Annotated in this window: 104 protein-coding genes, 1 tRNA gene and 2 pseudogenes (2 of these 107 cut by a window edge); 58 read left to right on the top strand and 49 right to left on the bottom strand. The window is 39.7% G+C overall.

What is annotated here, in order from left to right:
• Together asnB and ACH784_RS07670 are read left to right on the top strand one after the other, a co-directional pair.
• Nucleotides 1–717, top strand: partial view of an asparagine synthase B gene (gene asnB / locus ACH784_RS07675; protein ID WP_404394776.1) — the 3' end only. The gene continues 945 nt to the left of window position 1, outside the view; 717 of the gene's 1,662 nt are visible here — the last part of the coding sequence; its start codon lies beyond the left edge, outside the window; its stop codon occupies nt 715–717.
• A gap of 265 nt (nt 718–982) precedes the next feature.
• Nucleotides 983–1,153 carry a hypothetical protein gene (locus ACH784_RS07670; protein ID WP_404394774.1) on the top strand — a complete coding sequence of 57 codons (171 nt, stop codon included), beginning with the start codon at nt 983–985 and terminating at the stop codon, nt 1,151–1,153.
• A 53-nt stretch (nt 1,154–1,206) separates the two neighbouring features.
• Here the strand turns inward: ACH784_RS07670 and ACH784_RS07665 are convergent, their stop codons facing one another.
• Complete coding sequence (locus tag ACH784_RS07665; protein ID WP_404394772.1) at nt 1,207–2,394, bottom strand: alkaline phosphatase family protein; 1,188 nt, start codon at nt 2,392–2,394, stop codon at nt 1,207–1,209.
• A 153-nt stretch (nt 2,395–2,547) separates the two neighbouring features.
• Between ACH784_RS07665 and ACH784_RS07660 the strand changes: the two genes are divergently transcribed.
• The 4 genes from ACH784_RS07660 to rlmA all read left to right on the top strand — a co-directional run bounded on the left by ACH784_RS07660 (nt 2,548) and on the right by rlmA (nt 6,004).
• On the top strand, nt 2,548–3,375 hold the full coding sequence (locus tag ACH784_RS07660; protein ID WP_404394770.1) for a DUF417 family protein: 828 nt from the start codon (nt 2,548–2,550) through the stop codon (nt 3,373–3,375).
• 378 nt (nt 3,376–3,753) lie between these two features.
• Nucleotides 3,754–4,563, top strand: a complete 810-nt coding sequence (xthA, locus tag ACH784_RS07655; protein WP_404394768.1) for an exodeoxyribonuclease III — start codon at nt 3,754–3,756, stop codon at nt 4,561–4,563.
• A gap of 14 nt (nt 4,564–4,577) precedes the next feature.
• Nucleotides 4,578–5,207 (top strand): energy-coupling factor ABC transporter permease, encoded by a 630-nt coding sequence (locus ACH784_RS07650; protein ID WP_404394766.1) that lies wholly within the window; start codon nt 4,578–4,580, stop codon nt 5,205–5,207.
• Nucleotides 5,204–6,004 (top strand): 23S rRNA (guanine(745)-N(1))-methyltransferase, encoded by an 801-nt coding sequence (gene rlmA / locus ACH784_RS07645; RefSeq protein ID WP_404394764.1) that lies wholly within the window; start codon nt 5,204–5,206, stop codon nt 6,002–6,004. The genes ACH784_RS07650 and rlmA overlap by 4 nt, the downstream gene beginning before the upstream one ends.
• A gap of 77 nt (nt 6,005–6,081) precedes the next feature.
• On the opposite strand, the gene yfbV is transcribed toward rlmA, so the two are convergent.
• Nucleotides 6,082–6,534, bottom strand: a complete 453-nt coding sequence (yfbV, locus tag ACH784_RS07640) for a terminus macrodomain insulation protein YfbV (RefSeq protein ID WP_138483018.1) — start codon at nt 6,532–6,534, stop codon at nt 6,082–6,084.
• 157 nt (nt 6,535–6,691) lie between these two features.
• Here yfbV and ACH784_RS07635 point away from each other — a divergent pair, with 157 nt between their 5' ends.
• From ACH784_RS07635 to ACH784_RS07605, 7 genes are all read left to right on the top strand, one after another.
• Nucleotides 6,692–7,891: an acetate kinase gene (locus ACH784_RS07635; RefSeq protein WP_404394762.1), complete on the top strand. Its 1,200-nt coding sequence runs from the start codon at nt 6,692–6,694 to the stop codon at nt 7,889–7,891.
• The gene (gene pta, locus ACH784_RS07630) at nt 7,891–10,047 is read left to right on the top strand and encodes a phosphate acetyltransferase (protein ID WP_404394760.1); all 2,157 of its coding nucleotides are present in this window, start codon (nt 7,891–7,893) and stop codon (nt 10,045–10,047) included. The genes ACH784_RS07635 and pta overlap by 1 nt, the downstream gene beginning before the upstream one ends.
• Before the next feature lie 100 nt (nt 10,048–10,147).
• Nucleotides 10,148–10,528 (top strand): ACT domain-containing protein, encoded by a 381-nt coding sequence (locus tag ACH784_RS07625; RefSeq protein WP_390445990.1) that lies wholly within the window; start codon nt 10,148–10,150, stop codon nt 10,526–10,528.
• Nucleotides 10,528–11,037 carry a PTS glucose transporter subunit IIA gene (locus tag ACH784_RS07620; protein WP_404394757.1) on the top strand — a complete coding sequence of 170 codons (510 nt, stop codon included), beginning with the start codon at nt 10,528–10,530 and terminating at the stop codon, nt 11,035–11,037. The genes ACH784_RS07625 and ACH784_RS07620 overlap by 1 nt, the downstream gene beginning before the upstream one ends.
• Before the next feature lie 9 nt (nt 11,038–11,046).
• The gene (locus tag ACH784_RS07615; RefSeq protein ID WP_404394756.1) at nt 11,047–11,391 is read left to right on the top strand and encodes an ArsC family reductase; all 345 of its coding nucleotides are present in this window, start codon (nt 11,047–11,049) and stop codon (nt 11,389–11,391) included.
• Complete coding sequence (gene dapE, locus ACH784_RS07610) at nt 11,391–12,548, top strand: succinyl-diaminopimelate desuccinylase (RefSeq protein WP_404394754.1); 1,158 nt, start codon at nt 11,391–11,393, stop codon at nt 12,546–12,548. Before ACH784_RS07615 ends, dapE begins: the two co-directional genes overlap by 1 nt.
• Complete coding sequence (locus ACH784_RS07605) at nt 12,545–13,225, top strand: M15 family metallopeptidase (protein WP_404394752.1); 681 nt, start codon at nt 12,545–12,547, stop codon at nt 13,223–13,225. Before dapE ends, ACH784_RS07605 begins: the two co-directional genes overlap by 4 nt.
• Before the next feature lie 26 nt (nt 13,226–13,251).
• Here the strand turns inward: ACH784_RS07605 and ACH784_RS07600 are convergent, their stop codons facing one another.
• The 6 genes from ACH784_RS07600 to ACH784_RS07575 all read right to left on the bottom strand — a co-directional run bounded on the left by ACH784_RS07600 (nt 13,252) and on the right by ACH784_RS07575 (nt 20,904).
• Nucleotides 13,252–13,560, bottom strand: a complete 309-nt coding sequence (locus ACH784_RS07600; protein ID WP_404394750.1) for a hypothetical protein — start codon at nt 13,558–13,560, stop codon at nt 13,252–13,254.
• A 68-nt stretch (nt 13,561–13,628) separates the two neighbouring features.
• Nucleotides 13,629–14,105: a transcription elongation factor GreAB gene (locus tag ACH784_RS07595; RefSeq protein WP_404394748.1), complete on the bottom strand. Its 477-nt coding sequence runs from the start codon at nt 14,103–14,105 to the stop codon at nt 13,629–13,631.
• 41 nt (nt 14,106–14,146) lie between these two features.
• On the bottom strand, nt 14,147–16,009 hold the full coding sequence (locus tag ACH784_RS07590) for a hypothetical protein (RefSeq protein WP_404394747.1): 1,863 nt from the start codon (nt 16,007–16,009) through the stop codon (nt 14,147–14,149).
• A gap of 9 nt (nt 16,010–16,018) precedes the next feature.
• Complete coding sequence (locus ACH784_RS07585) at nt 16,019–17,107, bottom strand: hypothetical protein (protein ID WP_404394745.1); 1,089 nt, start codon at nt 17,105–17,107, stop codon at nt 16,019–16,021.
• 63 nt (nt 17,108–17,170) lie between these two features.
• Entirely contained in the window at nt 17,171–20,251 is a 3,081-nt protein-coding gene (locus tag ACH784_RS07580) for a hypothetical protein (protein WP_404394743.1), read from the bottom strand.
• 197 nt (nt 20,252–20,448) lie between these two features.
• Nucleotides 20,449–20,904 carry a hypothetical protein gene (locus ACH784_RS07575; protein ID WP_404394742.1) on the bottom strand — a complete coding sequence of 152 codons (456 nt, stop codon included), beginning with the start codon at nt 20,902–20,904 and terminating at the stop codon, nt 20,449–20,451.
• Nucleotides 20,905–21,208: 304 nt separating this feature from the next.
• On the opposite strand from ACH784_RS07575, the gene ccoN reads away from it, so the two are divergent.
• The 11 genes from ccoN to ttcA all read left to right on the top strand — a co-directional run bounded on the left by ccoN (nt 21,209) and on the right by ttcA (nt 31,048).
• Nucleotides 21,209–22,642, top strand: coding sequence for a cytochrome-c oxidase, cbb3-type subunit I (gene ccoN / locus ACH784_RS07570; RefSeq protein WP_404394740.1), 1,434 nt, complete (start codon nt 21,209–21,211; stop codon nt 22,640–22,642).
• Between the two features lie 14 nt (nt 22,643–22,656).
• Entirely contained in the window at nt 22,657–23,277 is a 621-nt protein-coding gene (gene ccoO / locus ACH784_RS07565) for a cytochrome-c oxidase, cbb3-type subunit II (protein WP_404394739.1), read from the top strand.
• A 6-nt stretch (nt 23,278–23,283) separates the two neighbouring features.
• The gene (locus ACH784_RS07560; protein ID WP_404394738.1) at nt 23,284–23,469 is read left to right on the top strand and encodes a cbb3-type cytochrome oxidase subunit 3; all 186 of its coding nucleotides are present in this window, start codon (nt 23,284–23,286) and stop codon (nt 23,467–23,469) included.
• Nucleotides 23,466–24,431: a cytochrome-c oxidase, cbb3-type subunit III gene (ccoP, locus tag ACH784_RS07555; protein WP_404394736.1), complete on the top strand. Its 966-nt coding sequence runs from the start codon at nt 23,466–23,468 to the stop codon at nt 24,429–24,431. Before ACH784_RS07560 ends, ccoP begins: the two co-directional genes overlap by 4 nt.
• Nucleotides 24,432–24,546: 115 nt before the next feature.
• Nucleotides 24,547–25,050: a FixH family protein gene (locus tag ACH784_RS07550; protein ID WP_404394734.1), complete on the top strand. Its 504-nt coding sequence runs from the start codon at nt 24,547–24,549 to the stop codon at nt 25,048–25,050.
• Nucleotides 25,051–25,054: 4 nt separating this feature from the next.
• On the top strand, nt 25,055–27,430 hold the full coding sequence (locus ACH784_RS07545; RefSeq protein ID WP_404394733.1) for a heavy metal translocating P-type ATPase: 2,376 nt from the start codon (nt 25,055–25,057) through the stop codon (nt 27,428–27,430).
• Nucleotides 27,427–27,603, top strand: a complete 177-nt coding sequence (gene ccoS, locus ACH784_RS07540; protein ID WP_404394732.1) for a cbb3-type cytochrome oxidase assembly protein CcoS — start codon at nt 27,427–27,429, stop codon at nt 27,601–27,603. The genes ACH784_RS07545 and ccoS overlap by 4 nt, the downstream gene beginning before the upstream one ends.
• Nucleotides 27,590–28,261 carry a sulfite exporter TauE/SafE family protein gene (locus ACH784_RS07535; RefSeq protein WP_404394731.1) on the top strand — a complete coding sequence of 224 codons (672 nt, stop codon included), beginning with the start codon at nt 27,590–27,592 and terminating at the stop codon, nt 28,259–28,261. Before ccoS ends, ACH784_RS07535 begins: the two co-directional genes overlap by 14 nt.
• A gap of 34 nt (nt 28,262–28,295) precedes the next feature.
• Nucleotides 28,296–29,030, top strand: a complete 735-nt coding sequence (locus ACH784_RS07530) for an FNR family transcription factor (RefSeq protein ID WP_404394730.1) — start codon at nt 28,296–28,298, stop codon at nt 29,028–29,030.
• Between the two features lie 90 nt (nt 29,031–29,120).
• Nucleotides 29,121–30,044, top strand: coding sequence for a universal stress protein UspE (gene uspE, locus ACH784_RS07525; protein WP_404394728.1), 924 nt, complete (start codon nt 29,121–29,123; stop codon nt 30,042–30,044).
• A 92-nt stretch (nt 30,045–30,136) separates the two neighbouring features.
• Complete coding sequence (gene ttcA / locus ACH784_RS07520) at nt 30,137–31,048, top strand: tRNA 2-thiocytidine(32) synthetase TtcA (RefSeq protein ID WP_404394727.1); 912 nt, start codon at nt 30,137–30,139, stop codon at nt 31,046–31,048.
• 212 nt (nt 31,049–31,260) lie between these two features.
• Here the strand turns inward: ttcA and aspS are convergent, their stop codons facing one another.
• Nucleotides 31,261–33,042 (bottom strand): aspartate--tRNA ligase, encoded by a 1,782-nt coding sequence (aspS, locus tag ACH784_RS07515; protein WP_404394726.1) that lies wholly within the window; start codon nt 33,040–33,042, stop codon nt 31,261–31,263.
• Nucleotides 33,043–33,230: 188 nt separating this feature from the next.
• Between aspS and ACH784_RS07510 the strand changes: the two genes are divergently transcribed.
• Entirely contained in the window at nt 33,231–34,079 is an 849-nt protein-coding gene (locus ACH784_RS07510; RefSeq protein ID WP_404394725.1) for a DUF72 domain-containing protein, read from the top strand.
• 31 nt (nt 34,080–34,110) lie between these two features.
• Nucleotides 34,111–34,620: a M48 family metallopeptidase gene (locus ACH784_RS07505; protein WP_404394724.1), complete on the top strand. Its 510-nt coding sequence runs from the start codon at nt 34,111–34,113 to the stop codon at nt 34,618–34,620.
• A gap of 48 nt (nt 34,621–34,668) precedes the next feature.
• Here the strand turns inward: ACH784_RS07505 and ACH784_RS07500 are convergent, their stop codons facing one another.
• Nucleotides 34,669–35,373 (bottom strand): DUF3334 family protein, encoded by a 705-nt coding sequence (locus ACH784_RS07500; protein WP_404394722.1) that lies wholly within the window; start codon nt 35,371–35,373, stop codon nt 34,669–34,671.
• A 649-nt stretch (nt 35,374–36,022) separates the two neighbouring features.
• Between ACH784_RS07500 and cmoA the strand changes: the two genes are divergently transcribed.
• From cmoA to ACH784_RS07475, 5 genes are all read left to right on the top strand, one after another.
• Nucleotides 36,023–36,748 (top strand): carboxy-S-adenosyl-L-methionine synthase CmoA, encoded by a 726-nt coding sequence (cmoA, locus tag ACH784_RS07495; RefSeq protein ID WP_404394720.1) that lies wholly within the window; start codon nt 36,023–36,025, stop codon nt 36,746–36,748.
• A 10-nt stretch (nt 36,749–36,758) separates the two neighbouring features.
• Entirely contained in the window at nt 36,759–37,727 is a 969-nt protein-coding gene (cmoB, locus tag ACH784_RS07490) for a tRNA 5-methoxyuridine(34)/uridine 5-oxyacetic acid(34) synthase CmoB (protein WP_404394718.1), read from the top strand.
• Nucleotides 37,728–37,900: 173 nt separating this feature from the next.
• Nucleotides 37,901–38,953, top strand: a complete 1,053-nt coding sequence (gene purM, locus ACH784_RS07485; RefSeq protein WP_058029576.1) for a phosphoribosylformylglycinamidine cyclo-ligase — start codon at nt 37,901–37,903, stop codon at nt 38,951–38,953.
• Nucleotides 38,953–39,600: a phosphoribosylglycinamide formyltransferase gene (gene purN / locus ACH784_RS07480; protein ID WP_404394717.1), complete on the top strand. Its 648-nt coding sequence runs from the start codon at nt 38,953–38,955 to the stop codon at nt 39,598–39,600. The genes purM and purN overlap by 1 nt, the downstream gene beginning before the upstream one ends.
• Nucleotides 39,545–40,297, top strand: a complete 753-nt coding sequence (locus ACH784_RS07475) for a DUF3108 domain-containing protein (RefSeq protein ID WP_404394716.1) — start codon at nt 39,545–39,547, stop codon at nt 40,295–40,297. The genes purN and ACH784_RS07475 overlap by 56 nt, the downstream gene beginning before the upstream one ends.
• A 70-nt stretch (nt 40,298–40,367) precedes the next feature.
• On the opposite strand, the gene ACH784_RS07470 is transcribed toward ACH784_RS07475, so the two are convergent.
• The 4 genes from ACH784_RS07470 to ACH784_RS07455 form a co-directional block, all read right to left on the bottom strand.
• Nucleotides 40,368–41,132, bottom strand: a complete 765-nt coding sequence (locus tag ACH784_RS07470) for a class II glutamine amidotransferase (protein WP_349286090.1) — start codon at nt 41,130–41,132, stop codon at nt 40,368–40,370.
• Nucleotides 41,133–41,390: 258 nt separating this feature from the next.
• Complete coding sequence (locus ACH784_RS07465; protein ID WP_404394715.1) at nt 41,391–42,527, bottom strand: ABC transporter permease; 1,137 nt, start codon at nt 42,525–42,527, stop codon at nt 41,391–41,393.
• Nucleotides 42,524–43,258, bottom strand: a complete 735-nt coding sequence (locus tag ACH784_RS07460; protein ID WP_404394714.1) for an ATP-binding cassette domain-containing protein — start codon at nt 43,256–43,258, stop codon at nt 42,524–42,526. Before ACH784_RS07460 ends, ACH784_RS07465 begins: the two co-directional genes overlap by 4 nt.
• 3 nt (nt 43,259–43,261) lie before the next feature.
• Nucleotides 43,262–44,782 (bottom strand): alpha/beta fold hydrolase, encoded by a 1,521-nt coding sequence (locus ACH784_RS07455; protein ID WP_404394712.1) that lies wholly within the window; start codon nt 44,780–44,782, stop codon nt 43,262–43,264.
• A 92-nt stretch (nt 44,783–44,874) separates the two neighbouring features.
• Here ACH784_RS07455 and ACH784_RS07450 point away from each other — a divergent pair, with 92 nt between their 5' ends.
• From ACH784_RS07450 to ACH784_RS07440, 3 genes are read left to right on the top strand one after another with little or no spacing between them, the layout of a single operon-like run.
• Nucleotides 44,875–45,249 carry a GntR family transcriptional regulator gene (locus ACH784_RS07450; RefSeq protein WP_404394711.1) on the top strand — a complete coding sequence of 125 codons (375 nt, stop codon included), beginning with the start codon at nt 44,875–44,877 and terminating at the stop codon, nt 45,247–45,249.
• Between the two features lie 2 nt (nt 45,250–45,251).
• A complete protein-coding gene (locus ACH784_RS07445) occupies nt 45,252–46,091 on the top strand; it encodes an ABC transporter ATP-binding protein (protein WP_404394709.1) in 840 nt (279 codons plus the stop codon).
• Nucleotides 46,088–47,353, top strand: a complete 1,266-nt coding sequence (locus ACH784_RS07440; RefSeq protein WP_404394708.1) for a hypothetical protein — start codon at nt 46,088–46,090, stop codon at nt 47,351–47,353. The genes ACH784_RS07445 and ACH784_RS07440 overlap by 4 nt, the downstream gene beginning before the upstream one ends.
• 115 nt (nt 47,354–47,468) lie before the next feature.
• On the opposite strand, the gene topA is transcribed toward ACH784_RS07440, so the two are convergent.
• Nucleotides 47,469–50,114 carry a type I DNA topoisomerase gene (gene topA / locus ACH784_RS07435; protein WP_404394706.1) on the bottom strand — a complete coding sequence of 882 codons (2,646 nt, stop codon included), beginning with the start codon at nt 50,112–50,114 and terminating at the stop codon, nt 47,469–47,471.
• Nucleotides 50,115–50,359: 245 nt separating this feature from the next.
• Nucleotides 50,360–55,126, bottom strand: a complete 4,767-nt coding sequence (locus ACH784_RS07430; protein ID WP_404394705.1) for a hypothetical protein — start codon at nt 55,124–55,126, stop codon at nt 50,360–50,362.
• Between the two features lie 161 nt (nt 55,127–55,287).
• Here ACH784_RS07430 and ACH784_RS07425 point away from each other — a divergent pair, with 161 nt between their 5' ends.
• From ACH784_RS07425 to ACH784_RS07405, 5 genes and pseudogenes are all read left to right on the top strand, one after another.
• Nucleotides 55,288–56,607, top strand: coding sequence for a dicarboxylate/amino acid:cation symporter (locus ACH784_RS07425; protein ID WP_404394704.1), 1,320 nt, complete (start codon nt 55,288–55,290; stop codon nt 56,605–56,607).
• Nucleotides 56,608–56,847: 240 nt separating this feature from the next.
• Nucleotides 56,848–57,120 carry a hypothetical protein gene (locus tag ACH784_RS07420; RefSeq protein WP_404394702.1) on the top strand — a complete coding sequence of 91 codons (273 nt, stop codon included), beginning with the start codon at nt 56,848–56,850 and terminating at the stop codon, nt 57,118–57,120.
• Between the two features lie 43 nt (nt 57,121–57,163).
• Entirely contained in the window at nt 57,164–57,763 is a 600-nt protein-coding gene (locus ACH784_RS07415; RefSeq protein WP_404394701.1) for a hypothetical protein, read from the top strand.
• Between the two features lie 63 nt (nt 57,764–57,826).
• Nucleotides 57,827–58,404 (top strand): annotated as a pseudogene (locus ACH784_RS07410) (phage portal protein); the annotation flags it as partial.
• A gap of 310 nt (nt 58,405–58,714) precedes the next feature.
• Nucleotides 58,715–59,113 (top strand): 3TM-type holin, encoded by a 399-nt coding sequence (locus ACH784_RS07405; RefSeq protein WP_404394700.1) that lies wholly within the window; start codon nt 58,715–58,717, stop codon nt 59,111–59,113.
• A gap of 107 nt (nt 59,114–59,220) precedes the next feature.
• Here the strand turns inward: ACH784_RS07405 and ACH784_RS07400 are convergent, their stop codons facing one another.
• Nucleotides 59,221–59,463, bottom strand: coding sequence for a hypothetical protein (locus tag ACH784_RS07400; protein WP_404394698.1), 243 nt, complete (start codon nt 59,461–59,463; stop codon nt 59,221–59,223).
• Nucleotides 59,464–59,703: 240 nt separating this feature from the next.
• Here ACH784_RS07400 and ACH784_RS07395 point away from each other — a divergent pair.
• Nucleotides 59,704–60,018: pseudogene (locus tag ACH784_RS07395) on the top strand (hypothetical protein); the annotation flags it as partial.
• Nucleotides 60,019–60,042: 24 nt separating this feature from the next.
• Here ACH784_RS07395 and ACH784_RS07390 read toward each other — a convergent pair.
• On the bottom strand, nt 60,043–60,651 hold the full coding sequence (locus ACH784_RS07390; RefSeq protein ID WP_404394697.1) for a hypothetical protein: 609 nt from the start codon (nt 60,649–60,651) through the stop codon (nt 60,043–60,045).
• Between the two features lie 61 nt (nt 60,652–60,712).
• On the bottom strand, nt 60,713–60,973 hold the full coding sequence (locus tag ACH784_RS07385) for a PapB/FocB family fimbrial expression transcriptional regulator (RefSeq protein WP_404394695.1): 261 nt from the start codon (nt 60,971–60,973) through the stop codon (nt 60,713–60,715).
• A gap of 345 nt (nt 60,974–61,318) precedes the next feature.
• Here ACH784_RS07385 and ACH784_RS07380 point away from each other — a divergent pair, with 345 nt between their 5' ends.
• Nucleotides 61,319–61,561, top strand: coding sequence for an ogr/Delta-like zinc finger family protein (locus tag ACH784_RS07380; protein ID WP_404394693.1), 243 nt, complete (start codon nt 61,319–61,321; stop codon nt 61,559–61,561).
• Nucleotide 61,562: 1 nt separating this feature from the next.
• Here ACH784_RS07380 and ACH784_RS07375 read toward each other — a convergent pair whose 3' ends face one another.
• The 3 genes from ACH784_RS07375 to ACH784_RS07365 all read right to left on the bottom strand — a co-directional run bounded on the left by ACH784_RS07375 (nt 61,563) and on the right by ACH784_RS07365 (nt 64,647).
• Nucleotides 61,563–62,471 carry a hypothetical protein gene (locus ACH784_RS07375; RefSeq protein WP_404394692.1) on the bottom strand — a complete coding sequence of 303 codons (909 nt, stop codon included), beginning with the start codon at nt 62,469–62,471 and terminating at the stop codon, nt 61,563–61,565.
• A gap of 86 nt (nt 62,472–62,557) precedes the next feature.
• Nucleotides 62,558–63,403 carry a hypothetical protein gene (locus ACH784_RS07370; RefSeq protein WP_404394690.1) on the bottom strand — a complete coding sequence of 282 codons (846 nt, stop codon included), beginning with the start codon at nt 63,401–63,403 and terminating at the stop codon, nt 62,558–62,560.
• 20 nt (nt 63,404–63,423) lie between these two features.
• On the bottom strand, nt 63,424–64,647 hold the full coding sequence (locus ACH784_RS07365) for a hypothetical protein (protein ID WP_404394688.1): 1,224 nt from the start codon (nt 64,645–64,647) through the stop codon (nt 63,424–63,426).
• Between the two features lie 442 nt (nt 64,648–65,089).
• Here ACH784_RS07365 and sbcB point away from each other — a divergent pair, with 442 nt between their 5' ends.
• Nucleotides 65,090–66,559 carry an exodeoxyribonuclease I gene (sbcB, locus tag ACH784_RS07360; RefSeq protein ID WP_404394686.1) on the top strand — a complete coding sequence of 490 codons (1,470 nt, stop codon included), beginning with the start codon at nt 65,090–65,092 and terminating at the stop codon, nt 66,557–66,559.
• A gap of 115 nt (nt 66,560–66,674) precedes the next feature.
• Here the strand turns inward: sbcB and queE are convergent, their stop codons facing one another.
• Nucleotides 66,675–67,340: a 7-carboxy-7-deazaguanine synthase QueE gene (queE, locus tag ACH784_RS07355; RefSeq protein WP_349286021.1), complete on the bottom strand. Its 666-nt coding sequence runs from the start codon at nt 67,338–67,340 to the stop codon at nt 66,675–66,677.
• Nucleotides 67,341–67,462: 122 nt separating this feature from the next.
• Here queE and queC point away from each other — a divergent pair, with 122 nt between their 5' ends.
• Together queC and ACH784_RS07345 are read left to right on the top strand one after the other, a co-directional pair.
• Nucleotides 67,463–68,122, top strand: coding sequence for a 7-cyano-7-deazaguanine synthase QueC (gene queC / locus ACH784_RS07350; protein WP_404394683.1), 660 nt, complete (start codon nt 67,463–67,465; stop codon nt 68,120–68,122).
• Nucleotides 68,123–68,273: 151 nt separating this feature from the next.
• Nucleotides 68,274–68,504 carry a hypothetical protein gene (locus ACH784_RS07345; protein WP_404394682.1) on the top strand — a complete coding sequence of 77 codons (231 nt, stop codon included), beginning with the start codon at nt 68,274–68,276 and terminating at the stop codon, nt 68,502–68,504.
• Nucleotides 68,505–68,513: 9 nt separating this feature from the next.
• On the opposite strand, the gene ACH784_RS07340 is transcribed toward ACH784_RS07345, so the two are convergent.
• The 8 genes from ACH784_RS07340 to rlmE form a co-directional block, all read right to left on the bottom strand.
• Nucleotides 68,514–70,484, bottom strand: a complete 1,971-nt coding sequence (locus ACH784_RS07340) for a UvrD-helicase domain-containing protein (protein WP_404394680.1) — start codon at nt 70,482–70,484, stop codon at nt 68,514–68,516.
• 131 nt (nt 70,485–70,615) lie between these two features.
• A tRNA-Leu gene (locus tag ACH784_RS07335) sits at nt 70,616–70,700 on the bottom strand.
• Between the two features lie 7 nt (nt 70,701–70,707).
• The gene (gene secG / locus ACH784_RS07330) at nt 70,708–71,052 is read right to left on the bottom strand and encodes a preprotein translocase subunit SecG (protein WP_404394679.1); all 345 of its coding nucleotides are present in this window, start codon (nt 71,050–71,052) and stop codon (nt 70,708–70,710) included.
• Between the two features lies 1 nt (nt 71,053).
• Nucleotides 71,054–71,803 carry a triose-phosphate isomerase gene (gene tpiA / locus ACH784_RS07325; RefSeq protein ID WP_404394677.1) on the bottom strand — a complete coding sequence of 250 codons (750 nt, stop codon included), beginning with the start codon at nt 71,801–71,803 and terminating at the stop codon, nt 71,054–71,056.
• 78 nt (nt 71,804–71,881) lie between these two features.
• Nucleotides 71,882–73,222 carry a phosphoglucosamine mutase gene (glmM, locus tag ACH784_RS07320; protein WP_404394676.1) on the bottom strand — a complete coding sequence of 447 codons (1,341 nt, stop codon included), beginning with the start codon at nt 73,220–73,222 and terminating at the stop codon, nt 71,882–71,884.
• Nucleotides 73,219–74,067 carry a dihydropteroate synthase gene (gene folP / locus ACH784_RS07315; RefSeq protein WP_404394674.1) on the bottom strand — a complete coding sequence of 283 codons (849 nt, stop codon included), beginning with the start codon at nt 74,065–74,067 and terminating at the stop codon, nt 73,219–73,221. Before folP ends, glmM begins: the two co-directional genes overlap by 4 nt.
• 154 nt (nt 74,068–74,221) lie before the next feature.
• Nucleotides 74,222–76,159, bottom strand: a complete 1,938-nt coding sequence (gene ftsH, locus ACH784_RS07310) for an ATP-dependent zinc metalloprotease FtsH (protein WP_404394673.1) — start codon at nt 76,157–76,159, stop codon at nt 74,222–74,224.
• A 69-nt stretch (nt 76,160–76,228) separates the two neighbouring features.
• The gene (gene rlmE, locus ACH784_RS07305; protein WP_404394671.1) at nt 76,229–76,858 is read right to left on the bottom strand and encodes a 23S rRNA (uridine(2552)-2'-O)-methyltransferase RlmE; all 630 of its coding nucleotides are present in this window, start codon (nt 76,856–76,858) and stop codon (nt 76,229–76,231) included.
• Nucleotides 76,859–76,942: 84 nt separating this feature from the next.
• Between rlmE and yhbY the strand changes: the two genes are divergently transcribed.
• Nucleotides 76,943–77,236: a ribosome assembly RNA-binding protein YhbY gene (yhbY, locus tag ACH784_RS07300; protein ID WP_404394669.1), complete on the top strand. Its 294-nt coding sequence runs from the start codon at nt 76,943–76,945 to the stop codon at nt 77,234–77,236.
• A gap of 2 nt (nt 77,237–77,238) precedes the next feature.
• Here yhbY and ACH784_RS07295 read toward each other — a convergent pair whose 3' ends face one another.
• The gene (locus ACH784_RS07295) at nt 77,239–78,402 is read right to left on the bottom strand and encodes a serine hydrolase domain-containing protein (protein WP_404394667.1); all 1,164 of its coding nucleotides are present in this window, start codon (nt 78,400–78,402) and stop codon (nt 77,239–77,241) included.
• A 91-nt stretch (nt 78,403–78,493) separates the two neighbouring features.
• Here ACH784_RS07295 and ACH784_RS07290 point away from each other — a divergent pair, with 91 nt between their 5' ends.
• The 4 genes from ACH784_RS07290 (at nt 78,494) to ACH784_RS07275 (ending at nt 82,941) form a co-directional block, all read left to right on the top strand.
• On the top strand, nt 78,494–79,300 hold the full coding sequence (locus tag ACH784_RS07290; protein ID WP_404394665.1) for a hypothetical protein: 807 nt from the start codon (nt 78,494–78,496) through the stop codon (nt 79,298–79,300).
• A gap of 130 nt (nt 79,301–79,430) precedes the next feature.
• Nucleotides 79,431–80,138: a response regulator gene (locus ACH784_RS07285; protein ID WP_404394663.1), complete on the top strand. Its 708-nt coding sequence runs from the start codon at nt 79,431–79,433 to the stop codon at nt 80,136–80,138.
• 65 nt (nt 80,139–80,203) lie between these two features.
• Nucleotides 80,204–81,493 (top strand): ATP-binding protein, encoded by a 1,290-nt coding sequence (locus ACH784_RS07280; RefSeq protein WP_404394661.1) that lies wholly within the window; start codon nt 80,204–80,206, stop codon nt 81,491–81,493.
• Nucleotides 81,494–81,594: 101 nt separating this feature from the next.
• The gene (locus ACH784_RS07275; RefSeq protein ID WP_404394659.1) at nt 81,595–82,941 is read left to right on the top strand and encodes a sodium-dependent transporter; all 1,347 of its coding nucleotides are present in this window, start codon (nt 81,595–81,597) and stop codon (nt 82,939–82,941) included.
• 46 nt (nt 82,942–82,987) lie between these two features.
• Here the strand turns inward: ACH784_RS07275 and ACH784_RS07270 are convergent, their stop codons facing one another.
• Nucleotides 82,988–83,434, bottom strand: coding sequence for a GNAT family N-acetyltransferase (locus tag ACH784_RS07270; RefSeq protein ID WP_404394657.1), 447 nt, complete (start codon nt 83,432–83,434; stop codon nt 82,988–82,990).
• A gap of 61 nt (nt 83,435–83,495) precedes the next feature.
• Nucleotides 83,496–84,239: a sporulation protein gene (locus ACH784_RS07265; protein ID WP_404394655.1), complete on the bottom strand. Its 744-nt coding sequence runs from the start codon at nt 84,237–84,239 to the stop codon at nt 83,496–83,498.
• A gap of 206 nt (nt 84,240–84,445) precedes the next feature.
• Between ACH784_RS07265 and ACH784_RS07260 the strand changes: the two genes are divergently transcribed.
• Both ACH784_RS07260 and ACH784_RS07255 read left to right on the top strand, forming a co-directional pair.
• Nucleotides 84,446–86,017 carry a cation:proton antiporter gene (locus ACH784_RS07260; protein ID WP_404394654.1) on the top strand — a complete coding sequence of 524 codons (1,572 nt, stop codon included), beginning with the start codon at nt 84,446–84,448 and terminating at the stop codon, nt 86,015–86,017.
• A 272-nt stretch (nt 86,018–86,289) separates the two neighbouring features.
• Complete coding sequence (locus ACH784_RS07255) at nt 86,290–86,571, top strand: hypothetical protein (RefSeq protein WP_404394652.1); 282 nt, start codon at nt 86,290–86,292, stop codon at nt 86,569–86,571.
• 68 nt (nt 86,572–86,639) lie between these two features.
• On the opposite strand, the gene ACH784_RS07250 is transcribed toward ACH784_RS07255, so the two are convergent.
• The 5 genes from ACH784_RS07250 to ilvY all read right to left on the bottom strand — a co-directional run bounded on the left by ACH784_RS07250 (nt 86,640) and on the right by ilvY (nt 94,869).
• Nucleotides 86,640–87,626 carry a sterol desaturase family protein gene (locus ACH784_RS07250; protein ID WP_404394650.1) on the bottom strand — a complete coding sequence of 329 codons (987 nt, stop codon included), beginning with the start codon at nt 87,624–87,626 and terminating at the stop codon, nt 86,640–86,642.
• Between the two features lie 343 nt (nt 87,627–87,969).
• Nucleotides 87,970–90,192: a TonB-dependent receptor family protein gene (locus ACH784_RS07245; RefSeq protein ID WP_404394649.1), complete on the bottom strand. Its 2,223-nt coding sequence runs from the start codon at nt 90,190–90,192 to the stop codon at nt 87,970–87,972.
• Nucleotides 90,185–91,516, bottom strand: a complete 1,332-nt coding sequence (locus tag ACH784_RS07240) for an imelysin family protein (protein ID WP_404394647.1) — start codon at nt 91,514–91,516, stop codon at nt 90,185–90,187. Before ACH784_RS07240 ends, ACH784_RS07245 begins: the two co-directional genes overlap by 8 nt.
• Before the next feature lie 85 nt (nt 91,517–91,601).
• Nucleotides 91,602–93,692, bottom strand: coding sequence for a DUF4856 domain-containing protein (locus ACH784_RS07235; protein WP_404394646.1), 2,091 nt, complete (start codon nt 93,690–93,692; stop codon nt 91,602–91,604).
• 262 nt (nt 93,693–93,954) lie between these two features.
• Nucleotides 93,955–94,869: an HTH-type transcriptional activator IlvY gene (ilvY, locus tag ACH784_RS07230; RefSeq protein WP_404394644.1), complete on the bottom strand. Its 915-nt coding sequence runs from the start codon at nt 94,867–94,869 to the stop codon at nt 93,955–93,957.
• A 116-nt stretch (nt 94,870–94,985) separates the two neighbouring features.
• Here ilvY and ilvC point away from each other — a divergent pair, with 116 nt between their 5' ends.
• From ilvC to ACH784_RS07210, 4 genes are all read left to right on the top strand, one after another.
• Entirely contained in the window at nt 94,986–96,455 is a 1,470-nt protein-coding gene (ilvC, locus tag ACH784_RS07225) for a ketol-acid reductoisomerase (RefSeq protein ID WP_404394642.1), read from the top strand.
• Between the two features lie 147 nt (nt 96,456–96,602).
• The gene (locus ACH784_RS07220; RefSeq protein ID WP_404394640.1) at nt 96,603–98,516 is read left to right on the top strand and encodes a methyl-accepting chemotaxis protein; all 1,914 of its coding nucleotides are present in this window, start codon (nt 96,603–96,605) and stop codon (nt 98,514–98,516) included.
• Nucleotides 98,517–98,669: 153 nt separating this feature from the next.
• Nucleotides 98,670–99,854 carry a hypothetical protein gene (locus tag ACH784_RS07215; RefSeq protein ID WP_404394638.1) on the top strand — a complete coding sequence of 395 codons (1,185 nt, stop codon included), beginning with the start codon at nt 98,670–98,672 and terminating at the stop codon, nt 99,852–99,854.
• Nucleotides 99,787–100,701 (top strand): M28 family peptidase, encoded by a 915-nt coding sequence (locus ACH784_RS07210; RefSeq protein WP_404394636.1) that lies wholly within the window; start codon nt 99,787–99,789, stop codon nt 100,699–100,701. The genes ACH784_RS07215 and ACH784_RS07210 overlap by 68 nt, the downstream gene beginning before the upstream one ends.
• Here ACH784_RS07210 and ACH784_RS07205 read toward each other — a convergent pair.
• Nucleotides 100,629–100,892, bottom strand: a complete 264-nt coding sequence (locus ACH784_RS07205) for a GIY-YIG nuclease family protein (protein ID WP_404395219.1) — start codon at nt 100,890–100,892, stop codon at nt 100,629–100,631. The genes ACH784_RS07210 and ACH784_RS07205 overlap by 73 nt on opposite strands.
• 167 nt (nt 100,893–101,059) lie before the next feature.
• Here ACH784_RS07205 and ACH784_RS07200 point away from each other — a divergent pair, with 167 nt between their 5' ends.
• Complete coding sequence (locus ACH784_RS07200; protein WP_404394634.1) at nt 101,060–101,419, top strand: outer membrane protein assembly factor BamE; 360 nt, start codon at nt 101,060–101,062, stop codon at nt 101,417–101,419.
• Between the two features lie 66 nt (nt 101,420–101,485).
• On the opposite strand, the gene ACH784_RS07195 is transcribed toward ACH784_RS07200, so the two are convergent.
• Together ACH784_RS07195 and ACH784_RS07190 are read right to left on the bottom strand one after the other, a co-directional pair.
• Entirely contained in the window at nt 101,486–101,800 is a 315-nt protein-coding gene (locus ACH784_RS07195) for an RnfH family protein (RefSeq protein WP_404395217.1), read from the bottom strand.
• Nucleotides 101,800–102,234 (bottom strand): type II toxin-antitoxin system RatA family toxin, encoded by a 435-nt coding sequence (locus ACH784_RS07190; RefSeq protein WP_058029533.1) that lies wholly within the window; start codon nt 102,232–102,234, stop codon nt 101,800–101,802. Before ACH784_RS07190 ends, ACH784_RS07195 begins: the two co-directional genes overlap by 1 nt.
• Before the next feature lie 140 nt (nt 102,235–102,374).
• Here ACH784_RS07190 and smpB point away from each other — a divergent pair, with 140 nt between their 5' ends.
• Both smpB and ACH784_RS07180 read left to right on the top strand, forming a co-directional pair.
• Nucleotides 102,375–102,857 carry an SsrA-binding protein SmpB gene (smpB, locus tag ACH784_RS07185; RefSeq protein WP_404394632.1) on the top strand — a complete coding sequence of 161 codons (483 nt, stop codon included), beginning with the start codon at nt 102,375–102,377 and terminating at the stop codon, nt 102,855–102,857.
• Between the two features lie 66 nt (nt 102,858–102,923).
• Nucleotides 102,924–107,111: a DEAD/DEAH box helicase gene (locus tag ACH784_RS07180; protein WP_404394630.1), complete on the top strand. Its 4,188-nt coding sequence runs from the start codon at nt 102,924–102,926 to the stop codon at nt 107,109–107,111.
• Nucleotides 107,112–107,174: 63 nt separating this feature from the next.
• Here ACH784_RS07180 and ACH784_RS07175 read toward each other — a convergent pair whose 3' ends face one another.
• From ACH784_RS07175 to ACH784_RS07145, 7 genes are all read right to left on the bottom strand, one after another.
• Complete coding sequence (locus tag ACH784_RS07175) at nt 107,175–107,465, bottom strand: PilZ domain-containing protein (protein ID WP_390445813.1); 291 nt, start codon at nt 107,463–107,465, stop codon at nt 107,175–107,177.
• Nucleotides 107,466–107,474: 9 nt separating this feature from the next.
• Complete coding sequence (locus tag ACH784_RS07170) at nt 107,475–107,858, bottom strand: PleD family two-component system response regulator (RefSeq protein ID WP_138483044.1); 384 nt, start codon at nt 107,856–107,858, stop codon at nt 107,475–107,477.
• An 87-nt stretch (nt 107,859–107,945) separates the two neighbouring features.
• Nucleotides 107,946–111,830, bottom strand: a complete 3,885-nt coding sequence (gene hrpA, locus ACH784_RS07165; protein ID WP_404395215.1) for an ATP-dependent RNA helicase HrpA — start codon at nt 111,828–111,830, stop codon at nt 107,946–107,948.
• 121 nt (nt 111,831–111,951) lie between these two features.
• Nucleotides 111,952–112,380 (bottom strand): CBS domain-containing protein, encoded by a 429-nt coding sequence (locus ACH784_RS07160; RefSeq protein ID WP_138482875.1) that lies wholly within the window; start codon nt 112,378–112,380, stop codon nt 111,952–111,954.
• A gap of 91 nt (nt 112,381–112,471) precedes the next feature.
• Nucleotides 112,472–113,500, bottom strand: a complete 1,029-nt coding sequence (locus tag ACH784_RS07155) for an isoaspartyl peptidase/L-asparaginase family protein (RefSeq protein WP_404394628.1) — start codon at nt 113,498–113,500, stop codon at nt 112,472–112,474.
• Nucleotides 113,501–113,689: 189 nt separating this feature from the next.
• Complete coding sequence (locus ACH784_RS07150) at nt 113,690–114,400, bottom strand: SapC family protein (RefSeq protein WP_404394627.1); 711 nt, start codon at nt 114,398–114,400, stop codon at nt 113,690–113,692.
• A gap of 92 nt (nt 114,401–114,492) precedes the next feature.
• A protein-coding gene (locus ACH784_RS07145) for a tryptophan halogenase family protein (RefSeq protein WP_404394625.1) crosses the window boundary here: on the bottom strand, nt 114,493–115,343 show its 3' portion. It continues 655 nt past the right edge of the window; only the last 851 of its 1,506 coding nucleotides appear in the window; its start codon lies beyond the right edge, outside the window — the gene reads right to left on this strand; the stop codon is at nt 114,493–114,495.

The raw sequence follows: 115,343 nt of genomic DNA, 5'->3' as shown, positions 1-115,343 counted from the left end.
CTTGAAACCTATGATGTAACAACGGTTCGTGCATCAACGCCAATGTATTTAATGTCGCGTCAAATCAAAGCTATGGGCATTAAAATGGTGCTTTCAGGTGAAGGGGCTGATGAGCTGTTTGGCGGTTATTTATACTTCCATAAAGCGCCAAATGCGCAAGAGTTCCATGAAGAGTTAAACCGTAAAGTTTCAAAACTGCATATGTTTGACTGTTTGCGCGCGAACAAATCAATGGCCGCTTGGGGTGTTGAAGCGCGCGTACCATTCTTAGACAAAGAGTTTGTTGATATTGCCATGCGCACCAACCCTGATTACAAGATGTGTAAAGATGGCCGCATTGAGAAGCATATCGTTCGTGAAGCATTCGACGGCTATTTACCTGATGAGGTGCTATGGCGTCAAAAAGAGCAGTTCTCTGATGGCGTAGGCTATTCTTGGATTGATTCTTTGAAAGAGTTTGTTGAAGAGCAAGTATCTGATTCTGAGCTTGAAAATGCGCAATATCGCTTCCCTATCAATACCCCTGATAGCAAAGAAGCCTATTTCTATCGCACTATTTTTGAAGAGCATTTCCCGGGTGAAGCTGCTGCCAAATGTGTACCACACGGAAAATCAGTTGCATGTTCGACACCGCAGGCTCTAGCGTGGGATAAAGCATTCCAAGAAAATGCTGATCCATCTGGTCGCGCAGCAAAAGTACATAACGACGCTTATTAATTTAAAGTTTACTCTAACCAAAGCGCAGCCCAAGGGCTGCGTTTTTAATCAAGTGAATATTTCAAAACAGCACTCTTCTATTCGTGCAGAAATAAGGGTGATTTGAATTGATTAAATCACTTTATGTTAATAACCAAAATAGCTCATTTATAAATAAGCTAGTATTACATTCTCTTACAATTCGCCACACTAATACACACACCTTTAATTAGATCATTGCTAAAATTAAAACATATCAAAAGTAGCTTTGGCTCAGGGAATTGTTATGTTTGCATCAGCGTATAAAAAGATTTTTAGTTTGGTTTTATGTTTTGGTTCAACCTCGACATTGGCAGAGCCTGTCTCTCATTTAAATAAACTAGATAAAAGTCACTCTCAATCAGCAAGCTTCAAACAAAACAATGATGATAAAAAGTTTCCAACCAAAAAAGAGTAACCATGTGGTTACTCTTTTTATTTAAAACTTTTAGTTTCCGAATTTTATTTTAATTATTCGTTTAGCGCTTTTTGTAGTGTTTCACCATCTGAGTCTACATCCCGTATCAGCTCTAAGCCCAGTATTTTAGCTATTGTTGGGTATATTTCTAAATTACTCATTTCTTTAATTTGATAGCCATTTTTAAAAGCAGGGCCAGTTGCAACAAACATAGCTGCCATTTCATCTGTATTTGCAAATCCGTGAGTACCTTTATAGTCAAGTTTGCCATCAAAGCTGAACACACTCGGAGCTTTAGTTTCTAAGATAATATCTGGGATCCTCGGAGTGCCATAGTAATTACGTTGCTTTAAAATCGTATCATCTAGCACTGCATAGCGGTTGTTTGAGATAAGGCGGAGTTTTTGTTTTGCAACATTTACATCTTCAATTGAAGCGTCATTCGCATAAATAAGTACTCTTGGTCCTGTGTTTTTAACCGTCCAAGATTTTGGAATATTCAGGCTATTAATCGAGATTGTTTTATCTTCATTTAATGAAGACATACCATGATCTGCCACCAGCACTAAATTCACATCATGAGGCAGCTTTTTTAGGCGCTCATTAAACTGCCCGATTAGCTTATCCATTTTTTGCACGGCATCATAGACTTCTTTGCTATCAGGTCCAAAGTCATGGCCCATACTATCGACTAATGAAAAATACCCTGCAACAAAACTTGGTCTTTGTTCTTTTGGTAACTTTAACCACTCAACCATTTGATCAATACGCGTTTGGTAATCACTATGTTTTGAGTAATGATAGTAATAGTCAGGAGTCATGCCATTAAAACGCGCATCAGATTCAGGCCAGAAATAGGCAGCTGATTTGAGCCCTTGCATTTTTGCTAGATTCCATAAAGGTATACCATTGAGCCAAGTACTATCACCTTGTCCTTTACCCATTTTATAACAATCACCTCTTTGTTTATCACAGAACTTATTGTCAATAATGCCGTGATTGATAGGTAATAAGCCGGTAATTATTGAAATATGATTAGGGAACGTTTTGCTTGGATAAACAGGCCACATTTTCTTAGCTCTTACGCCCTGCTCTGCAATACGCTTTATATTTTGAGCATTGTGCTTTTCAATATAGTCCCACCTGAATCCATCTAATGAGATCAGGATAACCGTTTGTTGCTTAGCCAAACTAGGTAACGCTAACACCACTAACAAACAATAAAAAATCTTTTTAATCATGTACTTTTCCCGTGTTTAAATTCAAGCTTATTGTCAAAGTTTGTTATGACAAAATAAACAATTCTCGATAAGTAGAAGAAAAATTGAGTTAAGACTGAAATTTAAATTTGCTTTAACGGTCTTATTGCAAGATTCATATACAAAGGTCATTACATGAAAAAGTTTTACAGCAATCCATCAATCGCCTATTTACTCATTGCTCTGTCGAGCTTTTTTATGAGTGCGAGTATGTTGTTAATAGGTAATCATAGACAGATTGAAAAAACGGTGAATTTCTATGGATTAAATTCACTGCTGCCATACGAAATTGCCAACTCGATTGCAGCTTTCGCATTTTTGTTACTTGCAGCCCTGTCACTAGCTTCAATCTATACAAGTAAAACTAAAACAAGCTTGATTACACTTCTTGCTCTTATCGCTGCAGTGCCATTAATAAGCCTTTTCTCATCGGGCATGTGGATTGAAAGTATGGGCGGGTTCCCTGTTATCGGTGCCGGCCAAGGCGTAATTAAGTATTTTGCCTTGTTGTCATTGGCTATCTGCATTCTTCAACCAAATTTCTCTAAAGCAACTATGCAGTGGATAGCGATTTTTCCAGTTCTGCTGGTGCTCGCTTGGATCGGTGGTATGAAATTTACCTTAATAGAAGCGCAAGGGATCGAGGGGTTACTGCAAACTTCACCATTTATGTCTTGGATGTATAGTGTTTGGGATTTACAAACTACCTCAAATTTAATTGGCGTTTACGATTTATTGGCTGTCGCTCTTTTGATTGCGGCAATTTATAACATTAAACTACTTTGGGTCGGCGTACTAATGTCACTTGCAGTCTTTGTTATGACTCAAACATTTTTAGCTACAACACCGGGCGCAGTGTATACATCGACAATTTTGTCTACGACAGGTCACTTCTTGATTAAAGATCTCTGGTTTATTGCCAATCTAATTTTCTTTATGAAATTCAGTCTTTCTAAGAAATAATCACCTATATTTTAAATAACCTGAGCTTTGCTTAAGAGATTTACTTACGTATTGAAATTGAGGTGATAAGTGCTTTTTCAAGTCTGCAGTCGGAGACATTTAGCGATAACCAGGCGAATTTACACGTCAATAACAGGCCTATTGCGAGTGAATTCAACACAGTTAACGTTGAAAGTAGCCGCTGGAGAAAGATTTATTATCCAGAGCTCAGGTTAAATAGCTTTATGCTTAGTTCTATACCAATCCTCTTAATTTTATGTACTATTTTGAGGCTTGGTATAATTTAAAAACCCTGATAAATATTTAAATCTGATCCTTTCTATCGTATTTATCAATGCTAAAATAGCCAGCAAATTAAAATACTACAATAAGCGCACTATGAAAGTAATCTCATTTAACATTAATGGCCTTCGTGCTCGTCTTCATCAATTGCAAGCATTAATCGACAAACATCAACCTGATGTAATTGGTTTACAGGAAATCAAAGTTCACGATGAAGCGTTTCCGGTTGAAGATGTAGAAGCTATGGGCTACCACGTTTATTTCCATGGTCAGAAAGCGCATTATGGTGTCGCACTGATGTCGAAGAAACCAGCTAAATCAATCAAAAAAGGGTTTTCGACTGATACAGAAGAATCTCAAAGACGTATGATTTCAGGTGTATTTGAGAATGATAAAGGTGAAGATGTGATCATTCATAATGGCTACTTCCCTCAAGGTGATAACATAAACCATGAAACCAAATTCCCATACAAGCGTCAGTTTTATAAAGACTTAATGACACACTTAAATGAAAATCACACGCCTGAAGAAAATGTCATTGTAATGGGTGATATCAATATCTCATCGGTTGATTTAGATATCGGTATTGGTGAGCCAAATAAGAAACGTTGGCTTAAAACAGGCAAGTGTTCATTCCAACCAGAAGAACGTGAATGGCTCGCGACGTTAATGGATTGGGGATTTAAAGATACTTTCCGTGAATTAACACCAGAAAAGACAGAGCGTTACTCGTGGTTTGACTATCGCTCGAAAGGTTTTGATGATAACCGTGGCCTTCGAATTGACGTTGTATTGGCTACTGAATCACTAATGGCCAAATGTGTTGAAAGTGAAATCGATTACGAGCTAAGAGGCATCGAGAAACCTTCTGATCACGCGCCAATTTGGGCTGAGTTTAAATTTTAATTAGAACTCACTCTATGTTGTTGACCCCGCTTGTTACCTTAATCATATTCGCGTTTACTATCGATAAACGCGAATATTTAACGCTTTGGCATAGGCCTATCCGACAAACTGGTGTACTTGCTTGTTCAGTTGTACTGGCGCTGCTTTGGCAAATTAAAGCGGGGATATTGCCCTATTTAAATATCCATATATTGGGGATCACCGCCATCACCTTAGTGCTTGGTTGGCGGTTAGCAAGTTTAAGTGCCCTACTTACCAGTCTCTTGCTACTTGTGTTTGGCACTATTCAGTCTTCTGAATTTGCCGAGTTTTATCTTTTTACTGCACTTCTGCCTATACTGGTTAGTTACGGCCTATTTGTATTTTGCTACAGCAAGCTACCAAGACATTTCTTTGTTTATATTTTTGTCTGTGCATTTTTATGCGCTGGCTGCATTGGCGCTTTCAAAATATTGTCGTCAGGTGCTTATTACTGGCTAATTGATGCATACACATTCCAACAGTTATTAGATAACTATTTGTTTTATGCAACGCTGATTTGGTTTCCCGAAGCCATGTTGAATGGTATGGCAATCACTTTACTTATTACTTATAAACCCCACTGGGTTAAAACCTTTTATGATAAGGAATACTTAGATAAATGACGCTAATTTATCACTGTCCACTTTGTCAGGCTCCGTTAAATAAAACGGGAAATAGCATGTCGTGCGAGAAAAAACACCAATTCGATTTCGCTAAAGAAGGCTATGTTAATTTACTCCCTGTTCAGAACAAAAAATCAAAGCAACCCGGTGATAACTTAGATATGGTTCAAGCACGTCGTGCGTTTTTTGCAACCGACCACTACCATTTTTTAAGGCAAGAAATCGCCAATTTAATTGCCAGATCTTCTCCTCAAACATTACTCGACTTAGGGTGTGGCGAAGGGTTTTATACGCATTTATTTGCCAATGAATTACCTGAATGTGCTGTATACGGGCTAGATATTTCAAAATCAGCCGTTAAGTATGCGGCTAAGCGATATAAAGAGGCTAATTTTAGTGTTGCTTCTGCTAAACAAGCGCCATTTGAAAATGAAAGTATGGACTGTGTTGTTACCGTATTCGCCCCTGTTTTTGAACAAGAATTACAAAGGCTGGTGAAAAGAGCAGGTAAAGTAATTTTAGTAAACCCGGGCCCTAGGCATTTATTTGAGCTTAAATCGTTAATTTACCCTGAAGTGAATTTACATACACATCCAGATACCCCTGCAGGGTTTGAATTAGTCCAACATCATGAGCTAGAGAAACAAGTAGAGATTAAAACAGAAATCGTTGAGCATTTAATACAAATGACACCATTTGCTTGGAAATTTAAAGAAAGTCACTATGAGGCTTTAAAGGAAAAACAGAATCACTCGATTACCCTATCTTTTTATTTAAGCGAATATGAGAAGGTTTAAATAAAACTATCTTGTACACCCCACCCCCCTTTAATTAAATGATTAATTTGAGGGTGGGTACAACTAAAAAGAGCAGTTTAAAACTGCTCTTTCGTGAATGCTTTATCCATTTTCTCAAACATGTCTTTTAACAGTTTTGCCAAAGTTCGATAGGTGGGTCTTCGAGATTGTAATTGCATGGGCGCATCATAACCATTGGCCACCATCTTATTAAACAATTCTTGATACCAAGTGTTTAATGATGGATTCAGCGGCGTATCAGCGCGTTTCCCTAACCAAAGTAAACCTTGAGCAGGTAGAGATAAAAAGAAAAGCGCAATGGCTAAAGATTGAGGTACATACTGATTTCCCAGCCAATTGGTTTGCAATACTAAGGTGATCACAGCAAGTAAAGGCATCACACTGATTGCAAGTTCAGTGGCTTTTATGACTCTAAATTCTGCAAATATTGGCGCAAGCTCTTTGCGCATAGGCCATTCTTTGGCGTACTGTCGTCCAAGTTGCATTTGAGAAATGAGACTTTTTTGCATTAGGACTCCTACTAGAAGCTAACTATTCGGTCAAAATTGGGGTAAAATAATCAGTTAACACTGTCTATTATACCTTTGTATTACTGCGTAGCTTAAACCGCGACTTCGCTTTAAGCTTAATACGCATTTACTGTTATTGTCAAAATTGGAAATGCATATGCCCTCATCTCATGTACTGGTTTTAAATTGCGGAAGCTCTAGTTTAAAGTTTGCCATCATCGACACTGTGTCAGGTGACGAGCTTCTTTCAGGTCTTGCCGAACGTTTAGGCGAGCAAGATCCGCAAATCAAGTACAAGTTTAATGGTGACAAGCAACTGATCGCGCTATCACCAAACGATGCTCATCAAACTGCAATTGCAAAGTTAGTTGAACTAGTAAAGCAATTACAATTAGATTCAAGCCTCATTGCCGTTGGACACCGTGTTGTTCATGGTGGTGAGCACTTCACTAAATCTGCTTTAATCACACCAGATGTAATAGAAGCTATCACAAGAACTTCTTCACTTGCGCCACTGCATAACCCTGCTAACTTGCTTGGCATCGAAGCGGCACAATCTGCATTTTCTCATTTACCGCAAATTGCTGTGTTTGATACCGCATTCCATCAAAGCATGTCGCCAGAAGCTTTCTTATATGCGCTGCCTTATACGCTTTACAAACAAAATGGGATCAGACGCTATGGTTTCCATGGTACCAGTCATGCTTTTGTATCGGCAGAAGCTATCAAGACCTTAAAGCTTGAAGAAACAAACTCAAAGGTCATCAGTGCGCATTTAGGTAATGGCTGTTCTGTTACAGCTATTAAAAATGGTAAATCGGTAGATACCAGTATGGGTATGACGCCACTTGAAGGTTTGGTAATGGGCACGCGCAGCGGCGATATTGATCCTGGCATTTTCAACTACCTGACCGAGCAACTGAATTACTCAGCAAAGCAAATCGATACGCTTTTAAATAAAGAAAGTGGCTTACTGGGCATTAGTGAACTTTCAAATGATTGTAGAACCATTGAAGAGTCTGCGGCTGACGGGCATCAGCAAGCTGCACTTGCATTAGATATTTTCTGTTATCGTTTAGCAAAACAAATTGCTGCGTTTGTAGTGCCTTTAGGTGGCTTAGATGCATTGATTTTCACAGGGGGCATTGGTGAAAATTCAGATGTTATACGCGCTAAGGTTGTTGCACATTTATCTTTCTTAGGTTTAGAAATCGACAATGATAAAAACCTTGCAGCACGCTTTGGTTCTGAAGGTGTGATCACAAAGCAAACATCGCCATGTGCCATTGTGGTGCCTACCAATGAAGAATGGATGATTGCCAACGATGCAGCAAACATTGCACAGGAGCAAAAATAATGAGCCGTAGGATTATGTTAATCCCCATCTCTACTGGGGTTGGTTTAACCTCTGTCTCTGTTGGTCTTGTGCGTGCGCTTGAGCAAAAAGCGGTCAAAGTAAACTTCTTCAAACCCATTGCGCAACCTCGTAAAGACGATATAGGTCCTGAGAAATCGACCGTTATTGTGCAACAAGGTTCAACCATTCAACCCCCAATGCCATTTGAACTGAGCTATGCTGAACAAATGATTGGAGATGGCAAAGGCAATGATCTTCTAGAAGAAATCGTTGAGCGCTTCGAAAGTGCCATCAGTGATGATGAAGTTGCGATTATCGAAGGTATGGTGCCTACTCGTCTTCAGCCTTATGCTGGTCGTGTAAATCGCGAAATCGCGCAAACGCTTGGTGCTGATATCGTATTTGTATTAACCCCAGGTAATGACACGAACGAGCAGTTAGAAGATCGATTAGAAATTGCCTCAGGTAACTACGGCGGCATAGATCACAGTCGTGTACTGGGTTGTATTTTCAACAAAGTAAATGCACCGCTTGATGAAGAAGGCCGCGCGCGTGCCGATTTAGTTGACCAGCATGAACCTGAAGAACTTGAAAATGAAATGAACCGTTTGGCGTCATTACCTATTTTCAGGAAACACCCGTTTATGTTGCTTGGCGCAATTCCTTGGGACTTCGACTTAGTCGCGCCACGTGTAGCAGACTTAAGTGATTACTTAAAAGCCGAAGTGATCAATGCCGGTGACATGGCCCATAGACGTTTACGCCGTGTCACCTTTTGTGCCCGAACGGTATCAAATATCTTGAATCACTTTACCCCGGGTGCGTTACTGGTTACACCGGGAGACCGCTCTGATGTGTTAGTGGCAGCGTGTTTGTCAGCTATGAATGGTACCAAATTAGGTGCGATTTTATTGACGGGTGGTTTTAAACCTGAACCACGCATCATGACTTTATGTGAACAGGCAATGGAAACGGGTCTGCCGATTCTAGCCACTGAAGCCGATACGTGGCGTACCTCATTGTTACTTCATAACTTTAATATGGAAGTACCAAGTGATGACGAACAACGTATTGAGAAAGTAAAAGAACACAATGCAGCTAATATCGACTCAGATTGGTTAGATACTTTAGCCAAAGACGTTGCGAAAACACGCAAGCTTTCTCCACCTGCATTTAGATTCTTGTTGACCGATTTAGCTCGTCAAGCAAACAAAACCATTGTGCTTCCTGAGGGAAATGAGCCTCGCACAATTAAAGCTGCTGCAATTTGTGGTGAACGTGGCATTGCCAAAACGGTGCTATTAGGTGAAAGAGAAGAAATTGAGCGTATTGCGCTTCAACAAGGTGTAGAGCTCAACGAAAACGTGATTATTAAAGATCCGAATGAGATCCAAGATAATTATGTTGCACCTATGGTTGAACTGCGTAAGAACAAAGGTCTTACCCCTGTGGTTGCTAAAGAGCAACTGCAAGACAACGTAGTATTAGGCACTATGATGCTCGCTGAAAACGAAGTCGATGGCCTTGTATCTGGTGCGGTGAATACCACAGCGAATACTATCCGCCCTCCTCTTCAGCTCATTAAAACTGCGCCGGGTTCATCTTTAGTGAGCTCTGTGTTCTTTATGTTACTACCTGATCAAGTATTGGTTTATGGCGACTGCGCGATTAACCCAGACCCAACTGCTGAGCAACTTGCCGATATCGCCATTCAGTCAGCTGACTCTGCTGCGGCATTTGGTATTGAGCCGCGAGTTGCCATGATCAGCTACTCTACGGGTGAGTCTGGCCAAGGTGCGGATGTAGATAAAGTACGTGAAGCCACTAAAATTGCCCAGCAGAAACGTCCAGATCTTGAAATTGATGGCCCGCTACAGTACGACGCAGCGATTATGGAAAATGTAGCGCGCAAAAAAGCACCAAACAGTAAAGTCGCAGGTAAAGCAACGGTGTTTGTATTCCCTGACTTAAATACTGGTAACACAACTTACAAAGCAGTACAAAGAAGTGCTGAACTGGTAAGTATTGGTCCTATGCTGCAAGGTATGCGCAAACCTGTGAACGACTTAAGCCGTGGTGCACTAGTAGAAGATATCGTTTATACCATTGCACTTACGGCTATTCAGTCAAAGCAATTAGCAGATCAAACAAACTAACTCTGTTTGTGCAATTGTAAAACTTAGCTAAGTGTTGAGGGTTTAACTTTTTGACACTTAGCTATACTATAGACATATAGCTCAATAAACATAAGCGACTATGTCAAAGCAAACATTACAATTGTTAAAACAGGACTTTTCAATACATAGCCTTGACGTTGACCAAACAATTCCTAACCAAGTGTTAGCGTGTGATATTTTCTTTATTTCTAAAACACTTGAAGAACTCTCTATTGTTTGCCCTTCAGATATTGAAATTGATAGTTTTGCCACTGAAGCACATTGGCGAGCATTAGAAGTGATAGGTCCACTTGGTTTTTCTTTAACAGGGATCATGGCCAATATATCTGGTGTTTTAGCTAATGCTAAAATCTCCATTTTTGCCATTTCCACCTATGACACCGACTATGTTTTAGTCAAAGAACAACAAATTCAAGACGCAATTAATGCGCTGAAAAAAGACGGATACACGGTTCTTTAATGCAGTTTTCTCAATCAATTCCTTTTGCACCTATCAATGAAATTGTTGACCCAGTTTTACATCTCGCCAGTCCGTTTAGCGGCAAAGTACAGTCTTTGAAACAGCACCCGCTTGCCCTATTTTCTTCTGGCATGATTGGAAGAGGCGTGACTGTAGAGTTGATCCAAGGAAAAGTTACCGCGCCATTTGACGGTAAAATTGAACAAGTTAAACGCCATGGCTATGAGATTATACTGGTTGCAAAAAATGGCTTGAAGTTACTTATTCATATTCAGCCGCCTTCAGAACAAGCCAATACAAGTTTGCAAATAACCAGTGCCTTTGGCAAAAAAGAAGTCAAGCAAGGTGAATTGCTTGCTTACTTCGAAACCACGCACCTAGAAAAACCACTGCTCGGCAGTTTGCTTATCGTTAACGCAGATAGATTAGGTCCTTGCTTTTACCCATTGAAGCAAGTGCGTGCGGGGCTAGACCCACTCATTACAATTACTCAAAACCAGAATATTTAAGAGGCTCTTATGATCACTATGTATGGCATTCCGAACTGTGACACCATTAAAAAAGCAAAAAAATATCTTAGTGACAACAATATTGAATTTACTTTTCATGATTACCGTAAAGATGGCGTTTCAGAAGAGTTAGTTACTGAATTTTGTAAAAACTTAGGCTGGGAGCAAGTATTAAACAAACGCGGAACAACCTACCGTGCTTTATCAGATGATGAAAAGAGCAACCTATCTGAAGCATCTGCCATTACTCATTTAGTTGCGGCTCCAGCGATGATCAAACGCCCTATTCTAGAGGTTAATGGTCAACTACATCTTGGTTTTAAAGCAGCCCAGTATGATGAGATTTTCGCTTAATGAGCGGTCACAACAATACATCTCAACATTCTGAGGTTGTCTCATTAGCCCAAGCATTGATCCAAAAAAAATCAGTGACCCCTGAAGATGCTAACTGCCAAGACTTAATGAACGAGCGCTTAGCCAAACTTGGTTTTAACATTGAAGAGCATTTTTTTGTCGATACATTAAATACTTGGGCAAGGAAAGGCACTGATAGCCCGCATTTTTGCTTTGCAGGTCACACTGATGTTGTGCCTACAGGCGATGAGAATGAATGGCAACATCCGCCTTTTGATGGTGTCATTGAAAATGGCATATTACATGGCCGTGGTGCCGCAGACATGAAAGGGTCACTGGCGGCTATGGTGGTTGCCACTGAACGGTTTGTAGCAAAGCACCCTGATCATAAAGGCTCTATTTCGTTTCTAATTACATCGGATGAAGAAGGCCCATTCATTAATGGCACCACAAAGGTAGTCGATCTACTAGAAGCCAGAAATGAAAAAATCGATATGTGTTTGGTCGGTGAGCCGTCTTCTCGTGACCGACTGGGTGATGTAGTCAAAAATGGCCGTAGAGGCTCTTTAACAGGACATTTAACTGTAAAAGGCAAACAAGGCCACGTTGCATACCCTCACTTAGCGCATAACCCTATTCATGCGGTGTCTCCTGCCTTGGCAGAGTTGAGTCAAACTGAATGGGATAAGGGCAATGCATTTTTCCCGGCAACCAGTTTTCAAATATCAAACATTCAAGGCGGCACTGGCGCATCAAATGTCATCCCTGGCAGTGTGTATGTGCAGTTCAATTTTCGTTTTTCAACAGAGTCGACTGTAGAACAACTACAACAACGCGCAATCGCAATTCTAGATAAATTCGGCTTAGAGTATGAGTTAAACTGGATTGTCAATGGCCTGCCATTTTTAACTGAACCTGGTGAATTGCTTGATGTGACGTTGACTGCCATCGAAGAAGTAACCGGTTTGCCGAGTACACCAGAAACAACTGGCGGCACATCCGATGGTCGTTTTATTGCGCAAACGGGCTGTAAAGTTATAGAGCTCGGGCCAATTAATGCAACCATACATCAAGTTGATGAACACGTTAGCTGTGATGATTTAGACCAACTGGCTTTAATTTACGAGAAGATACTCGAGAAGTTACTTAGCAAATGACTTTATCTGATATGGCCGCTTGCGCTTGCGGCCTTTCTGAAGCGCATTTGACCGAATACAAAGGCAAACAACTTCATCAAGAGATCGTCGATGATTTTCGAGCTTTAGAATTAGCCGCTAAGAATGCAGGGTTTGATTTAGAAATTGCATCTGCTTATCGAAGCTTCGAACGTCAATCTCTTATCTGGAATAACAAGTTTTCAGGTAAGCGCCCTATTTTAAATGCGAATAACGAACCTGTTGAAATTGCTAACCTCTCAGAAATCGAGATTATACAAGCTATTATGCTTTACTCGGCAATGCCTGGAGCGAGCAGGCATCACTTCGGTACTGACCTAGATGTGTTTGCACCTAACCTATTAAAGCCCGGTCAAACATTACAACTCGAGCCATGGGAGTATCAATTTGACGGGCCATTTTACAAGCTTAACACTTGGTTAGACGAGAACCTTTCTAAGTTTGGCTTTTATCGTCCCTATGAAGAATTTAGAGGTGGCGTAGCTGAAGAACCTTGGCATATAAGCCACTTAAACTGCAGCGATAAACTAGTTCAACATCAAAGTTCAGAGAATATAATCACAGCACTCAAACATTCTAATGTGTTAGGCAAAGCTTCGTTGATTAAGCATATGCCCAACTTATATAAACAATACATTACTAATATATGTCTGCCATAACTATAGCGTTTTGAAGGCAAGAAGGCCTATTGGGCTTTTAATACACTTGATAAATGCTTGAAAAACTCTTCTTTGCCAAATAACTTAGCGTCTAACTCGTTGATGACTAGGCGCATTTGGATGCGAGTTTTAGCTTTAAAATAACTAAACCTGATCTCATTATCAGCATAGATAGCACAATGAATCTTTAAGGGATGCTCTCCCATAATTTCAATATTCGTGTTTTTCTGAGAGTCTGTAAGCTTAGTGCAAATTGGTACTAAGCTATTTGAGCTGATTAATTCACATAGAAAATCTAGCTGCTCGTTGGCTTTATTGATTATGTTAAGCGACATATAACTTATTCTTATCAAATCGATTGAGCAATATTAAACCAACTTCATTAAAATTGCTTTGATCTTAATTAAAGGATTTCTGTGATTAAAAACTCTGAACCTAAGCCATTCATTGTCCACTCAAATTCATCATCAAGCGTTTTATTTAAAAGCACTTTACCTAAAGGTGAAGAAGGTGTAATGACCCAAATTATTTGTTCTTTTATTTGCAACTTCAAGCCACCTTCTGCAGGTGCCATAAAGTACCAGTAAAGCTTTTCATCTGCACTTTCACAGCACACTAGACTACCAACAGTGATTGTTTTAGAAGGCATTAAGGTAAATATCTCATCGAATGCCTTAATTGCTCTATGCGCTTCGTCTACACGCTCGCTTTGACCTTGTGCTAAATAGGCTGACTCTATGCTTAAAGAATCATACTGAGTTTCGGCGGCACTTTGCTCGTGTGTTGCATCTTCTCTGGCAGAGTTAGCAGCTTGTGTTGCTTCTTGAAGTTTAGCTTGCAGAGCAAACTTAAGATGCTCAATGAAATGTTGTTTATTCATATAGATAATGGGCTGTAAAAAAACAGCCCATTATCTATTAATTAAAAGAGTGATTCAAATGTACTATCAGGGAACAAAATACCTGGTATACCTCTCACTGTTTGAATGTCGCCAACTTGCTTATCACCCAAATAGTAACCACCGGTGTAATTTTTACCTTTCTTTTTCAAATCAAGCCAATAACCATGTTCACCGCGAGCAACTAAGTTGATGTTATCCCCCGCTGTTCGTAGAACAACTTCCATCACTTTGTTATTGTTTAATAAGAAAACGTCACCTTGATTGAGTTCAGATAACATATCTGGATCGCCAATAAACTGTAGTCTCAGATCCTTACCACCATTTAGCTCAAGCCCTAATTCAATCCCGAATGCAAGGTTTGCTGAGTCGACCGTAAACGGTGTTCTTTCATTTGCATAAACCTTAATTGGAATAAGCTGACTGGTCGTTGTTAACGTTGCATCAGCAGCAAAAGAAGTCACTATGGTGTCTAACTGCTCTTCAAGAAGCTGTCGTTTTACATTCAGATCAACTTGTCCCTTTAACTCAGCATCAGGCTGGTTTAATGTAATGGTACCTTTGAAAATGCCATCTCCCGTTGTGCTATCAGAGTTATTTGTATCAATCGTGCCATCAAGCTCCAATAAAATATCTGATAAATCCAAAGTTACAGTAAGCTCACCCTTCGAAATTTTAGCAACACCACTGCCTTCAATCTTATCGCCTAAAGACGCACTTTTACGCCATGTAGGCATCACCACATCCATTTCGATGTCGTAACCTTCCCTTACTCCTGATACTTTCCAAGTAAACGGGCCATCAGAATAATCTATCGTTAAGCCATTCACACGATAACGCCCTGGAAAGCTATCTTTTGCAGGTGAAACCTCTAAAACAGCATCTAAAATTGAAGTTGAAAGCAACTCTATAGCTCTTTGTGCATCTTGGTTAATCAAAACTTCAATTTCATTAAACCGTGTCGTTAATTCATCACTATACTTTTCTTCTTGTAATCTAAGTACACCAATCGCTTCACGGAGTTGAACCAATAATGCTTTTTTTCTATCAGCGTCAAACTCATTCTCATTGGACAATACTATTGGCTCAAAAAGAGCATTAAGTCTTGAATTAACTAAAGCTGACTGACCAGAATAAAGAACACTTCGCTTCGGATCTAACAACAAAATTCGCAGGTATTCATTCGATAACGATTGATAAGACTTCCAAGCCGCATTTTCGGTTTCATTCAAGACAATGTCATAGGTTTGAGCAAAATTACTCCCTAATTCTCTTATTCTATGTTGCGTGATTACGTCGGCGTAAGATATTGCATCGGCAATATACTCAGAGCTTAGAGACTGACTTTGATTACTATGAGTTAGATGATAAACGGGTGAGCTTGTAAGACTCAGTCTATTATTCGCCAAGCCTCGATCAAACATGAGTGTTGAAAAAGGGGAGAAAATAACTTTATTTACTCCAGCGACGGAAAATATTGAAGCTTGATGAGTTAATTCTGCAGTTAAGGGTTCTCCAAAATCAATTTCGTTATTACCGTTCAAATCGTTTGGATCGTTTCTTATTGAGCGACCACAGCCTGCTTCTAGCGGGCATGTTATTGTTGAATTTGAAGGCGTAAATTTAAATTGATAGCGTTTTTGCTCATCTAATGACATAGTAAAAGTCGTAATATCAGCGACTTCTTTATTCATTGTAGTGTTTGAGTCAGGCTCTACAATATTTAATACACCTGACTTCCCAATAAAACTAGGAACATAAAATTCAAACTCTGACTTTTCTAATTGCTCTTCAATCTGAGGAGGTGTTGTACTTTGTTCTTCTGTACTCGAGCCACACCCAGATAAAAAGGCTAAAACTACCGCAGAAATTATTGTTTTTTTCATAATTTGGCTCTAAAAATCTTTCTTAATTGCCCAAGACAAATTTACATAATTTGCGTTAGCAAAATCAAAACTGTCAGTTTTCAAAGACACACTAAAGTATTTATTCTGCACCCCAAACTGGTATGCCTTACTATGAGTTTCAAAGCCTGCAAAGGCTTGCCAATCATTCCAAAATCCATATTTTGCTGTTAATTGATTAAATACATCCTGATTATATTTTCTAGAGGCCAGTTCAAACGCAAATCGTTCATTAAATTGATAATCTAGATTAAAGTAGTAACGAGCATCATGTTCAAATGTATGAGTTATATCACGATTATAAGCACTCGTATTTAATTGAACAGTTGGAGATGTCGAAATAGTTCCATCATTGTTTTCAGTAAAAGGAATATCAGTCGTAAAACCATTTACAAAGCCAGCTCCTTCGTATTCAGCTTCGTAGATTAAGTCCTTAATTAATGCACTGACTTTAATTGTTTCCGTTATCTGCCAAGCTAATTGAAGGTCAAAGCTGTAACCTTTACCTTTTGGTTTTTCAGCAGGTGTAAATTCTTTAAAAAGTACATCTTTAGAAAAATAGTAATTAGTTGTTAATGCTCCCTTTACTTCATCACTATAAACTGTGCCATCAACAACACCGTCTTGAAAATGCACACTTTGGAAAAATGTCATTTTTGGTGCAATCAAAATTGATTTATCAAGCAACTGCAAATCGTACGAAATATATACACCATGGGTCGTACTTTGCTTTCCTTTTAGGTAATATCGATAGTTCCTTTCATCGAAAGCTAAGTCATTCTTTTCTAGGTGAGTATAAAGCGCAGTATCAGGATCAAACTCAAGTAAATAATCAAATCGACTCTGAACACCTACTCCCACTCCCATATGTTTTACACCTAATTCAAAGGTATTAAATGTAAAGGCACTATCTCCAGACTCCAAAGGCTTATCAAAGTCATCTAGAAATGCCTTTATAGGTTGAGCTTCAGTATAAATTTCTGAATTAAAAGAATGTTGTACAGTGATTGGTGGTTTAGCGGCCTCAGCATAGCCAGCAAAAAGAAACGTTAAAGCTAAAACAGATTTTTTTATTTTCATATTTGTACTTCTAAAACAAAAAAGGGAAAGGCATACCCTTTCCCTTATTAACAGCAAATACTATTAATTAGACTCACCGAGGAAGTCAATGTTTGTGTAGTCAATACTTTGACCGTTAACATAATTAATATTAAAGCCATTTGTTATTTCGCGAACTGCACCAGCAACCGCTTTTTTGCCTTCAACATCATTGTAGAGAGATACTTCACCGAATAATGGGCCAACTTCTGAAACTAGATCAAGTCTAAATTGATAACCATGATAATTCAGTAAATTAACATCAACTGTACCAATATCACGATGGATGTCGTCGAATTTCACATCAAATACAACACTAAACTCAGTTTGCTCTGTGATACCGTTAATTGTGAAATCTGCATATTCAATTACATCACCTGAAGAGAATAGACCCTTAGGATCACCATTTTCATCAAGACCATAGATGTCAAACTCAACTGTACCATCAAAGCCATATTGTCCATCGGTAATTTCTACAATGTTAAATGACTTAACATTAAGTACTTCAAGATCTGAATAATCTGGGTTATTTACTGCGATATCTTTATTTAAGTTAATATATAAACATGACGCATTATTAGTAAATCTCGAATCCCCTTCAGCAAAGAACACACATTGCTCTAGTGACTCTGAGGCTTCAGGCATAACAAGTCTTTGTCCACTTTCAGTATTCAGATTACCAGACCATGTAAATACAATTGTACTTGTTCTAAATCCACTAGTAACCGTTCCTAAAAGTTCAACTTTTTGCCCATCTGTAGCGTTCTCAAAAACGAAAGTTAAATCTTTATTGTCAATATCTAGATTATACGAGTAACTCCAATCAGGGTACTTAGCTGAACTGCCCGATTGCTGGCCAGAATCAAAGCTGCCATTGTTAACTATGTCTTCAACTACTTCCAACATTAAATCGCCAAGGTCATAAATTGCACCAGCCCCTTGCTTGGTCACAAAGCTAACACCAACCATTTTGTCAGTGCCAACTTTAGCAATTTCTGCAAGTCTTGCTTTTTCAAGCGTAACTACGTGTGCATCTAAAATATTCTGGCGTGTTACTCTGTTAGCTTCAGCCAACTCTAGAGCATTAGATGCATCTGCTTCATAACCTTCAGCTGTCGCTTTCAATGCGATAGAGTCTGATTCAAAGTCAGTGCTAAGTGCCGCAGAAGCGTACTCTGTTGCTTTTACAAATGCATTTTTAGCACTTGCGTCATAGCTATTAGCAACTTCCACAACATTGTTATTGGCATTAGAAGCTGTATTTAGAAGTGCAAACGCTTCATCTACATCAGATTCACTTTGAATTTGCGCAATTGCAACTTCTAAAGCGCTTATTGCATCTTGATAGCTTTGTTCTGAGTTTTCAAGAGCTAACTTAGCTTGAACAGCATTTTCAACAGCTGATTCTGCAATTGCTTTTGCTGCTTCTACCTTTTGACCAATTGCTTCTACAGCTTCACTTGACTCATCAAATTCAACCTTCGCAATCTCCGTCAACTGAGAAATCTTAGAAATTTCAGAATCGATTGCAGATTTTTGTGCGACTGCATCATCAGCGATCGCTTGATATTGGTCATCTTTACTTACCAGATCATTACTTGAAGTGATAAGTTGCTCAATACTTGTATTTAATCTTGCCAGAGTTGTCGAATCAGTATTGTTATCAACAGCCTCTTTAAACTCTGTAGCAGCTACAGCATAATCAATAACTTCTTGGTTTGATTTATTAGCTTTATCACCCAGTGCAACAACAGTAACTTGTTGCTCCTGTAGAGCAGTGATAGAGGCTTGAACAGCTGATAATTCAACTTTAAGCTCTGCCAATTGCTCAGTCAGTAGTTCAGCTAACTTTGCATTCTCTAATGCTTCACCGTCACCGATCTCATCAAGTTGTTTTTTAGACTCATCGACATCTTCTTTTAAATCTTTGTCTGTCGTAGCTCCTGAACTCACAGCTTTATCTTTTGCATCTTTTGCTGCCGTTGCCGTTTGTTCAGCAGTAGCTTCATCAACACCAGCTTCAACGAGCGCATCTTTAACTGCTTGTGTGTCTCCACTCACAACCGCAGCTAAGATTTTACCAGCTGTTTTAGATTGCGCTTTTAGCTCTTTAAACGTGTCACTTGTACCTAATGTATTATCTTTAACATCATTCTTTAACTTTTGAATAACATCAGAGATAGTACCATTTCCACCTTTTGCCGCAACGGCCTGAATTGATGCTGCTACTTGTATCATTGTTAACACACCAGCGTCTAAGGCTTCTGTGCCATCTACATCAGTGAAATCTACCGCACCACCCTCAGATAAATCAGACGATAACGAAGCTAATAAAGCTTCATCACCAATTAAAGCTGTGATTACACTTTTACTAGCACTGCTGATTGCTTCAGAGTTAATTTCTCCATTACCCGCTGTTAGGATTGCAGAAGCTGCAGAAGTAAATAAAGTCAAGTTGGCTTTAAAGCTTGAAGCTTCATCGCCTTCAGCAAACTGTTTACCTTTGACAGAACTTGCTTGGGTAGATGCAGACTTTATCAGCTTAACTACAGACAACTCTAAATCGTCTTTATACCACTCACCGAAATCAACTTTATTGTTTTTGTTTACATCTAAATCTGAAGTCGCAGAGAAAGCACCACAACCTACAAATGCATCACACTTGATTAAGCTATCGTCACCTTCTTTCTTTGTTGCAACAGTTATGTAAACTGGACCTGAAAACTCACTGTCAACAAAAATTGTATACTCGCCCTTCTCGCCAGTCACAAGAGCCGGATTAGCATCTAAAATGGCTTTAGAAGCTAATTTTTTTGCTTCTTCTTCAGTAGTCGCTGTTGCCTTTTCTTCTACTGAACCAGTTTCAACTCGATAAGCAAGATCGGTAAATTCGCCATTAGCATCAATTGTTTTAACCTGAACCTGAGCATTTTTTAAAGTGCCTTTTACTGCACGACCTGAAATTGAAGTGCTGAAATCAACGGTTACTGAAGATTCTACTTCGATAGGCTTAGGTGGGTTAACTACTTGAGTATTGTTGTCGTCATCACCAAAACACCCTGTTAAACCGAGTGAAAGCGCGACTGAAGTGGCGATTGGTGTAAGTTTATTAAATCGCTTTGCCATTAGGTAGGTCTCCTTAAACAGCTTTATGCTTATTATTCTTATTTAATTCTAGTTGTTATTAATAAAACAGCTAATTATAAATAAAGCTAATCACTAATAAATGAGAACCAATATACGTAATCTTATTTACAATGTCATTGCAAAACGAGCGCTTTTGTAAAGAAATATAAAAAAAATTAACAAACCAACTGTAAATATTATTTTGCGGTATTCGGAATCTCTAGTACCAGCGTTTTTACAGCATTGTGAGCTGATAAAGTGACATGCACTTGCCATTTCATATCTTCGGTATCACAAGCACCAATCATCCCTTCTGCTTGGTAAACTGCATTTTTTTGTTGCTTAAAAAACAATGGAATGTAGCCCATATTCATTGTTATACCCTCAATTTTTGCTGACTCAATTTCAACTTCACTTCCAAATGGAGTTGCTAAATAAATATTGAAAGGTGTTTCTTCTTTTATTTGCTTTTCTTCTATCCAAATTGTCACACCTGCTATCTGAGTACAGGCATTATATTCTTGGCAAGTTTCAGGAACTCGATAACTTTCACTTTTTTCTGAACTTTCATGTATAATTGTATCCGAGTCTGTGCATGCGATAGCAAGCAGACTTAAAATCGGTATAAAAAGGTGATTTCTAAATAATGACATAGTGCTTTTGGTTTGTATTTTTGTTGGTAGTTTATGCTTTTTCCAAAGCCGTCGCTATAAACCCGTACAAATTAAGTCTCAAACTTCAAAATTTGATTGATGTCATGATTTCACCTCTTTTAGGTATCTTTTTTTTTGCAAAAAAATTACTATTACCGTGCAAAAAAAAGGGTTTCTCAAGCTTGTTTTTTAAGCGTTTTTATTCGTTTTAAACGTTTTTTGAACAAGATTGTGAAATAAATAATAGGGCCTGCTTAGCAGGTAATTCATTTCTAATCGCAACAATTGCAGCGGAATCCAGAAAATGAGCCAATCAGTAGCATCACAATCTGAGTACAATTATACTGTTGTACGCCAATTCGCTATCATGACAGTGATTTGGGGCATTGTTGGTATGGGTGTAGGTGTGCTTATTGCAGCGCAGCTCGCTTGGCCAGCTTTGAACTTTGACACTCCATGGTTAACTTACTCTCGACTTCGTCCGTTACATACGAACGCTGTTATTTTCGCATTTGGTACAAGTGCATTATTCGCAACATCTTATTATGTTGTGCAACGTACCTGTCAAACGCGTCTTTTCTCTGACAAGCTAGCTGCTTTCACCTTCTGGGGTTGGCAAGCAATTATCCTAGCTGCAGCTATCACTCTGCCTCTTGGTATTACAACTTCAAAAGAATACGCAGAACTAGAGTGGCCAATCGATATCGCGATTGCTGTAGTATGGGTATGTTACGCTGTTGTTTTCTTCGGTACTTTAATCAAGCGTAAAGTGTCACACATCTACGTGGCTAACTGGTTCTACGCTGGTTTCATCATTACCGTTGCTGTTCTGCACATTGTTAACAGCATGGCTGTTCCTGTATCTCTAACTAAATCATATTCAATCTACGCAGGCGCTGTAGATGCAATGGTTCAGTGGTGGTATGGTCACAACGCTGTAGGTTTCTTATTAACAGCTGGTTTCCTTGGTATGATGTACTACTTCGTACCTAAGCAAGCTGGTCGTCCAGTTTACTCATACCGTTTATCGGTTGTTCACTTCTGGGCACTTGTTTCTCTTTATATTTGGGCTGGTCCTCACCACCTACACTACACAGCTCTACCTGACTGGACTCAGTCTCTAGGTATGGTTATGTCAGTAATCCTATTCGTTCCTTCTTGGGGTGGTATGATCAACGGTATCATGACGCTTTCTGGCGCATGGCACAAACTTCGTACAGACCCTGTACTTCGTTTCTTAGTTGTATCGCTTTCTTTCTACGGTATGTCTACGTTCGAAGGCCCAATGATGGCTATCAAGTCAGTAAATGCTTTATCTCACTACACTGACTGGACTGTTGGTCACGTACACTCAGGTGCGTTAGGTTGGGTTGCTATGATTTCAATCGGTGCAATTTATCACTTAATCCCTGCACTATTTGGCCATGGCAACATGTATAGCGTTAAGCTTGTTAACACACACTTCTGGTTACACACTGTAGGTGTAGTTTTATACATCGTTGCAATGTGGATCTCTGGCGTAATGCAAGGTCTAATGTGGCGTGCAGTTAACTCTGACGGTACATTAATGTACAGCTTCGTTCAGTCTTTAGAAGCTTCTAAACCTTTCTACATTATGCGCTTTATTGGTGGTGTATTCATCGTAGCTGGTATGCTTGTTATGGCTTATAACACTTACCGTACTGTTACAGCGAGAAGTGGTTCTTTAACTGCTGACGCTAATACACAAATGGCATAACAGGGGTGTAAAGTATGAGCAATAATAACTCTACCAACAAACATGAAATCGTAGAAAAGAATGTTGGCCTTATGGCTATTCTGACTGTTTTCGCGATTAGCTTTGGTGCACTTGTAGAAATTACTCCACTAATGTTCCAAAAAGACACAACTCAACCTGTTGATGGCTTACGCCCTCTAACAGCGCTTGAAATGGAAGGCCGCGATATTTACATCCGTGAAGGTTGTTACAACTGTCACTCACAGATGATCCGTCCTTTCCGTGATGAAGTTGAGCGTTACGGTCACTACTCTGTAGCTGGTGAATCAGTATGGGACCACCCATTCCAATGGGGTTCTAAGCGTACTGGTCCTGACTTAGCACGTGTAGGTCAACGTTACTCAGATGACTGGCATTATGCACACTTAATGGACCCTCGTTCAGTGGTTCCTGAGTCAAACATGCCAGCTTATCCTTGGTTAGATGAAAACGTACTAGATGGTAACTTAACCGCTAAGAAGCTTGAAGTATTCCGTGGCTTTGGTGTGCCTTACACTGATGAGGACATTCAAGGTGCAGAAGCTGCAGTTAAAGGCAAAACAGAAATGCAAGCCCTTATTGCTTACCTTCAGCAACTTGGCACACACTTGAAGTAATTTGATATGGATTACGGCACATACAGAGGCATTTTGACTCTGGTAATTTTGGTACTATTTATTGTGATAGTTGTGTGGGCATACAGCAAGCGTACAAAAAATCGTTTTGACGATGCTGCTAATGCTATTTTTGAAGATGAAAAAAAACACAACAGCACAATCTCTAATGAGGAAAAGGAGTCTGAAAAATGACTAGCTTTTGGAGTATTTGGGTCATTGTATTGACCATCGCATGTTTGGCTATTATTTTCGGCCTTCTGCTTTGGAACCTGAAAAACTATACAGGTGTCAAAGAAGGTGAAAGTTGTGGTCATGAGTTTGACGGCATTGAAGAATTAAACAATCCATTACCTAAGTGGTGGACTTACTTATTCTTCGCAACATTTGTTTGGTCAGTTTACTACCTAGCAATGTATCCAGGTCTTGGTAATTTCCAAGGCTTCTTGAAGTGGACAAGTTCTAACCAAGGTGTAACTTCTGTTGAAGAGTCTAAGCAAGCTACAGCTGCAGCGAAAGCAAACGGCGAGTGGGTTCAGTTAGACCAAGAGTATGTTGCCGCCGATGAGCGTTTTGGTCCTATCTTCCAAGCATTTGCTAAGCAAGACATCGAAACACTAGCTGCAAATGACGAAGCACTAGAGATCGGTCAACGTCTATTCGCTCAAAACTGTGCACAGTGTCACGGTTCTGATGCGCGTGGTGGTATGGGCTTCCCTAACCTAACAGACAACGATTGGTTATACGGCGGCAAACCTGACCAAATCAAAGCAACTCTACTTCACGGTCGTGTTGCGGCGATGCCTGGTTGGAAAGACGCACTTGGTGAGCAAGGCATTAAAGAAATGACAGCTTACGTATTAAGCCTTTCAGGTCGTAAAGTTAACCAAAAAGATGCTGACGCAGGTAAAGCTAAATTTGCAATGTGTGCAGCGTGTCACGGTATGGATGGTAAAGGTTCAGTTGCTCACAACTTACCTTTCGGTGCACCAAACCTAACTGACAACATTTGGTTGTACGGTGGTTCTCAGCGCGCAGTTGAAGAAACACTAGCGAACGGCCGTGCTGGTGTAATGCCAGCTTGGAAAGACATTTTAGGTGAAGAAAAGGTTCACCTATTAACAGCTTATGTTTATAGCTTATCTCAGAAAAAATAAGCGATTAGCTAAGATTATTTGAGATCAAAAAAGCCTCCATTTGGAGGCTTTTTTTTAGGTATTTATTAGCAAATAAGATAATATAGCAACACAGTTTTTTATCTTTGAGCACGCTATGAACCCTACCCCTTGGTATAAGAATTTTTGGCCTTGGTTTTTAATGTTTTTCCCTGTTGCAACAATTATTGCCTGTATTGGTTTAGTTGTTTTCGCTGTTGGGAATGGTCCTGATATGGTTGTAGATGATTACTACAAAAAAGGCAAAGCGATAGATTTAGAGCTCAGTAAATTTAATAAAGCAAAAGCGCTTTACTTACACGGCGACTTAGACGTAAGTGAAGACAGCGTCACTTTTACTTTCACGAAAGGCGATTTTAGCAAAGTGACTGCAATTAAAGCTTCTTTTTACCACCGTACTATCAAAAAACATGATTTTACCGCAACTTTGTTAGCGAATGCGTCTGGTAGCTACACTGCCCTACTAGAAAATGTTCAGACTGGCGCTTATACAATTTTCTTAGAGCCAATGGACAACAGTTGGAAGATGAAAGAAGATTTATTAATTCCGACAACAGAAACAATAAAAGTCTCGCCTGAATACAACAAATCACTGAAGTAAGTTTATGTCTAAGTCTTGTTTCCATTGCCTAGAGCCAATACCTTCGGGTTTCGATGACCATGTTCATTATGAAGGTAAAGATGAGTCAGTTTGTTGTATCGGATGCAAAGCAGTTGCTGAAACGATTATTTCTCAGGGAATGACTGATTATTATAAATTTCGAACAGACACCGCTGGTAAAGTTGATGTTTTAGTACCGGAGCAGTTATCTCTTATAAAGAGCTATGATAATCAAGACATACAAGCAGACTTTGTAACTTCACAAGGTAACTTATCTGAGGTCTTACTCAGTGTTGAAGGCATTAGTTGCGCAGCATGTGCATGGTTAATTGAAAAGCAACTACTCGCTATTGAAGGCGTAGCACGCGTAGATGTTAATACTTCGACATATCGCGCCATGATCCTCTGGAATAAAGACAAAGTACTTTTAAGTGAAATAATTAAAGCACTGATGGAAATTGGATACAAAGCCTATCCATTCCAAGCTGATGACGAAGCAGCTCAGAAACAAGCAACAGCAAAGGCCTATATTCGCCGTTTAGGTGTCGCTGGTTTAATGACCATGCAGGTCATGATGTTCGCCTTTGCGATGTATTTCGGCATGTTTTCTGGCATGGAAGAGGACTTCGAGCAATATTTTAGATGGATCAGCCTCGTTCTTGCGACGCCAGTTATCCTCTATTCAGCACTCCCTTTCTTAACCAATGCCGTGAAAGGATTGAAAGCGAAGCAGTTAAATATGGACTTGCCCGTTTCTCTCGCAATATTTGGGGCTTATGGTGCCAGTGCTTATGCGACTGTCATGGAAGTGGGTGAAGTTTATTTCGAATCTATTTGTATGTTTACCTTTTTGCTCTTACTGGGCAAATATCTTGAGTTTAGAGCCAGACTTAAAGCCTCTGAATTCACTGCAAACCTGCAAAAACTATTACCTTTAACAGCCAGAAAACTGTTGGACGACGGCACTGAAGATGTTGTCGCTGCTCGTAATCTAAAATTAAATGACAAAGTACTCATTAAGGCCGGTGAAACCATTGCTGCAGATGGTATTGTCATCTACGGCAGCAGTACAGTCGATGAATCTATGATGACAGGTGAACATCTACCTGTTAAAAAACAACTAAACAGCCAAGTATTTGCGGGTACAGTCAATCACGATGGTCTAATGACAATCGAAATCAATAAAATTGGCCAAAATACGCTCCTGAACCAAATCATTCGGCTGCAGCATAATGCGTTAAGCAAAAGACCAAAATTGGTTGAGGTAACAGACAAAGTTGCCCAATGGTTTGTTGCGTGTTTGCTTGTATTTGCTTCAATGACTGCGATTGGCTGGTATCAGATTGATCCTGAACAAGCTTTCTGGGTGACAATCGCCGTGCTTGTTGCCACTTGTCCTTGTGCGCTTAGTTTAGCTATTCCTACCGCATTAACCTGTGCTGTTGCCACGTTAACCAAAAAAGGCATATTAATCAAAGAAGCCCATGTGCTCGAAACACTAACAAAATTAACTCGTGTTGCATTTGATAAAACCGGCACTTTGACCGAAGGTAAATTTTCAATCGCAAAAACAGAGCTATTTTCATCTGAATTCACAGAAGAAAAAGTACTCGCTCTTAGTGCTAGCTTAGAAAAATACTCTGAGCACCCTATTGCCGCAGCCTTTTTAGAACATGCTTCTGAATATCACGAGCTTAACGACGTCACTGTTCACCCAGGTATTGGGATCAGTGCCAAACTTGGAATAAACGAGCTTTCTCTTGGTAAAACAGGTTGGTTTGGAGTTAGAGACAGCCAAGCTCAAGCTACTTTATTTATCAATCAAGAGCCGATTGCTGATTTTTATCTCACTGATAAAGTCAGAAGTAATGCATTAAGTGTTATCGAACACCTAAAAGGCTCAGGCTTGACTTGTCATATGTTAACAGGCGATAGCTCAAACGCCGGTGAAACCCTATCAAAACAGCTGAAATTAGACAGTTTCCAATCAAACTGCTCACCAGAGGAAAAACAAAAAGCCGTTGAATCTTGGTCAAAAAACAATGAGATTGTGGCCATGATCGGTGATGGTGTTAACGACAGCCCTGTATTTAATAGTGCGCACTTATCAGTTGCAATGGAAACTGGTGCTGATATTTCAAAAAATACCGCTGACGTCGTGTTACTGAAAAGTGATTTAAACTCAATCAACACATTGAGAGAGGTCGCAATTAGCACTCGTCGTATAGTTAAACAAAACCTCGCTATTTCACTATGCTATAACGGTTCAATTTTACCACTTGCTGCACTTGGATTAATTCCACCATGGGTTGCAGTAATCGGTATGACAACCAGCTCTATTGTTGTTATTTGTAACTCTTTAAGGTTATTAAAACTATGAGTATTATCTATATTCTGATCCCTATCGCGATCCTATTTGTAATTATCGCAATCGGGATTTTCTTTTGGGCTGTGAAAAGTGAGCAGTTTTCTGACTTAAATAAACAAGGCCACAGTATTTTATTCGAAGACGATAAAGACAAACATACTAAAAGCAGTAATGAACGAGATTAGTTTATTCAGTGCATTCATTATGGGGTTAGTAGGCAGTGGTCACTGTATAGTCATGTGCGGTGGTGTTGCTTCAAGCCTTCAACTTGCAAGTAAAAATTTACCAGCGGTCAAAGTCAGCCTTGCATATAACTTTGGCCGTATAACAAGCTATTGTGTCGCAGGGTCCCTAGTAGCAACACTTGGCGCCAGTTTTGCCAAACAAAATACAAGTTTTGCGCTAGGTGTAAAGATTTTTAGTGGGGTCTTTATGATCTTACTCGCGCTTTACGTGATGCGCCTTGCTAACACACTCAAATTTGTTGAAAGTATGGGTAAAACCCTACTCTGGCAACATATCGTCAAATTCAATAAGCTTTTCTTACCCGTTGATAGTTTAAAAAAAGCATTTGGCTATGGCATGTTATGGGGGTGGCTACCATGCGGGTTAGTATATTCAGCTTTAATTTGGACTTTGCAAGCAGAGTCAACATTGCATGGTGCAAGCATTATGATGGCATTCGCCTTGGGTACTTTACCAGCTATGCTAACCATTGGGCAATCAGCCCAACATCTTAGCCGCTTTTTAAATCACAATCTGGTAAGATTAGCGCTAGGCAGTATTTTTGTATGGTATGGATTCTATCTACTAATCATTGCAACTGATAAATTAGTACATTAATCTATGTCGTGCGTCTAATTTTAATGGATTTATTATGGATTTAAGCAATCAAAACCGTTCTAAAGGTAACTGTACTATCAGTTGTAATAACTGCAGTATCAGTCAGTTATGCTTACCATTCTCTCTGAATGGTAGTGAAATGGACAAACTAGATGAAATCATTGAGCGTAAAAAGCCGCTTCACAAAGGTGACTTCCTATTCGAATCGGGTAATGCGCTAAACTCAATTTTTGCTGTTCGCTCTGGCTCGTTTAAATCCTACACACTTTCTGAACAAGGTGATGAACAAATTACAGGTTTTCATTTAGCGGGGGATTTAGTTGGTTTCGATGCAATTAATAAAATGCAGCATCAAAGCTTTGCACAAGCCCTAGAAACATCAATGGTATGTGAAATCCCTTTCGAAACACTTGACGAATTAGCAGGAAAATTACCAAAGCTTCGTCAGCAAATCATGCGCCTGATGAGTAATGAGATCAATTACGATCAAGAAATGCTGTTACTTTTAAATAAAAAGACTGCCGAAGAGCGATTAGCGACATTTATTTATAACTTATCAAATCGTTTCGGTGAACGTGGTTTCTCACGTAAAGAATTTAGATTTACCATGACTCGAGGTGAAATCGGGAACTACTTAGGCCTAACAGTTGAAACGATTAGTCGCCTTCTAAGCCGTTTCCAAAAGGCTGAGATCATTAAAGTTGAAGGTAAGTTTATTACTATCTTAGACATTCCGGGCTTGGCAAAAACTGCTGCAATTAGTTGTTGATCTAAGGCAACTTTCTCACCGTTTATACTTTCACCTTTGGCTAGATGCGTTACACTAAACGTGTACAATTTAGCCAAACAGGTGAATTCCATGGACCAAATTAAGCATATCTTAGCCGTTGTAGATCCAACTAAAGAACAACAACACAGTTTACAACGCGCAGTCAGTTTAGCTCAGAAGACTGGCGCAAAAATCACAGCATTCCTTTCTATTTACGATTTCTCATATGAAATGACCACCATGCTTTCTAAAGAAGAGCGTGATGCTATGCGTGACGCAGTCATTAAAGACAGAGAAGCGTGGCTAGATGAATTAACCGCAACTTTTGTCGACATTGAAATAAAAAAACAAGTTGTTTGGCATAACCGTCCTTTTGAGGCCATTATAAAAACGGTTATTCACAGTGATTATGATTTAGTGGTTAAAAGTACCCATCAACACGATACATTAAAATCTGTTATTTTTACGCCAACTGATTGGCATCTAATCCGTAAATGCCCTGCACCTGTTTTACTCGTAAAAGACCATGCTTGGCCAGAACATGGTCATGTACTTGCTGCCGTGAATGCAGCATCTGACAACGAACAGCACCAAGCCCTTAACGATCGGATCATTACTGATGCTAAGTTCATCTGTAACATTGCCGATGCAAAACTCAGTATCGTTAACACTTACCCAGCTACACCAGTCAATATTGCTATTGAGATCCCCGAGTTTAATCCATCTCAATATAATGAGGCTGTAAAAAAGCACCACGAAGATGAAACTTATGCGTTGGCTGAAAAGTTTTCTTTAGAGCGCGGTCAATGCGTTATCAAAGAAGGTCTGCCTGAAGATGTAATTCCTTATGTCGCAAAAGAGTTTAAATCAGAACTTGTTGTGATTGGTACTGTTGGCAGAACTGGTCTAAGTGCAGCTTTAGTCGGGAATACTGCAGAGCACGTTATCGATAGTTTAGATTGCGATGTATTAGCTCTCAAACCTGATGGATATAAAAGCCCACTAGAAGATTAATTATACTGCGCCAAACCACCTTAGACGTGCATTTTAAGGTGGTTTGGGTATAATGCGCCCTTATTTTTTCCGTCATTTAAATAGGGGGCCGAGTGTCTCACTCAAAAGAAGCCAAAACCGCTTATAACCTGAATAAACTTCAAAAGCGTCTGCGTCGATTAGCTGGTCAAGCTATTGGTGATTTCAACATGATCGAAGAAGGCGATCGTGTCATGGTTTGCCTTTCTGGCGGTAAAGATAGCTACACCCTGTTAGATGTGCTTCAACATCTTCAGCGCGTTGCCCCTATTAAATTTGACGTGTTTGCGATCAACCTTGACCAAAAACAGCCGGGCTTCCCAGAGCATATTTTGCCTGAATATTTAGATGGTCTAGGCATCGAATATAAGATCGTTGAAGAAGACACTTATAGCATTGTAAAAGATAAGATCCCTGAAGGTAAAACAACTTGCTCACTATGCTCACGTCTTCGCCGCGGCATTTTGTACCGCACAGCAAAAGAAATGGGCGCGACTAAAATCGCCCTTGGTCACCACCGCGATGACATGATTGAAACCATGTTTTTAAACATGTTCTACGGCGGTAAGTTAAAAGGCATGCCAGCCAAACTCATGAGTGACGACGGTCAGCACATGGTGATCCGCCCTCTGGCTTACTGTAAAGAAGCTGATATTGAACAGTACGCAACAGCGCAAGCGTTCCCGATTATTCCTTGTAACTTGTGTGGCTCTCAAGAAAACCTTCAGCGCAAACACGTTAAAGCCATGTTACATGAGTGGAATAAATCAAACCCAGGTCGTATTGAGAGTATCTTCACAGCAATGCAAAACGTCGTACCTTCGCATTTAGCAGATGGTGAGTTGTTTGATTTTAAAAACCTGCAAACCGGTGAAGTGATTGACGGCGGTGATATTGCCCTTGATAAACCTGACTTCAAAGAGCCAGTAATGGAACAGGAAGAAGTGTATAACTCAGTAAAAATCCAACCTATCGAGTTGGTTTAATCCTCTTGAACAAAGCCGCTAATTCATTTAGCGGCTTTTTGCTGCGAAAATCATAAATTACAACAATAACTCTTCCCATAATTTCAGCTCTATTTAACTTACAACGAATGAAGCTGTTAGACCAACTGATTTAAAGTTAGGTCAAGCCTACTTATAAATCTCAGGCATAAAAAAAGCGACCAATTGGCCGCTTTCTTCATTTAAAACAACAATTACGCGTCGTTTTGCTCTTCTTTTGCTTTTTCAACTGAAATAGCAAGTTCAGTTAATGCATCCGGGTTTGCAACACTTGGCGCATTTGTCATTAAACAAGATGCCTGCGTTGTTTTCGGGAACGCAATCACGTCACGAATATTGTCTGTTCCGCAAAGTAGCATAACCAGACGGTCAAGACCGAATGCAAGACCTGCATGTGGCGGTGTTCCGTACTTAAGCGCGTCAAGTAAGAAACCAAACTTATCTTCTTGCTCTTGCTCTTCAATACCTAGAATGCGGAATGCAGCTTGTTGCATATCGTTATTGTGAATACGAACCGAACCACCACCTACTTCATAGCCATTCAGTACCATGTCATATGCATCACTGATGGCAGCTGCTGGGTTAGCTTCAAGTTCTGCAGCAGAGATATCTTTTGGTGCAGTAAATGGGTGGTGTACTGCATGAAGGTTTCCTTCGTCGTCTTCTTCGAACATCGGGAAGTCTACAACCCATAATGGTGCCCACTTGTTTAGATCTGTAAGTTCAAGATCTAAACCTACTTTCAGACGTAACGCGCCCATAGCTTCGTTTACAACATTGCGCTTATCAGCACCGAATAGGATGATGTCACCAGTTTGCGCATTTGTGCGCTCAAGCAGTGAATTAATGACTTCTTCATTTAAGAATTTAGCAATTGGAGATTGCACACCTTCAACGCCTGCGTCACGGTCATTAACTTTCATCCAAGCTAGACCTTTCGCACCGTAGATACCTACAAACTTTGTATATTCATCAATTTGCTTACGAGAAAGCTTTGCACCACCTGGTACAGTTAATACTGCAACACGACCTTTTTCATCGTTTGCAGCTGCAGCTAATACTTTGAACTCTACATCTTTAACAATATCAGCAACATCAACAAGCTCTAACGGGTTACGTAGGTCTGGCTTGTCTGAACCATAACGGCTCATCGCTTCGCTGTAAGGCATTGTTGGGAACGCACCTAAATCTACATTTAGAAGTTCTTGCCACATTTCACGAATTAAACGCTCAGTTACTTCACGAACTTGATCAGACGTCATGAATGACGTTTCTAAATCGATCTGTGTGAATTCAGGCTGTCGGTCAGCACGTAAATCTTCATCACGGAAACACTTAACGATTTGATAGTAACGATCGAAACCAGACATCATCAGTAATTGCTTGAATAACTGAGGAGACTGAGGTAACGCATAAAAACTACCTTTGTGCACACGACTCGGTACTAAATAGTCACGGGCACCTTCTGGCGTCGCTTTAGTAAGCACTGGCGTTTCGATGTCTAAGAAGTCATTTGTGTCTAAGAAACGACGCACAAAGCTGCTTGCTTTAGCACGAAGCTTAATTCTGTCTGACATTTCAAGGCGACGCAGATCTAAGTAGCGATACTTTAAACGACGCTCTTCAGAGTTTTGCTGGTTAAAGTCTAGTGGTAATGGCTCAGAACGGTTAATAACCGTTAAACTAGTGCCTAAAATTTCAACTTCACCCGTTGCCATATCTTTGTTGATTTGGCTTTCAGGACGCGCACGTACAGTACCCGTTACTTTTACACAGAACTCTTGACGTAACGTATTAGCCACATCCATCAGACCTTCAACTTCAGGGTCAAATACCACCTGAACTAACCCTTCACGGTCACGTAAGTCGATGAAAATTAGACCACCTAAGTCACGACGTTTGTTGATCCAACCACATAGTTCTACTTCTTGACCAACATGGCTGCTGTTTAAATTTCCGCAGTATATAGAGCGCATAGCATTCCTGTTTGTTCAGCAAGCTTAGTGCTGAACTTCGTTTAATGAAAAAATTGCTCCAATTATATAAAAATCGCAGTTAATGTCATCCTTGAAGTGCCGAGCTTTCGCAATAGTTTGTAAATTTTCCAACTAATGCGCGTATTTGTTACACTCTCGTGCTCATATTAAGTCATTTATTCAGAAATATGCTTTATTTAGGTTGCCCACAATGGAGTAGCACTCACTGGAAAGGTCGTTTTTTTTCGTCTAACTGTGCGCCAAGCAATATGCTCTCAGAATATGGTCAAATCTTTAACACTGTTGAAGGTAACACCAGTTTTTATGCTGACCCCAAACCTGACACCATAAAAAAATGGTATCAATCAGTGCCTGAGGATTTTAAATTTACCTTTAAGATACCGAGACGCTTTAGTCATGACATGGCGTTACAACATTGCCAAGATGACTTAAAAGTTTGGCTTGATTTGTTCAGCCCGCTTTTCCCAAAAATCGGACAAGTAATGCTGCAATTACCCAAATCATGTGGCCCTGAATATTTACATCGAATTGAAAACTTCTGTGCTTTATTGCCTGATGAGCTTAATCTTGGCGTTGAAGTAAGACATTTAGGCTTTTTTGATAAAGGCGATACTGAGCGTCATTATAATCAATTTTTGATGAAGCATAATTACAACCGCATCATGATGGATACGCGCCCTCTTTTTAGTGAAATACCAAACACAGAAGCGGTCATTGATGCTCAGGCTAAAAAGCCTAAAGTACCACTTCACGTAATAGCCACCAGCAATGCGCCTATCATCAGGTATGTCGGCACATCAAACCTTGAAGACAATAGAGCTTTTTACAAACCTTGGTTAAATAAAATTCGTTTGTGGCTTCAAGAAGGCAAAACTCCCTATGTGTTTTTCCATACCGCCGATAACTATGACGCACCGCTTTTAGCTCGACAATTTATTGCTGATTTAGGTCTTGAACATAATGTCAGTTTGCCATTTCCTGCTGAAAAAGAAGCAAAGCAAAACTCATTGTTTTAGAATTGAATCAAATTAGAATAGAGAACTACCAGTGCCCCACCCTTACATACACTATTTCAGTCATTACCCTGAGAATATTCAAGCGCAAGTCGATATGCTTATCAGTAATAATAAGCTACTAACGTTTTTCAAAAACAAATACCCTGTCGGTCATTCACTAAAAAACGATAAATTGCTTTTTGAATTCACGAATGAGCTCAAGCAAAGATATTTGAAGAATGCCCCTAAGCTGCAACAGGTTCAGTACAAAAAACAAAAAGATTTGGTTAAAAATGCACTAGGCACACACACCTTTAAAAGCCATCAACATGGTGGAAAATTAAAAGCTAAACACGAAATCGCCATTGCAGATCAACTTCGTTTAGCACCTGAACCACTCCTAAAAGCTTTAGTTGTCCATGAATTAGCACACTTCAAAGAGAAAGATCACAATAAAAGTTTTTACAACCTGTGTTGCCATATGGAGCCTGAATATCATCAGCTTGAACTAGAGTTGAGGTTGTTTTTAGTGCTCCAGCAAGAGCAACTTAGTTTTTATTAAGCACAATAAAAGCAGGCGATGCCTGCTTTTCTATTCAAACTTTAATTTTTATAGACCTAATTCAGCCATGAAATCATCGTCAGCATCATCGCTTTCATCATTACTTGCAGCGGCTTTTGTTTTAGAAGCATCTTGTTTCGCTTTATTAGCCTTGGCTTGATTTTCAATAATTGAATCTGGATCCACCGATTCAGCAATGTCGAAATCATGTAGTTTAATAAACTCAGTCTTGTCCATCGCTAATTCAAGGTAGAAAATATTCTGGTTTTGCGTCGTGAATGTAACACGACGCGCCTGAGGGCGATCCATCGTCGTATCTACAGAGATTTGCACCTGCTTGTTAATCGCCATCATCTTAGGCTGATTCTGTGTAATAGATGTGTGTAGTTGTTCACGAACCTTACCAGTGAAATCACCGACCATTTGGTTCATTAACTCACCTAATACGTTTGATACGTCATCAGACAAGTGACTCTGTGCAATTTCTTCTTCCGGCATACCCATGTTACGCATGTAATCTTGGTAAATTTCCATCGCCGCTTGCTGAGTGAAGTTCATCACAACAAGCCCTGTGAAGCCGCCATCGAACAATACAAAACAACCAATATCAGGTCGCATGCATGTACGCGTGATTTTTTGCACCATTGCTGAATATGAAATTTGATTGCCACTAGCTGAGGACAAAACTTCGGTCACTGAGTGGCACAGGGTTGATAAAATATCTTCTGTGCTAATCACTTTGTTTCTCGCCATTTTTTTCTCTTTGTTATCTAACCGAACTTGCGCATAAGATATGTGACTAGTTAAGAAGTTACAACAACAATGTAACATTAAAAACAAAATTACAATCAAGCTGTATGTTTAGCGAACAACTTTTATTTATTCACAAGCACTTCATTAACTTTAGAAGCTAATTAGGCTTTCTACAAATGTAAGAAGTCGAATTATCAAATTGTTATAATTTTTTACTGAACTTATTTGATTTAAAACCTATTTATTTATATCTGGATTTGTTTAGACGAGATATTTTCGCTAAAGGCCATGTAAAAATAAGGCAAATAGCCATTACCAAAATTGATTCAGTTTGATCTTTAACTACTGAAAAATAAGTACATGAAAGAATGGTCGTGACTATCGTTAGCCATAATGTAATGTACAAAAAACGGAACTTATGAAAAAAGTCGCAAAGCTTTAAAAACAACATGCAGAAATCCTTGCATAGAAAAACAGAACTAAATAGTAGTCCATACAATTTAATAGATAATTGATCATATCGACATTTTAAGCAAATTTTTAATAAATACTTTCAAATTTTTAACCTAATCGCCTAAATACAATTAATCCCTGACTAATTTTTCAAAAATGCTAAAATAACCAGATTATTTTTAAAGAGAGATACACAGTGACTGGCAAAGACAGTATTTACGCCAATCAAATTGAAGTGAAAGACTTTACTTTCGACGCTAATGTTGTTGAAGTTTTTCCAGACATGATCCAACGCTCCGTGCCAGGATACGCAACAATAGTCAGTACCATGGGCAAACTTGCGGGCCAGTTTGCGCAAAGCAACTCTAACTTATACGACTTAGGTTGCTCTTTGGGTGCAGTGACTTTGAGTATGCGTCGTAATATCGAAAAAGAAAATTGTACTATTATCGCCATTGATAACTCTGAACCTATGGTAGAACGCTGTAAACTTCATCTAAAAGGCTTTAAATCCGACGTACCAGTTGAAGTAAACTTAGCCGATATCAATGATGTTAATCTTGAAAATGCCAGCGTTGTTGCAATGAACTTTACCTTACAGTTTATTCCGCCTGAGCAACGCCGTGCATTGCTAGAAAAAATTTACAATAGCCTTAAGCCTGGTGGTGTACTTCTACTCAGTGAGAAATTTCGTGGCGAAAATGAGCAAGCAGATAACTTACTCATTGATTTACACCATGACTTTAAACGTCATAACGGCTACTCAGAATTAGAAATAAGTCAAAAGCGTACTGCTATCGAAAATGTGATGCGCACAGATTTACTGAGCACTCATCTGACGCGCTTATCTGATATTGGCTTCTGTCAAACTCAGGTTTGGTATCAATGCTTCAACTTCTGCTCAATGGTTGCGATTAAATAACGGAATTAAAATGAATACTTGGTTTACAGATTTTTACGCGGCCATTGCCAAAGGCCCGCTTAGTCACTGGTTAGATACACTTCCGGCGCAATTAACACATTGGCAAAAAGAAGCACAACATGGTGATTGGCCGAAATGGGAGAAGGTACTTAAGAACCTACCAGAGTCAAACACACAGCATATTAATATCACAGATAAAGTTGAGTTTGGTCTGGAGACAGAGTTATCTGAAGGCCACACAAAACAACTGACACACTTACTAAAGCGCATGATGCCGTGGCGCAAAGGCCCTTTTCATATCCATGGCATTCACATTGATACTGAGTGGCGCAGTGATTGGAAATGGGACCGCTTAGTTGAGCACATTAGTCCACTTCATGGACGTACTGTTTTAGATATCGGTTGCGGCTCAGGTTACCATTTATGGCGTATGAAGGGTGCGGGTGCAGAGTTTGTCGTTGGTATTGACCCATCAGACTTATTTTTATCGCAATTCCAAGCTATAAAACATTTCAATCAAGATGAAAACGTACACCTTTTACCGCTCGGCGTTGAGCAATTACCAGAGCTAAAGGCCTTTGATACCGTTTTTTCAATGGGTGTTTTATACCATAGACGCTCTCCGATTGATTTTCTTGCGCAGTTGAAAGCCCAATTACGCAAAGGCGGCGAACTCATATTAGAAACTCTGGTAGTTGAGGGCGATGTACATACTGTATTAGTACCTACAGATCGCTATGCGAAAATGCGTAATGTCTGGTTTATTCCAAGCGCAGCAGCATTAACCTTATGGCTTGAGCGCGTCGGGTTCAAAAATATTCGTGTAGTCAACGAAGATGTCACGTCATTAGATGAGCAAAGACGTACTGAGTGGATGGAGACAGAATCTCTGGCTGATTTCCTTGACCCGAACGACCCAACTAAAACAATCGAAGGTTATCCTGCCCCACTTCGCGCGATAATCATCGCAGAGTCTTAATATTTAATATTAAGTACATATTGCTTTAAAAATACGCAGCATAATTAGCTGCGTATTTTATTTGTGAAGGATATCTGTCCTTACCACTTAGATTCAACTAGCCCCACCTAAGCAATTGTTGTAAAATACGCGCGTTTCTAAGCAACCCCTATTAGCAAATTTGAGGAAAACCTGTGAGCGAGAATAAACAGTCTCTTAGCTACAAAGACGCTGGCGTTGATATTGATGCGGGTAACGCACTAGTTGAGCGCATTAAAGGCGTAGTGAAAAAAACTCGTCGCCCAGAAGTAATGGGTGGCATCGGTGGTTTTGGTGCACTATGCGAACTTCCAACTGGTTATAAAGAGCCTGTATTAGTTGCTGGCACAGATGGTGTTGGTACAAAACTTCGCCTTGCTATCGATCTTAAAAAGCACGACACAGTAGGTATCGACCTAGTTGCAATGTGTGTAAACGACCTTATCGTTCAAGGTGCTGAGCCACTATTTTTCCTTGACTACTATGCGACAGGCAAACTAGACGTTGACGTTGCTGCTGACGTAGTAACTGGCATTGGTAAAGGTTGTGAGCTTTCTGGCTGTGCGCTTATCGGTGGTGAAACTGCTGAAATGCCGGGTATGTACGAAGGTGATGACTATGATATGGCTGGCTTCTGTACTGGTGTTGTAGAGAAATCAAAAATCATCGACGGTACTAAAGTAGCAGCTGGCGACCAACTTATCGCACTTGCTTCAAGCGGCCCTCACTCAAACGGTTACTCGCTTATTCGTAAAGTACTAGAAGTATCAGGCGCAGATACAAATTCTGAATTCGAAGGTAAAACATTAGGCGAACACCTAATGGAACCTACACGTATTTACGTTAAATCTATCTTAGAACTACTAAAAGACGTAGACGTGCATGCGCTTTCACACATCACTGGTGGCGGTTTCTGGGAAAACATTCCGCGCGTATTACCTGAGTCGGCAAAAGCGGTTGTTAAAGGCGATAGCTGGCAATGGCCTGCAGTGTTCAACTGGTTACAAGAAAACGGTAACATTGAAACACACGAAATGTACCGTACATTCAACTGTGGTGTTGGTATGATTTTAGTGGTTCCTGCTGACAAGCTTGAGCAGAGCCTTGAGATCTTAAAAGCACAAGGCGAAGATGCTTGGCACATTGGTGAAATTCAAACTGCAGCTGCAGGTGAAGAACAAGTAGAAATCATTGGTGGTGCTGAGTAATGTCAGCATCGCGTATTGTTGTTTTGATTTCAGGCAGCGGGTCAAACCTGCAAGCCATTATGGATGCTTGCCAAAGTAAGCAAATCAGTGGTGATGTTGTGTCTGTTATCAGCAATAAGGCCGATGCTTACGGCCTAACACGCGCAGAGAACGCAGGCATTAAAACCTGTGTTCTTAGCCACAAAGATTTTGCTTCACGCGAAGACTATGATGCACAACTTGCACAATTAATTGACTCTTTTGACCCAGATCTAGTTGTATTAGCCGGATTTATGCGTATTCTTACTCCTAGCTTAGTGCAAAAATTTAAAGGAAAAATGTTGAACATTCATCCTTCTTTGTTGCCTAAGTATCAAGGGCTGAATACCCACCAAAGAGCAATAGATGCAAAAGACGACGTGCATGGCGTAAGTGTCCACTTTGTAACAGAAGAATTAGACGGTGGACCTGTTGTTTTACAAGCTAGAGTGCCAATTTTAGCGGATGATACAGCAGAGTCACTTGCCCAGCGGGTTCACGAACAAGAACATATAATCTATCCTTTGGCGGTCCAATGGTTCAGCGAACAGAGACTAACAATGGAAGCAGACTATGCCGTTTTTGACAATCAACCCCTTCCACCGCAAGGCGCGCACTACCCAGAATAAAAATATTAGCGCTTGGTTTATTGCACTAAGCGCTATTTTCTCAGCATCAGTTTTTGCTAATACACTTACTCCTTATAGAGCTGAGTACGAAGTAAGCCGTAAAGGGTCTATTCAAGGTACTGCCCTTCGCGAATTAACTAAAAATGCTGATAATACTTACATTCTCACCTACCAAAGTGATATTGAATGGATGATCTTTTCTGATGAACGTAACGAAAGATCTAAATTCAAATTCTTAAACGGTCAAGCTGTACCGCTTGAATATGCGATGTCTCGTAAAGGTACGGGTCCTGACAAGCAATATAATCTTGTGTTTGATCAAACAAAAAAACAAATTATCGCAAGTAAGAAAAAGCAGCCATTAAAAGTAGATTGGAAAGAAGATCAAAAAGATTTACTCACTTATCAACTACAGCTACGAAATGACTTAAAAGCAGGAAAAACTTCATTTAGTTATCCAATCATTGACAAAAATGGCAGTCAGCGTAATTACGATTTCGAAATTGATGGAAAAGAAACTATTACACTTCCTATTGGTAATGTTGAAACCATCCGTGTAAAACGTCTATATGATAATGATAAAAGGCAAGCAACTGCTTGGTTTGCACCTGAATATGATTATTTACTCGTTAAAATGTATAAAGGCAAGGAAGGGATTGAACAATTCCAAGTCCAACTAAAACAGTATGACAAATAAAGTGACCTCACCGACATAACAAAAAAGCCAAGCATTCGCTTGGCTTTTTGCTTTTTTACACAGAAAAATGCTAAATTTTCTCGCCTAACTTAAACAAGGCAAATTCGCCAGGTTCCATCTTTTGCCATTGCTCATCGTTAGTAAGTGGGCGAGTTGCAATCACAGTAACCACATCATTTGGTGTAGTTTCTTGCTGAAAATCAACAACCATATCCGCATCAATTAATGTCGCTTTTCCAAATGGTGCTCTTCGGGTGATCCAATGCAAATTATTTGTGCAAAAAGCCAAAACAAACACACCATCTGTCAGTAGCATGTTGAAGACGCCCTTCTCTCTTAATTCGTTAGCGAGCTTGGCAGCATAGCGAAACACCGACGCCATATTCGAAGGACGTTTTGGATATTTCTCGCGGATTTTGTCTAAAATCCAACAAAATGCCAGTTCACTATCGGTATTACCAACAGGTTTATAAAATTCTGGTTTTAAATCTTGGTAATTTGAAAGCTGACCATTGTGTGCATACGTAATTTCACGGCCCCAGAGCTCACGGGTAAATGGGTGGGTATTCTCTAAACATGTACGACCACGATTGCCCTGACGAATATGGCTTATTACCGAAACACTTTTAATCGGGTAAGCTTTGACTAGTTTCGCAATTTCAGATGTACAACTTGGCTCTGGATCTTTAAAGGTGCGACAGCCTTTACCCTCGTAAAATGTAATGCCCCAACCATCTTTATGAGGACCAGTATTGCCTCCGCGCTCTAAAAGTCCTGAAAAACTAAAACAAATATCCGTAGGAACGTTGGCAGACATGCCCAAAAGTTCACACATTTATATAAAACCCTTTTAAATCAATATAACGCGATAAAGAAAATGCTTGCTGGTCACAGTTTTAGTCTCACATTGAGTATTTAAGTGATGTGAGCGCTTCACTATTCTTTTCGTTTTAACAATATAAAACAGAGCATATTATGACAGTATTCGAATACGGATAACACTAAGAAAAGTAAGGTTTATAGAAGCAATTGTTCGAACATATAAAAAAAGCCCCATAAAGTATGGGGCTGGTTGGTAGATTTTATTAACTGATTATAAACCGAATACTACTTTTTCACTTTTTAGCATACGGCTGCTTAGGTAGCTAAAGATACCAAATAGAGCAAGCGTAATAAGCGTTGATAAAGCTAGCTGAGCCACAGGAATGTCATTGCCTTTAATAAACTCAATCATGGCATATTGCTGCGCTGCGATTGGTAGCCATTGAACAACGTCTGTCGCAATATCATAAGTTGTCACCATGCTCAGTGCCATTGGTACAAATAACACCATAGTGACGTAGGTCTGCGCTTCTTTGAAAGACTTCGCCATGAAAGACACAAACACTTGTAGGCTTGCTGACATCAGTGCAATCGGTAAACCAATCACAAAACAGAACAACATAAATTCAATGCTTAAATTCACACTAAAACCAAGTTGCTCCCAAGGCACCATGCCATAAGCAAACTTTGATACCACTAGGATTAGTGCAAGGCCTAACATTGAGAATGTTGCAATGGCGCCTGATTTCGCTAGTACAATTTGTAAAGTGCTAATTGGGTGGCTTAACAATAATGCGATAGAATTACGCTCACGCTCACCCGCACTGGTGTCAATTGCAAGGTTCATTGCAGCATAGAACAGAGTAAGAACAATAGACAATGTCGCAATACCTAAGAACATACCGCCTTTAGAGTCTGGTGTCGCTTGGTCGTGTACTTGCACATCGACGGCACGCATAAGCGTTGGGTCAACACCTCTGGCCAATAAACGTAAACTAGCTACTTCAGCGTTATAGCGTCCAAGCGCCAGTTCTAATCGAGTGATTGATTTACGTAACTTATCATTCGATTTATCTGCGATCACGGTGACTGTTGCTGGTCGCCCTTCAGACATTTTTTCAGCGTATTCATCGCTAATCTCTAGTACGATTTCTTTAACGTCCTCGCCTGTACCATGAACAATTTCTTTACTCTCTAGGTACTGAACAAGATTAGGGGCTTGCTCTGCATTTTTAATGGTGATTTTTAAGTCTTCTGGTGAGGCAAATTGCTTTAGCATCACAGAGAATAATAAACACATTAAAATGGGAGTACCGATAGCATAATATAAGCCTGCCATGACTGAGCGTTTATCACGGCTTGCATCTAATACTTCTTTTTTAAATAAAACTGACAGTAAGTTCATCATGCTGCAATCCCCTCATCACTACCTATTAATTCAATAAACGCTTCTTCTAGACTTTCTTTTCCTGTGCGTTCACATAATTCTGCAGGAGACCCTTCGGCGACTACCTGACCTTTCGCCATCACCACAACATGGTCGCACAGCGCTGCCACTTCTTGCATTACATGGCTTGAGAACAGCACACAGTGTCCCTGCTCTTTCAGCATGAGTAATAACTCACGAAGAATACGCGTGCTCATAACATCTAAACCACGTGTTGGCTCATCTAGAATAATATTCGTTGGTTTGTGCACTATTGCTTGCGCCAGTGCCGTTTTCATATGCTGGCCTTGCGAAAAGCCTTGGCATCGTCTGTCGGCGATATCATCCATTTTTAACTTGCTTAATACATCTTGGGTCGCAGCTTTTGCAGCTTCTGTTTCCATGCCGCTGAGTTCGGCATAAAACTGAATATATTCGCGCGGTGTTAAACGCTCATATAAACCACATGGATCTGGAAATAAACCCAACTTTTGTTTTGCAGCCATAGGATCTTTTGCGACATCAATACCATCAATCTCAGCATTGCCGCTGTCAGCTTTTAATAGACCAAAAACTGTGCGTAAACAGGTGGTTTTACCTGCACCGTTTGGACCTAATAAACCGGTTATTTTGCCATTTTGAGCAGTAAAGCTTAGGTTATTCATTGCTTTAACTGAACCGATTTTCTTTTCAAGATTATTTACAGAAATCATAGCTTACTCCTTATCATTCGATTCAGTTGCACTTTTAGCATTTAATGCAACACCGTTTAAGTTCATAAAAAACTGTTTACGACTGTCTTTCTCTAAACACGTTGTTTCTAATTCTTCAGTGCCTTTTGAGTCAATAAACTTACCAACAATGTTGGCAGCACAAGTTTGAGATACAACGCCATGCGTCGCAGTTGGTGCGACAAGGTGTTTAGCATTACTCATCTCTACCATTGCCATTTCAGCCCAACTTGCTGGCGTTGCTGGATCTAAACCACCAGATAATAAAAGTGTTGGAATATCGGTTTTAACTGGTTCGTAAAATGACTTATCTACCGGCTTTGCATCCCAAATTGGGCAAGCAATATCAAAGCCCTCAATCATCATACGACCCATATAGGCTTTACTGTGCTCAGCTCTTGATGCATCTGTCAGACTCGGCCAATCTTCTGAGCACACAATCGCACTGTGCATACCCATCGCCATGCTATCCATCATGTCTGTCGAAGATAAAAGACCCACAATCGGTGAGTAATCTCCATTTAATGCTTCGTTTATTGCAAGCGGCACAAGAGCGCGAGTTGTATGGCTGTATAAAGCCATACGAATTGTACTGAACACCTTCATTTTGGTTAGAACTAATGTAATTTTCTTGTGCGTTCTTGGGTGACGTACTGTTGTTTCGATTGCTTGATCGTCTACCTGCTCAAGTAATTTATAAAAGTTTGTTTTAAGGTTTGGATAATTCGCTGAGCAGTTTGCATCAGCTTCACATCTATCAAGCAGAGCATTCATTGAATCATCAATCGCTTTACCAATGGCTGTTAAGCTTTGTTGCATTGGTACAACACCATCCAGTGTGCTGGTAATAACAGAATTTGGGAATTGACGCGTATATTCTTGCGCTATACGTGTACCGTATGACACGCCATACAAATGCAGACCTTTATACCCGAGTGCTTCTCTTACTGCTTCAAAATCTTTGGCCGCCGCAACGGTAGAAAAATGCGATAAATCAACATTTAATTTTGTTTTGCACTTTTGCGTATCTTCTTTGCTGTAAGCGACTAGATCTTCAGTTAAGTCATTAAATTCAAATTGAGAAACTAGATCAGAGCCTTCACATTGTAATTGCATCGACTTACCAGTACCACGCTGGTCAACAAGTAGGATGTCTCTTGTTTCACGCGCATAACGTAGGTTTCTATCAAAAATGAATGCTAAATCCATGGCTGATTGACCAGGGCCACCGGCAAAACCAAGCACTGCCTCATCTGGTTTACTTGGTTTAATGGCAGGAATAACGGCAAAATGGATATCAATCTCGCCATCAGTTGGGTTGTCTGAAAGTGGTTGTTTAATGCTGCCACAAAGTAATCTATCGTCTAAGCCCTTTGCATAGCACGGCGTCAGTTCTGGTTTTACTTTGTTATCTTGCTCAGCAATAGCTGAAGAAGAAAGCCCCATCATTAGTGGCAGAGCCGCTAACTGAAAAAGCCCTATTTTTGAATTGTTACTTCTGCTCATGATTGAGTTCCTTGTTGCTTTTTACACACACTATGGTAATTTTAACTTAGTGTATTGGTGTATTATTGTATTAATACAGTGAGTTCAGATTAATGCTAGAATTTATTAATGTCAACCCCAGTAGTGGCGATCCAATTTATAAACAATTGCACGAGCAAATTGTTCGTTTAATTGTCGGTGGCCAAATACAAGCTGGAGAAGAGTTGCCATCCGTTAGGAAAATTGCAGAATATTTCACCGTGAATCCTATGACTGTTTCACGGGCTATCGGCATGCTCGTCGATCAGGGTTGGCTTGAAAGGCGAAGAGGTCAACCAACTAGAGTAGCCGAAAAACAACCTCAATCCATGCAACAAGGACATGCTCTATTGCATGAAGGCGCCGACCAATTAATACAACAAGCTAAGCAGCTAGGTGTATCAATAGATGAACTAATCGAGATCCTCTCGAACAGATGGGAGCAATAATAATGACAACCGCCCTTTTAGAATACAAAAACGTTCATAAGATATTTAATCAAAACATGGTGTTGAAAAGTATTAACCTAATCATAGAGCCTGGCATGGTAGTAGGTTTACTTGGCAAAAATGGGGCAGGTAAAACAACCCTTTTGCGCAGTGCCTTAGGGCTCATCGAAATTGACACAGGTGAAGTATTTACCCTCGGAGCTAACCCAACTCAATTAAATACTGAATTAAAATCTCAAGTAGGTTATGTGCCACAACAAGCATTCGGATACGAAGGTTTTTCGATTAGAGAAGCATTAGATTTACACTCAAGCTTTTACTGTGAGTGGGATAATTCATTAGAGCAAGACTGGCTAAAACGATTTGAATTAAATCCTGATGATATGGTTGAAAATCTATCTATCGGTCAAAGACAAGCGCTTGCTTTAATTATGGCGATGGCCTATCGACCTAAACTACTTATTTTAGATGAACCAGTGGCAAGTTTAGATCCAATCGCTCGACGTGAGTTCATGTTAGATCTCTTTGATCTATCACTAGAGTCAGGCTCAGGAGTGATCTTCTCAACACATATCACGTCAGATATTGAACGTGTCGCGACTCACGTAGCGCTTGTTAAAGACGGTGAAGTTAAGCTCTTTAATGAACTCGATGAATTAAAATCTTCCATTAGAAAAGTGAACTTTAATCCGACTCAAACTATTAATTTAAGTCAGTTCGATATCCTGCATCAAACCACAAACGCAGCAATAATATCAGGTTACCAAAATGAGCAAATACCTGATGCTTTACATATCTCTTCTTTATCACTCGAACAGTTGTTTGTGGAGCTGCACGCATGAGCAATCAAATAAAAAGAGCATGGTACCGTGGGTTTTATGCTTATTGGTTCAAAGAATGTGGGAGTTTGAATTACCTCTTACCCATGTTTATAGGCGTTTTTGCCAGCGTTCTTATCATGATCAAAAACATAGAAGAGGTATTACCTTTTACTATTTGTTTTACGAGTATTTGTGCGTTTGCTTCAGTTGCTTGGCAAAGCATACGACTGCAAGCCACTGAGTGGCATAAGTTGGTACCTGGCTACACGAAACATATTGTAACGCAAGGCCATATTATCATCATAGTTCCTCATATCATCCTTATATGTGCAGCTCTAATACTTCAGCAGTATCACGCATTAAAGCTTTTAAGTATCTCTACTTTGCTAGGAACAGCTTTCTATTTGAAGTGCCGTGTAACGAGTAAAACATTTAATGCAAGCGCCTATGTATTTTTCGCCATGATTGGGTTAACTATCATCTTGAAAGATATCCCTTTATGGCTTGCTTGTTCGGCAATCTTTGTAACAGTCATTTTAATTCTTCTTAGAGACCGTTTTGGCTCTGCTTTCAAATGGCAACCTCAAGCACTTATTGATTACAAGCACGCACTTCAGTCTGGATGGTCTCCAATCCCGAAAAGCTTTATGAAAGGTTATGGGCAAGGGTTAAATAAATTCTTCTTCCCTTTGAGTTATTTTATGGGTCGTTCTCTTTTGCAGTATACCGCGCTATTACTCGCCATATTTATTTTGCTATTTACCCTGAATTATTTTTATGTAGTTGGACAACCTAGCTTGTTTATTTTCGCAAACTTGTCGTGTGTTTTGGTATTCATGATTTTGTGGACTCGTATTCAAAGACAGCAAGCTTGGAGTACTTTAATCACTTTGCCAATCTATAGTAGTGTCAGTGAGGCGAAACAAAGTTATGTAAAAGCTGGCGAAAAATACGCTTTTTTTATTCTGCTGTGCTCTTTAGTACTGGTTGGTTTTATAGAGTTGATCCGCTTTGAATCGCCAAGCTTTTATTTATCAGCGATTTATACTTTGACTAACTCGGGCGGCGTATTGATATGCTTTGCTGTGGGGAATTTCTGTCGAAAGTCGGCTTTCTTTAGTGTCGCACTGGTTTTTACTCTAGGCTTTGTACTTGCAATTACAGGTATTGTGGTTGAAACCAAAGAATTCGAGCTTGCACATCTAGGGGGCGCGATAGGCTATTTTCTATTTGCGCTTTACGCTAATAGAAAATCTGCGAAACATTTATACACAGACAGCTAAATTTTACCTTATAAACTCATGCCAATTAGAAATACCACTCGATTATGCGGGTTGGTATAAAAATAAAAAGCCCGAACAGAGTTCGGGCTTTTAATATGTTTAAAGATAAAAGAGATTACTTAGCTGCCTTCTTCTTTTTCGGCTTATCTTCTTCTACCCACTTACCGTTTTCATAAGTTGCTTTCCAACCCGTCGCTTTACCTTCCACTTCAGTCATTACATACTGAGTCTTGGTTTTACGAGAGTAGCGAACAACCGCTAAATTGCCTTCTGAATCTTTCTCAGGTGCATCAGCTAGATAATAGAATTTAGGAGAAATTCTATCTCTGAACTGTTTCAGCTCAGCAACTTTAGGTGCACGTGTTTCCCTTGATTTAGGGAATGTGTGTGCCGCTAAGAAGATACCTGAAGCACCATCACGTAATACAAAATACGCTTCTGACTTTTCACAAGGCAGTTCTGGTAAGTGGACTGGATCTTCTTTAGGTGGCGCTGGCTCACCACTTTTCAGTAGTTTACGCGTGTTTTTACAGTCTTCGTTGGTACAACCGAAATACTTGCCAAATCGACCTGATTTAAGCTGCATCTCTGAGCCACACTTATCACAGTCGATAACGGGGCCATCATAACCTTTGATCTTAAACGTACCTTGTTCAACGATATAACCACTACAACCAGGGTTATTACCACAAACATGAAGCTTACGGGTTTCATCAATTAGGTATGAATCCATCGCAGTTTCACATTTCGGACAACGCTTCATCTGCATCAGGGTTTCAGTTTCAACGTCTTCTACATCTGCTGCAACCGCTTCATCACCAGAAACCAAATTCATTGTGGTTGTACAGCGCTCTTTAGGTGGTAGGTTGTAACCAGTACAGCCTAAGAACACCCCTGTTGAAGCTGTTCTGATACCCATCTTGCGATTACACGTCGGACAGTCTATGTCAGTCTCAACCATGACGTTTTGACGCATACCGCCATTTTCTTCGTCACCAGCAGCTACTTCTAGTTGCTCTTTGAAATCAGCGTAAAACTTATCTAGAACCTGAGTCCAGACACGTTCACCTTCAGCAATGTCATCTAAACGCCCTTCCATCTTCGCAGTGAAGTCGAAGTTCATTAAGTCATTGAAGTTCTCAACTAGTCTATCGGTAACAATTTCACCCATCTTTTCAGCAAAGAAACGACGGTTTTCAACTCGTACATAACCACGATCTTGAATGGTTGAGATAATTGCAGCATATGTAGACGGACGACCAATACCACGCTTTTCAAGTTCTTTTACTAAACTTGCTTCAGAGTAACGTGCAGGTGGTTTAGTAAAGTGCTGTTTAGGATCTAAAGCGACTAATTCAACACTATCGCCCACCGCTACCGCTGGTAGAGATTGATCTTCTTCATTTTTCTTACGCACTGAAGGTTGTACTTTAGTCCAACCATCAAAGCGAAGCACTCGACCACGTGCTTTTAGCGTGTAATCACCCGCACCAACCGTAATAGTTGTTAAGTCGTATTCAGCTGGTGTCATTTGACACGCCACGAATTGACGCCAAATTAGCTCATATAGCTTTTTAGCATCAGCATCAACGCCTTCAACATGACCAGATAAAACATTTACATCTGAAGGTCGAATTGCTTCGTGCGCTTCTTGCGCATTGCCTTTAGAGCTATAACGAATTGGGTTTTCAGGTAAATATTTATTGCCGAAGTTGTCGGTAATATAGTCGCGACACATTGCAACCGCATCATTTGATAGGTTGGTAGAGTCGGTACGCATATAGGTAATGTAACCAGCTTCATAAAGGCGCTGGGCCAACATCATGGTTTTCTTAACGCCATAGCCTAAGCGTGTACTTGCAGCCTGCTGCATCGTTGATGTGATGAATGGCGCGCTTGGCTTACTCTTACTTGGCTTTTCTTCTACCTTTACAACACTTAGTGCTGAAGATTCGATAGTTTTAACCGCAGCCATAGCTTGGCTTTCATTAACCGGTTTAAAAGCCTCGCCTTGGTATTTTGTTACCGCAAAACGAACATCTTCTGCTTTTGTTTTCGTATCTGCGTGAATATCCCAGTACTCTTCTGGAATAAATGCTTTGATTTCACGTTCACGTTCTACCAGAAGTCTTACTGCAACTGACTGTACACGGCCCGCAGACAAACCACGAGCGACTTTCTGCCATAATAAAGGTGAAACCATGAAACCAACGACACGGTCTAAGAAACGACGTGCCTGTTGCGCATAAACCATATCAGTATTTAACTGACCTGGCGCTTCGAAAGCTTGCTGAATTGCATTTTTGGTAATTTCGTTGAAAACAACGCGTTTGTATTTTTCAGGCTCACCACCAATGATTTCTTCAAGGTGCCAAGCAATTGCCTCTCCCTCTCTATCCAAATCGGTTGCGAGATAGATATGGTCAGCATTTTCTGCAAGTTTCTTAAGTTCTTGAACAACTTTTTCTTTACCCGGAAGTACTTCGTAATGCGGTTCCCATCCTTTCTCAGGATCGATACCCATACGAGCAACTAAATTCGCGTAATCTTTGTTCTTCTTATATATGGCTTTTTCTTCCGGCGACATTTTTCTTACTTCTGCCGGAGACTTGGTGGCAACCCCTTTAGTTTTGCCTGCACCTGAGGTCGGAAGGTCGCGCACATGACCTACACTTGATTTAACAATGTAGTCTTTGCCTAAGTATTTATTAATTGTTTTCGCCTTTGCAGGTGACTCTACAATTACTAACGATTTGCCCATAGCTGCCTATTCTGACTCATCTTGGTGTATGCCCATCGGGCGTGAATATTTATAGGTATATCTACAAACACCTATTGTTACAAGCTTTTAATACAAAGTTTTAGCTGATTAATGATTAATTACACAGTTTTTGTTGCAATTTTAAGCAAAAATGTATCAAGCAATAAGTAAGCTGCGCAATATAATGGAAACAATACAAAAATGCCAACCGTTCGGTTGGCATTTTTTCAAGTGAGTATTGAAATTTAAGGGTTACTGTCTAGAACAGTCAGTGTTTTTGACTTAACTTTAGTAGTACCGTCAGGTTCCGTGAAAGTAAATTGAATCGATAGGTTTCCACTTTCTTGACCATTTGACTCTGTCTCTCTTTTCAAAGTCACTCGGGCGAAATCAGTAACTCTACCTAATTGCTCAGGAACGACTTGGTCATACTCGTTGATTTCTAATTTACCATTTTCAGAGGTTATCTCTATTTCAGTGCCTGCAGGTAAAGGATTTCCATTAATATCTGAATAAAATATATAAACAGTTATACTCTCAACACCTGAATCACCCAATGTCACCTGAGAAATATCACAAAAAGCATTGGTATGAGACTCTTCTAGAATCAAGTTGTCTTGAGACGCACAATTAGCACCACCAAAAGATGAGTCTACAGCAAAACGTACATAAGGTGTGTCTCCAGACATCACAATACTAAACTGTTTTCGTACTTCAATAAGATCTTTCGAACAGGCACCCGCTGCTTGTGCATCTTCACTACATAGCAGACCATTGTAGATACCATCAGCGGCATCATAAATGCCATTGTTGTTGATATCTCTAAATATCTCGTTGTGTCCACCATCGCTGTTTGCAGGTGCACATGGGTCGTCAGCATCACCTTCTAAACAAGTTTTAGCATCGAAGCTACCATTATCATTGATATCTAAGAATGCTTCAGGTAAATCAAATGCAGAGTGGTATTCACCTTCATCAAATCGACCGTTACGGTTATTTGTACCTGGCTTATCAACAAAGGTTTCTTGGCCTTTTGCTGTCACTAAGAAGCTTACTCGGCCACCTCGGATGATGTTTCTACCATCTTTTGTGGTTGGATAAGTGCCAATACAAGGTGCTGCATTACCAAAATATGTATCACATACATCTGCAATAGTATTTTGCCACTCACTCGCCGAGAAAGGTGCATCACCTTGATTTCGCCAAGTTAATGTACAAGTCGCATCAGTACTCTGACAATTATAAAGCTCATTAAATTGTTCACCATCAAATGTACCCACAACGCCAGTTTCTGATTGCACAGTTGCAGTTACGCCGTCACCGCTCAGCTGATTAAACTGATCACCAAAGTAAATATTTATATCTACTGTAGCGCCGACATGCGTTAAAGAGTTTAGATTGAGAGTCACTGGTGCCGCATCAAAACTATCTTGGTCTGTTACACCTGAACTCAGTAATATACGCGAAGAAATTCCTGTTATTTGCTCCGAAATTGGCACAAGAACATAACCACCTTCAGGGCAGTCATCAGGTTTAGGGTCAACATCACAACGGTCAAATTCATCAGGCCAACAGGTTACCTGTTGGTTAGTACCGTTTACTTGGTCAATTAAATCATCAGGAATATAACACGCTTGAACAACGAGAGGACCCGGCACCAAACCTGAAGTCACCGTTGTTTGTGCTTTACCATCGTTATCTGTACTACTTGTAGATTGTGTTAAACCTGCAGCGCCAATACTGTCAGTAAGCCTGAAGTCTATACGCTTTTGCTTAATCGGGTTTTTATCTTCATCAAGTAGCTGGAATTCAACAACGGATAATGTTGGTGCCCCACCTTCACCTGGAGGTAATGCAATAAACTGCTCAAAGTTTTCATTGGTTGTTAAAAACTTAAGCGCTTGTGCAGGCGATTCGCTCACTGTCAATTCAATTGAGTTCACAAAGTTATTACCACCAGCCTCAACGGTTGCCGTTATTTTATCTGTGATACTACAACCATTTGCTCGGTATGTTGCTGTTGCTTCACCATTAGATGACTTCACTTGTGCATCAAGTTGCGCTTCGCCATTATTTGCACACACTGATGAGAAATTGACATCAGCTGGGGTTAAATACAGATTTCCCTCTTCATCCCTCAGTGTTGCTGTGATAACTGTGCTGCCACCTGCTTTTAACTCAGTGACACCATCTTCTAAACCGTTATCTAACGAAATTACTAAGTCCACTACTCCAACAGAGAAATTGCTGCTATTAGTTTCACCATCATAGGTTGCAGATACTGTACCTGCACCACCATTATCACCTGGTTGTAGTTTTAAAAGTGCAACACCGAATTCATCAGTTAATGCTGTACCACTGCTTGGTAAAATTTGGCCAATGGTTGTTGCAACATTTACAATTTCACGCGTTAATGCAGTACCACTTTGTTTTGAAGATAGTTTTACAAATACTTCTGCTAACTCATTTGAGCTAATGCGGCTAGAGTCAGTACAACCAGTGTTTGGGTCATCTGGGTTTAACTCTACAGTTGCACGGTTTTCGTCCCAATCATCATTACAACCTGTCAAAATACGCACATCAATATCGTAAGTACTGGTTTCTTCCCTAGGATTACCTGAAGAGTGAAAAAAGGCTGTTTGTACAAAGCTCAAATTAGCGGTTTGTTGGTAAGTTACCGTAAACTCACCTAAACCAGCTTCTGTCGTTGGCACTAACTCAAATGTTGCTTCACCATTTACATCCGTCGCAATTTTACCGTTACTCGGGCGAGTCGTCGCAATTTCATCGCCTTGAACTAGAATTAACGCGTTATTAATTGGCTGATTATTTTCAGTCAGAGTAACCGTCACAAAGCCATTTGTTTGCGCTGAGACAGGGTTAGCTGACGTAATTGGTTGACCAGCGTCATCTAATACCTGTCCGACTGTTAAGGTAATACCACCGGTACCTGCACTATTGAAGTCAAGTGTAGCGACAAGATCACCACCTTCTTTCTCAAAGGTCACGGTAGCGCGCCCTGCACCTTCTAGGTCGTTATCTAGTAAGCGAACTGTTGCGACACCTTGGCTGTTAGTCAAGATGGAACCTGATTTATGGTCCAACGTAGCAAATTCATCAACGGTAAATTTAACACGACTATTTTGTACTGGCGCATTATTGAAAAGAAGTTGTGCTTCTAAAATTAAAGGGTTGGTACCAGAAAGTTGGTTTGAAACGCTCGAATCACTTTCATTTTTAGCTACAAATACAAATTTATAGGGGTCAACATCAAACTTAGGGTTGCCATCGGTGTAGTACGGTTGAACACCCACTACATCTGAATCATCATTATGTCTGTAGGTTGCTGTCAGTGCTTCAGCACCCGTTTGGGTATTTGCCTGTAAAACCAGTCTTGCTTGTCCATTTGCATCAGTTACCACGCGACCATCACTCGGAACTGTCACCCCCTTAAGACCTACATCAACGGTAATAAACTTGTTAGCAAGTGGCGTGTTGCCCTCTGTGAGTGAAATTGTAACAAACGCATCTTTGTTCTCACCGATTCTATTTGCATCAGTAATTGCATTACCTGTTGAGTCAGTAATCGCGATATCAATAGAGATGCTATCTGTACTGAAACCCATTGAGAAATAAGTGTTTTGAACATTAATATTGTCTGTTGAAGGTGTTTGACTTGTGCCCTTATAAGTCGCCGTTATAATTCCAAGCCCTTTTACTGTATTAGGCTTAAGAATAAACATCGCTTCACCATTGGCTTGCGTTAAACGGCTTGAGAAGTCTAAAGTACCTTGATCCCCTGCATTAACTTCAACAATTGCTCCAGATTTTGCAATTTGATCATCTACCACCTTAACTGTCACAATCGCTGGTTTTGAAACACTCAGTGGGTTTGACTCATTAATTGGATTACCTTCGCTATCAAGCACGGTGATACTCATTTGAATCCCACCATCACCTAAAGAAGTAAAGTTGTAACTAGATACAACTTGAGTACCACTTTGCGATGAGAACACGGCATTTACAACACCACTTCCAGCGATTGAGTTTGCAGTTAATGTAGTAGATGCAAAACCATCAGCATCCGTTAATGCAGACGTTTTATCTAGTTCTGCACCATCGTCACTCGAAAATTCAATAGTTTGATTGCTTAATGCTTGGCCATTAAGTGTTAAAAATGCCTGTAATTTGATTGGCGTTGCCACACTTAAACTAGTAACAGCTTCGCCAGTAAGTGCATTCACACCCGAAAGAGCAATTTCGTATACTTGCTCACCAAAATAAGGGTTACCTAGAGTAGTAAAATTAGCTATAGATTGCTCATTTTCATAAGTAACAATGATTTCGCCAGCACCTGCTTCTTTCGTAGCTTGAATCGCTAAAAATGCAACACCTTGAGAGTTTGTTTCTACTTTTGCGTTATTATTCGTGAAAGCCAATGTATCCAACTGGAACTCTATTGTTTCTCCAGTAACCGGCTTGCCATCAAACAACAATTCTGCCTTAACTAAGCCACTGCGAGATTGGCTTAATGGGTTATCAACCGAGATCTCTTTACCGTCGATATCAATGACTGAAGTGCTCAATCGTAAACCACCGTCACCTAGACCTGAGTAATCGATGCTTTTTTCGAGTGTGCTTTCAGATAAAGAAACTGAGGCTGTGACCGCACCTGCGCCTTGCTGATTAGTCGGCATGAGTTTTACAGTCGCTTTACCATTGCTATCTGTCAATACAGAACTTGAACCAACAAAACGCGCATACACGTCAGTGGTAAAATTAACACGTGTATTGGCAACGGCGGCGCCATCATTCTTTAATGTAGCTTCAACCGTCAAAGGAGTTGAAAGAGACAATTCATTCGTTTGTTCTATGATGGTAAGTGACAACTCATAATCCCCAGAGGTACTCCCCCCAGAGTTATTGTCTGTTTTATCGATTGTTCCACCGCCACCACAAGCAGTGACAAATAAGGAAAACAGCAAAATGCAAAACCAGCGCATTAAAGGCATTAACCTCTCTCCCTAGCTGAATTAAAGTTATTATCTTCCCCATGTTACCTTATAAAGTGATTAAAAATCACAACTTTTTCTTAACTATTTGACGTTTTTTTTTGGCCTCAGGGCACCATGCTGGTAGGCTATTAAGAATTTGAAAAAATCTAATAAATAATATGACACAAAATAACAAGATGAGTTTAACCACTCGCATCATGCTGGGCATGGTCGCGGGTGTTTTTCTAGGCCTGCTTTTCCAATTTATTCTTGGTGATAAAGAAGACGTTTTAATTCCTCTAGGATTATTTGATTTAGCCGTTAAAGGTTTCTTTGTAGACGGTTTATTTCATATAGGCGGACAAATTTTCATTGCCAGCTTAAAAATGTTGGTTGTGCCCTTAGTTTTCATTTCTTTAGTGTGTGGTACATGCAGTTTGAGTGACCCTAAGAAATTAGGACGTTTAGGTGGTAAATCAATCGCACTTTATTTAACCACCACAGCTATCGCAATCACCGTTGCAATCTCGCTCGCATTGTTAGTTAGCCCAGGTGTAGGTTATGACGTGCCGACCGAAGCTGCATTCGACGCAAAACAAGCCCCAACGCTGACTCAAGTTATCATTAACATGTTCCCTACTAACCCAATCAATGCGATGGCAGAAGGTAACATGTTGCAAGTTATTGTGTTTGCACTTTTATTTGGTATTGCAATGGCACTGAGTGGTGAGCCTGGAAAGCGTGTGGCTAAAGTATTTGATGACTTAAACACGGTTGTCCTTAAACTTGTGACGATTTTAATGAACTTAGCGCCGATTGGTGTTTTCTGTTTAATGGCTAAGTTATTCACAACCATTGAAATGGGGTTAATCCTAGGGTTAGCAAAGTACTTTTTCACTGTATTAGCTGCTTTATTTATTCACGCACTCATCAATTACTCTGCACTTTTAAAAGTTCTAACGGGTTTAAGCCCAGTTACATTCTTAACTAAAATGAAAGATGCATGTATGTTTGCATTCAGCACATCAAGTTCAAGTGCAACTATGCCAGTAACCCTAGAAACAGCCACTAAAAAACTTGGTGCACACAACTCTGTTGCGTCTTTCACCGTTCCACTTGGTGCGACTATTAACATGGATGGTACTGCCATCATGCAAGGTGTAGCGACTGTATTTATTGCGCAAGTTTTCGCTGTTGACTTAACTATCAGTGATTACCTTATGGTTATTCTTACTGCTATGCTTGCTTCTGTAGGTACTGCAGGTGTGCCTGGTGTTGGCCTTATCATGCTTGCAATGGTATTAAACCAAGTAGGCCTACCTGTTGAAGGTATTGCTATCATTATGGGTGTTGACAGACTGCTTGATATGACGCGAACAGCAGTAAATGTGACAGGTGACTGTATGGTTACATGTGTTGTTGCTAAATCTGAAAACGAATTCGATACACATGTCTTCAATGACCCAAATGCAGCGAAAGCATTAGAAAAAATTGATTAATCTTAAGCTGCATAAAAAAGCCCTGACTGTTCAATCAGTCAGGGCTTTTTTGTTTTTAAAAACTTTATTTTCTTTTAATTTACGTAAAAATTTTAAAACAAAGGCTATACTTATCTTATGCATGGGTAACAGAGCACAGAAATTTATTCTGTATTAGTATATACACTGTTACAAATAAACTATTGTGTTTAGCGTAAACAGCCCATACATTGTAGTTATTGGTTAATTCGAGTGTGTTGTATGAACATAGTTAAGGTTATTGCGCTACTTTGCGTTATCAGCTTACTAAATGTATCAACAGCGAAAGCTGTTCAGTACGACACTGTGCCATCTGTAAGCTCTGTAGTTTGTGATTTTGATAATTCAAACTTAAACGATCTTGACGATGGTATTATCAGCAAAGTTCCAACTTCTGTTGCTACTACTGAACTTTTTGAATTTCTTTATAACGATATCCACTCATCGTTTTCAACGCATCACTCAGTAATAAGAGCCCCACCTTTACTAAATTAATTCCGATTTTTCGTGCTTATTAATTTATATACAGAGGTGACTTATGAACGCATTTACTACTCTTAAAACTCAGCCTGCTGCAAACTTAACTTTTGCAACTGAACAATTGCCTTACGCTTCAAGTCAAAAATTACTTGAAGGTAACGAGCCCGCATTACAGCTAATGCGCAATCTAATACTTAACCCAATTCAACACATCGATCTTGGTGCTGACATTGACGAAGCAAGCCTAATATTGAATCGTACGCATCATAAAGTGAGTTTTGTAGTTGATGCGCAAAACAACATTGTTGGGCTAATTTCAAATGCAAGAATAGGCAGTCGTTACATTTTAACCATTGCAGATAGACTTAATTGCCATCGTAAAGACTTAAATGTCGGCGACATCATGATCCCAATTAAGTCATTACAGCAAATTTCATTTAAACAAGTCGAACAATCTAATGTCAGTAATCTTGTTAAGACAATGGAACAAAGTGGCGCAGACTTTTTGTTAGTAATTGATGATACAAACTCATCATTTGTTGGTTATTTTGATTTTATCGATTTAGCAAAAATCTGCGGCGCAAATATCAACACCGTCAAACCCGCAAACAAATTCAGTGACATAGTAGACACCCTACTCCATCACGCAGAGATTTAACCATTATCCCAAAGTAATGTATGTTAAAGTTCAAAGCGCCTGAGGGCGCTTTTTTTACGTATAATTAGATTTAAGCTTGGTGAAGTAAAGTACGACAGGGCACAAGGTATTTACGGCATACCCGAATATTATGGCGGCATTCAAAGCGCGTTGCTTAATAAAGGCGCCGTTATTACAAGAACGGTGCACACATGGACTTTATCTTCAGTATGGCCGACCCAGATTTAAGTGTTGAGGACGAGAACAAATTAAAAAGCGTCATCAAAGACAGTTAAGGCGTTGGTAACTTTAGAAGTTTGTTTTTTAACTTTCGCAGTAACAAAGCCTATGCAGAGAAGTTGATTACGAGCACCCCAGTTGGTGACATATCTACAAAAGACGAATTTGAACGCATTAAGAAAATCACCCTTAACGACATGTTAAGCATGCACCGAGCGCAAGAAGCATTGAGCGGTCAAAGCTCTGGCGATTCACCGGGCTTTGGTGATTTAGATAAAATCACCCGTGCTTACTACAACAACGAGGTTGTGCCACTGCAACAAACCATGCAAGGCATTAACCGCTATTTACCTAGCCACCTACACATTGATTTTGCAATACCTGAATACTCTGACTTACACCCAAGCAAGGATGCCGAATAATGGACTTTATCAACCTTAAACAAATTATACAGTTTGTGATTATTAGTATGGCCGCGGCTGCTGTCCAACTCTACTTATCTCCACACGCGTTTACTTTTGGCCGTTATTTTTTTAATGCGCTCATGGCACTACTCGCGGCTTATTAGGTATCAAGCTTTTGTGACTTTTGGCAAGTGGCAGAAAGCGCCCGACATGGCTTTATTGGTGTCGGTGCATATTTGGCCCCGCACCTCTTTAATGGCCTGAACAACTTGGGGCAAAGGTTTAGTAAAGATCCGATGAACATGATTGATAAATTTAGGGTTAAGTGATGAGCTGGCTATCAAATATTTTCAACGTAGGTACCGCTGAACCAGTTAAAGCAGTTGGAGATGTACTCGACGAATTGTTTACCTCAAAAGAAGAAGAGTTAACTCTTGAGACTGTAAAGCAACAACTAGCGCAAAGGCCACAACTGGCCCAAACCAAAGTGAATGAAGTGCAGGCAGCACACCGCAGCATTTTTGCTGCGGGTGCTCGACCTTTCTTAATGTGGGTGTGTGGCTTCGGCTTTTTATTTGCCTTTGTGATCAACCCCCTTCTCACTTGGCTCTTTCCTGAAATGGGCAAGCCCGAAATACCTCTTGCTGTAATGCTTGAGCTTACGCTTGCAATGCTCGGCCTTGCTGGGTTGCGTACAGTAGAGAAACTGAAAGGCGTGAGTAAGTAAATTAATTTTTTAAAAATAGACATTAATTTTGATTATTAATGTCTATTATTCATCAACAATTAATGATTGAACTTCATTAAAGTGTTGAAACATAAAAAGCGCTTTGTTTAATAACCTTTATGTTTACAGTTTGGAACTTCCATAGACATACAATTACTGTCTCTAGTCGCGTCACCACCACCGCCACCACCGGTACCAGTTCCACCACAACCCCAATAAGTTTGAAAGTTTGTAGTATTAGGAGTAAGACCTCCACCTACTACTTGAGGGGTTAAATCACCAGGTATAGCTCGAGAATCTCTTGATAAATTCTTAAGCGTTTTAGTATTTAATTTGATTTTTAGTGACATTATTAATTTCCTGTTATTAATATCTTTAACAAAAAACAACAAAACTGCATGTAGAAGTAAATAAATGATAAAACCAACCTTGAAACATTATATTTTCTTCACAATATTGCTGTCACATCTATTTTTATTGAAAAAAACTAATGCAGTCAACATGTTTTTATCTAAAAAAGGAACTACCCATAAATTTTATCTAGAGTCTCTTGAGAGATAACACACATTGCGGATGAAACTTCCAAATCAGAAAGCAACTTTGAGATTGCTCAATTTAATGCAAAGGCAAGACGATGTGAGCAAGCAGAGCAAAACGACGCTGACTATGACTTACTGGTTCTCAAGAACCGTGACAAAACCTTTATGGATGAAATCATTATTTTGTTCTTCTTAGGTTTATTTGTCTGCCATTTTATACCAGCCATGCAACCCTTTATGGCTGCAGGCTGGAAAGCAATGGACTATGATGGTGCGCCCTGGTACTTCGAGTTTGTTGGTATTGCCGTTTCAACACTTGGGCTTATGAGGTTGTTTAGGGCTTTTTGGGGTGGTCGCAAAAGATAACCAATAAAATGCAATGAAAGTTACCTACTTTTTATATTTCCTATACAACTTTAATGCTTGATTTAACCTAAAATATGTACTCAATGAAGTATATGAAATTACCATAAAGTTAATTAATGTAAAGATGTACAATATAAACCCCTGACGACCACGATTCGAAAAATCAAATTCAAGGTAGTCAATCAAAAATATTCCTGCAAACGCAACATAAGCTGAAGACACCGATATCAAAAGAAAAAAACATTTTTTAAAACAAAAGCCTTTGATTATCATGGCGTTTTTTAATTTAAACACTTTGTGTTCAGCGCAAAATATCAAGTAAGTTTTACCGTAAACATAATTTAGAAAGTCAGTTGATGGCGTTTTTGATCGAAGTAAAAAATTTATGACCGGATAATCAATTATAAAGCCGTATCTATTTAGAAATAGCTGCTCAATCGTATAATGGTACTTTGGTGTACCTATCTTTTCGATTTCACATAATAACTCAGATATCCTGTCTTTTTTTGAGTTATAACGCTCAAAGGAAAACTTTCTCACTGCGACGAAAACTGCAATAACAGCTATTGCAAATGAATGAAACTCGGGGCTAAAAGGTGTGATTTTCAGAAAAGCTACAATACTTTTTTCCATTGGTTATCCTTAATTTATTAAAAATGTCATCCTAGAGCATTTTTAGTTAATAACGGCTCAACTAACGAGCCTTTTTTACGAAGTTAGTTAAATCTAACTCTTTAATCTTCTCTACAATAACTGCCTTTTCTTCTAATGTATTTATCGCCACAGAAAAATTTGGCATTTGAACACCATTTGCAAGTGCCGCCGCTTTTTTATCCATACCTCTGACTAAGTAATCGTTAAGCGCATTGATCAAACTCTCACTTTGTATTCGAGTTAACGATAAAAGCAGCTCAAAGCGCTCTTGGGTTTGCATTCCTTTAAATAAGTATTTCATAAAATAGCTATGAGTTAAGTCATAATTATTTAAGTTTATTTTGATTTTCAATTTTTACAATGAATTTTAGGGTTTTGTTGTCACTTTCATGTCAAACCGTGTCACAACTTTGACATTCAGATCCTTTACAATAATCTTCTAGATCCTTTATTTACTTGGCTTAGCTTTAATATGGCTGTCACTAGGCTTGTCAATTTGAAGCATTTTTTGTGCGAAAGCGGAAGGCGAGGAGGAGTGATTTTTTTGGCACTTTGGTTTCTGGCTAGATGTTCTGACGGTTGTTTGCCAGCACATCAACCACTGTATATAATTACAGTTCTTTATTTTGGTATTTGGTGCAGAGTTATGAGAGTGAATTGCCCTAACTGTGAAAGCAAAGCAATCATTACATCGAGAGAGAATCAATCAGCAGACGTTGCTGATTTATATTGTTCATGTACAAATACTAAAGAATGTGGGGCAACATTTGTAACGACAATCGCATTCAAACATTACTTAAACCCACCAAGAAAAGACACGGCACAAATGGCCGCGTCTTTAATTAAGAGATTATCAAAAAATCAACAGCTTCAGTTGCTAAACTCATAACTTATTCTATCGGGTAAACCTTAGTGTTTGCTTCACTAACAATTCTTTTTGATAAATCTTTAAGTAAAGATTCACCATGAGCGGATTTTGGTTTAATACTGGCTTTTTGTTTATTCCAAGCAGTGTATTGACCTCCCTTAATTTGATAAAAAGGGTCCGTTGATAAGGCAAAAGATTGGCAAGCCTTCCAAGTACGTCTTGCATAACATTTGCTTCTATAATTTGAGACGTAAGTATCGATCCCTGCTTTAACTACCTGAACAAAACTATCTGGATAATACGCACCTCTATAGTGACTCTCAGCACTCAGTTTGAACATTTCCAGATAATGGATATTAAATATCCTTGTGTTATGACCTATCTGAAAATTTAATTGAGCTGAATAATCTCCGATATTTTTATCATAGTTAAATGACACAAAGTAAACCTGGTCTTTAAATAAATTATATGGAGAACCGACAAACAAAGTTGTGGTGTAATTTTTAGACGAATCGCTCAAATTAATGTCAGATGTAGCATCTGCATTACTTGGGAGGTTATGTGATATGTATTTTATCTTTGGTGCTTCTTCACTCCCATCATCAATTACCACATCAATATCCAGAGTAAAGTCGCCAGAATACGAATAAACATAATCAGCAACCTTGCCGACTTTGAACATTAGAAAAAGTGTTTTTGGGTGATCAGGGTGTGAAAAGAAAATCCCAGTTTCAGGTGAATAAATTTGACTGTGTAAGTTAGGCTCAAAGACAAAACCAGTATTGTTTTTTACTTCAGCCGCAGTAGGTAGTCTAGAAGCTGCTTCACAACCTAAATCGAAGATATAACAAGTTGGCTTTGTAACAGCATGGCTATTTAAGGTCAAAGCTAAAATACAAAAAGCAAATATATTTTTTAGTAATGTGTTCATTTAAATTTTCCTTATTTAAAATTATTTACCTTTAAAGGCAATTAAACATTATCAAAAATTCACTTAAACATGTTAAGTTTATTAAATTATTTTGTTATTAAGTGGCCTGAAAGATCATTACAATTTTTGAGCTTACCTTGATAAGTAAAATCGAACAGAGGGTCGGTTTTGATTATTCCAGCTTGAAAAAGTGCAGCCGTTGCAATAACAAAAGTCAGAATTATAATAACAAGCTGTAAATTAGACGATTGACGATATCTATTCTCTTCTGTCAAACGGTTTTCTAAGGACTTTATAGCCTTTCCAGTAAGAATATATTCGTTATTACCAACAACATTCAATTCACCTTCCGAAACAAAACTATCGAGATATAAATTAATTTTTACTTTAATGTCATCAAAACTGTCATGTAGAAAAATCATTCCACCATATTTGTATTCCATATAATTTAGAACACAAAAGCTTGAAGGGTTGTCTTCCCACATGTTTAGTAGATCTCTTAGAATTTCATACCTTTTATCAACAATTAGTTTTGTTTTTTGATATTGATTTAACTGATACTCTTCCCACATCAGCCTCAGGTTAGTACGTAGTTTATCTATTCTAAAAGATAATCCCTTAAGCCAGAAGGTAGGAATACTATTGTATTCGTACTCATCACCCTTGTAGTAATGTCGAATTAATAAATCATTCTTTTTAATATGGCTAAGTGGTACAAACTCTTGAATATCTTTCATATTAGTCTCAGAGTTATACCTAATAACTTCTAAAGTATCGTCTTCAATACTTTCTACTAACGACCACTTTCCGTCTTCAATAAGAAATACTGAGTAAAAATCATTATTTACCTCATCTCCACCACCAGTTGGAATTCTTTCAGGTGCTGGTTTTTTAAGTGTCTTTCTTAAAGTTTTTTTAGTTAAAAAAGTCATAATTGAGTTCGCAAAAATTCTTATGCCATTAACCCCACATCCCACCTGTCGTCTTGGCCTATTGCTGAAGCTCTACCTTGTAGCACCAACTCAGCCAATTCAAGATCACCAATGAGAAGCAGATTTTTATTAAATTTATTACTAATCGGTAGTTCCCTTTGCTCTTGTTCTGCAAAGGTAAATGCCAAATCTATCACTTCTCTTGCGTGTGACCAATGTTCGTTTGTAGGTTCTGCAGGAATAAACTGTTCTAGGTCATTAAACTCAACTTTCTTAAATGATTTAAGTTTGCCGCCTTGCATGTGGTAAACCCTTCGGCCAACTAACACATGGCCTTTTTGCTTCATTTCTTCTAATTGCTCAATACTGAGCACATCCCAATCGGCCTTAGCTGTGTTTTGTGCCTGGTACCTAAGTTCGTCGGCCTGTTTTTGGGCGAGCGAATGCGCCAAATGCTCGGTATATTCTTTTTTGCGCTCTTTTAGCTGTGCTTGCTTATCAAATACAAGCAACTGATCACCCTTAATTTGATAAATTTGGTCGTTTCTTCGCACCTTATAGCCGTTCAATATATCCTTTTTGAACGCTCTGATCTCTTTATCATCAAAACCGATCATATCGAGCAATAATTCTTCTCTATGCCGCGTGGCGCTTAGCGTACAATTATTCCCACTAGTCCAAGATAGGTCGGCGGAGCCGACGTGGGTAGTGTCTGCCTGTGCGGTTTTTGCTGCGGTACCTTTCAGTTGCCTTTGCCATTCGACTAAACGGGTTTTGAGTGTGCTGTTGCTAAGTACATGCACTACCCCTTTTATGTGTTTAACGGTTTCGGCATAGTCATTACCCAGCTTGGTTATTTCGTAGTGAGTTTTAAAATTAGCATCGCGACCAATGCACATACCGCCTTGTAGTTTTACGTAGTCTTTCCAGCGGGCTTCATCGGCGGCTTGGCGTATGGGTTCTATATGTTCGTTATTGGTTTGGGTGCGAATTCGGCGTAATTCACGGTAAACGGTTACGCTTGGCGAACCTAAAAACTGAAACTGCCTAATTCGCCAGGTACTCGCCCAAGCCAAAACAGGGTTAATGTTGTTTTTGATGACTTTGCCGTTTTCGTCAAACTTGGTAAAGCCCTCACCCGTTTCGTCGTCTAGATGGTCTAGCAGCTTATAGCCGTCGATATTCTTAGAAATATATTTGGCAATATAACTGGCTGCACTGCCCTTGCGCTTATCAATGATCACCGCTTCAAAGCGTGGGCTAAATGTTCTAAAAAACTTATTAGGCTCTTTAGGCTTTTTTCCCTTACTTTTTAAAAAGCCGTACTCTTTACGCTTTTGCTTATAAAGCTTGAATAATTCAGTTCTTCGAGTTCGTCTTTAAGTGTGAGCTCTGGATAAAAGCCTAGTGACATAAACACTGACTTGCATTCGCATCATAAATAGTATTGCCAAAGTACAGTACCTTTTTTATTACGTTTTACGTGTAGGTCGTCTCTGTGAGATAATAAATGTGGTTCGTCTGTCTTGTTTGCAAGGTTTCTCAAGTTAGCGTCGGTAAAAGGCATTAAATTTTTATACGCACTTTGTATTTTTTGTGTACACAGTCATATACCCACTTGCAGATAATTACAAGAAACACAGCGATACTACTCGAATAACAATAGATGGATAAGTTACTGAATTTATGAACGAAAGCATACAGCAGCACACACAAGAAAACGTTGAAGATATCCCTACTATCTATTGGCACGACTATGAAACTTGGGGGGCAAGCCCACAAAAAGACCGCCCAAGTCAATTTGCAGGTATTCGCACAGATTATAATTTGAATATTATCGGTGAGCCTTTAATTGAATACTGCAAACCAGCTCCAGATTATTTACCTCACCCTGAAGCATGTTTGATCACTGGGATCACTCCTCAACATGCGCTTAAACATGGCTTAGTTGAAGCTGAATTTATGGCGAAAATCCATGCTGAGTTTAGTCGCCCTAATACTTGTGTGGCTGGCTACAACAGTATTCGCTTTGATGATGAAGTAACGCGTTACTCACTGTATAGAAACTTTTATGACCCATACGAGCGTGAATGGCAAAACGGCAATAGCCGCTGGGATATCATTGATCTTGTTCGTGCTTGTTATGCATTAAGACCTGAAGGTATCGAGTGGCCATTAAAAGAAGATGGTTCGCCAAGTTTTAAACTCGAAGAGCTAACCGTTGCCAATGGCATCGAACACGCAGCAGCCCACGATGCGCTGAGCGATGTAACTGCGACGATTGCGCTGGCTAAGTTAATCAAAGAAAAGCAGCCAAAACTATTTAATTTCTTCTTTGGATTAAGAAATAAGAAGGCATTAGCTGATCTCGTTGATGTTTATAACATGCAACCACTGGTGCATACTTCTTCACGTATTCCTGCGACTCAAGGCTGTACAAGTTGGATTGCACCAATGAGCTTTCACCCAGTGAATAAAAACGCTGTGGTGTGTTTTAACTTAACTGAAGATCCACAAGTGCTGCTTGATTTAGACGTTGAGCAATTACGTGAGCGCCTTTATACAAAACACGCTGATTTAGGCGAAGATGAATTGCCAGTTGGCCTTAAGTTGGTGCATTTGAACAAGTGCCCTATTTTGGCGCCAGCTAAAACCCTACTTCCTGAAAATGCAGCACGTTTAGGTATAGACAGAGAAAAGTGTCTTGAGAATTTAAAAGTGCTAAAAGCACATCCTGAGTTAAGAGACAAGGTAGCCGAAGTATTTAACGATAAAGCAGACTTTAGCAGCACAACGAATCCAGATTACCAGCTTTATAATGGCTTTACCTCAAAAGCAGATAAAGCCAAGTTTGCGATGATCAGAGACGCGGCACCTGAGTCTTTAGGTTCATTCGATTTAGAGTTTGATGACGCCAAATTTACAACTATGCTATTTAGATACAGAGCCCGTAACTGGCCGCACACATTGACGCCGCACGAATTAGATGTATGGCGTAAATATTGTCAGAACAAGTTGATGCATGGTGAAGATAGCCCTTCTATCGGCGCTGAAGACTTTATGTTAACGCTAGAGAATTTATTGCATCAGCATGATGGTAACGAAAAGAAAATGAGCATTTTAAAATCTTTGTACATGTATGCACAAAGCTTGTAAGTCTTAGCTCGAGTGAAGACGGTTTTTTAGCGCTAATTTCCTCAACTTTAAATATTTCACAAAAAAGCCCGTTTAAAACGGGCTTTCTCTTTTTAAGCACTAACCAAGTGAATAATTAGTTTATGCCAATGTATTTGTGTACTTGCACCGATAAACGCCAGTTTTTCTTTAAACACGTTTCGATAGCCAGTTTAGTCGCTTTGGCTTTTTGGCTGATTGGCTGTAAGTAAATCAGTTCTGGTCTTACACCAGTTTGCTCGAAGAGCGCTTCAAGTTCATCAACATGCTTTTGCATTGCGATTGGGTGTTTGATCTCATTTGCTCTTTGCATGGCTGACGTCAGCACATCATAGCCGCCGCGCATGTTGATTTTCGGCGATACAGTTACCCAGGTTGATTCAGGTGCCAAGATTTCAAAGGTGCCACTGGTTTCAATTTGTGTGGTGTAACCAGCCTCATGAAGTTGCTCGCAAAGAGGCACTAAATCGTACATACAGGGTTCGCCACCAGTAATAACCACATGCTTAGCTAAATAACCGCGCTCTTTGAACAAATTGATGATGTCGTCAATGCTAGCATTTGCCCACTTTTCAGAATCAGCTTTCTTTTCGACTGTTTCGCCTAAAGTTACAAGATACGTGTCGTTGGTTTCCCACGTTTGTTTGGTATCACACCAAGCACAACCCACGGGGCAGCCCTGCAAACGCAAAAATATCGACGGCACACCAGTAAAACTCGCTTCACCCTGGATGGTTTCAAAAATCTCATTAACTTTGTACAAAGCAGCTCCAATACAACATAGCAAACTCAAAAAATCGGCCGTGAAAATTGTTATTTTTTCAGCGGCCGTGTAGTATATCGCGCCCTGAAGCAAACCTCTATCAAATTCGAGGCAATAATCTTATGAGTGAAAAAGTCGTCGTAATCTATTCTGGTGGAATGGACTCTTACACAGTATTAAACAAAGCAATTAAGTCAGGCTTTGACGTGTATGCGTTATCGTTCAACTATGGCCAGCGCCATGTGAAAGAGCTAGAAGTCGCTGCGAGTGTCTGTGCTGATTTAAACGTGCACCATAAGGTTGTTGATATCTCTGCTATCAATCAGCTTATTGGCGGATCATCACTTACCGATGACATTGAAGTACCAGAAGGCCATTACGAAGAAGAAAGCATGAAGAGTACGGTTGTACCTAACCGTAATATGATCTTACTTTCTTTGGCTGTTGGCTATGCAGTATCACTTAAAGCTAACAAAGTATTTTATGGCGCACACTCAGGTGATCATGCCATCTATCCAGATTGTCGCCCAGAGTTCGTTGAAAAGATGAGTGACGTGTGTCGCATCGCTAACTACGAAGAAGTTGAAATTGTTTGTCCGTATTTAAATAATTCGAAGATTGAAATTTTAACCGATGGCCTAAATATGGGCTTAGATTATAGCAATACATGGACTTGCTATAACGGTCGTGAAAAAGCCTGTGGTAAATGTGGTGCCTGCCAAGAACGTTTAGAGGCATTCTCATTAAATAATGCAAGCGACCCACTTCCTTACGAAGCTTAAGTTTTTATTTTGTGCAACTGCAATAATGTATTGCAGTTGCACAATGCTTTAACCTTATTTTATCCCATATCCTCTCTTCTCTGACTTTTGTCACTAACCAGATTATGTAAGACTGCTATTCTAAAATTAGAATAATTAGCAGGAGTCAGTTATGTCAGGAACAACCATGATCGTGATGATCGTTTTCATTTGTGTTGGCTTAGGTGTTGTTGGTGATTGGGTAAAACGCTACCTTGCGTTAAAAGAAAAATCACTTAAACATACCGCGGGCACAGATGAAATGAAAAATGAAATCGCATCTTTGAAAAGCCGTATTGAAACACTAGAAAAAATTGTGACTGATGAAGGTTATCAACTTGATAAAAAGATCAGCAATTTATAGTACTTTTAGTTAGTAGTTTAGTTCAGCTACAAACTCACTTGGAGACTGCTCTGGCACAACTAAAACCAGTTGCTTTTTGGCACGTGTTAATGCCACATAGAACAGTCTTCTCTCTTCAGCATATTTAAATCGCTCAGCCTCAGGAAGAAGAGCTTCTAAAATCGGCGCTGTTTTCACTCTAGATGGTAACGATTTATTCTCTAAGCCAACTAACAACGCGTAGTCGGCTTCTTTACCTTTTGCTGCGTGGAATGTCATCTGAGTAATAGAAAGTTGCTGATAATGGCTTTGAATTGCTTGTAGTGTTTGTTTATCAAGTAATGAGGCATGATTCCTTGCCAAAATAAGGACACTCGCGTTAACTGGCGCTTGATTGGCAATGTAACCGAGCGCTTCAGATATTCCTTGCATTATTTCACTGTACTTAACTTCTTTGACAGCTGGAAGAGAGCATGAAGAAAATGCTTGAATAGATTTAGTCAGTTGCTGCGGGTTAGCACAAATAAACTCTGCAGATAAATCTAATAATGACTGTGAATAGCGAAATGTCTTATCTAACTGCGTCGTAGTGGCATGCCCAAAGTGCTTTGCAAACTCGGTGGTATAACGAATATCACCACCATTAAAACGATAGATAGATTGCCAATCGTCCCCTACGGCGAACAGTTGACTACCTGTAAAGCGGGCCAGTAAAGATTTCACTAACTCGGCACGGATAGGAGAGATGTCCTGAAATTCATCCACCAAAATGTATTTCCAACTAGGCTTGAATTGCCCATTGACGACATATTGCATCGCTCGGATGATCATGTCATCAAAATCAATACTATTTTCATTTTCTAGATAGAGGTGATACTCAGTTAAAAAGTAGCGAATTATAATCAAGTCATCCGCAAACTGTGATTCTATTGTTTTCAACTTATCAAGCGCATGTGCTTGTTTGTATAAACTCACAAGGCTAATAATAAGCTGCACAAATTTATGCCTGTGTGATGAACCCAAAAATGCCTGTAACTCACCATTAAACTTAAACGCTAAATTTCGATTTATGAAGCCATTAAACAGCTGCTGAAATGCTGGTTCACTGTACAACGCTTGTAAGGTGTCGAGTATAAAAGCAGTTTTCATTTGTGTGTTGGTGGCGAGTTCAGATATTTTTGGGTGAGTGCCTTCTACTTCAGAGATTATATGTTTGCCTAAACCATGAAATGTCATGACTTGTTCTTTGGTATTTAACCGTGCTTGCAATTCGTCACAAGCATCACTGCCGTAGGCAAGTATTAATACATTCTGAGCTTTTGCTTGATTAGTGTGCAGTAAGTACTTAAATTTTGCAGTGATCACACTGGTTTTGCCTGTACCGGCACCTGCCAGTAGAAGCTGTCGATCATCTTGAATAATGCAGGCTTTTTGCTGCGCAAAGGTGAGCGGGTGTTGTTCTAGAGCATCAAAAAATTCTTTGTGCTCTGCCATCTGAAACTCAATAAAGCTATTTTTGAATTCTTCGAGATCTTTGCTTGTCCAGCTTTTCAACTCACTAAGTGTCGCTAGTGCCATACTCACATCAGGTGTTAATTTACATACTAAGCTTCGAGTTAACCAGCCAGTGGCTAACTCAGCGACTTTCTCTTGAATAGCAAACCATTTACGAACTGATAAGAAACTATTTTTAAGTAATTTTTCAATCTTGTCAGTGGTTTGAAGTAAATAGCTTTTATGAACGTTACACCAGAATTTATCTAAATTACTCTGACAGTCAGAAGTTGTAGCAAAACGATACGTATAAACCTCGTCACTTGCCTCTAGCACTATCTGTAAAGAATGGCTAAATGGGGTTTTGTCTAGCCTTGGAGGGCACATCAAATCTTGCCATGAATATACTAACATATCGTTATGTAGCTGTAAGATGAGTTGTGACTCAGTTAACTCAATCGCCTTGAGCTTATTTCTAAGTGATACTGCTGTGTTTGAGTAGATCAAGGTGTTGCTTCGATGAGCTTAAAGATAGCTTATGTTAATCAAGCATCTTGATTAATAAAAGCTTTTTAAGAAAATTATCGTGTCAGATTTTAGACACAAAAAAGCCAGCATTAAGCTGGCTTTTTATAATTTGGTGCGGATGGGGGGACTTGAACCCCCACGGCCGAAGCCACCACCCCCTCAAGATGGCGTGTCTACCAATTCCACCACATCCGCAAATTCTTTAGTTAGGTACGTCTGAGTTATTATCTTTAGATACTGGTACATCAGACTCAGCAGGAGCAGCTTCAGTAGCTACAGGTGCTGAAAGGTTTTCCCACTCATCAGTCTTTTTGATTTGACCAGCAGTTAAGTTACCTAAAATAATGCTCAATACGAAGAAAACAGTTGCTAAGATTGTCGTTGTCTTAGTCATGAAGTTTCCTGCGCCTGATGAGCCAAATACCGTTGCAGAAGCGCCTGCACCGAATGATGACCCCATGTCAGCACCTTTGCCTTGTTGGATTAAAATCATACCAACTAGAGCCAAAGAAATAATTAGGTAAATTACCAATAATATCTCGTACATTTTATACGTTCCCTAATGCACTTTTATAAATACTTAAAAAAGCATCTGCCTTTAGACTTGCGCCACCAATAAGGCCACCGTCTATATCTGGCTGTGCAAATAACAAATCACTGTTAGAATCATTAACACTTCCACCATAAAGGATACGAAGTGCGTTTGCGATATGACCATCGTGTTCGGCAATCATATCTCGAATAAATTTGTGCACTGCTTGTGCTTGTTCAGGTGATGCTGTTTTACCAGTACCAATTGCCCAAACGGGCTCGTATGCTATCACAGAGTTTGTCAGTGATGCTATACCTGAATGCTCAATTACCGCTTTAATTTGCTCAGCAACTACTTGTTCTGTTTCGCCAGATTCTCGTTGAGATTCTGTTTCGCCTACACACAAAATAGGTGTTAGGCCGTTTTCTTGTGCTTTGCTAAATTTTTTCGCTACATCTTCGTTAGATTCACCATAAAGGCTACGTCTTTCAGAGTGACCCACTAAGGTATACTCTGCACCAAGTTGTTTTGCGAGTTCTGCACTGGTTTCACCTGTAAATGCACCTGAATTATTCTCAGATACTGTTTGTGTGCCAGTTACAAAACCTTTGTCAATTGCCGAGCTTAATAGCATTGCAGGAGGAAATACGATTAGAGAAGCTTTATCTTCTACTTGATTAAGAACGCTTGAGGCTAATTCTTCAACCAGCTGAACTGAACCGTTCATTTTCCAATTACCAGCGACAATTGGCTTACGTTGCGACATACGATACTCCGCATCAAAAGCGGGTGAGATACTAACTCGCCTCACCCGAAGTTACAAGAAATAAAATTGAAATTTTGTTTAATTGCTCACAGATTCAACAACTTCAGCAATTTTTTGCGCAAAGTCTAGTACTTGTTTCTCTTGCTCTGCTTCAACCATAACGCGAACCACAGGCTCTGTACCAGATTTACGTAGAAGCACTCGACCTTTGTCTCCAAGATCAGCTTCTACTTCTTTAACTGCCGCTTTAACTTCTTCGGCTTGTGTCGGATCAGTACCTGCTTGATATTTCACGTTGATCATTTTCATCGGGTATTTTTGAAACCCAGCACCTAAGTCTTTCAACGTCTTATTTTGTGCGACCATCGCTGTCAGCACTTGTAAACTTGAAACGATACCGTCACCCGTTGAAATAAGGTCAAGGTTCAACACGTGACCTGAGCTCTCACCACCGATTTTCCAGCCTTTTTCTTTAAGTAGTTCGATAACATAGCGATCACCTACTTTACTACGGGCAAAATCGATACCTTTGGCTTTTAACGCGTTTTCAAGGCCCATGTTTGACATCACAGTACCAACGACGCCACCGCCTAAGTTATTTTCTTGGTGTGCCTGACACGCAATGATATACACGATGTCGTCGCCATCAAATACGCGGCCATTGTGATCAACCATCATAACGCGGTCGCCATCACCGTCATAAGCAATACCTACATCAGCTTTATGCTCTAATACTTTTTGCTTTAAGCTATCAACATGCGTTGCACCGCACTCTAAGTTGATGTTGGTACCGTTAGGTGTACAGGCGTGACAAATTACTTCTGCACCTAATTCACGCATTACGTCTGGCGCAATGTGATAGGTTGCACCGTTCGCGCAATCTAAAACGATTTTTAAGCCTTCTAAAGACAATTCATTAGGGAATAAGCCCTTACAGAATTCGATATAACGACCATCTGCATTATCTAAACGACGTGCTTTACCTAGCTTTTCAGAAGGAACACACGTCATTTCTTCATCAAGCATAGCCTCGATTTCAAGCTCAACTTCATCACCTAGTTTTAAGCCTTTACCATTGAAAAACTTAATACCATTATCGTGATATGGGTTGTGAGAAGCACTGATCACAATACCGGCTTCAGCACGGAATGTTTGTGTCAGATATGCAACTGCTGGCGTTGGCATAGGACCTAGCAGAACAACATCAATACCCGCGGCAATTAAGCCTGCTTCTAAAGATGTTTCAAGTAAATAACCAGAAATACGGGTATCTTTACCGATAATTACTTTTTTTGTACCAGACTTAGATAAAACTTTACCAGCAGCCCAGCCTAATTTCAGTGCGAACTCGGGCGTAATTGGGAACTCGCCGACTAGTCCTCGAACACCATCTGTGCCGAAGTACTTTCTTGTTGTCATAAGGGTGTTACTCCATTTTTTGCTGCCTGCCATACACCAATGACATCAGCCGTTTCTTTCACATCATGAACGCGAATAATGTGCGCACCTTTTTGAGCACATAAAAGCGCACCCGCTAAGCTTGCAGCTACACGTTCACTTGTTTCTCTATTCAAAAGTTGTCCAAACATTGATTTTCGAGAGAGCCCAGCTAAAAGCGCAAAGCCTGATGTCGAAAATTCATTGAATTTTTCTAAAATTTCAAAGTTATGGCTCAGTGTTTTACCAAAACCAAAACCAGGGTCAAGTATGATCCGGTTTTGATTAATGCCAGCTTTATTGCACGCTAAAACTCGCTCTTCAAAAAACTGATTTATCTCTGAAATAAGATTTTGGTAGGTAGGATTGGCCTGCATTGTTCTTGGTTGCCCTTGCATATGCATCAGACATACAGGCACATCTGGATATTTCGCGGCGACTTCTAGAGCCCCAGCTTCTTGTAATGCTCTGACATCATTAATGATGTCTGCGCCAGCTTCTATGGCCGCTTCCATCACTTCAGCTTTGCTGGTGTCAATTGAAATCACGCAATCCGAAGATTCACGAATACGCTTAATCACCGGTATTACACGCTGTAATTCTTCTTCAAGCGCAACATCAGGCGCACCAGGTCGAGTAGACTCACCACCAATATCCAAAATTTCAGCACCATCTTCGATTAAACGCATACCCTGCTCGAATGCAGCTTCTACAGAGTTGTAATGACCACCATCTGAAAATGAGTCAGGTGTAACATTGACTATCCCCATAATCACTGGTTTATCTAGATTGAGCGTTCTGTTTCTTGGAAGTGAAAGTTGAGTCATACGATGAAGAAGCGTCCTTTAAACATTATATTTTGCTCGTTCAAACCTTTCGTGTTCAAACTCGACATGCAAAATCTCTAAACGCAATTCTATATGCTATGAAATGAAATTAAAATAAAAAGCCCCGATAAATCGGGGCTCTTAGAGAGATTAATTACTCTTTGCTATCGTCAAGCTCATTTGTTGAGCTTGTTGATGATTCTGAGTCATTTGATTCAGGCTTTGCTTCTTGCTTAGCTTCAACCTTCGCTTTCGGCTCTGGCTTCTGATCATGTGCATCACGAGGTGGACGAACTTCTTTACGTTCCATCAGGTCATCAATCTGACCCGCATCGATGGTTTCGTATTTCATTAGTGCATCTTTCATGCTGTGAAGAATATCCATATTATCTTTTAGGATTTGTTCTGCACGTTGATAATTACGCGTTACAAAGTCTTTGATTTCAGCATCAATCAGCTTAGCTGTTTCATCTGACATACCTGACATACGATGCGAACCGCCGCCCATGTACATTTCGCCTTGTTCTTCCATGTACATTTGCGGACCAAGCTTAGAGCTCAAGCCCCATTGAGTAACCATTTTCTTAGCTATATCAGTTGCACGCTCGATATCGTTACTCGCACCCGTCGTTACTTTGTCATCACCATAGATAAGCGCTTCAGCAATTCGACCGCCATATAGGCTTGAAAGCATAGATTCTAAATGTTCTTTAGAATGACTTACGCGATCTTGCTCAGGTAAGTACATTGTTACACCTAGTGCACGGCCACGAGGAATAATTGATACCTTATAAACTGGGTCATGCTCTGGTACTAAACGGCCCACAATGGCGTGACCAGCTTCATGGTAAGCGGTCATTTCTTTCTCGTGCTCACTCATCACCATAGACTTGCGCTCAGCACCCATCATGATCTTATCTTTAGCAGCATCAAACTCAGCCATGCTTACTTTACGCTTGTTACCACGTGCAGCGAATAGAGCGGCTTCATTAACTAAGTTTGCAAGGTCAGCACCAGAGAAACCAGGTGTACCACGTGCAATCACTGATGCTTGTACGTTTTCATCAAGAGGCACTTTGCGCATGTGAACATTAAGAATTTGCTCACGACCACGAATGTCAGGTAAACCAACTACAACTTGGCGGTCGAAACGACCTGGACGAAGTAATGCAGGGTCAAGTACGTCTGGGCGGTTAGTCGCAGCAATAACGATAATACCTTCATTGCCTTCAAAGCCATCCATCTCTACCAGCATTTGGTTAAGTGTTTGCTCACGCTCATCGTGACCACCACCCATGCCAGCACCACGCTTACGACCAACTGCATCGATCTCATCGATGAAGATGATACAAGGTGCAGCTTTTTTAGCCTGTTCGAACATATCACGTACACGCGATGCACCTACACCTACGAACATTTCTACGAAGTCAGAACCTGAAATTGTAAAGAAAGGTACTTTGGCTTCACCAGCAACGGCTTTTGCAAGTAGCGTTTTACCAGTACCTGGAGGACCTACCATAAGTACGCCCTTAGGAATGCTGCCGCCTAATTTTTGGAATTTAGATGGGTCGCGTAAGAAATCTACAAGTTCAGTTACATCTTCTTTTGCTTCATCACAACCAGCAACATCAGCAAATGTCGTTTTGACTTGATCTTCGCCCATTAAGCGAGCTTTACTCTTACCAAATGACATAGCGCCTTTGCCGCCACCGCCTTGCATCTGACGCATGAAGAATATCCATACACCGATAAGCAATAACATTGGGAACCATGAGATAAAGATATTTGCTAGGAATGACTGCTCTTCAGGTGCTACCCCTTTCACGTTTACGTCATTTTTAAGCAAATCGTTAATTAAATCCTCATCATACATAGGCATGATCGTCTGGAAGCGTTCACCGTTTCCTTTAACACCTGAGATAGTGCCTGTACTTCTGTCGATATTGACATCTCGTACCGCACCACTACGCACTTCTTTTACAAATTGCGTGTAACTCGTTTGACGATCTATTTGATCGTTTCCATTGAAGCTCTGGAACACGGTCATCAGCACTACTGCGATAACCAACCAGAGTATTAAGTTCTTTGCCATGTCGCTCAAGGAGTTAACCTCTTGTATCTAAAAATTATTTAAATTCAACTATAATGCTCTTCAACTGTACTACAGTTTGTAGCCCGTCGCCACTATATATACTTCTCTTGATCTTGGACGAGACGCTTTAGGCTTACGAATTTTGACTACTTTAAAACAATTACGTACTTCTTGTACAAATTGATCAAATCCTTCACCTTGGAAAACTTTTACTGCAAATGCGCCATTTGCTTTTAATACTTGGTGACACATATCTAATGCCAGTTCTACTAAGTACATACTACCAGCTTGGTCTGTACTCATGTTGCCACTCATATTTGGCGCCATGTCAGAAAAAACCACATCAACGTTTTTGCCATCGATGCGGTCTAATAAAGCATTCAAGACTGCTTCTTCTCTAAAGTCACCTTGCAAAAAGTCCACACCAGCTAGTGAGTCCATTGGTAAAATATCACAGGCAATTACCTGACCATTATCCCCAACTTCTTCAGCCAGATATTGAGACCAACTACCCGGAGCAGCACCTAGGTCAACGACCGTCATGCCCGGTTTTAAGAGCTTATCTTTCTGTTGGATTTCTTCTAATTTAAAAACTGCACGTGAGCGAAAACCGCGTTTTTGTGCTTCATGAACATAAGGATCATCTACATGTTCTTTTAACCAGCGTTTTGAGCTCGCTGAGTGCTTTTTATTTGCCATATTAACTGCAACTCATTAGTAATATTCTTTAGATGGCGGTAGAATAGCGATAATTCAAGCCTAAGATTAGTAAATATTACCAATATGACATTATCAAATAAACAGAAACAGTACCTAAAAGGTCTAGCTCACCCACTAAAACCAGTCGTTTTACTCGGAGCAAATGGGCTAACTGAAGGCGTAATGTTAGAAATCGATCATTCTTTAGACATTCACGAACTTATTAAAGTGAAAGTACCAACTAATGACAGAGAAACGAAACAGCTGATTTTTGATGCGATTGTTAGAGAAACAAAAGCACATAAAGTACAAGTGATTGGTCATATCATCGTACTTTATCGCCAAAGCGAAGATAAAAAGATTCAGCTTCCTCGCTAAATTTAGACGTCAACAGCACTCGCTGTTGACGACTCTTTCAACTCAATTGCCTGCTTAATAAAATCGACTGTTAATTCATTAATTAAACCGCTTTCTGCATTCAATAATAAGCTAAAACCAATTTCCATAGACGGGATAACCACAATATCAGTGCGGTAACCTTGCACCCAACCACTGTGGTAAAGCAAAACAGTGCCGTCAAAATCATAAATACGCCAACCTAAGCCATAATGCGCTTCATTGACATATTTACGCCAAATACGCCTTTTTAGCTCTCGCTTTGTTTGGATGTAAGGCCTTGATTGAATCGTCAAAGCATCCAATGAAAGTACACTTGGAAAATATCCTAATTGGGCTTTTAACCACTTGACCATATCAGCCGCACTGGCGTTAACTCCAGCAGCAGGGAGTACTTTGTAATAGTTACTTTTTAACCGTGCCGTATGCCAGCGCTTTCTGCCCAAAACGTGTGGAGCTGCAAAATTATTATCCTTCGTCAAATTGGTTATTCCTACCCCACCATCTCGCATACCCAATGGTGCAAACAAAAACTCTTCAACCCAAGTTTTATAATCTAGCCCTGTTTTCGCCTTAATCACTCTATCGATTAAGCTAAACATCACATTTTGATAGCCATAACATCGACTTGGTTTACAGATTGGCGAAATATCAAATAACCTATCAGTTATATCGATATAACTCATACGTGATTCAACCAAGTTGTCATAGGCATTTGGTACTATGCCACTTGAATGACTGAGTAGATTGTAGACTTTCAAGCTTTCAAACCTAGATTCACGGGCTTGAGGTAGGTAATGACTAATTTCTCTATCTAAATCAATTTTTCCTTCGGCAGCCAACTTAGCTGTAAGTGAGCCGGCAAAAGTTTTCGAAACCGACGCCAATCGAAATCGGGTGTGCTCGTCAACTCTCCTGCCTTGTTTAACTTTTGTACGACCATAGCCTTTTTGAAAATAAACTCGCTCACCTTGAACAATACTTAATGCCGCACCGGGTATGGATTTTTCTTTTAGTTTTCTTTCGACTTGCTTAGAATAGCGATTTACAAATTGCTGCCACTGTTGCTGTTCGGTGTTTTCATTATTATTAGATGCCAAACATTCAACGGTGAAGAGCCCCATAACTGCGTAAATCAGGGTCTTCATAAAAATTGCTCCTGTTTTCATAACGGCATTCTAACATTTTGTCGTTTGTTGTCTTGTGTTTGGGCATAAATTATTAATCTGAGGAATTTTAATGCGTAAGTTGTCGATACTTGGAATTGGTTTATTACTTAGTTCTGCATGTAGTTTTACCCCTCAGTTGGCACCCGAACTAACTTTGCCTAAAAAACCTCTGCTCAAAAAAGAGGTGATGTTTTTAACTTACAGTGCCAAACAAAACCCAGTGAGAATTAAATCTGTACAGCTCCCTGCTCACCCAATTTACAAAAGTAATCGAGTTTGGGTTGATCCTAAATCGCAACAATTAACAGAGTCACAATATAAAGTGGTTGTTAATCAACTTGCTGAGCTTGGACTAATAGTTGCAGATAGTAATGACGCTGACTATATTTTAAACGTACAACAACTGTCTGTAGAAAGAACCCCTGATATCGATTTGCAAGTGCAGCAAAACAAAAACACCAGCAAACAAAGTGTTGAAGTGGTTAAAAATAACCAATCAAAGCAATGTAGTAACTATGAAGTAAAAGTGAGTTTTCGTTTAAACCACAAAAAGAGCGCTGATGTTGTATGGATAGCTCAAGCGAGTTTAAACAGCCATACTTTTATTAATAAGCCCGTTGTTTACAAATTTACTCAGCAGCAAGTCATTTCAAATGAGCAAGTCGTTGTCGATTTTGTCAATTTGCACAACACTGAAGCTGCCAGAAAGCAACGATTTGAACAGGCAGTTTCCATACCTGAATATCAAGTTACAGTGCAAACGTCGCCTTTAACGAAAGTATCTGGTCTATGTACAAATGATGAAGTCTCAGCAGTGACGACCGATATCGAAACACATCTAATCGCTGAGTTAATGGCTAAATTAAAAGTAAGATAAACAATTTTTTACAGTATTCATGCGATATTGTTGATTATAATTCTGAATTAGAAATTAAAATTACTAGCCTGAATACCATCAATCTAAGTGTACGTTGCACTATATATGATTGGTTTTAAGTGAGGGAAACATGGAAAACTACGCCACAATTTTACTTGTCGAAGACGATGAATCGTTAGCACAATGGGTTGCAGAATACTTGGATAACCAAGGTTACACCACCCACATTTGCCACAGAGGCGATCAAGCTGTGGCAATGGTTAAAGACGTTTCCCCTGACATAGTGCTACTTGATATCATGTTACCAGGTCAAGATGGCATCAGTGTTTGTCGTGATTTAAGACAGTTTTACAACAAACCAATTGTGATGATGACAGCCAAAGATGAAGAAATGGATGAGGTCATAGGTCTAGAAGTTGGCGCCAGCGATTACGTTATCAAGCCAGTTAGACCTAGAGCATTACTTGCCAGAATTAAGTCTCTATTAAGAGCATCAGAACAAAACAGCAGTACTTCAGAAGCAGACAACGACAATATTCAGGTTGGCACTTTACACATTGATACCTTAGCAAGAAAAGTCACCGTTGATGGAACCGAAATTGCCATATCTAGTGCTGAGTATTTGTTATTACACTTTTTGGCCAGCAATGCTGGGGAAGTGGTATCTCGTGACGCCGTATTTAAAGCTACGAAAGGTCGTGAATATGATGGCTTAGACCGAAGCGTTGATGTCCTGATTTCAGCCCTCAGAAAGAAATTTAATGATGATCCTCAGCATCCTGAAAAATTTAAAACTGTCTGGGGTAAAGGCTATTTAATGGTTCCTACTGCTTGGTAATATAACCGGTTGATTTAGCGCCAACATGCTTTTGTTGGCACTTCCCCACTGACTTGGTGCTTCCATTGAAAAAACTCTACCTTTACTTACTTGCCAGTGCATTACTTTCAATTGTGGTTTTAGGTTGGCTTATTGATACATTCAATCAGCAAGCCTTTTCGCCAGAAGACAACTTTGTTTGGCAAAGAAATATCACTGGTGGTTTCATAAAACAATTAGAAAGGCAGCCAAAAGCCGAACGCGATGAGTTTGCTAAAACGGTCAGTAAAGAGTTCTCCTTAAATGTAAGCTACAGAGATGGAGAAAGCCTTGCTCTTCCTTCAGAATTAAAAAATGAAATGTTTACGCCTCAAGGCTTATTACTTGAAGATGAGATAGGCTTTTATCTGTTAAAATCTTCACACAATCTTATGCCCGATTACGTTGAGCTGCGTTTAAGCAAGCCTGATCAGCAACAAGACAGCGATGCTTTTTTAACTCTGCTTTTTTATTCTGGCGTGTGTACTTTTATGTGGTTTATTTTGTCTCCTTTAGCGAGAAGACTTAATGTTCTTACCAACAAAGCCAAACAATTTGCTGCCGGCGATTTTTCAGCGCGTATCGAGTCAAACCAATTCACGTACATTAAAGATGTAGAGTTAACATTCAACGGTATGGCCAGTAAAATCGAGAAGCTGATGGCTGAGAATAAACTGATGGCTTCAAGTCTTTCTCATGATATTAGAACACCAGTAGCATGTATGCGTTTTGCGTTAGATGCCGCGATAGACGAACCAGACAATCAAAAAGTCCATGAAATTTTACTCAGAATGGAGAAAGATCTAGATCAAATGGAAGATATGCTTAAATCATATCTGTCTTTTGCAACGCTTGAACAAAAATCTCATTTACTCAATTTTGAAACAACACAAGCAGCGAGCTACTTAACAGAGGTCAGTAGCCAAATCATGCCAAAGTTATCAAAAGCCGATTTGACCTTATTGACTGATTTAAATATCTCCTACAATATTACTGGCGATCTACATTGGCTAGCCCGCGCAATCACAAACTTGCTGAGTAATGCATGTGATTTTGCAAACAAACATATTCAAATCTCAAGTTATGATGATGCTCAGTTTATCTATATCGAAATTTCTGACGACGGACCTGGTATTGCACCTGAAAACTGGCACAAAGTGTTTAGCCCTTTCTTTCAAGAAGAAAACCACAGAAACCGAGCCGGTAAAAGCTATGGTTTGGGCTTAGCTATTGTCGCCAAAGTGGTAGATTGGCACCATGGTAAAGTATCAGTCTCTCAGTCTGAAAGTTTGGGCGGTGCAAAATTCACGATGCAAATACCTAAAAGGCATACCTGATCGGCATTTAAGATGTATTGATTTCCGACAAAGACTTTTTATTTTTCACCATTTGCAGTAGATTGTCTGCCATCCCTTAGAAGATAAAAGAATAACAACATATGAGTAGTGTTAGAGGCGAATTCAGTTCTCGCTTTGGTTTTATTATGGCGGCCGCTGGTTCGGCTGTTGGCCTTGGAAACATTTGGGGTTTTCCAACTCAAACAGCATCAAATGGTGGTGCTGCATTTGTTTTAGTGTATTTAATTTTAGCCTTTTGTTTAGCTTATCCTGCTTTAATGGCCGAGCTTGTTATAGGCCGACATGGTCAAGCAAACGCTGTTTCATCGTTACAAAAGCTGGCTAACTCTCCTACACAGAAAAAGTTTGCGTTTTTGGTAGGTTTTGGCGGTATTATTTGTGCAGGCTTGATCCTTAGCTTTTACGCCATTGTTGCAGGCTGGATGTTCAGCGCAACTATTGAGCCAATCGCTGCGTTATCAGGACTTGAGAGCACATCAGCTTGGTTAAACAATCAGTCCTTCCCAAGAGATCTCATATTTACTAGTTTATTCATTGTTCTTACCATCGCGATTATCAGTAAAGGTGTCGAAAATGGTATTGAGAAATGGTCAAAACGCCTAATGCCTGCTCTGCTTGGCATTCTCGCTCTACTTATTATCTATGTAATGACTCAAGAAGGTGCGACCGAAGGTTTAAAAGCTTATTTAGTGCCTGATTTTAGTTCTATTTTAGATCCACAATTATTAGTAAGCGCGTTAGGCCAAGCCTTCTTCTCATTATCTCTAGGTACAAGCGTGATGATAATTTACGGCTCGTACATCAGCAAAAAAGAGAATCTAGTATCTCTGGGTGCCTATGTCACTTTAATTGACGTATTAATTGCATTCGTTGCTGGGTTATTAATTATTCCTGCAATGTACGTCGCTCAAGCCCAAGGCGTTGCAATTTTCTCTGAATCTGGCACCCTTTTATCTGAAGATACACTGGTTTTCCAGGTTCTACCTGCACTATTTTCTAGCATGGGTGACATTGGTTACTTTGTTGGCTTTGCTTTCTTTGCTCTAATGAGTATTGCCGCGTTAACGTCCTCAATCTCAATGCTTGAAGCGCCAGTTTCTTATGCGGTTGAAAAGTTTGCCCTTGGCCGTGTTCAAGCTACCTGGATTATCGGCGGGATCATTTCACTGGTAAGCTTTACCATTATTTTTAACTTCTCTGCACTATTTGGCTTTGTAGTGAGCTTAACAACCCAGTTCTCACAGCCTTTGATTGGCATGTTGTGCTGTATATTTGTTGGCTGGATCTGGCACAGAAATAAATTACTAGCCGAAATTAAAAATGGTCATGATGAAGCTGAAAGTACTCTGTTTTGGAAAGTGTGGCCTTGGTACATCAAGTTTGTTTGTCCATTGGCAATTGCAATGGTATTTATACACTCGTTGTAAACAGAACTAGAAATCTAATAAAAAAGCGAGTGACAAACTCGCTTTTTTATTGTGCTAACTCCATATCTGTATGGGGAATACCATCTTCGAGGTAACTGTCAGATATCACTTTAAATCCTAACCTTGTATAGAATGGGGTGAGATGTGTCTGCGCACTCAATTGCACTTTACAATCAGGCCATAGGTTCGCACATACATGCAATGATTCTTTCATCAATGCTGTAGCAAGCCCCTTCCCTCTATTCGGCTCAGTAATAATCACTCTACCAATCGCTGTAACCTGTAAAGCTTTTTGATAACAACGTGAGTATGCAACGACCTCACCTTCATTATCTAAACAGTAAATATGTCGAGTCTCTTCCTGAATATCAACATCATCTAATTCAGGGTAAGCACACTCTTGTTCAACAACAAAAATATCAATTCTTGCTTTAGCCAATTTGAAGAATGTTAAAGTATCTACCTCAGAGAATTTTTTTACATACCATTTCATGTTTTTCACCGATAAAAAAGCCTAGCTAAGCTAGGCTTTTAATAAATTAAGACGAACTAATTTAGTTAAATAATCTTTCTAACTGGTCGCATAATTGAGATACATTCACATGATCATGCTCAATCGTTAAATCTACGTAACCATCACCTCTAAATGCGCGGTCAAGTTCTATTAACACGTGAGTTTTGTGTGCTTCAGGCACGAATGATAACTCTATTTCTTGAATGCCAAATAACGAACGCGTGTTTGGTCTATATTCTAACTCTTGATAGCAACCTGATGTTGATTGAAAGCTAGAGGCTCTCAAATAACCTTTTTCTACATCAGCTTTAACTAGACTAAAACCAAGCTTGTCCATTGCCTGCATACAGGCTTTCACAGCTTCGTTAGGATAGATATGTAAGGTATCTTTATCATTTGGATCAATCGCTAAGTCAATATCAAGACCAGTCTCAATCCAAACGAATGAGTGGTTATAACCTGCGTTTAATTCTGTGATAGGTGTTTCTGAATGCAGTCTAGCTTCAAAAGGGATAACTTTCTTTTCACCTGGAGCAATAATAAATTGCTCAGAGATCCGCCACTTATCTAAAACATGATTTGTAAAATACTCACCGTCATCAGACTCAACTTTTACGCGCGTCATTAACGCTAACTCTAAGCCTGATACCTGCTGTTCGACATCACCGCCTTCAATTATAATTTGCGCTTGAAATTTTTGCCCTGGATATAAATGTTCAGTTTCTAAAATAGTATCGACTTTTGCTGCGCCAATACCCACAGATGCAAGGATTTTTTTAAACATCGCCTCTCCTGTAGAGATTATTCCTTCTAGCTGCATCTTAACCACATTTATTTAAGCTTGTCAGCGAAAATTTATGATTTTATGACAAATATCTATCCCCAGCAGTGAGTTAGTCTTATTTCATCGAGCATTAGCCTAAAGTTTTGATTTATAAATCAGTGAGTTTTGATAAGATGATTTAATAATTTCGCTTTTTATCAATGATTATGGAACTGTTGTTTTTTGCTGTCGCATTTGCATGCGGCTTTTCTATTTACCAACTAAAGCTACCACCACTTATTGGTTTCTTAATGGCTGGGTTTATTCTCAACTTAATGGGCCACCAAACCACAGACTTACTGACTCAGTTAGCAGATCTTGGTGTCACTATATTACTGTTCAGTATTGGCCTAAAGTTAAAAGTTGGAAATTTAGTCAAACCTCAAGTTTGGGCGCCTGCAACGCTTCATATCGTTTTAAGTACTGCATTTTTTGCTAGCCTCTTGCTACTTTTGGGTGCAGCTTCTCTTCCTCTGTTTAGTGAACTTGATACGTCAAGTGCACTGCTGGTAGGTTTTGCGTTTAGCTTCTCAAGTACTGTTTTCGCGGTCAAAGTATTAGAAGAGCGTGGTGAAATGTCTGCCTTACATGGCAAAATTGCGATTGGTATCTTAGTCATGCAAGATATCTTCGCAGTTATATTCTTAGCAGTAAGCACCGGAAAAGTCCCGAACATATGGGCACTTGCTTTATTAGTCGCCTTACCAATTTTCCGCCCTGTGATGTTTTGGGTATTAAATCGTTCAAAGCATGGCGAACTACTACCGCTGTTCGGATTTTTCTTTGCTCTCGTAGTTGGCTACCACGCATTCGAGTTTGCAGGCCTTAAGGGAGACCTAGGAGCACTAATCATAGGTATGATGTTTGCGCCTCACAAAAAAGCAGGTGAGCTCTCTAAATCTTTACTTAACTTAAAAGATATTTTGCTTGTCGGCTTTTTCTTAAATATTGGTCTGAATGCCAACATAACACCTAATGCATTACTTGTTGCTGTCATGCTTATCTTGGTATTGCCTATTAAAGTGATAATGTACTATGTACTGACAAATGTATTTAGACTCAGAGCTCGCACCTCACTTTTGAGTGCCTTTACACTCTCAAACTACAGTGAGTTTGGCTTAATCGTGTGTGCGGTCGCAGCAACTACAGGACTAATCACAAGCGACTGGTTAGCTGTGGTGGCAATTGCGGTGTCTATCACATTTGTGCTCGCTTCGCCGCTCAACAAGCGAGCGAACGAGCTATATGTAAAACTAGAACCTTGGCTTTTGAAATTTGAAAGCGATAAACGTTTAGAAGAAGAGCTGCCAGTTAACCTTACCGATACTAAAATCGTTATTTTTGGTATGGGTCGGATTGGTACCGGTGCTTATGAAACAATTGAGGCATCTCACCCTGGCAAAGTCGCTGGTATCGACATCAAGCCTGAAGTTGTAGACAAACATGTGAAACGTAACCGCAGAGTACTGCTTGCAGATGCGACCGATCCTGACTTTTGGCAACGCATGAACCACTCTGATGTTGATATGGTTATGCTTGCAATGCCTAAACATATGCAAAATATTTTTGCGCTCGAACAGCTCCGTGCATCAGGCTTTAGTGGCCGTGTTAGTGCGATTGCTTATTACCCCGATCAGCAACGTGAATTAGAAGAAATGGGCGTTGAATTTACCTATAACTTCTACTTAGAAGCTGGTAGCGGTTTCGCCGAACACGTCAGTCAGAAAATCTTCCAGTAAAATTTACTTTAGTTATCAGTACCACTTTAGGTACTGATAACTATTTTTATTTACCACTCAACAACTTACATCTAGACGTCTATTACACGCTGTTCCCAATATTGCAAGCTGATTTACAAAGCTTTACATCCGCCGTAGAAATCCCCCTCACAAAAAGAGTAAACTGGAACGGTCTTATGAGCTAAGTCTCTATTTTAAACACAATTTTTTGTGTGACTCTGTTTGATGTATAGCTCATGTATTTTAGAATTTTTGGCAAGCGAGAGGCATTGATGCGTAAAAATAAGGCAGAATTAAACTTTTCAGCCGTGGTGGATGACGCTAAAGCAAGTCCTTTTATGGATCTGCAAAACCGCCTTGATGAGCTGCAAGACAATGGAATGACAGCGCTAACAATTCGTACAGTGTTATTTAATAAGATGTTAGATATGCACAGTGTACCTGCAGATCATTTTTTACGAAAAGAATCTGCACCGTCTAGATTAGACGATCCGAAAATTATTGAAACGCTTAATGAACTTGGCTTTTATAAACAAAGGAAAGTTATTCATTAATTTATTTTGGGGAGCCTACTCTCCTACTTATAGGCTGGCAATGCCCGTCGCCAGCCTATCTTCTTTTCTCACACTTCTTTTTCTTGCGTAGACCTTTTGACTATCTTCTTTTTTGGTAGCAGGCTTTTTACAGCTAGCTTTATAGGTAACCAATAAATAGCATAAATAGAGTCATGTTTTGCATCATATTTACCTACACCTATATTAATCTTTCCTGCTTCTGAGGCTTTTATTAGTGTCCCTCCGAGCCTATCCCAAACAGCAAGTGCAGAGCCAAGATTTGTATCGAAATGCTTAGGATTATCACTATGGTGAACTTGATGTTGTGCTGGGCTTATAAACCAATTCTCTAGCTTATCTCCCCAGCTAAACCAAATATGAGAGTGCCTTAAATTAGCACCAAAGATATTAAATAAAAATACAAACGCATTAGCGCCTAGAATGTCGAACATACTAAGTGCTGTACCAAATAAGTGATATCCTATTCCTACTGCGATACCTTGCGTCAAGGCCATCCTGCAAGCGTATAAATAGCTTTCAATAGGGTGAGTTCGATAAATAGTAAAAGGGGTTAGTACTTTCGCTGAGTGATGCACCTTATGAAACTCCCATAAGAATGGGACTTTATGAAGCAGTAAATGCAGTAAATATCGGGTGAAATCATCGAGCAAAAATAGTATGAGCGTAAAAAAAGCGATTACACTTGCCTCAGGCCATTGCAACATAAGTGGTTTGCCAAGCACCCACTCTAGAAAATCTGTAACAGCTATGGCGACAGGCACCATGGTCAGTACAATTGGTGCAAAAGTCGCTGCTTTAATAATTTTATTGGTGATCAGTAAAGCGTAATCAAGTTTGGCACTTTTACACAACCAAACATCTTTGGGAAACAAGAAGCTAAAAAAGCCTCTCACACTTTTCGATTTAGAAGCTTTTAGGTAGACAAAAAAAGCCATGACTATCGCACTTAATAAGTACGGTATATAAATTCGTTTGTTGGCATCGATTAAATATGAAGGCAAAGCTGATATATCTTGCCATATTTGCTCTAACACACCTTCTCCTAAATATAAATTGCGACTTCAAGCAACTGCTAAAACAGTTTTAATGACTAGCTTATTCATTAATAACGCCCTTAATACTACTCAATCATTTTGAGAGATTAAAATTGACGCTACCAGTGTTGAAAACTCTTTCTTTAAGACTGCATAGATGCAGAAGGTAAATCGGCGATAGCAGGACACGTAAGCGTAACTAGCAACGAGTTTTCTTTACCCTAAAGTCACTCTCTCTATTAAAAGGATTGAATTAAGAGTTTAACTCTAAGACTAATTATTAATGGCTCATTATACGAAAAAGGGCCACGAATGGCCCTAAGTAATTTAACTAAAAAAGACGTTAAAACTGGTATTTATAACCAATCGAAAATTGTCTTGGTTTGCCTGGTCGAGCACCGTAAGGGCGACGACTCACGATTTTAGCTTCATCTAATAAGTTATCGATTTTGGCGTAAATTCTACCGTATTTATCAAAATCATAACTTGCAGAAACATCCACTGTAGTTGTTGCTGGTACTTTAAAACCTGACAATTCTTGACCATCACCAGCAACTTCTTTCATGCTGCCAACGTATTTCATTGTCATTGTTAATGCCCAATTAGACGTTTCTAAACCAATGTTAAAGGACGCCTGATGCTCTGGTAAATACGGTAATGTATCCCCTACTTCAACATCGCCCCATTGCGCAAAATCAGACTTGAAGCTGTTTTTGAACTCACCACGTGTATACGTATATACAAAGCTATATGGAATATCTACTTGTAGGTTAAGTGGATACGTTTGGGCGAATTGTGTTTCTAAACCGTAAACATCAACCTTTCCACCATTAAACTCCTGGTCTAACTGTTGATCGACTCCACAGTTAGAAAAACCACAGCTTTCTTTTAAGTTACTGTAGTTATTAAAAAAGCTAACGACTTCGACTTGCGTAACGCCATCATTAAAGCGTCCACCAAATTCATAGTTGACACTTTTTTCAAGCTCTACGTCTGTAGTTTGTGCAGGGGATGAAGGAACAAAACCCTGGTGCACACCAAATAACAAACCAGATTCTTCGTTTAACTTGTAAAAGCCGCTCAAACCAGGCAACCAGATACGTGTAGTCTTGTCTAACCAGTTAGTTTCTTCACCTTTTTCATGGTGATGCATTTTCATCAATTCACCACGCACACCTAAACCAAGCGTTAAAGCATCGACCGTGACTTGATCTTCTAAATAAACCGACCAAGCATCAGTTGATTCAACATTTTGAGTTGTAGGACGTATATCTTGACCTAGATCGAAGGCTTTACCTGCACGCATACCATAGGTTTCTTCAAAATGCTTTCGTTCAATTTCATCTTGGTGAAAGCGAATACCCGCTGATAATTTGTGGTTTAGGTCGAAAAGTGAAAACTCATAAGTCGAGTCAATTTGTAAACCTTGCGAAAAATAAGCACGATCATTGGTGCCCATGTTTAAGTAGATTTCTGGTTGACCTTCCGTTAGTGAATCTTGCTGGCCTGAAATGACTGCATACTCTAATTCGTACTTTTGTGGATCTGCAAGGATCCCCGAAAGCGTCGCGTCTAGTTTAGATAAGCGTCTATCAAGTAAGCCGTTTAATTTTAACCAAGCACGTTCATAATCATTTCTATACAAGCGTGTTGTAACGCTTAAATTGTTGAATTCAAGATTATGACTAAACATGATTTGTTGGTGCTTAGTGTCCATTAATGCTGGCTGTGTCGCAGCGTAACGGCGATAAGGGTTTTCTGCAAAATCAGTCTCAGTTAAACCAAGGTAAGTTTCATCTGACTGCTCATCTGCATAAGATAGCTTTAAACCAAATTTATGATCTATGCCATTGTTAGATAACTGATAGTTAAACTTCGCTAAAATATCATTTTTTTCGAAACCAGTATCACCACCGCCATCAAGCTCTTTAAAACCATCTGCTTTTAATGAAACACCTTCAACTAAAAAGCCAACATTGTTTACAACAGAGCCAAAATGACCATGAACCTTTTGATAACCATCACTGCCAAAAGCAACATCAATACCCCCTTCAGAGAATTCAGGCACTGCACGTGTTACCAAGTTAATTGTGCCTGCCACTGTCTGAGGACCATATTTGATCGCTGCAGGCCCTTTGAATACCTCAACAGCAGTCATACGAGTGCTCACAGGGAAATAATAAGCAGCAGGTGCAGAATACGGAGAAGGACCAATTAAAATACCGTCTTCTAGAATCGTGATTTTTTTACTACGCTCGGGTGTTACACCGCGAAAACCAATGTTAGGTCGAAGCCCGTAACCGTCTTCTTCACGAATGTTAACGCCAGGTACTTTAGACAGAATTCGATGTATATCATCGTATTCGAACTTTTCAAGCTCTGCTTCTGTTAGTAAAGTTGCAGAACCAGCTTCTGTTCTTAACTTATCGTAATGACTTAAAATTTGGATATGCTCTAGTTCATCGCTCGCTTCATCCGATTTAGCACCTTGTGCAAAGGCAGAAGGCAGCGCAAGACTTAAAGCAATGGTAAGCGCAGATTTTCTTAAAATATGTAAATTAGTCATTGTCACCCGCCGATGTTTTAGGTAGTTCTAGAGCAAGTTTATTAATGAAGTCGTTTTTCAATTGATCTGTGACGTCTTTTACTTTTGCATGATTATGTTCAACAGCAGTTGTGTCATTAGTTAATGCCGTTTGAAGGTCTGTTGAAATCGCATCAGCTGCTGCTTTTGCATCTGTGATCCCTTTCAGCATTAACTCTTTTGTATCTGTTGCATCATTGCTATCAAGAAAATCATCAAAACCTGTATTCTCGCTTGTGCCACCTAAGAAGATTTTTTCGAATGCCGCAATGTTTGCGCGAATGTTTTCGATAGAATGCTTAGCGTAGATTGATTCTACTTCTTCAGGACAAGCAATTTCTGAGCCGCACTTATTAGCAAACAAACCCAAAGGCGTTGCAAGTTTGTAATCTTTAAGCTCTTCTGTCATATAGAAAAGCGCGTCAGAAATTTCATTGATTGCTTTTAAGGTCGTAGGATATGGACTACCTGGCTGACCTGCATTTTTAAATTGTGAAGCATAGCCGTCTTCACCAGACCATTCATATAAAAGCTCAGTGGCAGAGTCAGAGAGATCATTGGCTACTTCAACTGCAAATTTACAGCGTGAAACTTTTCTAGCTTGCTCTGTTTGCGTGTTCCAATCACCTAACACTTCTGCCGAATTGATTGAACAGCTATGCGCTAAATCATCATTGAATAATAGGTATTCCATGGCATCTAAACCGCGGCGTTTATCGCTACGCTTGCTAATGTCATAAGCATTACCGTTGATATTACCTACAGCAAAAAATACCACATCTTGATCAACACTGCAGGTACTCGCATTCGGCCAAGAATAAATACGGTTTCTTAAAGACTTATCATTTGCAGATAATGGCCCTATGATCATAAGTTCGGCGTGTTGCCAACTCACCATGGTCTCTTTCCAAGCGTTTTGAGCTGCAACCTTCGCAGCATTTAATGCAGCTTTAGCCTCTTCGTCACCCATAGTCGGGTCATAATTAGTTTCTAAATCACAATATGCTTTTACAATCGCTGGCTGTGCTTTTGCTTTGCTATCAAATTCAGTAAATGTTGGCGTGATCACATTATCTACTAAACTCGCCAATAACGTTGCTTCATTAAATGCAGGTGTTTGACCATCAGAGCCACTGCCATTGTCATTCCCGTTTCCGTCATTATTACCATTTCCTTGGTTTTGATTTTCATTTACTTGCTGTTGTGCATGCCCTTCACCATTGCTACTCGACACACTTTCACCACAACCACTTAATGCCAGTGCGATACTCGTCACCAGTAGTAAAGGTTTTAATTTAAAAGCCATTTAAAGCCTCTTTTCTCAAATGATAAATATGACAAAAGGCTAGCTCCGAAAAACTAACCTTTTTAATACATAAACCAACCAGATTTTACCAAGTTGTGATTAATTTTTCCAAATCATCACCACTAAGTGCATTACCTTGTTTATCGTTCCAAGTATAAGCATCACGTAAAATGTTACGCGCAGCCTTTAAATCCTGCTCATACTGTGCGACAGTTTTTGTACTGTTATCCTCAAATACAGGTGCATTACCCATTAATTCATGCAATTTAACAAAATCAGCAGTTACTGTTTTTGCTTCACGGTTAACGAAAGGCGACACTGGATTGAACTGCATATTTAATGCAAAACCTTTCATTTCTGACCAATGTTTCGCTAATGTGTAAAAATCGTCAATTTTGAATGTATAATCTTGTGCTGTTAATTTTTCTAAATCTTTTAGCACATCATTAATGTAGTGGATCGAAGTCGCTACAATGGCTTTTTCCCAAGCTAAACGAGCCGCTGTTGCATGCTTAACTAGTGTTTCCATTTCAGCATCTGATAATGCCTGACCCGCTTTGTCATTTAGTAATTTACGACCAGCATAAAACGCATCGTACGCTTCTTTACTTAAATCAGTGAAGCCTGAACGGTCACGTTTGCCTGCGTTAGTTGAGTTACCCCAGTTGTACTCTGACAGTAAATCAATTTTGCCGTCTGCATTGGTGTCGTTTGAACCATTGAATTCTTTACGACCATTACTACCTTCTGCATCTACTTTGCTCGATAGTTCAATGTCTGTGTAGTCTGTGTAGTTACGTGCAGCACCAAAGTAACCAAAACCTTCATCCCACTGATGCTCAACACTGGTATAGGTTTTTCCAGCAAACTCGGTATTGTTCTGCTTTAAGCCTTTGCCATCGGTATCGTCATCAAGATAATCATCAGCTGCTTGAGAGAAAGCCACAGCACCATTTAAGAACTTCTCAATCAATTGTTGTAAATCAACACCGTCTGGCGTGATGTAAGCTTTATCAATATCTACTTTTGCAGCATTAGCAGTCTGCGCACTACCATTTTGTACTAACTTTGCATTATCTCTTAGCATAGCAATTAAATGCTCAGCAAAACCTGTTGGGGTATTATTTGCTGCATCTAAACCAGCCCAACCTACAAATGAATCTGCTTGTGTCCAATCTTTGTACTGGCCTTTAGCATCATTGCCTGCAAGCTTGCCCTTTAAATCTTTATGAGAATTTGAAATTTCAACAAGTGATTTCTGCACTGAATTTTCAAATGCAGATAACGTAAGTGCTCTTGAACCCCATACGTTTTCATAATCTTCGCTTGAAATATCGTAGTAAAGGCCTATTTTGTCTGCACCATCAGCGTAATCATCGGCAAAATCAGCTTTGATATAGTTTGATAATTCTTTAATTAGTACGTGGCGAGCAATCTGACCTGAGTAAGCAACACTTGATTGACCAATTTTTTCTGGATTTTTACTTAAAAAATCATAATACATATCATTGGCAACTGACACAGTCACTTCTTTCTCAAGCTTTGCACCGGCTTTGTCTGTTGCGATAACAGTCACTTTAAGTGGTGTGCCTGCAGTTAAAGATACCTGTGCAGCATCAAGCACAAGTGTGTTATTTTCGACTTTAAAACCAGCTGCAGAAGTTGAGAAAGTAACTTCATCTTGAGCATCCTCATCACTTGCTGACAAATCTGCAACGACTTGCGTACCTTTAAGATCTACTTTGACAGGAGCAATGTTTGCAACAGCTAAATCTGTTGGCGCTTCGTTAACGTTAGTAATTGTTACTGTCACGTCTTTAGTCACAGTATTCGTTCCATCAGATACTGTTACCGATACAGTTACCTGAGTTGTTTCTTCAAAATTAAAGCTTTTGCCTGCTTTAACAAACAATTTATCGCCTTCAATTTCAAAATTTTCGTCATTTGTAGTGAATGTATGAGTGTCACCTGAATCCGCATCTGTGGCTGAAAGCGTACCAACTTCAACACGTTCTGTTGTATTTTCTTGTAATTGGGCTTTATCAAGAGTAATAGCAGTAGGCGCTTGATTTTCCGTTTGAGTAGCTGTTTCGTTGTTGCTTGAACCACCACATGCAATTAAACCAAGTGTTGCAGCAAGGATAGAAGTTGTTAACAGAGACTTACGAAGGGTCATTCTTATTGTCCTTTGAAAATACTAAATATTATTAATTTTTTAACTGGTGCATAGTATACACGCATCTAAATAACAATCAATATTATTTACACTGTCATAAATAGTTATTCTGTCAAAAAACAAATGAAAATTTGACACCTCACACTCAAATCAAAAACCCAACCCATTGATTTTAATAAATTTACAAGATTTAGTTGATGATGGAAAAATACAACTAAGGATGATAATCAATATCAATTACTTTATATTTATTGTGTTACTATCAATTATTCTCGATGCTATCATTAAATATTTGTTGTGCAGTCTGCCAAATAGCTAAATTCACAGGGTCTTTTAACCTTGTAGATTTAGCTATCAAGCCAATTTCTATATCAGTGTTACCGCTATTGATAGGTAATACTCTCACTTGTTGCTTGAAAGGACTTTGAGATAAAACAACATCTGGTACTAAAGCGATACCAAAACCTAAACTGACAAGGGCCACAATTGCTTCGTGACCAGAAACATGTGCATAAACTTTCGGTTTAAAACTTTGCTCTGCACAGAACTGATCTAGTCTTTCTTTTAATACGCCCTGTTCCGGAACAATATATTCGAGTTTTGACCAATCAAGTACCTGCAAAGTCATTGCATTTAAAGTATCGGAGAGTGGACACTCCATTGTCGGCGCTATCATTAGCAATTTAGCTTCACCCAGCTTTGTGTATGCAAGGCCTGTAGGTAACTCTTTTGGCTTGACTGCAACGGCTAAATCCGCTTTTTCAGCTTGGACGTTCGATATTGAAAGCGCGGGGTCGCCAGTATTTAGATTCAGCTCTACATCAGGGTATTTTTTACGAAATGCCGCAAACAACTTATATATATAGCTGTAACTTGCCGTCACAGAACAATACAAGTCAGCCTCACCGGATAAAATTTGCTGTTCAGTCTGGCACTGCCCTTTAAAAAGCCGCCATTGATTTAGCGTTGCATTGGCATAGTCGACAAAGGCTTTCCCTTGAGAAGTTAATGACACACTACGATTATCTCTTATAAATAAAGGGACGCCGACTTCTTCTTCTAATTGTTTTATTTGTCGACTCAGTGTGGGCGCACTAATAAAGCAAAGGTTGCTTGCACGGCCAAAATGTAAGGTATCTGCCAGTGCTAAGAAATACTTAAGTTGTTTATGGTCCATTTAACATTTCAAAAATTGAAATACAGTAATTCAAATATATCATTTTACGAAACCAAAACTACCCCCTATTCTCAAACTCGTATCTAGACAAACACTTATTTTTTAAAGGCTCTAACATGGCGAATTATTTTAATACTCTTCCTTTACGCGAACAGTTAGCACAACTTGCTCAATGCGAGTTTATGGATCCAAAAGAATTTGAAAACGGCGTAGCAACCCTAGAAGGTAAAAAACTGGTTATCGTTGGTTGCGGTGCACAAGGTCTAAACCAAGGTTTAAACTTACGTGATTCTGGATTAGACGTAAGTTATGCCCTACGCGATTCTGCGATTGCTGAAAAACGAGCTTCATTCATTAATGCATCAGAAAACGGATTTACCGTTGGCACTTATGAAGAACTTATCCCGACTGCGGACTTAGTACTTAACCTTACCCCTGACAAACAACACACTAGTGTCGTTGAAGCGGTTATGCCTCTAATGAAACAAGGCTCAACACTGGCATATTCTCATGGCTTCAATATTGTTGAAGAAGGTATGCAGGTACGTGAAGACATCACAGTGATCATGGTTGCACCTAAGTGTCCGGGCACTGAAGTACGTGAAGAGTATAAACGTGGATTTGGTGTACCTACTCTTATTGCAGTTCACCCTGAAAATGATCCTGAAGGTAAAGGTCTTGAGCAAGCAAAAGCTTATGCTGCAGGTACCGGTGGTCACAGAGCTGGTGTACTTAAGTCTTCTTTTATCGCCGAAGTAAAGTCAGATTTAATGGGTGAGCAAACCATTCTTTGCGGTATGTTACAAACTGGTTCTCTTCTTTGTTTCGATAAAATGGTTGAAAAAGGCGTTGATGCAGCATATGCGTCAAAACTTATTCAATACGGTTGGGAAGTCATTACAGAAGCACTTAAACATGGCGGTATCACAAATATGATGGACCGCTTAAGCAACCCAGCAAAAGTGAAAGCATTTGAGCTAAGTGAACAACTAAAGCAAATCATGCGTCCACTGTACAACAAGCATATGGACGACATCATCAGCGGCGAATTCTCAAGCGGCATGATGGCCGATTGGGCAGAAGACGACGCCAAGCTTCTTTCGTGGCGCGCAGAAACCGCTGAAACTGCATTCGAAAAGCAAGAAAATACAACTGAAGAAATTTCAGAACAAGCTTTCTTCGACAAAGGTATTTTAATGGTTGCTATGGTAAAAGCAGGTGTTGAACTTGCGTTTGAGACCATGACTGCCGCAGGCATAATTGAAGAGTCAGCATATTATGAGTCACTCCATGAAACGCCATTAATCGCAAATACGATTGCACGTAAGAAACTATTCGAAATGAACCGTACTATCTCTGATACGGCAGAATATGGCTGTTATTTATATAATCATGCTTGCTTACCATTGCTTCAAGACTTCATGAAAGACATCGAAACTGATGTTATTGGAGAAGGTTTGAACTCAGATAACTTTGTTGATAATCAATCACTAATCGCCGTTAACAGTGCAATCCGAAATCACCCTGTAGAGAAGATCGGTGAAACACTACGCGGTTATATGTCAGCAATGAAAAAAATTGTTTAGAAACGTTTCGCTTGTTAGAAACCAAGCCCAATAACTGTAAAGTTTTGGGCTTTTTTACTATTTATTTACATTTTTGGAAAAAGTTGAACAATAGATAATAAATCCTATGCTAGAATAATTACTTAACTCGTTATCAAAATAAGTAATATGAAAGCGAATAGTTTATCCATAACAGTAAAAATCTCACTCCTAGGTAGCTTAATTGCAGTTATTGTTGCAACGCTTATAGGGGTTATTTCAACCTATCAGGCAAAAGGCATGGTCGAAAGACGCATGTTACACTCTGAATTGCCTAGTAAAGTTGAGAACATCAGCAAATCAATCGAAAAGCAAATTGCGCAGATGAAAGATGCTGCACAGCTTCTTTCAAGCAACCAATTTATTTTGGCTTCAGCGAATAGGCATCAACAAGATGACTCTCTACTCGTCTCTGAATTACAACGTATTGCAAAACAATTTGACTTAGCAACAGCATCCTGGGCGAACCGAGAAACTGCAGAATATTGGAATCAACACGGATTCTTACGTGTTCTTAACCATCAAGAAGACGGCTGGTTTTATGGTTTCACTCAATCAGGTGAAGCTTACTCCATCAGTATTTTCAGAGAAACCACTGGTGCGGTGAATATGTTCGTGAACCACCAGCAGTTGAATGGTATTGGTTTGGCAGGCCTTGCGAAAAGTGTTACAGATATGCAGAGTATGCTCAGTCAATTTACATTAGAGCAAACAGGGTTTGTATTCGTTGTTGATAATACTGGCGCAATAAAATTGTTCCCAGACAGTCGTTCTACCCAGGCACAAACGCTTAAAGACTTGTATGGCAATGCAAACTCAAATTCACTCCTGCAAAATAACGCTTCAAACCTGATTAATGTTACTTTGAATAATGAAGCACAAGTGATTGCGAGCCAACCAATCAAAGGGACTAACTTATATGTTGTAGCGCAAGTGCCTGAGCATGAGGTTTATACCGAAATTAGAAGTCTACAATGGCAGATTGTAGGATATGCCAGCATCATTGCTATTTTTGCTTGTTTAGTCAGCTTTTTCTTGGCGCGTACACTGGCTGCCCCGCTTTCAAAAATTGCGCAACTATTTGCCAATTTAGGCAGTGGCGATGCAAAATTAAATTATCGATTACCAGAATCAACTCAGCCCGAACTTCAAGAGTTAAGCGATGGTTTCAATCAGTTTATTGCCAAGATAGAGCAAGCCATCAAACAAGTGGCAAATGAAAGCCATGAAATTCGTGCCACCAGCCTTAAACTGACAGAGCAAAGTAATCGAACTTGCCATGCCTTAAATGAGCAAAAATCTCAGACATTATCTGTCGCTGCTGCAATTAACGAAATGGGTGCGACAGTGCAAGAAATTGCAGGCAATGCGAATAACTCTGCACAATTGACTGAATCGAGTAAAAATACAGTCAAGCACAGCGAACAAGAAATAGAACAATCTCAAATTACTTTAGGTCAACTTGCTGATGACATTAACAGCATGGCTGAGCAGGTTAACTCTTTAGTTGAAAGAACGCGCTCTATTGCGAGTATTGTCGAGGTTATTAGAGGTATTTCAGAGCAAACCAACTTGCTAGCACTTAATGCTGCTATTGAATCCGCTCGAGCCGGTGAGCATGGGAGAGGATTTGCAGTGGTTGCTGATGAAGTGCGTGCTCTAGCTAGTCGTACCTCTCAATCTACTGATGAAATTCATAGCACGATTAATGATCTAACACTTGCTGCTGAAAATATCGTTGCGCAAATTACTCAGTCACGAAGCCAAGCAGAACAGAGTGTTATAAGCATGCAAAACTCTGTTGACCTTTTAAAAGACGTCAGTGAAACATCAAATCAAATTAACGATATGACAACTTTAATTGCTGCAGCAACTGAAGAGCAAAGTAACGTAGTTGCAGAAGTGGGTTTAAACATCGAACAGATCAGTGCCGCCAGTGATAGTGTTGTTGATGAAACACAAGCTATTTCACAGGCTATTGAAGCACTTGCTGAGTCAGCTAAAACACTTGATAGCTTAGTTGTTAGTTTTGAACAGAACTAAATTTTAAAAGCAATTCATCAATACCAAGGCAATTCAAATAACGAATTGCCTTTTTTATTTAAAGACAGGTAATAATTTGTAACGATTAATAATTCAACACTGCAATAAAATAAACTAGGCTTAATAGTAACTAGTTGTATAGAGAGTTGAGTTATGAACAGATTAAATTTATCACTGCTCATTGTGCTATTAAGTATTACTTTATTGGGTTGTCAAACAACAAAATCTAACTCACCGCCTATTAACAATGCTCTTATCAATAACAACAAATTTGTTATTAATACAATAGAATCTCAAAGTGAGATATTTGAATTAAATGAGGACATAAAGTCACAACTTGATCAATATGTCAGAGCAAATGCCTCACCTCTTCGCCAAGCAAAAAAATTACTAAACTTTTTAATGAACAACGGTGACAGCACGCTTGCCTATCAAAGTGGTGCTAATTTAGTTGCTTCTGATGCCTTTTATAATCTCAACGCGAATTGCCTTTCACTTTCAATTTTAGCTTACAGTCTTGCAGAGCATTTAGGCCTTTCGACTCAATTTCAACGAGTTCACATACCGGAATATTGGGACCAAAGCCAAGGCTATAGCTTATTAACAGGTCATGTAAATCTTGTAATCAAACAGCCCAAGCGTAGAGAAGAAGCTGAAAAAGTTTATTTCTTAGAGCCAACTTCACTTACAGTCGATTTCGACCCTAACAGCAGAGAACAACACTTTAAAACGAGCAAAATAAGTAAAGATAGAATCACGGCTATGTTTTACAACAATAAAGGGGCGATGCATATGATCAAGGCTGAATATGATTTAGCATATAGCTACTTCAGAGCCGCGATACAATTCGATAAGAACTACTCAGGTGCATGGGGAAATTTAGGGATCCTCTATCGACTAAACCACATGCATGACCTTGCAGAACAAACATACCAACATGCTCTTTTAATCAATCCTGAAAATAACACCGTCCTTGGCAATACGGCATTACTATACCGCCTAACTAATCGAATTGCTCAAGCTGAAAAAATAGAAGCCTCTTTAGAGAGTAAACGCCGAGACAACCCATATTATATGATTGTAAAAGGCAACGAAGCGCTTGCTCAAGATGAACTGAATAACGCTTTACGTTTTTTCAACGAAGCTAGAAAGCTTGATAAAAACCTTCATGATAGCTATTTTGGCTTAGCAAAAGTTTATTATTACCGAGGAAACCTAAATCGTGCAGAAAGCTATCTTAAGTTGGCGCTTAAAAATGCAGAATTTACACATGATAAAAAGCGCTACCAAGGTAAGTTGGCTGCTTTTAAGTACTTGGCTCTTCGCGAATCAAGCTAATGCCGCTGGCTCATCAAGTCTACATGAAGACCTAGAAGCTCTCACAAGCCCTGCTCACCAAGGTCGGGCAGCAGGCAGTTTACAGCCAAATATTTCAGCGCAATATTTGTTTAATAGATTTCAGAGTTTGGGTCTTGATGTCAGGTATCAAAGCTTCGATTTTAAAAGTGGCTTTTTTAGCAAAGCTGTTGGGCACAATGTGATAGCAACCTTACCCTGCTCATCTTCTCCATGCGGAGATAAACTTATTATTACCGCCCATTATGATCACCTAGGCGGTAATCAAGAAAGTTACTATGCAGGTGCAAATGATAACGCTTCGGGCACGGCTGCTCTTATCGCAATAGCAGAACAGCTAAATTCAATAAAACGCAGTAATGAAGTTGTTATTCTGGCAACAGATGCCGAAGAAAAGGGGTTATATGGTGCTAAGCATTATGTTGATGAAGCAACTCCAAGCAACTATGCCCTGAACGTAAATTTAGACATGTTGGCGATCAATCACAAAAATACCCTATTTGCGCTTCATGATCGCAGCGTTAAAAACTTAATAGAGCAATTCAAAGCGCAATCTAACCCATTCAAAGTGTTTTCTACATCGTCACAATTTAGGCTTCACAAGAAGCTCAATGACAACCGTATAAACTGGCATAAAGCCAGCGATCATTATGCGTTTAGTTTAAAGAAAATACCCTTTATCTACTTTGGCATGGGGATAGATGATAAACACCACACTAAGCAGGATACATTAGACAACTTAGACTTTGAAAAGTATCAAGCTGTGGTTGAATCAATCAGCGCTTTTATTGTTTCATTAGCACAGCAGCCATTAGAGTCTACAAATTGAATCTTTTGTGCTTTGCTAAGCTTTTTAATATGCCACTCCAATTTCGCGGCAGTACTTTTATCACCGACAGCTTTGCTATAAATCAATTTGATAGGTGCTTTGCCTTTTAGATTTTTTGCCCCTTTCCCCGAATTATGGGCTTCAACCCTTGCCGCAACATTATTGGTGATGCCTGTATACCAATGCCCCAACCTACTTTCGACGATGTAGACTGACCAAATATTTTTCTCTTGGGCCAATTTTTTTACCTATTAAGAAACTTTTTTAACTCTAAGCCGTCAAAGTGTATCAAGAAACTTTACCTTCTGTACGCAATCGGTATGATGCAAACAATAAAAGAATAAGGATCAAAAAATAAATGCTAGTAAAAAAATCCCTCGCTGTTTGGCTAAGTGCAGTAGTTATGACTGTTATGTTGTCTGGCTGTTCAAGTTGGGTATATCGAATTAGTATTCCACAAGGCAACTTTTTAGAACAAAGTGATGTTGATAAACTTCGCGTTCAAATGACTCAAGAGCAAGTGCTTTATGTGCTTGGTAGTCCAGTTGCAAAGAATGCTTTTTCAGATGACAGCTGGCACTATAGCTACACGCTTAATATTGGTCGTGATTCTGAGCATAGAAAATCTTTAGTCGTTTATTTTGAAGATGGTCGCCTAGCGCGCATTAGTGGTGATTTTGAAGAGCCAGAAGAGTTTAATATCCCACTCGAGCAATAATTAACATCTACTTTCCTAAATCAAAAAAAGGGCTTAAAGCCCTTTTTTTGATTCTCTTATAAATAATTATGCTCTGCCACCGGTTATTTTGTTGGCACGACCTTCTTCTTTCGCTTTTTCAGCTCTTTGTCTTCTTGCTGCTTTTGGGTCGGCAATCAAAGGACGATAAATTTCTATTCTATCACCCTCTTTCACCACTTGATGGTTTTTAACAGTGCGATTCCAAATACCAAGTGCTAAATTCGATAAATCAATTTCAGGACACTTATCTGCAATACCTGATTGTAAAACTACTTGCTCAGCCGTTGAACCTTCCGCAACTTCAATACTCAAAGAGGTTGCGGTATCTGGTAAAGCAAAAACTACTTCAACCTTGATCATCATCTCACTCCATACACGGTTTTAGCACGTTGTGTAAACGCAACCACCATGTTCTTCGCGACTTCGTTAAAGACTTTACCAAATGCCATCTCAATCAATTTACTGGCAAATTCGAACTCAAGTTTTAAAGACACTTTACAAGCTTGATCATCAAGCGCTGTGAACTCCCAATAACCATTCAATGACTTGAAAGGCCCGTCGACCAGTTTCATCTCAACTTTGTTGCCTGCTAAACGATTATTCGTGGTAAACCACTTTTTAAGGCCCGCTTTAGATATTTCTAAACTGGCGGTCATTGAAGACTCATCTTCAGAAATAATTTTTGCGTTGGAACAATTTGGTAAAAATGCAGGGTACGCATTTACATCATTGACTAAGTCAAACATTTCTTGGCTGCTGTACATCACCAGCGCACTTTTTTCAATCTGCGGCATAGCTACTCCACTTGCTTTGACGCGATTTTAGCAAGCTTTTTAATAATTATCTTGTTTACAAAGCATGAGTGGGTAAAAATAAGTAACAAAGCTAAAAAAGCCCTGTTTAATCAGATCATTTGTAGGTAGACTACGCCATTATGGCAAAGAAAAAATCACCAAAAGCAAACAGCAATACCATCGCGCTAAACAAAAAAGCGCGACACGAGTATTTTTTACACGATAAGTTCGAAGCAGGTATTGAACTACAAGGCTGGGAAGTTAAAAGTATCCGAGCAGGTAAAGTAAATATTTCTGATACTTATATTCATCTTAAAGACGGCGAAGCATTTTTACTTGCCTCGCAGATCCAACCATTAAACAGTGCATCAACTCACGTCATTTGTGATCCAGTGCGATATCGTAAACTGCTTCTCAAGAAGCGAGAATTAGATAGATTGATTGGTGCAACTGAGCGCGATGGCTTTTCACTGATTGCAACTGCAATGTATTGGAAAAAGTGCTGGGTTAAATTGGAATTCCATTTAGCCAAAGGTAAAAAGATGCACGATAAGCGCGCCGATATCAAAGACAAAGACTGGTCGCGCGACAAAGAGCGCTTAATGAAGCATAAAGCCAGATAAACAATTTTAAATTACTCTAAACCCCAGCATGCTGGGGTTTATTTTTTCAAACGACGCCAAAACCAGATGCTTATTTCAGAACAAACCGCACAGCAACAAAACCTATTGTTTCAACTATACGAAACACTCAGTATTGAACAACAAAAGCTGTTGCTGGTATTGGCCGTCGTTTATAAGCCTTTGAGTCGCGGACATATCAATCAGCTTTGCAGAAAGCTAGGTAACCAAAGTCAGGTTGATTGGCCTGCAAATTTATTGCGGTTGAGCAACCCTGATATTGAAGTGTTAGCGCAAAGTGGACTATTCAGTGCAAAAGATGATGTACACAAGGTCAACCCGCTTCTAGCAAATAAATTAACAGAGCTCAGTATTCAGCAAGGGAGCTTTTTACCCATTCTAAAGCTCGCTGAAGACGTAGTGCCCGTTTTACAGCTATACGATTGGGAGAAAACCTTCCAAGATGAGCAAAGGCTCGCCCGCGACTATTTCTATCTCAAAGAATTTAAGAGCCTAGAAAAACATCTTCGTCTAGATAAAAACCCCCAAGTAATCGACCATAAAAGAAACCAAATTCTGCTTGAATGTTGCTTTATGCCTTTCAACGAATCGGCTTTTTCAGAACTGCCTGAAACCATTCAGTATCAAGCATTTGCAACTTGGTTAAAGTTAAGAAAGCAAAAAGGCGCATCGCTCAGCTACCCGCTTAGTTTGCTAAAAAATGTGATCCAGGATTGCCAATTGTTACCGCTCAAATTGCTCTATGGCGAGCATTTAGTGCTCCAAGGTAAATTTGAACAAGCTGAAGCCTTGCTAGAGGGCGAAGCTAAGTCGGTGTATCACAGGCAATTACTGGCCACGATTAGTTTGTTCAACGGAAAAATGAAAGAATCTGTTGATGAATTCGAGCAAGCGATTAAGCTAAAAAATAAGCTCTACGGGAAAAAGTCAGACTCCTTATTTGGTGTGTTCGGGTTGTTCCAAAAGTTTTCGCTGTTACTACAAGGTGCCGACAATCAGCCAAGTAAACTGACAAAACTCATTGAGTTATGCAAACAGCAAAAAAGTAATAAGCATTCAGACTCATTCGACAAACTCATCGCGTCTATATTCATTGAGCTGACTCAAGCTATTCAGAAGGCAGAACCTGCTTATTTACATGACGTGATAAACAACGTTAAACACTCGGCATTTTCAGAAAATATCGCGTCTTTGCTCACCCTCTACGCTCAGTGTTGGACTGCTAAAACTGCAAATTTAAATAAAGAACAAATCAATACACTCGTGAGCAATTTTGAGCAAAGCGAGCTGACTCTATTTGCTAATCTTGCTCGTCAGCTTCGTCATGAAGCGACACCACTTGCGATTAATTTTACGCAAAGTGTTAAAGCCAAGCCAAGGTGGGATAGAGCTTTATCGCAACTGAAAGCACTTACTAACCTCTCTCAACCAGATAGTGAACAATCAAATAACGATGAGCGATTAATTTGGGAGCTACACTTTTCAGGTGAACATTCCTACTTCACCGCCCGAATACAAACTAACTCGGCTCAGGGTTGGAGTAAAGGAAAACCAATTTCAGCCAAACGGCTAGTAGAATCATCAAGTTTATTAAAATGCTTAACTGTAAAAGACAAAACCATCATTCAAGCGATTGAAAAGCTTTCTTTTGAAGATTACCGAGGTACAGACACTCAGTATCAGTTAACTGGCCTTAAAGCCCTCAGGGCAATCAAAGGCGCACCGAACATTTATCTCAACGATGACTTTACGATGCCAATCAGTATTTCTGAGCACTCCCCTGCTGTGCTTATCGACAAGCATCAACAAGAGATCCATGTTTCAATCAGTCATCTACCTAAATCATTAGAACGCGAAGCCCCAGTTTTCTCTTTTTATCAAATGCAGCCTGATGAATATGGCTTTAGCATCTTTGAAACCGAGCATTTAAAAGTGGCTCGTATCATCCGAGAAGAAGGGCTTGTTCTGCCTATTTCAGCCGAAGCAGAGCTGTTGCAAAGTGTGCAAGCCATAGCACCTTTAATTGATATTCAAAGTAGTTTAGAAAATAAATCAGTAGCAGATAGCCAAGCATCAACCACCAAACCAATCACTGCGAATAATAAGCTCGTCATCAACATCCAACCCTATCAAGAGGGTTTAGTGTTTACATGTATCGTGATGCCTTTAGGTGAAGAAGGTCCAGCTTTTAAACCGGCTATCGGCGCTAAGCATATCTCTGCACTAATAAAGCATGAGCGGCTAACTACATCTCGAGACTTAGCATTTGAACAGCAGTTACTGGAGCGTTTAGACGTACTCTGCCCCGCCTTTCAGGCGATGGCAGATAACCAGCTTAAAGTTTCAGAATCTCAAGATGCGTATGAAGTATTATTAAAACTTGAAGACATCAGTAAACAAGAGCAGGCTTCATTACCTTTATTACTACGATGGCCGAAAGGTAAAACCCTTTCTTTGTCGCCTGAGCTGCAAACGCAGCATTTACAGCTTGCAATGTATCGTCAAAATGAATGGTTTAATTTACAAGGTGAGCTACAACTAGATGATGACAAAGTAATAGCTGTTAAGCATTTACTGCAATTAGCCGAGCAAAGTGGTAGCCGCTTTATCAAGCTAGAGTCTGATCAAGTCTTATGCTTATCAGAGCAATTAAAAGCCAGACTTGATACTATCAATATGGCTAGTGAACACGGACAGTTTCACCCCCTTGCAGGCAAAGTGATTAATGAAGCCATGTCTGGTATGCGCATGAAAACCTTGCATAGCTGGGAACAACAAACCCAGCGTATGTTTGAAGCTGAAAAGTTGCAACCCAAGCTTTCGCCTTATTTAAATGCTGATTTACGCCACTACCAAATTGAAGGCTTTGAGTGGGCGATGAAGTTAGCCCATTGGGGCGCAGGCGCATGTTTGGCGGATGACATGGGCTTAGGAAAAACATTGCAAGCGTTAGCTGTGATCCAAGCTCGTGCATCTCAGGGACCAACGCTGATCATTGCACCCACTTCGGTCTGTTTTAATTGGCAACAAGAAGCAAAGAAATTTACACCTACTTTGAGTGTTTTCAACTTTGCGGACAACCCCACGGCTGAATTTGTTGAAGCGCTCACTGGCAATGAATGTTTGATTATCAGTTATGCCATGTTACAACGCCATATTGATATACTTAAACCCGTTACCTGGCAAACTGTTGTAGCTGATGAAGCACAAGCACTTAAAAACCCGTTATCGCAAAGAGCACAAGCTGCTTGCGCTTTAAAAGCCGATTTTAGAATGATCACCACAGGTACGCCGCTTGAAAACAATTTAAGTGAACTATGGAGTTTATTCAGATTTGTAAATCCAGGACTATTAGGTAATTTAAAAACCTTTAACCGCCGTTTCGCTCAACCTATTGAGCAAAGTGACGAAGACCCAATAAAGGCCAAAAAAGCCGCCTTTGGTTTAAAAACTCTGCTTAAGCCTTTTATTCTTAGACGACTAAAATCTGAGGTATTAACTGAACTGCCGCCACGCACACATATAGATATTCATGTGCCACTTAATGAGCAAGAAAGACATTTATATGAAGCAATAAGAGTCAATGCCGTCGAGAAACTGGCTGCAATTCAAAAAGAGCAAAGTATTGCAACACAGCGTATGCAGATTTTTGCTGAGCTAACCAAGCTAAGACAAGCGTGTAGTAACCCCACTTTAGTATCACCAAATGCCGACATCGAAAGTTCAAAGTTGAAGCAACTGGCTCTGTTGCTGAGTGAACTTAGTGAAAATAAACACAAAGCCCTGATATTCAGCCAGTTCATCGGTAGCTTGCAAGCGGTAAAAGCGCTATTAGAAGCACAGCAAATACCTTTTCATTATATTGATGGTGCAACCCCTGCAGAGCAGCGCAAGCAAAGTGTGAATGCTTTCCAACGCGGTGAAGGTGAAATATTCTTAATAAGTTTGAAAGCCGGTGGCTCAGGATTAAATCTTACCGCAGCTGATTATGTTATCCATCTTGATCCGTGGTGGAACCCCGCGGTAGAGGCGCAAGCTTCTGATCGCGCACATCGAATTGGGCAGACAAAGCCTGTCACGGTTTATAGATTAGTCGCAGAGCAAACCATTGAAGAAAAAATCCTCGCCCTACATGAACATAAAAAAGAACTTGCGGATAAGTTACTTGATGAGGGGAATGCAATAGAAGCACTAAGTGTGCAAGAATTACTCGGTTTGTTAAAAGAAACATTTTAGTCAGATTTGGTGATTGAGAGTTTAAGAAGCATCTTCAATCACCTGAATCAAAAAAGAATCTTTTTAATTGAATTGAACGATTTCAACACCCAATACATATTGACCTTGTTCATCTTGCGCACAACGCACAACCTTAGTATGGGCATTCAAAGGTGGAATACTGGCACTGCTTGAATCAATATGAATATCGAGTATGGTATCGACTTCTAATGGTTGTTCAACCGCAATAGAAAGACCTGTCGCACTCAAATCTAAGCATTTACCAACCAGATTGAGCTGTTGTTCTAAAACTGAAATTTTTGCCTCAGCATTGACCATCATTCGCATAAAGCGGCGTTTATCTTCGTGCAACATAGAGTACTCCTAAACCATTGATTTTAGTTTTTCTAGTAATTGTTGCATTGAAAAGGGTTTTACTACGTAAGCGTCGCACCCAGCTTCAAATCCGGCTTGTTGCTCTTGCTCAGACTCAAGCCCTGATAGCATGACTATTGGAATGTCTTTTGTTTCTGGCGTATTTTTCAACAGCCGACAAGTATCATAGCCATCAAGACCAGGCATACAGACATCTAGTAAAATAGCATCAGGTGGGTTCGCGATAGCCGATGACAAACATGACTTGCCTGAGTCAGCATAACTGAGCTCAAAGTTACTCGATAGCGCTGTGGTGAGCATTTCAAAATTAAAATATTCATCATCAACCACCAACACATGCGGCGTTGGTTTTGCTTTTACTTGAGTTGTCATTGGCAATGCTACTTCCTTTTCAATACTCAATTTAGTTCCTCTTATTAAGGTAATTCGCCTAGCTCAAATTGCAAGGCGAATTGACAATTAATCACACTCTTTAAGTGCATTAAGTACACGCTTAGCTGAAATTGCATAAGGTGTTCCTAATGTTTGAGCAAACAAAGACACTCTTAGTTCCTGCTGCATCCAAAAAATATTTTCAAGCTCTTTTGGAACCGGTAAACCTTTTGGAATTTTCGTCAGCTTTTTCTGATACTCTTGAGCTACTTTATCTAACTCTAATGTACACAACCTGTCTCTATTTGGATCAACAGGCAGCTTTTCTAAACGGCGCTCAATGGCTTTCATATAACGCAGTAAATCATTGAGTTTTTCAGCACCGTGTTTACTCACAAACCCTCTAAAAACTAGAGATTCAAGCTGTGACTTGATGTCACCATGTGCGGTGATCATAGTTAAGTCAACCTTGCCTTTCATACGCTTATTAATAGCATGTGCAACGCTCAAAACTTGTTCTACCTGAGTGGCAATTTCAACCACGGCATCACCTAGCTCACCACGGATAAATTCTTTTACCTGCTCAAACGCTTGCTCATCTCGTATATCACCATGTTTTTGTAACAAGGCATCCACACCAGAGGCAATACAGTCATCAATCAAGTCTTGTATTTTACCAAATGGGTTAAAGTACAAGCCCAGTTTGGCCTTGTTTGGTAAATGCTGCTGCAAGTACTTTATTGGTGACGGTACATTTAATAACACCAGTCTCCTTAACCCTTGCTGATGCGCAGCTTGTGCTTTTAATTCATTATCGAATAATTCAATGGCAGCACTAGACTTTTTATCTACCAGCGCAGGGAATGCTTTGATTTCGTAGTTTCCCTGCTTCTTAGTGTACTCTTTTGGTAACTCGCCAAACTCCCATTGTGTGAGATCGCTTTGTTCAATACCCTGCTCTGCCACTTTAGACAGTGTACTTGTTACTTGACCTTGTAATTGTGCTTTTAATTTCAGCAAATCTTTGCCGTGAGCTAAAACTTTATTTTTCTCGTCAACGACTTCAAATTGCATCACTAAATGGGTATCTAACGTGCTGGTATCCCACTGCTCTTCAGCAACACGAACCCCTGTCATTTTCAGTAGACGATTGCTAAGTGCATCAATTAAACGCCCTTGCATCGGCTCAACACTCGCTAAAACTGCATCAGCATAATTTGGTGCAGGAACAAAATTTCGTCTTAACGTTTTCGGCAAGCTTTTGATGAGACCACATATAAGTTCGTGTCTGAGTGCTGGAATATGCCAGTCAAACCCTTCATCTTGAACTTGGTTAAGCAGTGCCAAAGGAATATTAACCGTAACACCGTCAACAGGCTGTCCCGGCTCAAAATGATAACTCAAAGGCAGAATTAAATTACCTTGTTGCCAAGTATCAGGATAATCAAACTCAGTGATCTGCTCCGCCCCATGTTGCATTAAATAGTCACGAGACATATGCAAGTAGCGCTTATCTTTTTGCTTTTGTTTTTTCCACCAATGGTTGAACGCAGCACGGTTATTTACGTCTTGCGGAATTTTCTCATCGTAGAACTCAAACAAAGTAATTTCGTCGACTAAGATATCTCTACGGCGGGCTTTTTTCTCAAGCGTGTGGATTTCATCAATTAAATCTTGGTTATATTTCAAAAAGCTTTCTTGTTGCCCGAGTTGATCTGCAATCAGCGCTTCTTTAATGAATAACTCGCGGCTGACGACTGGGTCAATTTGACTATATACGGTACGCTTCTTAGAGACGATGATCATGCCATATAGACTTTGCTGCTCGTAGGCAATCACACAGCCTGGCTTTTTCTCCCAGTGAGGCTCGCTAAAACTACGCTTCACTAAATGCTGCGCAATCGGTGGCACCCAAGTCACATCAATTTTCGCATTCATGCGGGCATACAACTTACTGGTTTCAACCAACTCTGCTGACATCAACCATTTTGGCGACTTTTTGAAAAGGCTAGAGCCTGGGAAAATATGGAATTGGCTATTACGCGCCCCTTTATAGACCTGCTTTTCATCTTTAAAACCAATATGACTTAACATACCGCTGAGCAAGGCTTGATGAATGTTATCTACTTCGGCTTGATTATCAGTAAGCTTCATACCCATTTCTTCGCAGACTGTGGTTAACTGATAAACAATATCTTGCCATTCACGAATACGCATATAGGCTAAGAACTCTTTCTGACAAAGCTTTCTGAATTGGCTACGGCTAAACTCTTCTTGTTGTTGCTCTAAGTAATACCATAAATTTAAGAATGCTAAGAAATCAGAATCAGGATGCGCAAAGCGCTCATGTTTTTCATCTGATGCACCTTTTTTATCTTGCGGGCGCTCTCTTGGATCTTGAATCGATAAGGCAGCAACTATGACGATGACTTCACGCAATGCGCCCAGCTTTTCAGCAGACAACACCATTTTCGCCAAGCGAGGATCAATCGGTAAGCGGCTCAAAGCACGACCAGATTGAGTAAGCTTGGTCTGCTGTCTTCTTTTTGAAGGGTGAACGGCTTCAAGCTCTTCAAGTAGGGCAACACCGTCATTGATATTACGACTATCAGGTGCCTGTACAAACGGAAACTCACTGATATCGCCGAGCCCTAAGCCAAGCATTTGCAAGATAACCGATGCTAAGTTTGTACGCAGGATCTCAGGATCTGTAAACTCTGGACGACCTAAAAAGTCTTCTTCTGAATACAAGCGGATACAAATACCTGACGCCACACGACCACATCGACCTTTACGCTGATTAGCACTGGCTTGAGAAATAGCCTCGATAGGTAAACGTTGTACTTTTGTTCGATAGCTGTAACGGCTAATGCGCGCAGTTCCTGGGTCAATTACATAACGAATGCCTGGTACAGTCAGTGATGTTTCAGCTACGTTGGTAGATAAAACAATGCGTCGATGGCTGTGAGGGGCAAAAATACGGTTTTGCTCCGCATTTGAGAGTCTGGCGTATAGCGGTAAGATCTCTACCCCTTTTAAATTTCGCTTACCTAGCGCATCGGCGGTATCTCTGATCTCTCTTTCGCCATTCATGAAAATAAGAATATCACCCGGACCTTCCGCACATAACTCATCAACCGCGTCAAAAATACCTTGCAGTTGATCGTTTTCTGCTTCGCTTTCATTGCCTGCTAAATCAAGTGTTGGCCTATACCTGACTTCTACAGGGTAGGTTCTACCCGATATTTCAATGATAGGCGCATTATTGAAGTGTTTTGAAAAACGTTCAGGGTCGATGGTTGCAGATGTGATGATAACTTTTAGATCAGGACGCTTAGGCAAAAGGTTTTTTAAATAACCTAAGATGAAATCAATGTTAAGGCTTCTTTCGTGGGCTTCATCGATAATAATCGTATCGTACTGATTCAAAAAACGATCGTTTTGAATTTCCGCCAACAAAATACCATCGGTCATCAGTTTAACGTAAGAGTTGTCGCCAACCTGATCGCTAAATCGAATTTTAAAACCAACCTCTTCACCTAAATCGCAATTCAGTTCTTCGGCAATACGATTTGCAACGCTTCTTGCTGCTAATCGACGAGGCTGAGTATGACCAATATAGCCGTCAACACCACGGCCTAGCTCTAAACAAATTTTAGGTAACTGTGTAGTTTTACCCGAGCCCGTTTCACCCGCCACAATCACAACTTGATTTTCAGCAATGGCTTTTTTTATTTCGTCTTTTTTCTGGCTTACAGGAAGTTGCTCTGGGTAATCTACGTTTGGTAGGTTTTCTAAGCGAGTAACACGCAACGACTGACTGGCCTCAATATCTTTCTTAATTGAAGCAATAACTTTGTTTTGTTTATTCTCGTCATTTATTTTTTTAACACCATGCAGGCGTTTTTTAAAAATAAACTGATCTTTCTTAAGGCAAGTTTTTAGCTCAGTAAACAGCGGTCCTACACTCACTTCCACGACACTCTTTTAAAAAATAAAACAGCGGTAAGTATATCAAAAACCGTTTACTGAGCCTATTACTGAAGTTGTTGTTCTATTGAACGATTATTTAATCTATCGCTATGCGTGCAAATTACACATATCGATGACCGGACTCATAATTATCGTGCAGATGTTTATCAAGTGCTAACAAAACATGTGCTCGAGTAATTACCCCAACTAAAATGCCATCACTATCACAAACCGGATACAGTTTAGGGGTATTAACGGTCATTCTGTCGGCCATTTGTACAATGCTGTCATCAGCCGAAACGCAAAATGGCTCTGCATTCATGACATCAGAGACCACACTGTGAGACTCGTTTTGATAAGTTGCTTCTAACATCTTTTTTAAGCAATCTTGCTCTGACAAAAACCCTATTACTTTCTTATTCTCATCAATAACGGGGCCACCCGACTGACCACTTTGCAATAGTTTTTCTACTGCAGCTTCTATGCGCATATCTTGAGAGAAGGTAACTGGACGATGATTTAGATAGTCTTTTACTTTGATTGAATGCATTATTTCGCTCCATTAAAAAAGCCAGCTAAGTTAAATATAGCTGGCTATCATGGAGTTGCCTGTATTTTCAGAAAATTAACCTAACAAAATATTAATCATTTTTGAAAATTCCGACCTGGGTTTCTTGTGATGACGACTTACTGGCTCGATACATCCCTTTGGTATTAAACGGCATACTGATATTGCCTTTGGTATCGACAATGATCACGCCACCTGTACCACCAATAGGCATAAGAACATCGTGGATAACTTCTTTACCCGCTTGTTCTATTGACTTACCTTGATACTCAACTCTTGCACAAATATCACTGGCAACACTGTAACGAATAAAATACTCGCCATGACCAGTTGCCGAAACAGCACATGAGCGGTTATCAGCAAATGTACCCGCCCCTATTACTGGCGAATCACCCACACGACCAAAGCGCTTGGCTGTCATCCCGCCCGTTGATGTACCAGCAGCTAAGTTGCCATTTTTATCTAAAGCAACGGCACCGACTGTGCCCATCTTATATTCACTTTCAAGTGCTTGATGTGCAGCCTGGTAATCTTTGCTAGTTTTATTAGCCGCATCTAGTTTCTTTTTGGCTTTGATAAGGGCTTCATAACGGTGTTTAGTATCGAAGTAACTATTGTCTACAAAGTCGAAGCCCTGCTGTTTTGCAAATTGCTCGGCGCCTGCTCCGCTCAACATGACATGGACAGAGTTCTCCATCACTGAGCGAGCCAAATCAATTGGATTTTTAACCGTTTTTACCCCTGCAACAGCCCCTGCTTGACGATTTCGGCCATCCATAATGGATGCATCTAATTCATGAGAACCATCATAAGTATAAACAGCGCCTTTACCAGCATTAAAAAAAGGCGAATCTTCTAGGATATTGATAGCTGCTGTTACTGCATCTAGGCTCTCACCACCAGACTCAAGTACTTTATAACCGACTTCCACTGCTTCTTTTAATTTAGCTCTGTAGGCTTTTTCTTGTTCAGGTGTAAAACGGCTTTTTTCGATAGTACCCGCACCACCATGAATGGCGATTGCAATAGGTTGCGTTTGAGCCATCGCACTTAAACTCGATATGGCAAAACCAATAGCCGCTATTAGGGTTTTCTTATTCATATTTTATCCTTGGATTTGTTTTATACCAGTGCTCTTAATTAAGCGAACTATTTTGAGTATTAATGAGGACTGGTATTGAACATCTTGGAAAGTTTGCAACCAGATTGCAACAAAACGAGTCGAACTTAATTGACCAAATTACAGACATAAAAAAAGCACCCTCAGGTGCTTTTTTCAAACGCTTAATAATTAGCTAGCTTGGCGCTTTGCTTTTAGACGCGCTAAACGTGCTACTTGGTGAGTAGACGTTAAGAAAGCGAAGATAGGCGCTAGGTAACCACGCTTACGTAGTTCTAGGTATGCTTCATCGCTTAATTCGTTTAGTTTACGCTCATCAACAAGATAGATACCGTTGATGTCTTTTTTCTCACCAGCAATTTCAACTGTTAGTGTTTGTTGAACAAGTAGATCTTTTTCAGCAAGGTAAGCAGTGAACGCTTCAGTAACACGAGCAAACTCAACATAGTTTACTAGTGCTTCTTTACGACGCTCTAGGTATTCAGTTTCTTTGCCATCAGCAAATAACGCATTACCTTCTTCTTCACCAACTAATGGACTTGCTTCATCGATAACAATACCAAATTGATCTTCTTCTGGGTGCTTAACAAGACCGAATGGGTAACGTGCAGCAGCTAGTGGTGCAAAACCTGCAGTCCACTTACCATCTTCGACAAAAAGGTTTTCACCTGGCTCAAGACCAAACATAGCAACTGCTTGATATTGGTCTGTCTCAGTGTTTTTTACAAATGCCATTGGGAATTCAGTGGCTACACGCGCGAACTCATGCGCTACTACTGGCATTAAGTGCTGTGATTTTAAGAATTCAACGTTGATGCCATTTTGTACTTTGATGTTGGCATGCTTTTCGTTATGTAAAGGCTGCACTTGTTGCTCCGCCATAATACTACTCCATTTTTATATAGTAATTATTTTTTAGTTGCCCCTAGGCTATAGCTTTTGAGGGCAAAAATAAAGCCTGCTTTGCGGCTTATTTAACGTTTTAGTTTTAATGTATTAATAAACTCTCTATGAGTCGGTGCTTTATTAGCCACCTCTTCAATAAATTGTTTAATTTTTCTCAGATCACTCAACAATGCCGTGTCATTTACATGCATTGTTCTGGGGTCAACCCTGTCAGGAGTCATACAAAAACCTGCAAACATGGACAACCAACTTGATTGTTCAAATGACTCACACTCTTGCTGATTAATATGCCCTCGAGATTGATACAAAGCAATCTTATGACGTAATGATTCGGGAATATCCATACTCTGACATTTTAGCCAAAAGTCACTATCATCACGCTGGGTCAGCTTATAGTGCAAAATAATAAAATCTCTAACACGTTCAACCTCAAGATTATGAAGCCTGTTTACTTCATCAATATCTGCTTGATGAAAACTTTTATCAGGGAAAAATGTTAGCAACTTAGAAATTGCCGATTGGATCAGAGAAATACTTGTTGATTCAAGAGGTTCAATAAATCCAGAAGACAAACCGATAGCGAAACAGTTTTTATGCCAAATCTTATTTCTTCGACCTGGATGAAATTTAATCACTCTAGGCTCAGTGATCGCATCACCGTCAAGATCCGCCAAAAGTGATTGCTTTGCGTCTTCATCACTGATGTGTTGGCTGCTATAAATATAACCATTTCCAACTCTGTGCTGTAATGGAATACGCCATTGCCAACCTGCTGACTTTGCTTTACTAACCGTAAATGGTGTTACTTCATCATGACCTTGAGAGTGCACAGCAACCGCTCTGTCACAAAGTAACCACTCATTCCAATGCTCATAACCAACTTCGAGTGTTTGCTCGATCAATTTGCCAGTAAAACCAC

The sequence above is a fragment of the Pseudoalteromonas phenolica genome, from assembly GCF_044788725.1.
Classification (GTDB): domain Bacteria; phylum Pseudomonadota; class Gammaproteobacteria; order Enterobacterales; family Alteromonadaceae; genus Pseudoalteromonas; species Pseudoalteromonas phenolica_C.
Note: the sequence above shows the minus strand (reverse complement) of the source record. Positions and strands in the feature narration are given on the sequence as shown.

Excerpts from the sequence above, each read along its gene's own strand:
- ACH784_RS07670 (WP_404394774.1), top strand. The coding sequence starts at position 983 with ATGTTTGCATCAGCGTATAAAAAGATTTTTAGTTTGGTTTTATGTTTT.
- ACH784_RS07665 (WP_404394772.1), bottom strand. The coding sequence starts at position 2,394 with ATGATTAAAAAGATTTTTTATTGTTTGTTAGTGGTGTTAGCGTTACCT.
- ACH784_RS07660 (WP_404394770.1), top strand. The coding sequence starts at position 2,548 with ATGAAAAAGTTTTACAGCAATCCATCAATCGCCTATTTACTCATTGCT.
- xthA (WP_404394768.1), top strand. The coding sequence starts at position 3,754 with ATGAAAGTAATCTCATTTAACATTAATGGCCTTCGTGCTCGTCTTCAT.
- ACH784_RS07650 (WP_404394766.1), top strand. The coding sequence starts at position 4,578 with ATGTTGTTGACCCCGCTTGTTACCTTAATCATATTCGCGTTTACTATC.
- rlmA (WP_404394764.1), top strand. The coding sequence starts at position 5,204 with ATGACGCTAATTTATCACTGTCCACTTTGTCAGGCTCCGTTAAATAAA.
- yfbV (WP_138483018.1), bottom strand. The coding sequence starts at position 6,534 with ATGCAAAAAAGTCTCATTTCTCAAATGCAACTTGGACGACAGTACGCC.
- ACH784_RS07635 (WP_404394762.1), top strand. The coding sequence starts at position 6,692 with ATGCCCTCATCTCATGTACTGGTTTTAAATTGCGGAAGCTCTAGTTTA.
- pta (WP_404394760.1), top strand. The coding sequence starts at position 7,891 with ATGAGCCGTAGGATTATGTTAATCCCCATCTCTACTGGGGTTGGTTTA.
- ACH784_RS07625 (WP_390445990.1), top strand. The coding sequence starts at position 10,148 with ATGTCAAAGCAAACATTACAATTGTTAAAACAGGACTTTTCAATACAT.
- ACH784_RS07620 (WP_404394757.1), top strand. The coding sequence starts at position 10,528 with ATGCAGTTTTCTCAATCAATTCCTTTTGCACCTATCAATGAAATTGTT.
- ACH784_RS07615 (WP_404394756.1), top strand. The coding sequence starts at position 11,047 with ATGATCACTATGTATGGCATTCCGAACTGTGACACCATTAAAAAAGCA.
- dapE (WP_404394754.1), top strand. The coding sequence starts at position 11,391 with ATGAGCGGTCACAACAATACATCTCAACATTCTGAGGTTGTCTCATTA.
- ACH784_RS07605 (WP_404394752.1), top strand. The coding sequence starts at position 12,545 with ATGACTTTATCTGATATGGCCGCTTGCGCTTGCGGCCTTTCTGAAGCG.
- ACH784_RS07600 (WP_404394750.1), bottom strand. The coding sequence starts at position 13,560 with ATGTCGCTTAACATAATCAATAAAGCCAACGAGCAGCTAGATTTTCTA.
- ACH784_RS07595 (WP_404394748.1), bottom strand. The coding sequence starts at position 14,105 with ATGAATAAACAACATTTCATTGAGCATCTTAAGTTTGCTCTGCAAGCT.
- ACH784_RS07590 (WP_404394747.1), bottom strand. The coding sequence starts at position 16,009 with ATGAAAAAAACAATAATTTCTGCGGTAGTTTTAGCCTTTTTATCTGGG.
- ACH784_RS07585 (WP_404394745.1), bottom strand. The coding sequence starts at position 17,107 with ATGAAAATAAAAAAATCTGTTTTAGCTTTAACGTTTCTTTTTGCTGGC.
- ACH784_RS07580 (WP_404394743.1), bottom strand. The coding sequence starts at position 20,251 with ATGGCAAAGCGATTTAATAAACTTACACCAATCGCCACTTCAGTCGCG.
- ACH784_RS07575 (WP_404394742.1), bottom strand. The coding sequence starts at position 20,904 with ATGTCATTATTTAGAAATCACCTTTTTATACCGATTTTAAGTCTGCTT.
- ccoN (WP_404394740.1), top strand. The coding sequence starts at position 21,209 with ATGAGCCAATCAGTAGCATCACAATCTGAGTACAATTATACTGTTGTA.
- ccoO (WP_404394739.1), top strand. The coding sequence starts at position 22,657 with ATGAGCAATAATAACTCTACCAACAAACATGAAATCGTAGAAAAGAAT.
- ACH784_RS07560 (WP_404394738.1), top strand. The coding sequence starts at position 23,284 with ATGGATTACGGCACATACAGAGGCATTTTGACTCTGGTAATTTTGGTA.
- ccoP (WP_404394736.1), top strand. The coding sequence starts at position 23,466 with ATGACTAGCTTTTGGAGTATTTGGGTCATTGTATTGACCATCGCATGT.
- ACH784_RS07550 (WP_404394734.1), top strand. The coding sequence starts at position 24,547 with ATGAACCCTACCCCTTGGTATAAGAATTTTTGGCCTTGGTTTTTAATG.
- ACH784_RS07545 (WP_404394733.1), top strand. The coding sequence starts at position 25,055 with ATGTCTAAGTCTTGTTTCCATTGCCTAGAGCCAATACCTTCGGGTTTC.
- ccoS (WP_404394732.1), top strand. The coding sequence starts at position 27,427 with ATGAGTATTATCTATATTCTGATCCCTATCGCGATCCTATTTGTAATT.
- ACH784_RS07535 (WP_404394731.1), top strand. The coding sequence starts at position 27,590 with ATGAACGAGATTAGTTTATTCAGTGCATTCATTATGGGGTTAGTAGGC.
- ACH784_RS07530 (WP_404394730.1), top strand. The coding sequence starts at position 28,296 with ATGGATTTAAGCAATCAAAACCGTTCTAAAGGTAACTGTACTATCAGT.
- uspE (WP_404394728.1), top strand. The coding sequence starts at position 29,121 with ATGGACCAAATTAAGCATATCTTAGCCGTTGTAGATCCAACTAAAGAA.
- aspS (WP_404394726.1), bottom strand. The coding sequence starts at position 33,042 with ATGCGCTCTATATACTGCGGAAATTTAAACAGCAGCCATGTTGGTCAA.
- ACH784_RS07510 (WP_404394725.1), top strand. The coding sequence starts at position 33,231 with ATGCTTTATTTAGGTTGCCCACAATGGAGTAGCACTCACTGGAAAGGT.
- ACH784_RS07500 (WP_404394722.1), bottom strand. The coding sequence starts at position 35,373 with ATGGCGAGAAACAAAGTGATTAGCACAGAAGATATTTTATCAACCCTG.
- cmoB (WP_404394718.1), top strand. The coding sequence starts at position 36,759 with ATGAATACTTGGTTTACAGATTTTTACGCGGCCATTGCCAAAGGCCCG.
- purN (WP_404394717.1), top strand. The coding sequence starts at position 38,953 with ATGTCAGCATCGCGTATTGTTGTTTTGATTTCAGGCAGCGGGTCAAAC.
- ACH784_RS07475 (WP_404394716.1), top strand. The coding sequence starts at position 39,545 with ATGCCGTTTTTGACAATCAACCCCTTCCACCGCAAGGCGCGCACTACC.
- ACH784_RS07470 (WP_349286090.1), bottom strand. The coding sequence starts at position 41,132 with ATGTGTGAACTTTTGGGCATGTCTGCCAACGTTCCTACGGATATTTGT.
- ACH784_RS07465 (WP_404394715.1), bottom strand. The coding sequence starts at position 42,527 with ATGATGAACTTACTGTCAGTTTTATTTAAAAAAGAAGTATTAGATGCA.
- ACH784_RS07460 (WP_404394714.1), bottom strand. The coding sequence starts at position 43,258 with ATGATTTCTGTAAATAATCTTGAAAAGAAAATCGGTTCAGTTAAAGCA.
- ACH784_RS07455 (WP_404394712.1), bottom strand. The coding sequence starts at position 44,782 with ATGAGCAGAAGTAACAATTCAAAAATAGGGCTTTTTCAGTTAGCGGCT.
- ACH784_RS07450 (WP_404394711.1), top strand. The coding sequence starts at position 44,875 with ATGCTAGAATTTATTAATGTCAACCCCAGTAGTGGCGATCCAATTTAT.
- ACH784_RS07445 (WP_404394709.1), top strand. The coding sequence starts at position 45,252 with ATGACAACCGCCCTTTTAGAATACAAAAACGTTCATAAGATATTTAAT.
- ACH784_RS07440 (WP_404394708.1), top strand. The coding sequence starts at position 46,088 with ATGAGCAATCAAATAAAAAGAGCATGGTACCGTGGGTTTTATGCTTAT.
- topA (WP_404394706.1), bottom strand. The coding sequence starts at position 50,114 with ATGGGCAAATCGTTAGTAATTGTAGAGTCACCTGCAAAGGCGAAAACA.
- ACH784_RS07430 (WP_404394705.1), bottom strand. The coding sequence starts at position 55,126 with ATGCCTTTAATGCGCTGGTTTTGCATTTTGCTGTTTTCCTTATTTGTC.
- ACH784_RS07425 (WP_404394704.1), top strand. The coding sequence starts at position 55,288 with ATGACACAAAATAACAAGATGAGTTTAACCACTCGCATCATGCTGGGC.
- ACH784_RS07420 (WP_404394702.1), top strand. The coding sequence starts at position 56,848 with ATGAACATAGTTAAGGTTATTGCGCTACTTTGCGTTATCAGCTTACTA.
- ACH784_RS07415 (WP_404394701.1), top strand. The coding sequence starts at position 57,164 with ATGAACGCATTTACTACTCTTAAAACTCAGCCTGCTGCAAACTTAACT.
- ACH784_RS07405 (WP_404394700.1), top strand. The coding sequence starts at position 58,715 with ATGAGCTGGCTATCAAATATTTTCAACGTAGGTACCGCTGAACCAGTT.
- ACH784_RS07400 (WP_404394698.1), bottom strand. The coding sequence starts at position 59,463 with ATGTCACTAAAAATCAAATTAAATACTAAAACGCTTAAGAATTTATCA.
- ACH784_RS07390 (WP_404394697.1), bottom strand. The coding sequence starts at position 60,651 with ATGGAAAAAAGTATTGTAGCTTTTCTGAAAATCACACCTTTTAGCCCC.
- ACH784_RS07385 (WP_404394695.1), bottom strand. The coding sequence starts at position 60,973 with ATGAAATACTTATTTAAAGGAATGCAAACCCAAGAGCGCTTTGAGCTG.
- ACH784_RS07380 (WP_404394693.1), top strand. The coding sequence starts at position 61,319 with ATGAGAGTGAATTGCCCTAACTGTGAAAGCAAAGCAATCATTACATCG.
- ACH784_RS07375 (WP_404394692.1), bottom strand. The coding sequence starts at position 62,471 with ATGAACACATTACTAAAAAATATATTTGCTTTTTGTATTTTAGCTTTG.
- ACH784_RS07370 (WP_404394690.1), bottom strand. The coding sequence starts at position 63,403 with ATGACTTTTTTAACTAAAAAAACTTTAAGAAAGACACTTAAAAAACCA.
- sbcB (WP_404394686.1), top strand. The coding sequence starts at position 65,090 with ATGAACGAAAGCATACAGCAGCACACACAAGAAAACGTTGAAGATATC.
- queC (WP_404394683.1), top strand. The coding sequence starts at position 67,463 with ATGAGTGAAAAAGTCGTCGTAATCTATTCTGGTGGAATGGACTCTTAC.
- ACH784_RS07345 (WP_404394682.1), top strand. The coding sequence starts at position 68,274 with ATGTCAGGAACAACCATGATCGTGATGATCGTTTTCATTTGTGTTGGC.
- secG (WP_404394679.1), bottom strand. The coding sequence starts at position 71,052 with ATGTACGAGATATTATTGGTAATTTACCTAATTATTTCTTTGGCTCTA.
- tpiA (WP_404394677.1), bottom strand. The coding sequence starts at position 71,803 with ATGTCGCAACGTAAGCCAATTGTCGCTGGTAATTGGAAAATGAACGGT.
- glmM (WP_404394676.1), bottom strand. The coding sequence starts at position 73,222 with ATGACAACAAGAAAGTACTTCGGCACAGATGGTGTTCGAGGACTAGTC.
- folP (WP_404394674.1), bottom strand. The coding sequence starts at position 74,067 with ATGACTCAACTTTCACTTCCAAGAAACAGAACGCTCAATCTAGATAAA.
- ftsH (WP_404394673.1), bottom strand. The coding sequence starts at position 76,159 with ATGGCAAAGAACTTAATACTCTGGTTGGTTATCGCAGTAGTGCTGATG.
- rlmE (WP_404394671.1), bottom strand. The coding sequence starts at position 76,858 with ATGGCAAATAAAAAGCACTCAGCGAGCTCAAAACGCTGGTTAAAAGAA.
- yhbY (WP_404394669.1), top strand. The coding sequence starts at position 76,943 with ATGACATTATCAAATAAACAGAAACAGTACCTAAAAGGTCTAGCTCAC.
- ACH784_RS07295 (WP_404394667.1), bottom strand. The coding sequence starts at position 78,402 with ATGAAGACCCTGATTTACGCAGTTATGGGGCTCTTCACCGTTGAATGT.
- ACH784_RS07290 (WP_404394665.1), top strand. The coding sequence starts at position 78,494 with ATGCGTAAGTTGTCGATACTTGGAATTGGTTTATTACTTAGTTCTGCA.
- ACH784_RS07285 (WP_404394663.1), top strand. The coding sequence starts at position 79,431 with ATGGAAAACTACGCCACAATTTTACTTGTCGAAGACGATGAATCGTTA.
- ACH784_RS07275 (WP_404394659.1), top strand. The coding sequence starts at position 81,595 with ATGAGTAGTGTTAGAGGCGAATTCAGTTCTCGCTTTGGTTTTATTATG.
- ACH784_RS07270 (WP_404394657.1), bottom strand. The coding sequence starts at position 83,434 with ATGAAATGGTATGTAAAAAAATTCTCTGAGGTAGATACTTTAACATTC.
- ACH784_RS07265 (WP_404394655.1), bottom strand. The coding sequence starts at position 84,239 with ATGTTTAAAAAAATCCTTGCATCTGTGGGTATTGGCGCAGCAAAAGTC.
- ACH784_RS07260 (WP_404394654.1), top strand. The coding sequence starts at position 84,446 with ATGGAACTGTTGTTTTTTGCTGTCGCATTTGCATGCGGCTTTTCTATT.
- ACH784_RS07255 (WP_404394652.1), top strand. The coding sequence starts at position 86,290 with ATGCGTAAAAATAAGGCAGAATTAAACTTTTCAGCCGTGGTGGATGAC.
- ACH784_RS07245 (WP_404394649.1), bottom strand. The coding sequence starts at position 90,192 with ATGACTAATTTACATATTTTAAGAAAATCTGCGCTTACCATTGCTTTA.
- ACH784_RS07240 (WP_404394647.1), bottom strand. The coding sequence starts at position 91,516 with ATGGCTTTTAAATTAAAACCTTTACTACTGGTGACGAGTATCGCACTG.
- ACH784_RS07235 (WP_404394646.1), bottom strand. The coding sequence starts at position 93,692 with ATGACCCTTCGTAAGTCTCTGTTAACAACTTCTATCCTTGCTGCAACA.
- ilvY (WP_404394644.1), bottom strand. The coding sequence starts at position 94,869 with ATGGACCATAAACAACTTAAGTATTTCTTAGCACTGGCAGATACCTTA.
- ilvC (WP_404394642.1), top strand. The coding sequence starts at position 94,986 with ATGGCGAATTATTTTAATACTCTTCCTTTACGCGAACAGTTAGCACAA.
- ACH784_RS07220 (WP_404394640.1), top strand. The coding sequence starts at position 96,603 with ATGAAAGCGAATAGTTTATCCATAACAGTAAAAATCTCACTCCTAGGT.
- ACH784_RS07215 (WP_404394638.1), top strand. The coding sequence starts at position 98,670 with ATGAACAGATTAAATTTATCACTGCTCATTGTGCTATTAAGTATTACT.
- ACH784_RS07210 (WP_404394636.1), top strand. The coding sequence starts at position 99,787 with ATGATAAAAAGCGCTACCAAGGTAAGTTGGCTGCTTTTAAGTACTTGG.
- ACH784_RS07200 (WP_404394634.1), top strand. The coding sequence starts at position 101,060 with ATGCTAGTAAAAAAATCCCTCGCTGTTTGGCTAAGTGCAGTAGTTATG.
- ACH784_RS07195 (WP_404395217.1), bottom strand. The coding sequence starts at position 101,800 with ATGATCAAGGTTGAAGTAGTTTTTGCTTTACCAGATACCGCAACCTCT.
- ACH784_RS07190 (WP_058029533.1), bottom strand. The coding sequence starts at position 102,234 with ATGCCGCAGATTGAAAAAAGTGCGCTGGTGATGTACAGCAGCCAAGAA.
- smpB (WP_404394632.1), top strand. The coding sequence starts at position 102,375 with ATGGCAAAGAAAAAATCACCAAAAGCAAACAGCAATACCATCGCGCTA.
- ACH784_RS07180 (WP_404394630.1), top strand. The coding sequence starts at position 102,924 with ATGCTTATTTCAGAACAAACCGCACAGCAACAAAACCTATTGTTTCAA.
- ACH784_RS07175 (WP_390445813.1), bottom strand. The coding sequence starts at position 107,465 with ATGTTGCACGAAGATAAACGCCGCTTTATGCGAATGATGGTCAATGCT.
- ACH784_RS07170 (WP_138483044.1), bottom strand. The coding sequence starts at position 107,858 with ATGACAACTCAAGTAAAAGCAAAACCAACGCCGCATGTGTTGGTGGTT.
- ACH784_RS07160 (WP_138482875.1), bottom strand. The coding sequence starts at position 112,380 with ATGCATTCAATCAAAGTAAAAGACTATCTAAATCATCGTCCAGTTACC.
- ACH784_RS07155 (WP_404394628.1), bottom strand. The coding sequence starts at position 113,500 with ATGAATAAGAAAACCCTAATAGCGGCTATTGGTTTTGCCATATCGAGT.
- ACH784_RS07150 (WP_404394627.1), bottom strand. The coding sequence starts at position 114,400 with ATGGCGGAGCAACAAGTGCAGCCTTTACATAACGAAAAGCATGCCAAC.